This is a genomic window from Janthinobacterium sp. 344 (assembly GCF_900112025.1).
Taxonomy (GTDB): Bacteria; Pseudomonadota; Gammaproteobacteria; order Burkholderiales; family Burkholderiaceae_D; genus Janthinobacterium.
The window spans coordinates 1,020,987-1,135,567 of the sequence record NZ_FOKL01000001.1; the positions used below are offsets into that span (position 1 = coordinate 1,020,987).

Consider the following 114,581-nt stretch of genomic DNA (forward strand, 5'->3'; position numbering starts at 1 on the left):
CTTGCGCATAGGCCTTGTGTTTTTCCGTCAGCGGGCTGAACGGGTCCATGAAACCCTTGTTCTCGCCCGCCGTCAGCAGACGCCGCTCGACGCCCACCTTTTCCATCACGCCCGTAAAGCCGAAGCCATCCATCAGCACGCCGATAGAACCGACCACGCTGGCCTTGTTGACGTAGATGCGGTCGGCGGCGGCGGCGATGTAATAGCCGCCCGAGGCGCACATTTCATCGACCACCACGTATAAAGGCTTGTCCGGATAGCCCTTGCGCAGGCGCTGCATCTCGTCGACGATCATGCCGGCCTGTACCGGACTGCCGCCCGGACTATTAATATGCAGCACCACGGCGACGGAGCCGCTATCGGAAAACGCCTTGTCCAGTGCCGGGATGACGACGGCGGCCGAGCCGCTGCCTTCGGATTCGATGGCGCCGCTGATATCGATCAGGGCCGTGTGGCGGCCCAGGGTTTCGCTGTCGTCCGTGCTGTTGTAGTCATAAAACACCCACAGGGCGAACAGCACGATCAGCAGGCCGAAGACCTTGAAGAAAATGCTCCAGCGGCGGTGCGCGCGCTGTTCCTGCAAGGTGGCGAACACCAGTTTTTCCAGCACGTCGCGTTCCCAGTTCCCGGCCGGCGCGCCGCCGCCGGCCGCTGCGCTGCTGTCCACCTTGTCATTCGTGTTATCGCTCATGGTTCACTTTGTGTAAATTACAATAAGACCTGTGCCCGGCTTCAGGCCGGCAGCGGCTGGACATAGTCATCGGGCTGCCAGTACAGCTGGCCGTCGCGTTCGGCCACTGCAATCGGGCGCAAGCGGCCGCCCTTGCAGGGGCCGCCAGCGCAGAAACCGCTTTCCGGCACATAGATGGCGCCATGCGTGGAACACATCAGATACAAGCCGCTGGACTCGAAAAACTCGCCTTCGGCCCAGTCCAGTTCGATCGGCACGTGGGCGCAGCGGTTCAGGTAGCCGTAGGCCTTGCCACCATGGCGCACGACAAAGCCGGTGGTGCTTTCGCCGCCGGCCGAAACGGGAAAGCGCACGCCCTTGCCGCCATCGGCCACGGCATCGGCGGCGCAAATCAGCACTTCAGCGATCGCGCCCATCATGCGTGCTCGCTCAGCCATTGATGCAGGTCGGCCACCGTGGCGGCCGAATACAGGGGCTTGCAAGCCTGTAACTGTTCCACCGGATGCGCCCCATACTCTACGGCAATACCGGCCGCGCCGGCATTGCTTGCCATCAATAAATCATGGCTCGTATCGCCGATCATCACGGTACGGCGCATATCCTGCCCCAATTCGCGCGTCAGCTCCTGCAGCATGGCCGGATGCGGCTTGGAAAAGGTTTCGTCAGCGCAACGCGTGGCATCGAACAGGGACAGCAGCTTGACGGCATTCAGGGAGCGGTTCAGGCCGACACGGCTCTTGCCCGTGGCGACCGCCAGGAAATACGCCTGCTGCGAGAGTTCCTGCAGCATCTCGTAGACGCCGGGAAACAGGGCCAGTTCGTGGTCGCGCGACAGATAGTGATAGCGGTAGCGCTCCGCCATGCGCGCATGGTATTTCGGCTCCACGTCGGGCATGACCAGCTGCATGGCTTCCTGCAAGCCCAGGCCGATCACATGCGAGGCCAGCAACTCGGTGGGAACAGGCAAGCCCAGGTCTTTGGCCGAAGCCTGGATGCACTTGACGATGGTCGAGGTACTGTCTATCAGGGTACCGTCCCAATCGAAAACGATCAGATCAAATTGCTTTCTTGCCATGTTTCCCGACGACCCAGTCGCCGGCTCCTTGAGAATGAATGATGGCGACTGACTACCTGATGAGTAGTCTCGCGCGCACGCCGTAAATATTTATCGTGCGGCAACGGCCAATGGTTTGCCCAAGCTTACCAAGAAACGCTCGCATTCGGCAGCCAGCGGCGCGTTCAAGGTCATCGTCTTGCCCGTTTCCGGGTGCGTAAACGTGATCTGGTGCGCGTGCAGGAACATGCGTTTCAGCGCGCCGCGCGTGCTGTCGGCTTTCAACAGGGCACGGTTGAGGGCAAAGTCGCCATATTTATCGTCGCCGGCGATGGGGAAGCCGGACGAAGACAGGTGCACGCGGATCTGGTGCGTGCGGCCCGTCTTCAATTCCGCTTCCAGCAAGGCGAAGTTGTGATATTTATGCAACAGCGAAAACACCGTGTGCGACGCCAGGCCATCGGCTTGCACGGCCACGCGGCGTTCGCCTTCCGCCGTCGTGTATTTATGCAATGGCAACTTGATATGCTGGCGCGCATTCTTCCAGTCGCCCGCCACCAGCACCAGATAGCGCTTGTCCGTGACGCCGTCGCGCATCTGTTCGTGCAGGTTGGTCAGCGCCGAACGTTTCTTTGCGAGCAACAACAAGCCGGACGTGTCGCGGTCCAGGCGGTGCACCAGTTCCAGGAACTTGGCGTCGGGGCGCGAGGCGCGCAATTGCTCGATCACGCCGAAGGACACGCCCGAGCCGCCATGCACGGCCACGCCGGCCGGCTTGTCGATGACCAGCAGCTGCGCATCCTCGAAGATGATCTTGAATTCGGCGGCCGGCGCGCCCGTGGGCGCCTTTTCGGCCACGCGCACGGGGGGAATGCGCACCACGTCGCCGGCGGCGAGACGGTACAGCTGATCGATACGGCCTTTATTGACCCGCACTTCTCCCGATCGCAAGATCCGGTAGATATGGCTTTTAGGCACTCCCTTGCACACTCTTAATAAGTAGTTGTCGATGCGCTGGCCTGCTTCTTCCTCGGCGATCGTGACGAATTGGGCTTGCGGCTGAACCGGGGGTGTTGAAGGGGGAACAACATCATTTTGACTCTTCATTTACTATGTCTTCCCAGAAATCTCTCTAAGTCCTTCATTTTGAATATATAATTGTTTTTGCTGCGGCCCTGGCTGCTGCGAGTGTAAGAATAAAAGCACATTTTACACAGGGGCGTCTCCACCGGCCTCGCCAAATTGCAAATTCGGTGGAAAAAAATGTATATGCACCATCCCTGCGCGAATCAAGGTTGCACCGTAGTTGTAATCGGATAACGCGTGGAGATGCTGAAGTGAGTGTGGGATTATAAGGATAAGTACCCGTTAGCGCGACTTATCGAGTCGGGCTCGCGGGTTGATGAAGTTGATAACGCTTGCCGTTTTCGCCAAATCCCGTATGCGGCCACCTGAGGTTGTCGATGAATAGGCTGAGGCCAAGCCTCGCCATCGCGATCCCTGTAATGAGCCGGCTTACGATTTGGCTCTGAATTTGCTGACCACTTGCATTCTCTGCCCCCGGCATTCGGGCTGTTTCAGATGAGTTGCAAGTGTCCTGTGCACTCGGCATGACGATTGACCTCACCGCGCCTGTTGCGGCCGTAACGTATACCTCGTACGCGTTGTTGCTCCGCACACCTGGGCATTTCCCCCGCCAGCACTCCCGTTCTCGCATATATCCCTGTACTTCGCCGCTTCCCCGGAGGCGGCTTTGAGATGACCTACGGGTCGCGGAGTTATAAAAATGAAACGCATGTTGTTTAATGCCACGCAGCAAGAAGAACTGCGCGTAGCGATTGTCGACGGACAAAAACTGATCGACATCGATATCGAGACAGCCGGGCGCGAACAGCGCAAATCCAACATCTACAAGGGCGTGATCACGCGCATCGAGCCCTCGCTCGAAGCGTGCTTCGTCAGCTATGGCGAAGACCGCCACGGCTTCCTGCCTTTCAAGGAAGTTGCCCGCACGTATTTCCGCGAAGGCGTCGATGTGCGTAACGCCTCCGTCAAGGAAGCGCTGCGCGAAGGCCAGGAAATCATGGTCCAGGTGGAAAAAGAAGAGCGCGGCAACAAGGGCGCCGCCCTGACCTCGTTCGTCTCGCTGGCCGGGCGCTACCTGGTGCTGATGCCGAACAACCCGCGTGGCGGTGGCGTATCGCGCCGCGTGGAAGGCGAAGAGCGCCAGGAATTGCGCGAAACCATGGATAAACTGGACTTGCCAGCTGGCATGTCCGTCATTGCCCGCACGGCCGGCATCGGCCGCAACGTCGATGAACTGCAGTGGGACTTGAATTACCTGATGCAACTGTGGCGCGCCATCGAAGGCGCCGGCAAGTCGGCCAACGGCGCTTTCCTGATCTACCAGGAATCGTCGCTCGTCATCCGCGCCATCCGCGACTACTTCCAGCCCGACATCGGCGAGATCCTGATCGACACCGACGAGATCTACGACCAGGCGCACCAGTTCATGAGCCACGTGATGCCCGACATGGTGCACCGCGTAAAACGCTACAGCGACGACGTGCCGCTGTTCTCGCGCTTCCAGATCGAACATCAAATTGAAACGGCCTACAGCCGCACCGTGCCGCTGCCATCGGGCGGCGCCATCGTAATCGACCACACCGAAGCGCTGGTGTCCGTCGACGTCAACTCGGCGCGCGCCACGCGCGGCTCGGACATCGAGACCACCGCCTTCAACACCAACTGCGAAGCGGCCGAAGAAGTGGCCCGCCAGCTGCGCTTGCGCGACCTGGGCGGCCTGATCGTCATCGACTTCATCGACATGGAAGTGGCGAAAAACCAGCGCGAAGTGGAACAGCGCCTCAAGGACGCGCTGCACCATGACCGTGCCCGCGTGCAGATGGGCAAGATTTCGCGCTTCGGCCTGATGGAACTGTCGCGCCAGCGCCTGCGCCCGTCGCTGTCCGAAGGCTCGCACGTGACCTGCCCGCGCTGCTCCGGCACCGGCCATATCCGCGACACGGAATCGTCCGCCCTGCAGGTGCTGCGCATCATCCAGGAAGAGGCGATGAAGGAAAACTCGGCCACCATCCACGTGCAAGTGCCCGTCGACGTGGGCGCCTTCCTGCTGAACGAAAAGCGCGGCGAAGTGCTCAAAATCGAGAACCGCCACCGCATCGCCGTGATCCTGATCCCGAACAAGCATCTGGAAACGCCGCACTACAAGCTGGAACGCATCAAGCACGACGATCCGCGTCTGGAAGACAGCCAGGCCAGCTACAACCTGGCCGAACACGCTGAAACCGACATGGCTTACAGCAAGCGCCAGAAGGAAGAAGCCAAGCCGCGCCAGGAAGCCGTCGTCAAGACGATCACGCCTGACCAGCCGGCACCGCTGGTCGAGCGCAAGCCCTTGGAAGTGAAGGCCGCCCCGGCGCCTGCACCTGCCGCGCCGCAAGGCCTGATCGCCAAGATCATCAGCTTCTTCACGGGCGGCCCTGCCCCCGTGGCACCGGCGCCCGCGCCAGTCGCTCCCGTCAAGCCCGCCGGCACTGCCGACCGCGGCGACCGCAACAGCCGTGGCCCGCGTGGCCGTGGCCGCAACGGCAAGCCGGGCCGCGAAGAGCGCGAACCAGGCCAGGGTCGTCCAGCCCAGGACGATGCCGCGAAAGAAGCGGAAGCACTGGAAAAAGCCGCCCGTCCACCGCGTCCGCCACGTCCGCCACGCGAACCGCGCGAGACGCGCGAACCTGCCGACGCCACGGCGGCACCACGCGAACGGGGCGAACGTCCTGAGCGCGCCGAGCGTCCGGAACGCGCGGAACGTCCGCCACGCCAGCCACGCGAAGCGCGCGAACCACGCGCCGACAAGGCTGTTGTCGCTGAAGTGAAAGCGGAAGAGCTGGCCCTGGTCGGCGCCAGCGCCACCGCAGTCAACGTGGTCGTGCCGTCAAACGGCCCGGCCGCCGATGCCGCGCCAACGAGCTTGCTGAAAACGCCGGCGAATGCCGGTCCTGAAGGCGAAGAAACGGAAAACGACGTCGACGGCGAAGAACCGCGCCGCCGCCGCCGCCGTGGTGGCCGCAACCGCAACCGCCGCGACCGCGAAACGGGCGAGCTGATTGAATCGGCAAACGGTGAAACCGAAGGCCAGGACGCTCCCGTGATCAGCTTTACGGTCGCTCCGGCGCCGGAAGCCGATGTGGCCCCGGTCGCCGTGGTCGCCACCGCTGTCGTCGCCATCACCGCGCCAGTGGAAGCTGCCGCTGATGCCGCGCCGGCCGCCGTCGTGGAAGTGGTCGAAGTGGTGGAAGTGGCCAAGGTGGTGGATATCGCCAAGGTGGAAGAAGCCGCTCCTGCCGCTGCAGCCGCACCCGTTGCTGAAGTGATCGTGCCGGAAGCCCCGGCCGAAGCGGTCGTTGCTGCAGCGCAAGCTGAACCAGCCGCCGCCGAGCCTGCACCAGCGGCCGAGTACAGCTTTGCCGAAAAAGCGGAAGCTGCACCTGCTCCAGCACCTGCGCCTGCTCCGGCACCAGCGCCGGCGCCAGCGGAAATCATCGTCGAAGCCGTGCCTGTCGCCGCCCTGGAAGCCGCCCCCGTGGTGGAAGCCGCGCCGCTGGTCGAGGCCATCGCCGTGATCGAGGAAGCACCAGCGCCCGCAGCTGAGGCAGCACCTGCCGTAGCTGAAGCGGCACCTGTCGTAGTGGAAGCCGCTCCCGTGGCTGCCGCTCCGGCACCGGTCGTGGCGCCTGCCCCGGCACCGGCTGCTGCACCAGTGGCCGCGCCGCTGGACTTGAACGCGGTGCTCGATTCGGCCGGCCTGACCCTGGCTGCCACCGATCCGGAAAAACTGCGCCTGGCGCAGGAAGCGGCCGCCAAGGCGGTCGCCCCGGTACGCAAGCCGCGCGAACGCAAGCCATTGCCGCCGCAATCGGACGAGCCGTTGATCCAGGTCAACACGCAGCGTCCATAAGCGCGCCGGGTTCGCCCAGCCGCCAATGATGAAAGGGGAAGCGCAGGCTTCCCCTTTTTTTATCCCGATGATCCATGCCAGCCCTGCCGCCAGCCATGTCCGCCGATACCGTCACCTTGCCTCCCGCCCCCGTCAGCCTGCGCAGCGCCTTCTGGTACTGGCTCAAGCTCGGCTGCGTCAGCTTTGGCGGCCCGGCCGGGCAGATTGCCATGATGCATGCGGAACTGGTGGAAAAGCGGCGCTGGATTTCCGAGCAGCGTTTCCTGCATGCCTTGAATTACTGCATGCTGCTGCCGGGCCCGGAAGCGACCCAGCTGGCCATCTACATCGGCTGGCTGATGCACCGCACGCGCGGCGGCGTCGTCGCGGGACTGCTGTTCCTGCTGCCCTCGCTGCTGGTGCTGATCGCGCTGTCATGGCTGTACATGGCTTACGGCCACGTGGGCGCCATCGCCGCCATCCTGTACGGCATCAAGCCAGCCGTCGTCGCCATCGTGGTGGCGGCCGCCTGGCGGCTGGGCCGGCGCACCTTGCGCAGTCCCAGCCTGATCGCCATCGCGCTTGCCGCATTTGTCGGCATCGCCGCGCTACAGCTGCCATTCCCGCTCATCGTGTTCGGCGCCGCCCTGCTGGGAATTGCCGGCGGCCACTGGCTGCCGCACCACTTCCATGCCGGCGCCACGCCGCATGGCGGCGCCGCCCGCCATGCTCGCGCGCTGATCGACGACGACACGCCGACGCCATCCCATGCGCGCTTCAGCTGGCCGCGCCTGCTGGCCACGTGCGCGCTGGGCCTGGCCCTGGCCTTCCTCGCCTGGCTGGGCCTGGCCTTGCTGGGCGGACGCGACCAGCCGCTGGCACAGATGGGCGTGTTTTTCAGCAAGGCGGCCCTGCTGACGTTCGGCGGCGCGTATGCCGTGCTGCCCTACCTGGTGCAAGGTGCCGTCGATCACTACCACTGGATCACCAGCGCGCAGATGATGGATGGCCTGGCGCTGGGCGAAACGACGCCCGGCCCCCTGATCATGATCGTCGCCTTCATCGGTTTTGTCGGCGGCTGGAGCCAGGCCGCGCTGGGCCTGGGCGCCCCCCTGTGGCTGGCGGGCGTCTGCGGCGCGCTGGTGACAGCCTGGTTCACCTTCCTGCCCTCGTTCATCTTCATCGTGGCCGGCGCGCCGCTGGTGGAGGCGACGCGCGGCAACCTGCGCCTGAGCGCGCCATTGTCGGCCATCTCGGCGGCCGTGGTGGGCGTCATCGCCAGCCTGGCCCTGTTCTTTGGTCGCCATGTCTTCTGGCAAGAAAGCCCGTTGCCCCACTGGGACTGGCCGGCCATCGCCATCGCGGCAGCGGCCGGGGTGGCGCTGATAAAATATCAGCTCGGCACCATCAAATTGCTGCTCGCCTGTGCCATCTTCGGCCTCGTGCTATCGTATCTGCCTTGAACGACTTTACGCACCTGGCATCACACTTTCATGGCTGACAAGATTATCTACCTCGCCGAGGCCCGCAATGGGCCCCTGGCGATCCCCGACCGGCTGGAAAGCCCCAGCGGCAACGTGGCCGACCGCCTGGGCCGGCCCCTGCACGACCTGCGCATCTCGATCACCGACCGCTGCAATTTCCGTTGCGTGTATTGCATGCCGAAAGACGTGTTCGACAAGAACCATGTGTACCTGCCGCACACGGATTTGCTGTCGTTCGAGGAAATCACGCGCGTGGCGCGCCTGTTCGTCGCGCACGGCGTGGAAAAGATCCGCCTGACGGGCGGCGAGCCGCTGCTGCGCAAGAATATCGAAAAGCTCATCGCCATGCTGGCGGCCCTGCGCACGCCGTCGGGCCAGCCGCTGGACCTGACCCTGACCACCAATGGCTCCCTGCTGGCAAGAAAAGCGCAAGCCTTGAAGGATGCCGGGCTGAACCGCGTGACCGTGTCGCTCGACTCGCTCGACGATGCCACCTTCAAGCGCATGAACGACGTGGATTTTGCCGTCGCCGACGTGCTGCACGGCATCGATGCGGCGCACGCCGCGGGCCTCGGTCCCATCAAGATCAACATGGTGGTCAAGGCCGGCATGAACGAGCAGGAAATCGTGCCCATGGCGCGCCACTTCAAGGGGACGCCGTATATCCTGCGCTTCATCGAATACATGGACGTGGGCGCCTCGAACGGCTGGAACTTGCAGGAAGTCATTCCGTCGGCCGAAGTCGTGCGGCGCATCGCCGCAGACATGCCCTTGCTGCCCGTGAACCCGAACTACACGGGCGAGACGGCGGCGCGCTGGCGCTATGCGGACGGGAGCGGAGAAATTGGCCTCATTTCCAGCGTCACGCAGGCATTCTGCGCCGATTGCAGCCGCGCCCGCCTATCGACCGAAGGCAAGCTGTACACGTGTTTGTTCGCCACCAGCGGCCACGACTTGCGCAGCCTGCTGCGCGGCGGCAATAGCGACGCGGAAATTTCCACCGTGGTGGCGCAGCTGTGGCGCGGCCGCGGCGACCGTTATTCGCAATTGCGCACCAGCCAGACCGACTTGAGCGGCGGCACGCTTGAGCGCGGCAAAAAGAAAGTGGAAATGTCGTATATCGGCGGCTGAATCCGGGCCGGCATGCGCCCCGCGCTGCTACCATGGCGCATGCACCATTTTTCTTACCTGACATGATCAACACACACGACATTACCGGCCTGGTCCTGGCCGGCGGCCTCGGCACGCGCATGGGCCACGGCGACAAGGGCATGCTGCCCCTGCACGGCCAGCCCCTGGCGCGCCACGTGCTGCAGCGCCTGGCGCCGCAAGTGGGCCAGCTGGCCATCAGCGCGAATGCCCACGCGGACGATTACGCGCGCTTCGGCCTGCCCGTCTGGCGCGACGTGCTGCCCGGCCAGCTGGGCCCGCTGGCAGGCTTACACAGCGGCATGCGGCATGCGACCACGCCCTACCTGCTCACCGTGCCCTGCGACTCGCCCCTGCTGCCGCCCGACCTGGCCGCGCGCCTGGCGGCCGGCCTGATCGACAACGATGCCGACCTGGCCATCGCCGTCACCGAGGAACTTGACGAGGCAACGGGACAGCTCGTGCGCCGCCCCCATCCCGTCTTTTGCCTCGTGAAAACCTCCGCCCTGCCCCAGCTGGAAGCCTACCTGGCGGCCGGCGAACGGCGCATGCGCACGTGGCACGGCCCCCTGGCACTGGCCGAGGTGCTGTTCCACGACGGCAGCGCGTTCGGCAACGTGAATACGCCAGAAGACCTGGCCGCCCTGCAGGCGCAGGGCCTGTCCGTGCCGATGGCGCAAGCCATCCTGGCCGACAGCGTGGCGCCCGTCGCCGAGCTTGAACACCTGGCGTTGCCGCAGGCGCTGGAGCGCATCCTGGCGGCCGACATCATCTCGCCCATCAGCGTGCCCGCGCACGACAATTCCGCCATGGATGGCTATGCGCTGCATGGCGAGGACCTGGGCGGCGACGCCGCCGTCACCCTGGCCGTGGTCGACACCATCCTGGCGGGCCGTCCCGGCAGCGTCAGCGTGCAACGGGGGCAATGCGCGCGCATCATGACGGGCGCCGTGATGCCCGCCGGCTGCGACAGCGTGGTGCCGCAGGAACTCGTGCGGCACGCCGGCGACAGCAGCATCAGCGTGGCGCCGGACTGCATCCGCCCCGGCGACAACCGCCGCTTCAAGGGCGAAGACCTGATGCAGGGCCAGCCGGCCCTGTTGCAGGGCAAGAGACTCGGACCGGCCGAACTGGGCTTGCTGGCCTCGCTGGGCATCGCCACGGTGCCCGTGCGCCGGCGCCTGCGCGTGGCCTTCTTTTCCACCGGCGACGAATTGCGCTCGATCGGCGAGCCTCTGGCGCCGGGCTGCATCTACGACAGCAACCGCTACACCCTGCTGGGCATGCTGACGCGCCTCGGCTGCGAGGTGCTGGACATGGGCATCGTCAAGGACAATCCGCAGGCGCTGGAAGCGGCGCTGCGCGGCGCCTGCGCGCAGGCCGACGTCATCATCACCTCGGGCGGCGTCTCCAGCGGCGCGGCCGATTTTACGCGCGAGATCCTGGCGCGCCTGGGCGACGTGAGCTTCTGGCAAATCAACATGCGGCCGGGCCGTCCCATGGCCTTTGGCAATATTTCCAGCGAGGGGCATGCGGCCTTGCTGCTGGGCCTGCCAGGCAACCCCGTGGCCGTGATGGCGGCGTTTTATTTCCTGGCGCGCCCCACCTTGCTGCGCCTGATGGGCGCCGATGCGGACACGGCCAGCCTGCCGCTGCTGCAAGTGGCGGCGCAAGCACCGATCCGCAAGAAGCGGGGCCGCACGGAATACCAGCGCGGCATCGTCGAACGGGGCGCGGACGGACGCCAGCACGTGCGCGTGACGGGCGCGCAAGGCTCGGGCATCCTGCGCTCGATGACGCAAGCGAACTGCATGATCGTGCTGCACGCGCAGCAGGGCCACGTGGCCGCCGGCGACCTGGTCGATATCGTGCTGTTCCATGGGCTGACCTGAGCGGCACCCGCCGCCACCTTCGTTCGCAGGCCACCGCCTGACGCAAGCGCGGCCGCCTGGCCGCGCCGCGCAAGATCCCCCCCCTGCCGCCAATTGGCGGCACGCTCTCCCCCTCCATTCTTCCCCACCGGCCATAGCCCGGCGCGCGGGCGCACGTCGCTGCCTGCCCTACCTTGCCGGCCTGCGCCATACGTACGCCCAAACAAGATAAAAATTTTAACTATTTCTTCATTGAATATATCTATCGACACAACACTCATTGTAATTATTTTATTTATTTGTTGATATCGAAGTTTCTTCGGTGATAACATCACATCTCAACTAAATAATTCAATTTTGATATGATTTCCTCGAAGAAACTGGCAGAGCAACAACCCTGGATCGCGGCGGCCGGCATGCTGGGCGCGCTGTGCCTGTTCGGGGTCATGTCCATGGCGCCGCTGCCCGCCCACGCCAGGTCCGCTGCGCGCGCCGATGTGCTGGACAATTGCACCTGGAACCGTCCCGGTGTCGATCCCTACATGGGCGATGTGGTGGCGGCCGTCGACAGGTACACCGATATCGCGCCGCAGGTGCGCGAACAATTGAAGGAGCGCATGCGCGCGCGCCAGTACGACGAGATCGTGGTGATCAGCCGCGATGCCATCCGCGGCAAGGGCAATTACAATGCGCGCATCAGCGACATGCATTTCGGGCCGGGCCGCGTGTGCCGCAACGTGACGCGCGCGGGCTGGAGCGAGCAGATGCAGGAACGGGGGCTCGTGTATTGCGTGCAGGGCCAATGCATCCTCGTGCCCACCGTGTGCCGTAATGTCAGCCGCATCACGCAGGCGCCGGCCTCCGCACCGCCGGCTGCGGGCGGCGCCGTGCCGGGCGCCGGCGCTCCCGTGGCGGCTGCGCCGGCCGCGCCGGCCGAAGCTGGCGTGCCCGTCATCGACAATCCCGACGCCTTGCGCGGCGGCTCGTTCACGGGCGATGCCGTGCCGCCCGCCGTGGCCAGCATCCCTTTCCTGCCTTTCGATTATGTGCGCACGGCCGGCAACGTCCCGGCGCCCGCCGGCTTCGGCGGTGGTGGCGGCGGTGGCGGCGGTGGCCAGCCGCCGGGTCCCACGGGCAGCAGCACCATCTCGCCGCCGACCGTGATCCTGCCGTCGCTGCCGCCCACCGGTCCGAACGTCTTGCCGGCCGTGCCGGAACCGCAGACCTGGGCCATGCTGCTGGCCGGGCTGGCGCTGGTCGGCTACAGCGCGCTGCGCCGCCGCGCGGCGCGGGCGGCTTGACGCGGAGATGCAGGCGGGGCGCTATTCGCCCTCGGCGCCCTCTTCCGCCTTGCCCAGCAGCAAGGCAGCAGCGTCGCCCGGCAAGGCTTCCACCGATTTCAGCTTGCGCGCCATCTGCCGGCTGCGCACTTCCGCGTTCTCGATATTCTTCGCCGCCTTTTCCAGGGTCAGCCGGGTTTGCGACAGGACGTCGCCGAACTTGCCGAATTCCGTCTTCACGGCGCCCAGCACCTGCCACACTTCGGACGAACGCTTTTCCAGCGCCAAGGTGCGGAACCCCATCTGCAAACTGTTGAGCAAGGCCGTCAGGGTCGACGGACCGGCGATGCTGACCCGGTGCACGCGCTGCAATTCGTCGGCCAGGCCAGGCCGGCGCAGCACTTCCGCATACAAGCCTTCCGTGGGCAGGAAGAGGATGGCGAAATCCGTCGTGTGCGGCGGCGCCAGGTATTTGTCGGCGATGGTCTTCGCCTCGCCGCGCACGGCCCGTTCCAGTTCGCGCCCGGCCAGGGCCACGCCGTCGGCATCGGCCCGCTCGGCCGACTCGACCAGGCGTTCATACTGCTCCTTCGGAAACTTCGCATCGATGGGCATCCACACGGGCGGTCCGCCATCAAGCAGGCCCGGCAGCTTCAGCGCAAATTCCACGCGCGCACCGCTGCCCGCCACCGTTTCCACGTTCTTCGCATACTGGTCGACAGTGAGCACCTGCTCCAGCAGCATTTCCAGCTGTACCTCGCCCCACGTCCCCCGCGTCTTGACGTTGGTGAGCACCCGCTTCAGGTCGCCCACGCCCAGCGCCAGCTGCTGCATCTCGCCCAGGCCCTGGTGGACTTTTTCCAGCCGCTCCGATACTTGCTGGAAGGACGCCGTCAGGCGCGTCTCCAGCGTCGCATGCAGTTTCTCGTCGACCGTCTTGCGCATCTCTTCCAGGCGCGCGCCATTGTCGGCCTGCAAGTCGCGGATCTTACTTTCCAGGGTCGCGCGCACTTCCAGCATGCGCTGCGCGTTCGACTCCGTCAGCTGCGCCAGGGTCTGGTTCGTGCTGTCGGCAAAGCGCGCCAGGCTCTGCGCCTGCTCTTCGCGCCCGACCTTGCCCTGCGCCTGCATCTGCGTGCGCAGGCTGTCGAGCTGCTGCAGGGTGGCCGCCTGGAATTGCGCCAGACTGGTCGCCAGGTCCTGGCGCGTGGCTTGCGCCGAGGCCTGCAGCTGCAGCCGCACTTCGCGCTCGACCCGGTCGATGCGTTCCAGGCTTTGCTGCTGGTGCTGCTGCACCAGCGCCAGGGTGGTGGCGCCATCGCCGGCCGCGCCACGGGGGCGCAGCAGCAGCAAGAGCAACAAGACGATGGCGGCGATGGCGGCGCCCAGCAGGCTGTAAAACTCGATTGGGCTCATGGGATCAGTCAGGTTTGTTGCGCATCCAGTCGGCCGTCTGATAGAACGATTCCATCAGGCGCACGCGCAGGGATTCCTCAATGCCCGTGTCTTCCATGGCCCAGGCCATGGCCCGCAGCCACTGGTCGCGTTCGCTGGTACCGATAGCGTAGGGCAAGTGGCGCGCGCGCAGGCGCGGGTGGCCGAATTTCTCGATATACAAATCCGGCCCGCCCATCCAGCCTGTGAGGAAGAAATACAGCTTGTCGCGCGAACCGTCCGTCGAGGGCGGATGCATGACGCGGATGCCGGCGAATTCGGCTTCGAGTTCCATCAAGTCATAAAAACGGTCGACCATTTCGCGCAGCACGGGGGCGCCGCCGATGGTCTCGTACAGGGTGGGGGCAGTGGTATCAGTCATGGCTGCCATGATAGCGCAAGCGTCGGCGCGCCATCCAGCGCCAGCGCTCCCTGCCACAATAAACGGCAATATACTTGACTACTCAAGCTTTTATCAACTACTATGCAATTTTTAAATATGGACAGGACGAACATGCCCACCGCCACCGACACTGACTTGCTGCGCAATACCAACTTCCGCTGGCTGCTGGGCGGCGGGCTCGTCTCCATGCTGGGCGACCAGTTCAGCCTGCTGGCCCTGCCCTGGCTGGTGCTGAGCCTGACCGGCGATAGCCTCAGCCTCGGTATCGCCGTGGCCCTGATGGGTGCGCCGCGCGCCGTGCTTATCTTGCTGGGCGGCGCCATCGCCGACCGCCATTCGCCCCGGCGCGTGCTGCTGCTGAGTAAATATGCGAACGCCGCCATCCTGCTGGCACTGGCGGGACTGCTGTGGCTGGACCAGGCCAGCCTGGCGCTCGCATATGGGGCCGCGCTGGCGCTGGGCATCGCGGCCGCCTTTGGCATCCCGGCCGGCACGGCCATCCTGCCGCAAGCCGTGCCAGCGCAAATGCTGCAAAAAGCCAATGGCTTGCAGATGGGTGTGCGCCAGCTGTCCCTGCTGGCCGGTCCGCTGCTGGCGGCGCTCGTGCTGGGCGCCCGCGGTGACGGGCGGCACACCGCCATGGCGGCGCTGGCCGCCGCCTTTGCCATCGATGCGCTGACGTTTGTGTTTTCCGCCTGGACCTTGCGCCAAGTCACCCTGCGGCCGCCGGCGACGCCCGCCACGGTGCAAGGCATGTGGCGCGACATGGCGGCGGGCCTGGCCATGGTGTGGCGCGACCTGCCGCTGCGCAGCTGCTATGCCTACTGGGCGCTGGTGGCCTTCTTCGTCATGGGACCGCTGCAGGTGGCCTTGCCCGTGCTGGCCAGCGAGCGCCTGCATGGCGCCCCGGCCCTGGGCATGCTGATGGGCGCGCACGGCGCCGGCACCCTGGCCGGCATGCTGTGCTCCAGCCTGGGCGGCGCCTGGCTGCGCCGGCATTTCGGCGCCACCCTGCTGGCCGTCGACGCCGTCGTGGCGCTGCTCCTGATGGCGCTGGGGCAGATCGGCACGGCCTGGCAAGGCGCGGCCTTGCTGGCCGTCACGGGCATGCTGGGCGGCTACCTGCAGGTGGCGATTTTTACGTGGATACAGCGGCGCGTGGCGCCCGCCATGCTGGGCCGGGCGATGGCCCTGTTCATGGGCATCTTCCTGGGCCTGGCACCGCTGTCGGCGGCGGCGACCGGCGCGCTGCTGCGCCACCTGAGCGTGGGCGAGCTGTTCTGCGGCGGCGGCGCCCTGCTGCTGGCCGCCGCCGTGGCCGCCACCCTGCTGACCGACATTCCCCGCATCGCGGGCAGCACGTCCGTATCGTCACATTGAGAAAGTTCTAGCATGGATAAAACACGACAAACGGCCCTGAAAGCGGCTTACCGGCAACAAGCGCCAGCGCTGGGCATCATCGCGCTGCAGCACCTGCCCAGCGGGCGCACCCTGCTCGAACGCAGCCGCAACGCGCCGGGCATGCTGAACCGCCACCGCTTCGAACTGAACCTGGGCAAGCACCGCAACGCGGCGCTGCAGGCGGACTGGCGGCGCGACGGCGCGCAGGCTTTTCGCTTCGACATCATCGACACCGTCGATCAATCCACCGATCCCGCCTTCGATGCGGACGCCGAGCTGGACGCCCTGCTGGCCCTGCACCAGGCGCAGCTGCTGGAGCAAGGGCGCACGCCCTATTAGCGGCCATGCTTTACACTTGCGCACTCAAGCACTGCGCAGCCAATCGCAGGCCATCACAAGGAAAACATGACCGATCACCGTACCCTGTCGCCCGACGGCGGCAACGCGCTGGACTTTTGCCTGCGCCTGGCGCGCGCCCAGGCGCTCATCGTGCGCCGCTTCGACAGCATCCTGGGCAATCTGCACGGCCTGAGCTTCAGCGATTATCAATTGCTGTACCACCTGCAGCGCGCGCCCGGCGCCCGCCTGCGCCGCATCGACCTGGCCGAGCGCCTGGCGCTGACGGCGTCCGGCATCACGCGCTCGCTGATGCCGCTGGAAAAGATCGGCCTGGTGGCGCGCCAGGCCGACCAGCGCGATGCGCGCGTCGGCTATGCCGCCATCACCGAGGCGGGACTGGCATTGCTGGCGCACGCGACCACGACGGCGCAGGCGCTGGCGCAGGAATTGCTGGCCAACGCCAGCGCGGACCAGCTGGCGCCGCTGTCCCTGCTACTCAATGGCATCGCCGGCAGCCAGCCCGCCCCCGGCTGACACACGCCCTTACACCAGCGCCAGCTTGCGCAAACGCCGCGTCGACGGCCAGCGCGCCATGCCCGTCTCGTCGCGGATGGCGGCGCAGGCGCCCAGCACTCTGGCGCACTCGTCCTCGCGCAAGCCCGCGTTCAGGGTCAGGCGCACCAGCGAACGGTTCTTCGGCGTGGCCGGCGCACAGAACACGGCGCCGTAGATGCCGTGCCGCTCCAGCGCCTTGCGCAGGATCAGGGTATCGGGTTCGCTGCCCGCCTCCAGCGCGATGATCTGCTCGGTGCCATCGCTGACGTTGTAGCCGAGATCCATCAAGCCCTGGCGCAGCTGGACGCTGTGGCGGCGCAAGGCCGCGCGGCGGGCATCGGCGGCGCGGATGAAATCGAGCGCCGCATCGAACCAGGCCAGCTCGTGTTCCAGCAGGCACGAGCTGAAGATGGCGGGCCGCGAGGCGGACAAAAAATAGCCCTTGAAGCGGGCCGAGCACGTGATCAGCCCGGCCCGGCCCGCGAACGCCTTGGCCAGCGACGCCGTGCGGAAATGCACGCGGTCGGCCAGGTCCAGCGCCACCACCAGGCCCGCGCCCTGCGGCCCGTGCGTGCCCAGCGAGTGCGATTCGTCGACGATCAGCATGCTGCCGCTGCGCTCGGCAATTTCCACCATCTGCACCAGCGGCGCCACGCTGCCGTTGGTGCTGTACAGCGCATCGACGACGATGATGCCGGGGCCATGCTTGTCGAGCTGGCGCTGCAAATGGGCGCCATCGTTGTGCAGGAAGGCCACGGGCATGGCTTGCGCCGATTGCACGCCCTCCCACAGCGAGGCGTGCGCCTGCTTGTCCAGGTACACGGGAATGCCGGGCCCGGCCAGGCTTTGCAGCAAGCCCACGTTGGCGGCCCAGCCCGACTGGGCCAGCACGCACGCCTCGCTGCCGAGAAACGCCGCGAATTTTTGTTCCAGGCGGTGCTGGCGGCTGCCTTCCTGCAGGAACACGGACGACATCAGCATGGCGCCGCCCCCTTGCAGCACTTGCGCCTGCGCCGCCAGCAGCGCGGCTTCGCCGGCGATGTTCAGGTAATCATTGCCAGCCAGCATCACTGCGCTGGCCGGCATGGCTTGCCACTCATGCAAATGTTCGCCGCCGAGCAGCTTTTCGATGCGCTCGACATAGTGTTCATCCATGCGCTGGCGCACGAAGGCGGGCAGCTGCTGTTCGGCGTGGACGGTGGCGGATGACAGGGGGAAATAGGCGTTCGACATAGGGACTCCTGAGATGGTTGCGGTGGGAACTACCGCGTTCAACATGCGTGAGCCCTCCGCCAGGTGATTGATCCACCTCAACAGTTACGCCGATACATCTCTTTTTCAGGAGGAACACGCCGATCATGTTGTATTGATTCGCCTCAACGAACACGTCCCCCTACCATGATGCATGTGCAGTCCCCTTCCGGAAAGCGGTGGCAAGGCAAGTTTCTCCAGCCTTTCCTGCATTTCCACGATGCCATCGAACACACGCCCATACGGCGCGCCCAGGTGCGCGCCCTGGCCGTCATCGGCGCGCTGGGCATGCCGCTGTACTACACGCTGTGGCAGCACGTCTTTCCACAGGAATACGAATCGCCGCTGCTGCGCGCCGTGGCGGCGCTGCTGTTCCTGCCCGCGCTGTGGCCCGGGCGCTTCAGCAATACCTGGTTCAGCGTCTACCTGTTCCTGGGACTGACCTTCGAGCTGCCGTTCTTCTTCACGTATATGTTCCTGATGAATCACGCCTCGCCGCTGTGGGTCCATTCGCTGCTGGTGGCGTTGATCGTGCTGTTCCATTTCGATACGCGCATCGCCCTGCTCGCTTACCTGAGCGGCACCCTGCTGGCCTGCCTGGCCTTCGCCATCGCCGGCGATCCCGCTTTTTTGCTCAGCGGCGAAGTCTTGCAGCAGTTGCCCGTGCACTGGTTCACGCTTGCCGTGCTGTCCGTGGTCAAGGTGGGACGCAACGTGGGCGCGCAGCAAAAGCTGGCCGGGCTGGCAGCCGGGCTGGGCAGCGTAGCGCACGAATTGCGCACGCCCCTCGTCAGCGTCGAGGCGAACGTGCGCGGCCTGCAGCGCGGCCTGCAGCGCAATACGGCACTGCCATCGGACGCGGCCAGCCTGGAGGCGCTGGCGCGCATCCGCTTCGAAGTGCGCCATATGCACCACATGATCGATCTGTTCCTGCTCAGCGCCAGCGCCGTCAACCGCAAGCTCGAAGCCAACGAGATGGTCGCCATGCACGACAGCGTCGCGTCCGTCCTGCGCCGCTATCCCTTCACTAGCACGGCGCAGCGCGACATCGTCAAGGTCGACGTGCGCGCCGACTTCAGCTTTCACGGCCAGTCCGAACTGTGCGTGGTCATCCTGCTGAACCTGCTGCGCAATGCCTTGAAAGGCATCCAGCGCGCCGGCAAGGGCCGCGTGCGCATCGTCATCGATGGCGCGCGGCCCGTGCCGCGCCTGCTGTTCATCGACACGGGCTGCGGCATCGCGGCCAGCCGCTTGCCGCTGATCTTCGACCGCTTCTATTCCTATCCCGCGCACAACGGCAGCGGCATCGGCCTGGCCCTGTGCCGGCAAATCATGCAAGCCTGGCATGCGCGCATCAGCTGCGTGGCGCGCGAAGGCGCGTATGCCATCTTCGTGCTGGAGTTTCCACAGCCACACACCAGCACCAGGCACAGCCGTTTTCCATCCATCCACCGCGCGAGGTGACGCATGCAACTGCCCGTCTACACCCATCCGACCCTGACCGTATTGATCGACGACAGCGATTCCTTCCTGAAAAGCCTGGCGTTCCAGCTCGATCCCGGCCTGGCGCGCAAGACCTTCCACGACACCAGCAGCGCGCTGCACTGGCTGCGCCACAGCGCGCAACTGGGCGAGACGCCGCTGCACGTCAATTTCGACACGCAAAACCTGCCGCCCGACCAGTGCAACGTGGCGCTCGACATCGAACGCATCTGGCGCATCAGCGGCCAGGCGCAGCGCTTTGCCGTGCCCTCCGTGCTGGTGGTCGATTATTCGATGCCGCAGATGAACGGCCTGGAATTTTGCCAGGCCGTCCGCGACTTGCCGTGCAAGAAGATTCTATTTACGGGCGCGGCCGATGAAAAGGTCGCCGTGACGGCCTTCAACCGGGGCTTGATCGACCGCTACATCAAGAAGAGCGACGATGACGCGCTCGACATCCTGGAACAGGAGATCGTCAGCCTGCAGCGCGAATTCTTCCTGCAGCAATCGGATACGGTGCGCGACTTGCTGATGCTGCACGACTACAGTTTCCTGCAAGACGAGGCGCTGGCCGCCGTGGTGCAGGAGCTGTGCCAGCGCCACGGCTTCGTCGAGTTTTATATCTTCCCCAATCCCAGCGGCATCCTGTTCTTCACGCGCGATGGCCAGGCCAGGCTGATGATCATCGAGACGGAACGGGGCCTGCACACGCAGTACGAGATGGCGCGCGACAACGACGCGCCCGAGTCGCTGCTGCTGGCCTTGCTGGAAATGCGCGTGATCCCGTATTTTTCCGATGCCGACAGCGACGGCATGTATGCGGCGCACATCGGCGAAAACTGGTTCCGCTATTGCGCCGCGCCCACCATCTGCCTGGGCCGGGTGACGTATTTCTGGGCCCTGTTCGACGTGCCGCCCCACCAGCTGGGGCAGCCGGTGATGTCCTACGCACAATTCCTGCGCGCGGGCGCGGGCGACAGCGTGAGCGCTGAGACCTAGCCTTCGCGCAGGGTCTGCAGCGGCGGATGTTTCAGCACGTTGCGCAAGCCCAGCCAGCCGCCGGCGATGGCGCACAGGGCGCCGGCCAGCAGGCCGAAGGCCCACACGCCGGGCGCGAAGCTCCAGGCGAACTTGAACTGGTACGTGGCCAGCGCCCAGCCCATGGCCGCCGCGCCCGAGGCGGCCAGCAGGCCGGCCAGCGCGCCGACGAGCGAAAACTCGATCAGCTGCGCCTGCGCCAGCTGGCGCCGCGTGGCGCCCAGCGCGCGCAGCAGGCCCGCTTCGCGCGTGCGCTCGTCCTGCGAGCCCATCAGGGCCGCATACAGCACCAGCAAGCCCGAGGCCAGGGTAAAGGCGAACAGGAATTCGACGGCCGTCACCACCTGGTCCAGCACGCCCTGGATCTGCTTGAGGACGCCGCCCACGTCGACCACCGTCAGGTTCGGGTAGTCGCGCAGCAGGGCATTGCCCAGGTCCGCCTGAGCGGGCGGCAAATGAAACGCCGTGATCCACGTCTGCGGCGTGTCCGCCATGGCGGCCGGGTTGATGATGACAAAGAAATTGACGCGCATCGAGCCCCATTCCAGCTTGCGCAAGCTGGTAATGGCCGCTTCCACGCTCTGGCCGGCGATGTCGAAGCGCAGCTTGTCGCCCAGTTTCAGCTTCAGGGTCTTGGCGATGCCCTCTTCCACCGACGCTTCCGCCGGCGCGCCCGGCGCGTTACTGAACCACTTGCCGGCCACCAGCTTGTTTTCTTCCTGCATGGCGGCCATCGTCGACAGATTGAATTCGCGGTCGGCCAGGCCCTTGGCGCGGTCGTCCTCGTAGGTGTCTTCCGTGATGGCCTCGTCGTTCACGGCCACCAGGCGCCCGCGTATCATCGGATACAGGGGCGCGTTGGCCACGCCGGCCTGGGCCAGGCGCGCGGCGATCGGCTCTTTCTGCTCGGGCAGGATATTGATCATGAAGCGGTTCGGCGCATCGGGCGGCGTGGCATTGCGCCAGGCCACCATCAGGTCGCCCCGCACCACCGTCAGCAGCAGCAAGGCCATCAGGCCCAGCGCCAGCGACACCACCTGGATGACGGTGGCGCCCGGCCGGCGCTGCAAGGACGTGACGGCGAAGCGCCAGCCCTGGTGCTGGAAGGCGCCGCGCAGGGTTTTCAGCGAGCGGATGCCCAGCCAGCCCGCCAGGGCGAACAGCGCGAAGCCGCCCAGGAAGCCGGCCGCCGTCAGCAAGGCCAGTTTCACGTCGCCCGCCTGCCACAACAGCAGCACGACGAAGGCGGCGATGCCCAGGCCATACGTGGCCAGGGCCAGCGCCTGCGGCGGCTCCTGTTCGCGGCGGATCACGCGGTTATGGGGGACATTGCGCAACTGCAAAATCGGCGGCAAGGCAAAGCCCAGCAGCAACAGCATGCCGGTGGCCACGCCCTGCAGCGCGGGCAGCAGCGAGACGGGCGGCAAGTCGCTCTGCACCAGCTTGCCCAACAGTTCCAGCAGCACCAGGTGGCCGCCGAAACCCACCATCACGCCGATCACGCTGCCCACCAGGCCCACGAGTAAAAATTCGATCACATACATGGCCGTGACCTGGTTTTGCGTCAGGCCCAGGCAGCGCAGCATGGCGCAGGCGTCCAGGTGGCGCAGCATGAAGCGGCGCGCCGCCATGGCCACGGCGACGGCCGCCAGCATGGCCGACAGCAAGCCGACGAGGGACAGGAAACGGTCGGCGCGGTCCAAGGTCGATTGCATCTGCGGGCTGCCCGATTCCAGCGATTCGATGCGCACGCCTTTGATGGACTGCGCCTTGATCTGGCTGTCCAGCCAGGCTTGATATTGCGCAAGCTCGGCCGCCTTGGCGGGCGGCGCCGACAGCAGCAAGCGGTACGACACGCGCGAACCGTTCTGCACCAGCGCCGTGGCGGCCAGGTCGCTCAAGGGCAGCATCACGCGCGGAGCGAAGTTCAGGAAGGACGCGCCGCGGTCCGGTTCGCTGGCGATCAATTGCGTCACGGTAAATGGCTTGTCACCCAACGTCAGCGTGTCGCCCAGCTTCGCGTTCAGGCTGGACAGGATCGCCGCGTCGACCCACACCGTGCCGGGCGCCGGCACCTGGCTGGTCGGCTGCCCCACGGCGTCCTGCGCTTCGCTGACGTTGGTGGTGATCTTCAGCTTGCCGCGCTGCGGGTAGCCGGGCGAGACGGCCTTGATGGACGCCAGCTGCGACGTCGATTGCTCGCCCGCGCCCGCCTGCGCCATGCTGGGAAACGTCACCGTATCGGCCAGGATGAAGCCGCGCTTCTGCGCTTCGGCGCGCCAGGCGGCGTTGACGGGCTGGTCGGCACTGATGACCAGGTCGGCCCCCAGCAGCTGGTGCGCGTCGCGGTTCAGGCCCGCGCGCAGGCGGTCGACGAAGAAGCCGACAGCCGACAGGGCCGCGACGGCCACGATCAGCGCGACGAGCAGGAAACGCAGTTGCCCGGCGCGCCAGTCGCGGCCGGTCATTTTCAGGGAGAGGCGGAACATGGGCGGCGGGCTTTATGCTGGTTTACTGCGTGGCGCCGTGGGCGGCGGCGTGCTGCGCGAAATACGCATCGACGGTGGCGAGGAAGGCGTCTTTCTGCGCCTGCGGCAGGAAGGCGGCGATGAAGCCGTTGCGCGCCAGGCGCTGCGCGTGGGCCAGGCCCAGCGGCAGCGCGTCGAAGATGGCGTCGAAGTTATCGTTCATGTAGCCGCCAAAATAGGCGGGATCGTCCGAGTTCACCGTCACCAGCAGGCCCGCGTCGAGCAGTTGCACCAGGTTATGGTCATGCATCTGGTCGAATACGCGCAGCTTGGTGTTCGACAGGGGGCAGACGGTCAGGGCGATCTGTTCGCGCGCCAGGCGGGCCGTCAGCTCCGCGTCTTCCAGGCAGCGCACGCCATGGTCGATGCGTTCGACCTTCAAATCGTCAAGGGCCGTGCGGATGTAGGCCGGCGGCCCTTCCTCGCCCGCGTGCGCCACCAGGTGCAGGCCCAGCTCGCGGCAACGGGCGAATACGCGCGAGAATTTCTCGGGCGGATTGCCCACTTCCGAGGAATCGAGGCCGATGCCGATGAACTTGTCGCGGTGCGGCAGCGCGTCTTCCAGGGTCTCGAACGCCTCTGCCTCGCTCAGGTGGCGCAGGAAGCACAGGATCAGGGTGGCGCTGACGGGGCTGTCCTGGCAGGCGCGGTGGATGCCGTTGATCACGTCGGCCATCGGCACGCCGCGCGCCGTGTGCGTTTGCGGGTCGAAGAAAATTTCCGTGTGCAAGACGTTGTCCGCTTCGGCGCGCAGCAGGTAGGCGCGCGTCATGTCATAGAAATCCTGCTCTTTCAAGAGCACGCTTGCGCCAGCGTAATAAATGTCAAGAAAAGACTGCAAATCCGTAAAGGCATAGGCGCTGCGCAAGTGTTCCACTGATTCATAGCCCAGTGGCACGCCATTGCGTTCGGCCAGTGCGAAAATCAGTTCGGGTTCCAGCGAACCTTCGATGTGGATATGCAGTTCGGCCTTCGGCATGCCGCGGACGATGGCGCGCAATGGGGGGTTCATCATGGGAGTTCCTTATACGGTGTCGAAAAAATGCTGGCATGCACGCGCCAGGCGCGGCGCAGACGACGCGCGGTGGCGGCAGCCATCAAACATGCAGGCATCTTAGCGCAAGATGGCCAGCCGCACCGGCGCGGGGCCGATGGCGCGGTGGTGGCGATGGCCATCAGGGCGGCATCGGCACACGCTGGCGAATTGTCGTATGATGATTCAAGAGACGGAAAAAAGTTCATGGAAAAAGCTGAAAAATTTGAGGATTTATCCAATCAAATCAACAATTTACACACAAGTATTAAGGATATTACGACATATCTTTTGACTTCCTGATCCTTTAGAGCAATAATTAATTTCATGGGGTAAAGTTAGCCGCATCAAGCGCTATCAAGACATGACAAAAAGGCCGGCTGGCCACGCCAGCACACGGCATCAAGCGCCAGTTTTTTGGTCCGGGCAATCCGGACTCGCAAAGACAGCCGGGCTTGAAACAACAATAAAAATCGACACGGGTACAGGAAAAGTTCAAGCGGCAAGCCCCGGCGAGTGCCATGCGGGCAGCCATGGTGACTGGCAGTTCAGGTTTACATTAAAGGACATTGACATGACCATTTTTGATAACTATGCAGCACGCTACGAGCGCACCCGCGAAGAGGAAATGTCGCTCACCGAATACCTGGCCCTGTGCAAGAAGGACAAGCTGACGTATGCCAGCGCGCCCGAACGCATGCTGGCCGCCATCGGCGAGCCGCAGCTGGTCGACACGCGCAACGACACGCGCCTGTCGCGCATCTTCGCCAACAAGGTGATCAAGATCTACCCCGCCTTCCGCGAGTTCTACGGCACCGAGGAAGTCATCGAGCAAGTCGTCTCCTACTTCCGCCACGCCGCGCAGGGCCTGGAAGAGCGCAAGCAGATCCTGTACTTGCTGGGCCCTGTCGGCGGCGGCAAGTCGTCGATCGCGGAAAAGCTCAAGTCGCTGATGGAACACGTGCCCTTCTATTGCCTGAAAGGCTCGCCCGTCAACGAATCGCCGCTGGGCCTGTTCAACGAAGAAGAGGACGGCACCATCCTGGAAGAGGATTACGGCATCCCGCGCCGCTACCTGCGCAACATCCCCAGCCCCTGGGCCGTGAAACGCCTGCATGAATACAATGGCGACATCAACCAGTTCCGCGTCGTCAAGCGCTACCCGTCCGTGCTGAAACAGATCGCCATCTCGAAAACGGAGCCGGGCGACGAGAACAACCAGGATATTTCGTCCCTCGTGGGCAAGGTCGACATCCGCAAGCTGGAAGACTATGCGCAGGACGATCCGGACGCCTACAGCTATTCGGGCGGCCTGTGCCTGGCCAACCAGGGCCTGATGGAATTCGTCGAAATGTTCAAGGCGCCCATCAAGGTGCTGCACCCCTTGCTGACGGCCACGCAGGAAGGCAACTACAAGGGCACGGAAGGCTTCGGCGCGATACCGTTCGACGGCATCATCCTGGCCCACTCGAACGAGTCGGAATGGAAGACCTTCAAGAATAACCGCAACAACGAGGCGTTTCTTGACCGTATCTATATAGTCAAGGTGCCGTACTGCCTGCGCGTCTCCGACGAAATCAAAATCTACGACAAGCTGGTGGCCAATTCCTCGCTGGTGAAGGCGCCGTGCGCGCCCGGCACCCTGCGCATGATGGCGCAGTTCGCCATCCTGTCGCGCCTGAAGGATCCGGAAAACTCCAGCATCTTTTCCAAGATGCTCGTCTACGATGGCGAGAACCTGAAGGACACGGACCCGAAAGCCAAGTCCATGCACGAATACGTCGATTACGCGGGCGTGGACGAGGGCATGAACGGACTGTCGACGCGCTTTGCCTTCAAGATCCTGTCGAAGGTCTTCAACTTTGACAATTCCGAAGTGGCCGCCAACCCCGTGCATCTATTATATGTACTGGAGCAGCAGGTCGAGCGCGAGCAGTTCGCACCGGAACTCGAGCAGCGCTACTTCTCGTATATCAAGGAGCACCTGGCGCAGCGCTACGTGGAATTCATCGGCAAGGAAATCCAGACGGCCTACCTGGAAAGCTACTCGGAATACGGCCAGAACATCTTTGACCGCTATGTGACGTTCGCCGATTTCTGGATACAGGACCAGGAATACCGCGATCCGGACACGGGCGAGAGCTTCGACCGCGAATCGCTGAACAACGAACTGGAAAAGATCGAGAAGCCGGCCGGTATTTCCAATCCGAAGGATTTCCGCAACGAAATCGTGAACTTCGGCTTGCGGGCGCGGGCCTCGAATGGCGGCAAGAATCCCGCCTGGACCAGCTATGAAAAGTTCCGCACCGTGATCGAAAAGAAAATGTTTTCGAATACGGAGGAATTGCTGCCCGTGATTTCCTTCAATGCCAAGGCCAGCGCCGACGATGCCAACAAGCATGCCGACTTCGTGGCCCGCATGGTGGAAAAAGGCTATACGGCCAAGCAGGTACGCCTGTTATGCGAATGGTATTTGCGCGTACGCAAGTCATCGTAGCGCGGACAGCGGGCGCGCCCTGCCCGATGCACGGCGGGACGCGCAAGACGAGAAGCAAGGAGGCACCCTTTGACATACCTCATCGACAGGCGCTTGCAGAGCAAGAACAAATCCGCCGTCAACCGCGAGCGTTTCCTGCGGCGTTACAAGGGCCAGATCAAGGATGCCGTGGGGCGCGCCATCAAGGGGCGCTCGATCACGGACGTTGAAAATGGCGAGAAAGTCAGCATCCCCGTCAAGGACGTGGGCGAACCGGCGTTTGGCCACGCGCATGGCGGCGTATGGGAAGTGGTCAATCCCGGCAACAAGGAATACCTGAAAGGCGACCAGATCGCGCGGCCGAAAGGCGGCGCCGGCGGTGGACGGGGCAAGGCGGGCAACAGCGACGAGACGACGGAAGACGATTTCATCTTTGAATTGTCGCGCGAAGAATTCATGAATTACTTCTTCGAGGACCTGGAATTGCCGCACATGGTGAAGACCCAGCTGACGGCCACGACGGAATTCAAGAACCAGCGCGCCGGCTACAATATGTCCGGCACGCCATCGAACATCCACGTGCTGCGCTCCCTGCGCGGCGCGCTGGGCCGGCGCATCGCCGTCGGCGGCGGCGCGCGCAAGCAGCTGGCGCAGGCGGAAGACGAGCTGGCCACCCTGCTGCACGAAGGCGTGCCCGACAGCGACCCGCTGGTGGTCGAACTGCGCCGCCTGATCCACCACCTGCACACGCGCCTGCTGGCCATCCCCTTCATCGACCCGTTCGACTTGCGCTATAGCAACCGCATCAAGGTGCCCAAGCCCATGACGCAAGCCGTGATGTTCTGCATCATGGATGTCTCCGGCTCCATGGACGAATCGCGCAAGGATACGGCCAAGCGCTTCTTCATCCTTCTGTATCTGTTCCTCAAGCGCGCCTACGACAAGATCGAGGTGGTCTTCATCCGCCACCACACGGCGGCGGCGGAAGTGGACGAGCACGAATTCTTCAACTCGCGCGAGTCGGGCGGCACCGTGGTGTCCTCGGCCCTGCACCTGCTCAACACCATCATCGACGAGCGCTATGGCGCCGGCCAGTGGAACAGCTACGTGGCGCAGGCGTCCGACGGTGACAACTGGGACAACGATTCCGTGCTGTGCCGCCAGCTGCTGATCAATACCATCATGCCCAAGGTGCAGTACTACACCTATGTCGAGATCACCGATGGCCCGCAGCAAAACCTGTGGGAGCAATATGCGGGCGTGCTCGACCATCACGCCCATTTCGCCATGCAAAAGATCGTCACGCCGGCCGATATCTACCCGGTCTTCCGCGAACTGTTCAAGAAACAGGTGAAATGATGAGTGCAGCCTTTGACCGCGCCAGCAGCACCCCGGGCGAACCGTTCGCGCGCCTGCGCCACCCGAACGCCTTGCCCGAGCAGTCGGAATGGACATTCGAGCTGATCGAGCAAATCCACGAGGAAATCCGCCGCGTGGCGAAACAGTTTGGCCTCGACACCTATCCGAACCAGCTGGAAATCATAACGGCCGAGCAGATGATGGATGCCTACACCTCGGTCGGCATGCCCGTCTCGTACAACCATTGGTCGTTCGGCAAGCATTTTCTGTCCACCGAGAAAAGTTATAAACGGGGCCAGATGGGCCTGGCCTACGAGATCGTCATCAACTCGAACCCGTGCATCGCCTATTTAATGGAGGAAAACAGCCTGACCATGCAGTCGCTGGTGATCGCGCATGCGGCGTATGGCCACAATTCCTTCTTCAAGGGCAACTACCTGTTCCGCGCCTGGACGGATGCGGACGCCATCATCGACTACATGGTGTTTGCCAAGAACTACATCAGCGAATGCGAGCAGCGCCATGGCGTCGACGCCGTGGAATTGCTGCTCGACTCCTGCCACGCCATCCAGAACTATGGCGTGGACCGCTACAAGCGCCCGGCCAAGCTGTCGATGGCAAAGGAATATGCGCGCCAGAAAGAGCGCGAAGAATACGTGCAGTCGCAGATCAACCAGCTGTGGCGCACCCTGCCCCGGCGCGAGGACGAGGACGAAGAGGAGGACCAGCGCAAGGCCGTGCCCCGCTTTCCGCCCGAACCCGAGGAAAACCTGCTGTACTTCATCGAGAAGTATGCGCCGCTGCTGGAACCATGGCAGCGCGAGATGGTGCGCATCGTGCGCAAGATTTCCCAGTATTTCTATCCGCAGCGGCAAACCCAGGTCATGAACGAGGGCTGGGCCACCTTCTGGCACTACACCATCCTGAACCAGCTCTACGATGAAGGCGTGGTGGGCGACGGCTTCATGATGGAATTTTTGAAAAGCCATACCAACGTGGTCTACCAGCCGCCCATCGACAGCCCGTATTACAGCGGCATCAACCCGTATGCGCTGGGCTTTGCCATGATGAGCGACATCCGCCGCATCTGCGAGCACCCGACCGACGAAGACCGCGCCTGGTTTCCCGACATGGCCGGCAGCGACTGGCGCAAGAGCCTGGACTTCGCCATGCGCAATTTCAAGGATGAAAGCTTCATTGCCCAGTACCTGTCGCCCCGCCTGATCCGCGAATTCCACTTCTTTGCCGTGCTGGACGACGACAAGAATGAAAAACTGGCCATTTCCGCCATCCACGACGATGCCGGCTACCGCTACGTGCGCCAGCAGCTGGCGGAGCAGTACAACCTGGGCAACCGCGAGCCGAATATCCAGGTCTGGTCCGTGAATACGCGCGACGACCGTGCCCTGACCTTGCGCCACACGCAATTCCAGCGCCGCCCGCTGAACCAGCAGGCGGCGGAAGTGCTCAAGCACGTGGCACGCCTGTGGGGTTTCGATGTGCATCTCGATACAGTCGATCCGCAGGGCAACGTGCTGGGCACCTTGAATTGCCGGCGTGAAAAACGCAACCGGCGTGACGACCCCGCCGTGCGGCCATAACTAGCTTTGTTGACAATAATCAATGGCAAGAATATAAGCCCTGCCTATACCTACATAGGAATTCAGTATGGCCAGGCGGCCTCGGAAGTGACTCCGGGGCCGCTTTTTTTGACCTGTGCAAAGTGCTTTCCGCACCTGTTTGGTGCGCCTGCAAGGCTAAGTGGTCTGGTTCCAAGGCAAAATATTTCCAAAGAGAAATATTTTTCTCCAAATTTAGCTGTTTCCATATTGAATATCACGAAATATAATTCCGCCATATCGGCACATCGAAGAACTTAGCAGTGGTAGCCCAAAACAGCTGTAAAAAACCGATAAGACCGCCTTTTTTTCTGTCCGAAAGCGTGCAAAGATGGCATAAGCAAGTACGTTTTCAGGGCGCAAAAGCGCCAAAAATTTAACCGGTTTTAGGCGTTAAAAATCTGTGTAAAATAAAGAATTCGTATGTATAATTCGGCGACGTCCCGGATACGGCTGGAGCTTTGTGTCGTCATTTTGGGGTTCAGTTGCAAGACAAGAGATGGTATTTGGAGAAAGCAGGCATGAATTTTTCGAACGAGAAAAGTCCCAAGAACTACACAGGCATCACAGTCGTTGTCCTGCTGCACGTTCTCGCGGCTTACGGGATCGCGACGGGCTTGGGCAAGCGGTTGGTCACCAAAATGATGGAACCGGTTGAAACCAAGATTATCGAGGAAGTCAAACCGCCTCCACCGAAGGATCTTCCACCGCCACCACCGCCGCCAGAAATAAAGGCACCACCGCCGCCTTTCATTCCGCCAGTCGAGGTGAACGTGCAGCAGCCGCCGCCACAACAGAACGTGATCGCAAATACGACTGCTGTGAAGCCAGCCACCAATGTATTGGCACCGCCAGCACCGCCTGCACAGCCTGCGCCAACTCCTGGACCAGCCAAATCGGTGCGCACACCGGCCGTGGTTGACTTCAGCGTCTGCGAAAAGCCGGCATATCCAAAGTCGTCGCAGCGCAATGAGGAAACCGGTGTCGTGACACTGTCCTTCCTGATCGGCGTGGACGGCAAGGTCGCTGATTCGAAGATCGTGAAGTCAAGCGGCTTCAGAGACTTGGACCGCGCCGCGCAGCAAGGTATCAGCCGCTGTACATTTAAGCCGGCAACAGTCGACGGCAAGCCGGAACAAGGCTGGCAGCAAATGCAATACGTTTGGTCGCTGGATTAAAACCCGAGGCAGTTATCCCCTGTCTCACACTATGATTTCGTTGTCATTACGTTCAGCGATCTGTTATTTTTAATTTTGGAGGAAGCATGTTTAAGAATACCCGTTTGTCCGCATTTTTTGCCGCGGTTCTGTTGTCCGTCACCGCTACTACCGCTCTGGTAGCAGCACCAGCATTCGCTGACGCGCCAGCATCGGCAGCCGCTTCGGCTCCTGCGGCAGACGCTGCAGCAGCACCAGTTGCCGCAGATGCAGCAGCTCCAGCAGCAGACGCAGCCGCTCCAGCCGCCGATGCCGCCGCTCCAGCCAAAACCGAAGAAGTCCACAACCCGTTCGGCCTGTCCGCAGTCTGGGACGGCGGCTTCGTGCCACGTGCCACCCTGATCATCCTGTCCATCATGTCGATCGGCAGCTGGTACATCATCATCACGAAACTGCTGGATCAAATGAAGATCTTCAAGCAAGCGAAAGAAACCGCTGCCAAATTCTGGAAAGCGCCTTCGATCGCTGCCGGTTCGGCCACCCTGGCTGAAGGCTCGCCATTCCGCTTCATCGCTGAATCGGGCACCAAGGCAACGGCTCACCATGACGGCGCCCTGCTGGAACAAATCGATCTGTCGACCTGGGTGACGATGTCGATCCAGCGCGCTTCGGACAAAGTTCAATCGCGTCTGCAAGATGGCCTGTCGTTCCTGGCAACCGTTGGTTCGACCGCACCGTTTATCGGTCTGTTCGGTACCGTGTGGGGTATTTACGGCGCGCTGACCGCTATCGGCATGACCGGTAACGCCTCGATCGACAAAGTGGCAGGTCCAGTTGGTGAAGCACTGATCATGACCGCTTTCGGTCTGCTGGTCGCTGTTCCTGCCGTTCTGGGTTACAACTGGCTGGTGCGTCGTAACAAAACCGCAATGGAAGATGTACGCTCGTTCAGCGCCGACGTTCACTCGGTACTGATCTCCGGCGCAATGTCGACCAGCGAAGCTGGCCGTGCTGCCGGCGCTAAAAAGATCGGATAAGAATCATGTCGATGTCCGTCGGCTCCGACAGCGGAGATGAAGATCAAGTAATGTCAGAAATCAACACGACGCCGCTCGTCGACATCATGTTGGTTTTGCTGATCATTTTCTTGATCACCAGTCCGGTTGTCCTCAAATTGCAGAAAATCGATCTGCCGATCGAGGCCAACCAAGCCCTTCAAAGCAAGCCAGAAAACGTCAACATCGTGGTCAACAAAGACGGTGAGATTTATCTGGGCCAGACCAGACTGAAAGACACGAACGAATTGTTCGATTATCTTAAAGTTGAAGCAGTGAAAGTACCGCAGCCGGAAGTACACGTTCGTGGCGACCAAGAAACACGCTACGAATCGATCGGCCGGGTTATTTACACGACCCAACGTGCCGGGATCCAGAAGGTCGGCTTCATCACCGAACCACCTGACAAGGGCTGATAGCGACTGACAGGGGCGTCCCGGCAACACAGGACGCCCCCTGCCAGGAGCTTGCCGGGCAGACGTATCGCCCGGCGCTTCGTTGGACTTCTTAAAGGAAATACTATGAGTATGAATGTCGGTTCGGGTAGTTCGCCAAACGCGGATCCGGAACCAATGATGGAACTGAATATGACGCCCCTCATCGACGTGATGCTGGTGCTGATTATCATGTTGATCATCACGATTCCTAAGCAAAACCACTCGGTGAACCTGAACATGCCGGTCGGCACCCCGCCGCCACCGACAACCGAACCAGTGGTCGTCACGATCGATGTCGATTTTGATGGCACCATCCTGTGGGACAATCAGGTCGTTCCTGACCGTGCCTCGCTGGAAGCCAAGCTGAGCAACATCGCTGCGCAAGCAGATCAGCCGGAAGTGCATTTGCGTCCGAACAAGCTGGTGGAATACAAAGTCGTCGCCGGCGTGATGGCGTCGGCACAGCGTCTGGGCGTGACCAAAATCGGTCTGGTCGGCAACGAGCAATTCCAGTAAGCTGCAGCAATCAGGTTCTTTTTACATCCGAATAGGCAGGACTTCCTGCCTATTCGCTTTTTACTGAAAGACTTTCTCATGTCCAAGTTTCGTCTCGCTCATCTCGGCCTCGTCATGGCCGCTATCGGTTTTACCGCAGCAACTCCCGTAATCGGCCTGGGCTCGCTGGCATATGCCGCGGACACCGTGCGCGCCGAAGTCGGCAAGCCACTGCAAGAAGCGCAAAAACTCGCTAGCAGCGGCAAAAACAAGGAAGCGCTGGCCAAACTGCGCGAAGCAGACAGCGTGAGCGGCAAGACCGCCTTTGAAAGCTACCAGATCGAACGCGTGCGCGCTTCGGCCGCCGCCGGCGCCGGCGATAACGCCACCGCCATCAAGGCGTTTGAAGCCGTCATCAACTCCGGCCGCCTGAGCGCCGCCGAAGCCCCGAAATTCACGCAAGCCCTGGCCGGCATGTATTACCGCGCCAAGGATTGGCCAAATACCATCACCTGGATCAAGCGCTCGCTGAAAGACCGCGACGATGCGCAGATGCGCGAACTGCTGATCCAGACCTACTACGTCAGCGGCAACTACGCCGAAGCGGCAAAAGAACTGCAAGCACGCGGCGGCAACTCGGAAGCGAGCCTGCAAATGCTGGCCAACATCCAGTTGAAGCAAAACGACAAGGCCGGCTATGTCGCCACTCTGGAAAAGCTGGCTGCCAGCTATCCGAAGACCAGCTACTGGGCTGACCTGCTGAACCGCGTGTCGGGCAAGCCGGGCTTCTCGCAACGCCTGGGCCTGGACGTGCAGCGCCTGCGCCTGGCCAACGGCCTGTTCACCAAGCCATCCGAATACATGGAAATCAGCCAGCTGGCCTTGCAAGCAGGCAATCCTGGCGAAGCCTTGTCCATCATCGAGCAGGGCTACAAAAAAGGCGTGCTGGGTACCGGCGCCGATGCGGCGCGTCACCAGCGCCTGAAAGATCTGGCCCTGAAGACCCAGGCTGACCTGAAGGCCAACGCCGCCAAGTCGGAAGCGGAATACGTCAAGAACAAGGATGCGGACAGCTTGAGCAAGCTGGGCTTCGCGCTGGTGTACGATGGCCAGGCCGACAAGGGCTTGGGCTTGATGAACGACGCCGTGAAGATGGGCACCGCCAAGTATCCGGAAGAAGCCAAGCTGCACCTGGGCATCGCCTACATCCACGCCGGCAAGAAAGCCAATGCCACGACGACGCTGAAAACCGTCAAGGGCACGGATGGCGCGGCTGACCTGGCCCGTTACTGGACGTTGATGAACAAGTAATCCACATCGAACCCAGGCTGCTGCGCGCCGCCCTTTGCCGCCAGTGATGCTCACCGTACTCGCGTACGGTTGCGCTTCCTGGCCACAAATTACTGCCGCTCGCCAGGCCTGGCTTCGACGTTGAGAGTGCATCAAATCATTGCTAAAGCGTTGCCAGCACAGTTGCCGGCAACGCTTTTTGTCCATTTCAGGGAGGAAATTACCTCCGTGCCGGCCCTTGCGGCTGTGCATCCCTGAAACAGTCCGTATAATCTCCCATTTGGCACAGTTTTTCATCAGATTCCCATGAAGGTATTTCGCGGACTTCCCAATGCCCAGGCACGAGCGCCTTGCGCCCTGACCATCGGCAACTTTGACGGTGTCCACATCGGCCATCAAGCCTTGCTGGCGCGCGTGCGCGAGGCAGCCACCGAACTCGGCATCGAGGCGGCCGTGATGACGTTCGAACCGCATCCGCGCGAATTCTTCGCGCAGCGCGCGGGCGACCTGTCAAAGGCCCCGCAGCGCATCGCCAACCTGCGCGACAAGCTGCAATCGCTGGACGATGCCGGCATCGACCGGGTCGTCGTCGAGCATTTCAGCGCCCAGTTTGCCGCCTTGACGCCGCAGGAATTCACGGAAAAAGTCCTCGTCGACGGCTTGCACGTGAAATGGCTGATGGTCGGCGACGACTTCTGCTATGGCGCCCGGCGCGCCGGCGACGTCGCCATGCTGCAGGAAGCGGGCCGCCAGTACGGTTTTCACGTGGAAACCCTGCCCACCGTCATGAATGGCAGCACGCGCATCTCCTCGTCGGCCGTGCGCCTGGCGCTGGCCGCCGGCGATTTTTCGCTGGCCACGCAGCTGCTGGGCCATCCCTACGCCATTTCCGGCCACGTGATCCATGGCCAGAAGCTGGGCCGCACCCTGGGCTTTCCCACCCTGAACCTGCGCGTGGCGCACCGCCCTGCCCTGTCCGGCATCTTCATCGTGCAAGTGCATGGCCTGGGACCGCAGCCGCTGCCGGCCGTGGCCAGTCTGGGCGTGCGCCCCACGGTCGATGACAGTGGCCGCGTCTTGCTGGAAGTACATGTATTTGATTTCGCCCAGTCCTGCTACGGCAAGCTGGTGCGCGTGGAATTCCTGGAAAAGCTGCGCGACGAAGAAAAGTACGACGACTTGCCTACCCTGACGGCCGCCATCGAACGCGATTCGAACCAGGCACGCGCCTATTTCGCCCAGCGCCGCAGCGCCATTACGGCCACCGACCGAATTTGATCCTGGCCAACTCCTGCGCGCGGCGGCTTTCTCCGCCACAGAATTTCACTCCATACAGTAAAGAAGAATATGTCCGACCAAAACAAGCCAGCAGTCCCCAAGCAGAACAAGAAGCCGGAAAGCAAGTACCCGGTCAACATGACGGAAACCCCGTTCCCGATGCGCGGCGACATGGCCAAGCGCGAGCCGCAATGGGTGCAGCAATGGCAAGACAAGAAAATCTACGAGCGCGTGCGCAAGGCCGCCGCCGGCCGCCCGAAATTCATCCTGCATGACGGCCCGCCGTATGCCAACGGCGACATCCACCTGGGCCACGCCGTCAACAAGATCCTGAAGGACATGGTCGTCAAGTCGCGCTCGCTGGCCGGTTTCGACGCGCCGTATGTGCCGGGCTGGGATTGCCACGGCATGCCGATCGAGATCCAGATCGAAAAACTGCACGGCAAAAACCTGCCGACGGCCGACGTGCTGGAAAAGGCGCGCGCCTACGCCAATGTGCAGGTCGAGCGCCAAAAGAAGGATTTTATCCGTCTGGGCGTGCTGGGCGAGTGGGACAACCCGTATCTGACCATGGCGCATGGCAATGAAGCGGACGAGCTGCGCGCGCTGGGCAAGCTGCTGGAAAAAGGCTATGTCTACCGCGGCCTGAAGCCCGTCAACTGGTGCTTCGACTGCCAGTCGGCGCTGGCCGAGGCGGAAGTGGAATACGCGGAAAAACGCGATCCGGCCATCGACGTCGGCTTCAAATTCGCCGAGCCGGAAAAACTGGCGGCCGCATTTGGCCTGCCATCGCTGCCGACGGAGAACGGCTTCATCGTCATCTGGACCACCACGCCGTGGACCATCCCGTCGAACCAGGCGCTCAACGTGCACCCGGAAGTGAAATACTCGCTGGTGAAGGCCGAGCGCGATGGCCAGCCATTGCTGCTGATCCTGGCGCAAGACCTGGTCGTGGCCAGCCTGGCGCGCTTCAAGCTCGATGGCACGACGATCGCCACCTGCGACGGCGCGGCCCTGGCCGGCATCAGCTTCCGCCATCCGCTGCATGCAAGCGACGCGTTCTACGACCGCCTGTCGCCGCTGTACCTGGCCGAATACGTGACCACGGAAAGCGGCACGGGCGTGGTGCACTCGGCGCCCGCCTACGGCCTGGACGACTTCATCTCGTGCAAGGCGCACGGCATGAAGGACGACGACATCATCAAGCCGGTGATGGGCGACGGCAAATTCGCCTCGACCCTGCCCCTGTTCGGCGGCATGACCATCTGGGAAGCGTCGAAGCCGATCTGCAACGCCTTGCGCGAAGCGGGCGCGCTGTTCGAAGTCAAGATGTTCGACCACAGCTACATGCACTGCTGGCGCCACAAGACGCCGATCATCTACCGCGCCACGTCGCAGTGGTTCGCCGGCATGGACGTGACGCCGAAGGACGGCGGCGCCACCCTGCGCGAGACGGCCCTGCAAGGCATCGCCGACACCGAGTTCTTCCCGGACTGGGGCCAGGCGCGCCTGCACGGCATGATCGCCAACCGTCCCGACTGGACCCTGTCGCGCCAGCGCCAATGGGGCGTGCCGATGGCCTTCATCGTGCACAAGGAAACGGGCGACCTGCATCCGCGCACGCCGGAACTGCTGGAGCAAGTGGCCAAGCTGATCGAAAAAGGCGGCATCGAGGCATGGCAGGCGCTGGACCTGGCTGACCTGATCGGCGACGAAGCAGCCATCTACGCCAAGAACAAGGACACGCTGGACGTGTGGTTCGATTCCGGCGCTACGCACCAGACGGTGCTGGGCGGACCGCAAGGCAAGGGTTCGCACGCGACGCAGCTGCAGTTCCCGGCCGACCTGTACCTGGAAGGCTCGGACCAGCATCGCGGCTGGTTCCACTCGTCGCTGCTGGTGTCGTCGATGCTGAACGGCCGTCCGCCATACAAGGCCCTGCTGACGCACGGCTTCACGGTCGATGGCGAAGGCAAGAAGATGTCGAAGTCGCTGGGTAACACGCTGGCGCCGCAAAAAATCTCCGACACCCTGGGCGCCGACATCCTGCGCCTGTGGATCGCCTCGACCGACTACACGGGCGAGCTGTCGATCTCCGACGAAATCCTGAAACGCGTGACGGAATCGTACCGCCGCATCCGCAACACCCTGCGCTTCCTGCTGGCGAACACCTCGGACTTCAATCCGGCCACGGACGCCGTACCGGTGGCGGAGCTGTTCGAGATCGACCGCTATGCGCTGGCCAACATGGCCTCGCTGCAGCAGCAGATCGAGAACAACTACGCGCGCTACGAATTCCACCCGGTGGTGTCGAAGCTGCAGACGTACTGCTCGGAAGACCTGGGCGGCTTCTACCTGGACATCCTGAAGGACCGTCTGTACACCTCGGGCTTGACATCGCACGCGCGCCGCTCGGCGCAGACGGCCCTGTGGCACATCACGCAAAGCCTGCTGCGCCTGATGGCCCCGGCCCTGTCGTTCACGGCAGAAGAGGCGTGGGCCGTCTTCGCCGGCGCGGAAGCGTATGCCGCCAGCGATGAAACCATCTTCACGCAAACCTGGTGGCAGCTGCCGGCAGTGGCCGATGCGGCCGACCTGCTGGAGAAATACACGGCCCTGCGCGCCGTGCGCACGGACGTGACCAAACAGCTGGAAGACTTGCGCACCTCGGGCGCCATCGGTTCCTCGCTGCAGGCGGAACTGACGATCAAGGCCGCGCCGATGAAGTACAAGCTGCTCACCACCCTGGGCGAGGACTTGAAGTTCGTCTTCATCACCTCGCAGGCCAGCGTTGTCGAAGTGCCTGATGATGCGGCCGAGGAAGTGGTCGTGGCCGCGTCGACGGCGCCGAAGTGCGAGCGCTGCTGGCACTACCGCGCCGACGTGGGCACGGATGCCGCGCATGCCACCCTGTGCGGCCGCTGCGTCAGCAATCTGTTTGGAAAGGGCGAAGTTCGCCGTTTCGCCTAAACAACGTCGTCAAAATCTACTGCGCGTCGCGATGTGCGGCCTGCGATGCTCGCTGCCTCGGCGGCCCCGTACTAAAGTACAGCTGCGCGTCTCGGGCCAACGGGGGCGCCGAGCCTCGCTGCCGCTCGCTACGATTTTGCCCGTCGTTGTATGCTATGAGTCCACCCGCCGCCTGCTGCCAGGCGGCGGCTTTATCTTCCCTGGAAAAATATGGCCACTAAAAACCGTTTTTCATCGAAATCGTCCTCGTCATCGTCGCTGGTGCCCTGGCTGGGCATCGCCGCCATCGTCATCCTGTTCGACCAGATCACCAAGATCACGATCCTGAAGACCTTCCGCTATGCGCAAGAGATGGTCATCACCTCGTATTTCAACCTGGTGCTGGCGTATAACAAGGGCGCCGCGTTCAGCTTCCTGTCCGACCAGGGCGGCTGGCAGCGCTATTTCTTCACCGGCATCGCCCTGGCGGCCGCCATCTACATCATCTACCTGCTGAAAAAGCACGCGGGCCAGCGCATGTTCTGCTGGGCCCTGTCGCTGATCCTCGGCGGCGCGCTGGGCAATGCCATCGACCGCCTGATCTACGGCCACGTGGTCGATTTCCTCGACTTCCACTGGAAGAGCTGGGGCCATTTCCCCGCTTTCAATATCGCCGACAGCGCCATCTGCATCGGCGCGGCCCTGTTCATCATCGATGAACTGCGCCGGGTAAACAAATAAACACGCAGGAGAACGGCATGGAATTGTCCGGCAAAAAAATCGTCCTGGGACTGTCAGGCGGCGTCGCCTGCTACAAGGCGGCGGAACTGTGCCGCGCGCTCACCAAGGCGGGCGCCTCGGTGCAAGTGGTGATGACGGATGCGGCCAGCCACTTCATCACGGCAGTGACGATGCAGGCGCTGTCCGGCCACCCCGTGCACACGAGCCAGTGGGATGCGCGCATCGACAACAACATGGCGCATATCGATTTGACGCGCCACGCGGACGCCATCCTGATCGCGCCGTGTTCGGCCGACTTCATGCGCAAGCTGGCGCACGGCGTGTGCGACGACCTGCTGTCGACCCTGTGCCTGGCCCGCCCGTCGCACCTGCCCCTGCTGGTGGCGCCGGCCATGAACGTGGAAATGTGGCAGAACCCCGCCACCCAGCGCAACGTGCAGCAGCTGCGCGATGACGGCATCATCCTGTTCGGCCCGGCCGCCGGCGAACAGGCGTGCGGCGAAACGGGACTGGGCCGCATGCTGGAACCGGAACAGCTGCTGACGGAGCTGGTCGCCGCCTTCCAGCCCAAGGTCCTGGCGGGCAAGCGCGTGCTGGTGACGGCCGGCCCGACTTTCGAGGCTATCGACCCCGTGCGCGGCATCACCAATCTGTCCTCGGGCAAGATGGGTTATGCGGTGGCGCGCGCGGCGCGCGAAGCGGGCGCCGAGGTGCTGCTCATTTCCGGCCCCACGGCCCTCGACGCGCCGTTCGGCGTGCGCCGCATCAATGTGCAAAGCGCGCAGCAGATGCACGATGCCGTGCTGGCCCACGTCGACGACCAGCATGTCTTCGTCGCCGTGGCCGCCGTGGCCGACTGGCGTGTCGTCAACGCCAGCGAACAGAAAATGAAGAAGCAGGCCGACGGCTCCGTGCCCGAACTGCAGTTCGCGCAGAATCCCGACATCCTCGCCACCGTAGCGGCGCGCACCAACCTGGCCGGCTACCCGTACTGTGTCGGCTTTGCCGCCGAATCGGAAAACCTGGTGGAATTCGGCTCGGTCAAGCGCGAGAAAAAGGGCATCCCGCTCCTGGTCGGCAATATCGGCCAGAACACTTTTGGCCAGGACGACAACACCATCATCCTCTTCGACGAGGAAGGCCATACCGTGCTGCCGCGCGCCTCGAAACTGAACCTGGCGCGCCAGCTGATTTCGGAAATCTCCAAGCGGCTGGCGCGCAATTCGCTGCTCAAATAATCCCTTTATACGTTTTAGCCTAGTTAGATTCATGAAAAATATCGACATCAAGATCCTCGACGCCCGCATGAAAGAAATGCTGCCGGCCTACGCCACCCCGGGCAGCGCGGGCCTCGACCTGCGCGCCTGCATCGATGCGCCCATCACCATCGAGGCCGGCCAGACCGTGCTCATTCCCACGGGCCTGGCGATTCACGTCGGCGACCCGTCGTATGCGGCGATGATCCTGCCGCGCAGCGGCATGGGCCATAAAAACGGCATCGTGCTGGGGAATCTGGTAGGCTTGATCGACTCCGATTACCAGGGCCAGCTGATGGTATCGACCTGGAACCGGGGCCAGAGCGCATTCACGCTCAACCCCATGGAACGCCTGGCGCAGCTGATTATCGTGCCGGTGCTGCAAGTGGGTTTTAACGTCGTCGAGGAATTCGGCGACAGCGAACGCGGTGTTGGCGGTTTCGGCAGCACCGGCAAACATTAAGGATTGTCTTATGCCAGCTTTACGCCAAATCGTCCCAGCCCAAAACCCGCTGCGCCATCTGGCCTCGCCACTGCTGGTGGCTTGCGTTGCCCTTCTCTCCGCCTGCACCACCCCCGGCACGCAGGTCAGCGGCCCGTTCAACGTGGTAGCGGCGCCCGACGCGCCCGCCGTGACGGCGCAGCAAAAGGCGGCGCAGGAAGAACTGGTCAAAATGGTGGCGCTGCAGGACCGCCTGTCGAAAGTCTCGGCGCCCCTGCTGATCAACAACGCGGACCTGTGCAAGACGTATGCGCGCAACCTGCTGGGCTTTACGGCGCAGAACAAATACTCCTACCCCGGCATCTATGCCGACGCGGCGCAAGCGGCCCTCGGCTACGGCGAACAGATGCAGGTGTCCGGCGTGCTGCCGGGCAGCGGCGCCGCGCGCGCCGGCCTGCGCAAGGGCGACGCCTTGCTGGCCGCCGAAGGCAAGCCGCTGCCGGCCGGCCCGAAGGCGGAAGGCCCGTTCGGCGCCATCGTCGGACCGCTCGCCTCGAAGAGCGCCAGCCTGAATATGACCATCGCCCGCGAAGGCCAGCAGCAAGACCTGAAAATTCCCGTCACGCGCGCCTGCGCCTTCCGCGTCGCCCTGGGCAATGCGGACAACGTCAACGCGTATTCGGATGGCGCGCGCATCATGCTCACGCGCGGCATGATCAACGCGGCGCAAAACGATGAGGGCATCGCCTTTGTCATCGCCCGCGAAATGGCGCACAACATCCTCGACCACGCGCGCAGCCAGCGCACAAGCGGTACATCGGGCAGCATCATCGACAGCCTGGGCGCCGTACAGCCCGACGTATCGATGCTGACGGGCGCCGCCGGCATCAAGGCCATGCCGCAGGAGCTCGATGCCCAGGCCGATGCCCTGGCGATCTACCTGCTGGCACGCGCCGGCTACAATATCGACAACGCGGCGCGCTTCTGGCAGCACCTCTCCGCGCAGGTACCGGCCACGGTGGCCAATGGCTACACGGCCCTGCATCCGGGCACCAACTCGCGCATGGCGGCCATCAACCGCGCCGTGGCCGACGTGCGCGCCAAGCAGGCGGCGAAGAAGCCACTCAAACCTTAGAACGCCTGGCATAAGCTACTGCGCGACGCGCAGCAGGTTTGCTCAGGCGCCAGGGAAGTTGGGGAAGTAGGTGCCCATGATCCAGGTCAGGGCGCCGCAAAACACCACCGCCAGGAACAGGGCGATGAGCAATTTGCCGAACTTGGGAATGCCGTCGTCTTGGGTCTCGTGCTGGTTTGACATGAAAACTCTCCGCAGGCTGTTGGAGAGCGTAGTATAGCCATAATATTGAAAAATATTCCATCTTCTGCCGCCCCCGCGCGGCAAGCAAACTGCGCGCGCCATGGACAGCATCGACCTTGAAGTTCTGAAAACCAGCGCCGGCTGGCTCGCCGCCGGGCGGCGCTGCGAACTCGTCACCGTCATCAAGACCTGGGGCTCCAGCCCCCGCCCCGTGGGCGCCACCCTGGCCATCTGCGACGACGGCACGGTGGTCGGCTCCGTGTCCGGCGGCTGCATCGAAGATGACCTGATCGACACGGTGCGCGTGCACGGCATCGTGCGCACGCGGCCGGAAATCGTCAGCTACGGCATCAGCGCGGACGAGGCGCACCGCTTCGGCCTGCCCTGCGGCGGCACCATCGAACTGGCCATCGAACCGCTGCATGCGGGCAGCGGCGTGGCCGAACTGCTGGCGCGCCTGGAGACCCACGAACTGGTCGAGCGCCGCCTCGACCTGCGCACCGGCGCCGTCACCCTGCGGCGCGCCGCGCCGGGCGCCGTGCTGATGCTGGACGACGACGTGCTCACCACCCAGCACGGCCCGCGCTGGCGATTGCTGATCATCGGCGCCAGCCAGCTGTCGCGCTTCGTGGCGCAAATCGCCACGGCCATGGATTACCACGTCATCGTCTGCGATCCGCGCGAGGAATACCGCGGCGGCTGGAACGTGCCCGGCGTGCCCCTGCTGCACGCCATGCCGGACGACCTGGTGCTGGAATTAAAACTCGACAGCCGCAGCGCCGTCGTCGCCCTCACGCACGACCCCAAGCTCGATGACCTGGCCCTGATGGAAGCATTGAAGTCGCCCGCTTTTTACGTGGGCGCCATCGGTTCGCGCGCGAATAACGCGAAGCGGCGCGAGCGGCTGCTGCAGTTCGACGTCAGCGCCGAGCAGCTGGCGCGCCTGCATGCGCCCATCGGCCTGTACATCGGCAGCAAGACGCCGGCGGAAATCGCCATTTCCATCCTGGCCGAACTGACGGCCGTGAAAAATGGCGTGCCGGCCGCGCTGCAGATCCAGCACGCGGCCGCCTTGACGCCGCCCAGCCCTGACCTCTGCGTGCGCTGACGCCTGAAAGCAAGAAACAAGCTGCGCCAGCGGCGCGCCCCTGCTACCTTCCCTGATTTTTTAGCCACCATGACCCTGCTGCACTGGACCCTTCCCCTGCCCGCCGGCTATCGCCGCGACGATGTCATCGCCTTCCACAGCCGTGATGGCGAAGCCGTGGCGGAGCAAGTCACGCCCACGGGCCTGCGCAAGGGCATTCTGCTGCGCGGCGTGCCCGTGGCGCTGGACGTGGCCTTCACGGACGATGCGGCCATCTGCCGCGCCGAGATCGACGGCGCCGCCGACCTTGAAACAGCCCTGTACGACGCGCTGCTGAACATTCTCGGCCTGCGCATCGACCCGCAGCCGTTCGCGCAACTGGCCGCCAACGACACGCTGCTGGCGCCCCTGGTGCGGCGCAACCCGGGCCTGCGCATCGTGCAATCGGCCAGCCCGTTCGAGGCACTGACCTGGGCCATCATCGGCCAGCAGATCAACCTGCCGTTCGCCATTTCCCTGCGCCGCACTTTCATCCTGCAGGCGGGGCGCCGGCATGGCAGCGGCCTGTGGTGCTACCCGGAGGCGCGCGACGTGGCGCGGCTGGCCATCGAGGACCTGACCAGCCGCAAATTCTCGCGCGCCAAGGCGGAGACCGTGCTGCGCCTGGCGCGCCTCGTCGACGACGGCGCACTGTCGCTGGAGCTGCCCGAATCCGGCGAGGTGGCGGCCATCTCGCAATCGCTGCTGGCCGTCAAAGGCATCGGTCCGTGGACCGTCAATTACGCGCTGCTGCGCGGCTACGGCTATGCCGACTGCTCGCTGCATGGCGACGTGGCCATCCGCGCCGCCCTGCAAAAACTGCTGGGCGAAGAGGCCAAGCCGGACATGGCGCGCACGGAGCAGTGGCTGCGCCAGTATGCGCCGCACCGCACCATGGCCGCCGCCCACCTGTGGGCCAGCCTGCATGCGCCGGCAAAAAATAGTGTGGAAGAGCGGGAATAAACTGCGGGCGCCGCGCGTCTATCCCTTGCAAGCCCTCAAAACCCTCAAGGAGACCATCATGCGCTTTACTACTGTTGCCGCCACCGCCCTTTGCACCGCCTTGTCCGCCCCGCTGGCCTTCGCCGCCGACGTCATGCCCTCCAACGGCATGCTGGTCAATGCCAGCGGCATGACCGTGTACGTGTTCGACAAGGATGTCGCCGATAGCGGCAAGAGCGCCTGCAGCGGCGGCTGCCTGGTGGCCTGGCCCGCCGTCATCGCCACCGAGGCGGCCCCCGCCGCCCCGTATGGCAGCATCAAGCGCGACGACAACGGCGCCATGCAGCTGACCTACAAGGGCAAGCCCCTGTACCTGTACAAGGAAGACAAGAAGCCGGGCGACGTGGCGGGCGACAATTTCAAGAACGTGTGGCACGTCGTCAAGCCATAAGCAAGCTGCGCCGCCATGACCGCGTTCGACGACAGCCGCCAGCTGCAGGCCTGCCTGCCCGGCCTGCGCCGCTATGCGCGCGCGCTGGCCGGCGCCCTGCACGCGGACGATCTGGTGCAGGACACCGTCGAACGGGCCTGGCGCAGGCGCGATCAATGGCAGCGCGATGGCGCGATGCGGCCCTGGCTGTTTTCCATCATGCATAACCTGCACGTGGACCAGTTGCGCCGCCCCGGCCTGGCGCTGCAGGCGCTCGATGACGATACCCTGCTGCCGGCGCCCGAGCGGGCGCCGGGGCAAGCCATCGCCATCGGCGAAATGGATGCGGCGCTGGCCCGTTTGCCGCTGGGGCAGCGCGAAGTCATCCTGCTTGTCGCGCTGGAACAGATGCCGTACGAGCAGGTGGCGGCCACCCTGGGCATCCCCGTCGGCACCGTCATGTCGCGCCTGTCGCGCGGGCGCGAGAAACTGCGCGCGCTGCTCGATGGCCGCCCCGCCAGCGGCCAGGGCAGCGCCCCACCCACCCTGAAAGTCGTGAAATGACTACGCAAGCCATCAGCGAAGCGCAATTGCACGCCCTGGCCGACGGCGTCCTGCCCGAAGACCAGCGCGCCACCGTCGACGCCCACCTGCGCGCGCATCCGGACGATGCCGCCCGGGTCGAGGCGTGGCGCGCCCAGAACCGGCAATTGCGCGCCCTGTTCGACCCCGTGCTGGACGACGCCGTGCCACCGGCGCTGCTGCAGGCGGCGGCGCCGCCGGCGGCGAACGGCGCCTGGCGCCGCCACGCCATGCAGGCGGCAGCGGCTGTCGTGCTGGTGCTCGCGGGTGGCGCGGGCGGCTGGCTGCTGCGCGGCGCAGATGCCCCGGCGGCCAGCGCCAGCCCGCTCTCCCTGGCGCGCAGCGCCGCCATCGCCCACGCCGTCTACACGCCCGAAGTGCGCCACCCCGTGGAAGTGGGCGCGGAACAGGAGGCGCACCTGGTGCAATGGCTGTCGAAACGCCTGGGCAGCACATTGCAGCCGCCCGCGCTGGCGCCGCTCGGCTACCAATTGATCGGCGGGCGCCTGCTGCCCGGCGATGGCGACGGCCCCGTGGCCCAGTTCATGTACGAGGATGGCGGCGGCAAGCGCCTGACCCTGTATGTGGCGAAAGAGCGGGCCGGCAAGCAGGAAACGGCCTTCCGCTATACGCGGGAAAAGGACCTCGGCGTGTTTTACTGGATCGACGGCCAGCTCGGCTACGCCCTCTCGGCGAACTTGCCCAAGCAGGAACTGGGCAAGATCGCCAACGCCGTGTACGCGCAGCTGGAACAGCCACGCTGAGCCAGCGCGAGCGCTTAGGGCAGCACGGGCGCGCGGCGCGGCGCGCGGGATCCGGCCAGATGGATCAGGCCAGCCAGCAGGCCCAGTCCAGCGCCAAAGACGGCCACGCCCGTCCAGCCGAAACGCTGCATCAGCCAGCCGCTGACGGCCACGCCGACGGCGCCGCCGATGAAGGTGGCCGTCATGTACAGGCTATTGATGCGCCCCTGCGCGCTCGGGTCGACGGCAAAGGCGCGCGTCTGGTTGGCCACCAGCGCGGCCTGCACGCCGATGTCGAGCACGATGACGCCCATCACCAGCAAGACCAGCGACGAGGCGGCGCCCGCCAGCAGCAGGTAGGACAGCGTCACGATGGCGATGCTCAAGCCGATGACCGTGCGCGACCCCAGCCTGTCGGTGGCCCTGCCGCCCAGGGTGGCGGCCAGCGCGCCTGCCGCGCCGATGATGCCGAAGGCGCCGGCCCAGGCGCTGCCCAGATGCCAGGCGCCGTGGGCCAGCAGCGATGCCAGGTTGACCCAGAACGCGTTGAAACACGCCCACAGCAAGGCCTGGATCAGCATCGATTCGCGCAGGGGCCGGTGCTCGCGCGCCAGTGGCCACAGCGACGCCAGCAAGCCCAGGTAGGACAGCTGGCTACCCGGTTTTCCGCGTGGCAGCAAGGCCGCCGCCGCGATCCACACGGGCACCATGAACGCCGCCTCCATGGCGTACACGGCGCGCCAGCCAAACGCTTCGCCCACCACGCCGGCCACCGTGCGGCCCAGCAGGATGCCCACCATGATGCCGCTGACGACCATGCCGACGGAACGCCCGCGCTCGCCGGGCGGCGACATGCTGGCGGCCAGCGGCACCAGCTGCTGCGGCACGCAGCTGACGATGCCCAGGCCAAACGATGCCCCGATCAAGGGCCAGATGCCCGGTGCCAGCGCGGCCGCCAGGGCGAACAGGCAAGCGAGCGCGATCTGCCCCAGCACCAGGAGGCGCCGGTCGTAGCGGTCGCCCAGCGGCAGCAGCAGGGCCAGTCCCGTCGCAAAGCCCAGCAGCGCCGCGCCGGCCACCAGGTTGACGGCGGCCAGGTCGACGCCGAGGCCGGACTGGATCAGCGGCAGGATGGGCTGCGTGCAATAAATATTCGTGATCACGGCGCCGGCGATCACCGCCATCATGAGGATCTTGCCGCGCGGCGCCGATGGCACGGCGTGTACATCAACAGCGGGAATGGGCGTGGGGCGCATGGCGCTCTCCTTTCAGGGTGCCGCGGCGACATGCCACGGCCAGGGAAGCCAGCTTACGTACTTGCAACCACAAAGAGAATCCCCTAAGATTGAGAATCATTCTTCCAAATTTTGATAGGATTTACGTGAGAGCAAGCGATGGATAGGCTGGAATCCATGCGCATCCTGCTGGCGGTGGTGGATGCGGGCAGCCTGTCGGCGGCCGCGCGCCGGCTCGGCATGCCGCTGGCCAGCGTCAGCCGCAAGGTGGCGGCGCTGGAGTCGCACCTCGGCACGCGCTTGCTGCACCGGACCACGCGCCAGCTGTCGCTGACGGAGGCGGGCGGCGCCTACGTGGCCGCCTGCCGGCGCATCCTCGACGAGATCGGCGAGGCCGAGCGCGCGGCGACGGGCGAATACATGACGCCGAAAGGCGAGCTGACGATCACGGCGCCCGTCGTCTTCGGGCGCTTGCACATCGTGCCCGTGGTGGCGGCCTTCCTCGCCCACTATCCCGAGATCGAGATCAAGCTGGTGCTCACCGACCGGGTCATGCACCTGATGGACGAGCAGGTCGACGTGGCCGTGCGCATCGGCGAACTGCCCGACAGCGGCTGCATGGCCACGCGGATCGGCACGGTGCGCCGGGTCGTCTGCGCCAGTCCCGCCTACCTGGCCAGGCATGGCACGCCTATGGCGCCGGGCGAGCTGGCCGCGCACGCCTGCGTCAGCTTCGAGGTGCTGGAATCGCGGCGCGCCTGGGACTTCGGCACGGGTAAGGCCACGCAGTCCGTGCCCGTGCATGCGCGCCTGGCCGTCAATACGGTGGATGCGGCGATCGCCGCCGCCACCCTGGGCGCGGGCCTGATCCGCGTGCTGTCGTACCAGGTCATGGATGCCCTGCGCGACGACGCGCTGCGCATCGTGCTCGCACCATTCGAAGCGGCGCCATTGCCCGTCAGCCTGCTGCACAAGGGACAAGCGCCGCTGCCCTTGAAATTGCGCGCCTTTTTTGATTTCGTCACGCCGCTGCTGCGCGCGCGTCGGCTCAGCCTCGATTAAGCGTCAGCCCAGCGCGCGCTGGAGTTGCGCATACGCCTCGACCAGCCGCTCCTGCGAATAGCCGCGATTGAGTCCGCTCGGGTTGGGCAATATCCACACGCGCGCGCCGCCGAAGCGCTCGGGCTGTTCACCCCATGCCAGCTGGCGCTGGCCCGTCATCGCCGCATACGCGGCCTTGCCCAAAAAGGCGACCCACCGCGGCCGCGCCAGCGCCAGCTTTGCCAGCAGATCCGCCGCCGCCTGGGCGAATTCTTCCGTGCCCACCTGGTCCGCGCGCTGCGTGGGACGCCCGACGGCCGCCGTCAGGCCCACGCCGAAAGCAAGCACGCTGCGGTCATCCTGCGGCGCCACCTGGTGCGGCGTGAAGCCGGCCAGGTGCAGCACGGGCCAGAAGCGGTTGCCGCGGCCGAGAAAGTGGTGGCCGGCGATGGCCGCATCCACGCCGGGATTCAGGCCGCAAAACACCACCTGCAAGCCGGGACCGAGGATATCGGGCAAACCGGGCGCCGTTGTACTGTGTGACATGGGTGATCTCCAATGCAAGGAACTGCAGTATAGAAGCATGCGCACGGACGCGCGGGCCGAACTCGTTTGCCGGACTTGTTTGCCGGGCTCACTGGCCTCGCTGGCCTCACTGGCCTCACTGGCCTCACTGGCCTAAGCTGCATCACTGCGCCACTGCGCCAGCTGCAGCAGGGCCGCCAGGACAGCCACCGCCGCCGCCGCCGCGGCCAGGGTCCGGGCCGACCCGTCCAGCAGGAGCAGCGCGCCACCGGCGGCCGCGCCGATGGCGCTGCCCAGGTACAGCGCCGATTCATTGAGGGCAATGGCCAGGTTGCCGTCGCCCCGCGCCGTGCGCACGGCCAGCAGCTGCTGGTTCTGCGGCACTTGCAAGGCCCAGCCAGCCGCGCCCCACAGCGCGATCGGCGCCAGCGTCAGCCACGTCGACCAGCCGGCCGCCAGCGGCAGCGCGCCCAGGGCCAGCGCCAGCGCCAGCAGGAGGCACATGGTGAGTGTCGGTGCGGCCAGCTTGTCGGCCAGCGGCCCGACCAGGATGCTGCCGGCGATGCCGCCCACACCCCAGGCCCACAGAAACGGCGTGACGGACAGCGCCTCGCCGTGCGCGGACCAGGCCAGCAGCGGCGCGACAAACGTGTACATGCCCAGGCTGGCAATGGCCGCCAGCAGCGACACCAGCAGGATGCGCAGCACCTGCCCGTCCGCCAGCAAGGCCAGCTTGCGGCGCAGTGACGTGGCCGAGGCGGACGACGGGGCCGGCAGCACGGGCAATTTCCACAGCAAGCCGGCCAGCGCCAGCGCACCGAGGATGGCGACCAGCCACAGGGCTGCCGTCCAGCCCAGCTGCTGCGCCAGCAGCAAACTCAAGGGCACGCCCAGCACCGTGCCACCGGCCATGCCCCCCATGATCGCGCCGATGGCCTTGCCCCTTTGCGACGGCGCCGACACGCCCGCCGCCGCCGCGATGCCCAGCGCCAGGTAGACGCCGGCGCCGATGCCGGCCATGGCCCGCCATGCCAGCAGACTGGTGAAACCTGGTGCCAGCGCGCTGGCCCCGTTCGCCAGCACGAACACGGCCAGGGCGGCCAGCAGGCCGGAGCGCTGCGCGCGCGCCGGCAGCAAGGCCACGACCAGCGGCGAACCGAGGCCGTAGGCCAGGGTAAACGCCGTCACCAGCTGCGCGGCCATCGCCAGAGACACGGAAAACGCACCGGCGATCATCGGCATCAGGCCCGCCGTCACGTATGACGCCATGCCCAGCGCGAAGGCGCCCATGGCGATCAGGTGGACGGTGGCCGGCAGCGCGGTGCCGGCTGGCGCCGCGGCACGGAAGGAGGAAGAGTCAGACATGGGCAAGCCTTCGGAAAGAAAGCAGGCATTCTGGAATACAATATAAACAATTACAATTTAACTGTTTATGCTATTACTGGCAGCAACAGGCTCACCTGAAAGACAGCCCATGCGCAGCTTGCAACGCACCCGCCACGAACTGGCCGCCTACCTGCAGGCGCGCCGCGCGCGGCTCTCGCCGGAGGACGTGGGTTTGCCCGGCGGCGGGCGGCGCAGGACGCCGGGTCTGCGCCGCGAGGAAGTGGCGGCGCTGGCCGGCGTGGGGCTGACCTGGTACACCTGGCTCGAGCAGGGGCGCGACATCGGCGTTTCCAGCGCCTTTCTGGACAAGCTGGCCGAGGTGCTGAAACTCGATGCGGGCGAGCGCCGCCATCTGTTCCTGCTGGCGCACGCGCGTCCGCCCGCCGAAGAGGGCAAGACGTTTTGCGTGGTGCCGCCCCTGGTATGCCGCCTGATGCACGAACTGGCGCATCCGGCCTATGTGCTCAACCTGCGCTGGGACGTGCTGGCGTTCAACGCGCAGGCCGACACCCTGTTCGGCTTTGCCGCGCATGCCACCGCGCGGCGCAATCTGCTCTGGCTGCTGTTTACCGAGCCGCTGCTGCGCCAGCGCTTTGTCGGCTGGGAAGAGCAGGCACCGCTGATGCTGTCGAGCTTTCGCCGCGACTATGCGCGCGCCACGCAGGAAGCGGACATCCACGCGCTGGTCGAGGAACTGGAAAAAGTCTCGCCCGAGTTCAGGCTGTGGTGGCGCCGCCACGACGTGCATGCGCCATGCGCCGGCGTGCGCCTTCTGGACATCGATGGCGCGCAGGTCGCGCATGAGCACACCTCGCTGACCATCGACGCGGACCGGCACTTGCGGCTGGTGGTGTACGCGCGCCAGCCATGACAGGAAGCGCCGGCGCACAACGAAAAAACCGCCGACCCTCTTGCGAGAATCAGCGGCTTCGAATTGGTTGCGGGGACAGGATTTGAACCTGTGACCTTCGGGTTATGAGCCCGACGAGCTGCCAGACTGCTCCACCCCGCACAAGAATTATATACCAGATTGTTGCGCGGCGTAAAGGGCAAGAATTGACAATTTCATGCACGCCCCCGTTTCGCGGAGAATGCCGATGGCAAGCGTCAGCCAACAATGAAAAAGCCGCTGATCTTTTTCAAGTATCAGCGGCTTTCAGGGATTGGTTGCGGGGACAGGATTTGAACCTGTGACCTTCGGGTTATGAGCCCGACGAGCTGCCAGACTGCTCCACCCCGCACAAGAATTATAAGCGCAAAGCGCTGGCTTAGGCAATAGCTATCTTCGTTTCGAATGCAATAGAGCTATTTAATTAAGAATTCGCCAAAGTGCGCAAAGTGCTGGATGGCAATGTGTTCGCCTGTCACGCCACACGGCATGCAATCGGTGTACAGTAAGCGTTACACTAGACACCATCGATATCCCAAGCCTGCCCATGAAATTCTGTTCCGAATGCGCCCATCCTGTCAGCCTGTCCATCCCGGAAGGCGACAACCGTCCGCGCTATGTGTGCGCCAACTGCGATGCCATCCATTACCAGAACCCGAAAATGGTGGTCGGCTCCATCCCCTTGTGGGAAGAAGACGGCCAGCTGCAGGTCTTGCTGTGCAAGCGCGCCATCGAGCCGCGCTACGGCTACTGGACCCTGCCGGCCGGCTTCATGGAAAACGACGAGACCACGTCCGACGCGGCCGAACGTGAAACGGTGGAGGAAGCGGGCGCGAACATCGAGCTGGGCCCCCTGTTTTCGCTGCTGAACGTGCAGCGCGTGCACCAGGTACATCTGTTCTACCTGGCGCGCCTGCGCGACCTCGATTTCGCGCCCGGTATCGAAAGCCTGGAAGTGCAGCTGTTTACGGAAGCGCAGATTCCGTGGGACGACCTGGCCTTTCCCACCATCCGCGCCACCCTGGAGCTGTTCTTTGCCGACCGCGTGAAAATCCGCGAAGGCGGCAGCTATGGCTTCCATACGGGCGACATCACGCGCCCGATGGCGCGCCCGGATGCCGATGCCGCACCAGCTTCCTGATCCCGCCACCACCGCCACCACCGCATGATCCCCTGGCTCGACATCCACACGCCCTTCCCCGACGTCTCGCGCGCGCTGACCGGCGAAGCGCCCGGCCTGCTGGCGGCCGGCGCCGACCTGTCGCCCGCGCGCCTGCTCGACGCCTACCAGCACGGCATCTTCCCCTGGTTTTCCGAAGGCCAGCCCATCCTCTGGTGGAGCACCGATCCGCGCATGGTGCTGATGACGGAACGCTTCAAGGTCTCCGACAGCCTGGCCAAGGCGCTCCGCAAGGTCGAGCGCAGCGCCGCCACGGACGGGCGCTGGCAGCTGCGCTTCGATGGCGATTTCGAGGCCGTCATGCGGGCCTGCGCGGCGCCGCGCAAGGATGGCCCCGGCACCTGGATCTCCGACGAGATCATCGCCGGCTATACGGGCTTGCACAAGCTGGGCTATGCGCACTCGTCGGAACTGTGGCTGGACGGGGAGCTGGTGGGCGGCGCGTATGGCGTCTCGATCGGGCGCATGTTCTATGGCGAGTCGATGTTCGCGCGCGTGACGGACGGCTCGAAGATCGCGCTGGCGCACCTGGTGCGCTTTCTCAAGGCGCGCGGCGTGGCCATGATCGACTGTCAGCAAGAAACCAAACACCTGGCCTCGCTGGGCGCGGCGCCCATTTCGCGCGCGCGCTTCCTCGCCCACCTGAAGATCGCCATTGAAGCAGCGCAAATCACGGACTGGCAATCTGCAACACCGGCGTAAAAAAGTTATGATAGCTCCAGGCACGCTTCCATTGCCGCGGACAGACCAGACAGGATCAGCATGACGCACCTGAACGAACTACCGTTTGCCACCCTGCAGTTCTACACGACGGCACCCTACCCGTGCAGCTACCTGGACGACCGCCAGGCCCGCTCGCAGGTGGCCACGCCTTCGCACCTGATCAACAGCGACGTGTATTCGGAACTGGTGCGCAACGGTTTTCGCCGCAGCGGCATCTTTACCTACCGCCCGTATTGCGATGGCTGCCAGGCCTGCATCCCCGTGCGCGTGGTGACGGGCGAATTCACGCCGAACCGCAACCAGCGCCGCGCCTGGAGCCGGCACGCCAGCCTGCAGGCGGGCGTGGCCACCCTGTCTTTCCTCGACGAGCACTACGAACTGTATCTGCGCTACCAGAGCACGCGCCACGCGGGCGGCGGCATGGACCAGGACAGCCGCGACCAGTACGCGCAGTTCCTGCTGCAAAGCCGGGTCAACACGCGCCTGGTGGAATTCCGCGATCCGGACGGCACGCTGCGCATGGTCAGCATCATCGACGTGCTGGCCGATGGCCTGTCGTCCGTCTACACGTTTTTTGATCCGGACGTGCCGGGCGCCTCGTACGGCACCTACAACGTGCTGTGGCAAATCGCCCAGGCGCAGGAACTGGGCCTGCCCTACATCTACCTGGGCTACTGGATCGAACAGAGCCCGAAGATGGCCTATAAAATCAACTTCAAGCCGCTGGAAGCGCGGATCAAGGGGCAGTGGGTGATCCTGTAAGGCACTCAAACATTTAACCCAACGGCGAAATGCCGGGGTCGGACCCTGAGGGTCCGACCCCCGTCTTTGCCATAGGGTTGCCGTTTTTATTTGCTCTTGTCCGGAAACGCCGGACGCGTCGGCCGCACGGGCGGGTTCTTCGCCAGTTCGGCCTGGATCACCTCGATCGCCTTTTCCAGCTGCGGATCGCGGCCGGCGATGATGTCGGCCGGCGTTTGCTCGACTTCGATATCGGGCGCCACGCCTTCGTTTTCCACGCCCCAGCCATTTTCGCGGGTCCAGAACGCCAGGTTCGGCGCCGTGATCGTGCCGCCATCCATCAGCACGGGGAAGCCGAGGATGCCCACCAGGCCGCCCCACGTCGCCTTGCCGATCAGCGGGCCCATGTTATTTTTGCGGAACATCCACGGCAGCAGGTCGCCGCCCGAGCCGGCCGTCTCGTCGATCAGCATGGCGCGCGGTCCCTGGATCGAGGCCGACGGCGTCTTCATGTCCGCGCCATAGCGCATGGTCCACCAGGCGATTTCCTTCTTCTGCAGGATCTCGATGTAGTAATCGGCCACGCTGCCGCCGCCATTGAAACGCTCGTCGACGATGATGGCCTGCTTGTCCGCCTGCGGGAAGAAGTAGCGCTTGAAGTAGGTGTGGCCCAGCCCCGCCGTATTCGGCACGTACACGTACGCCACCTTGCCGCCCGTGGCCGCATTCACCTTGCGCATGTTCCCTTCGATCCAGTCGCGGTTGCGCAAGGCATCTTCCGTCGGCACGGGCACCACGGTGATGGTGCGCGCGCCCTTGCCGTCGGCCGACGGCCCCACGGTCAGGTCGATGGCCTTGCCGGCCGTGTTCTCGAAGGCGCTGTAGATATTCGTCGGCGGCGCCAGCGGGCGGCTGTCGACGGCCAGCAGGTATTCGCCCGCCTTGACGTTCAGGCCCGGCTCCGTCAGCGGCGCGCGCAGGGTCGGATTCCAGTTCAAGCCGCCATACACCTTCTTGAAGCGGTAATGGCCGTCACTGACCTCGTAATCGGCGCCCAGGAGTCCCCCCGGCACCTTCTTGGCATCGATGAAATCGTCGCCGCCGCCGCCGCGATGGTGGCCCACGGCCAGCTCGCTGCACATCCACTGGATCAGGCGGTTCAGGTCCGCGCGGCTGGACAGCTCGGGCAGGAAGACGGCGTACTTGTCGCGCATGGCCTTCCAGTCCACGCCATGCATGCCCGGATCATAGAAATAGTCGCGGTTGATGCGCCACACCTCGTTGAAAATCTGCGTCCACTCGGCGCGCGGATCGGCCTTCACCTCGATGGCGTCGACCTTGATCTTGCCTTCGCCGGGCGCCAGCAATTTGCCCGTGGCGGACCCCATGGCCCAGTTGTCCTTGTGGCGGTACAGCAGCTTCTTGCCGTCGGCCGAGATGTCGAAATCGTCCGCTTCCGCCACCACGGTTTCCGCCTTGCGCTCCTTCAGGTCGAAGCGCTGCACGGCCTTCTTGCCGTCGCTTTCGCGCAGCAGGAAGATCTGCCCCGCAGCGCCCGCCTCCAGCCGGGAGAACTGCGCGGCCGGCAGCGGCAGGTCGACGATGCGCGTGGCGATGCCGTCGAAATCGATGTGGATGGGCGCCACGGGAGCCACCGTGACTTTCGGGTCGTCGCGGCCCGTCTTCGGATCGATCTTCGGCTCGCTCTTCGCTTCCGTTTCCGCCTTGGCCGTGTCTTTCCTGCTCTCCCCGCCGGCGGCCTTTTCCTCGTCGCTTTCCTTGATCAGGGGCGATGGCAGGTCGCGCCGCAGCACGGCCATCCACACGGTGCGCGTCACCAGGTTGTCTTCGTTCTGCTGCGAGAACCAGTTGTTGCTGGGGCCCGCATTCGTCGAGGCGAAAAAGTACAGGTACTTGCCGCTCTTGTCGAACACGGGCAGGGCCACGTCGGACAGGCCATCGGTGACGGGCATCGACTTGTTCTGCTCGACGGAATAGATGTAGGCGCTGCGCGTGTAGGTAGGCGAATTGAGCGTGTAGGCCAGCCAGCGCGAATCGGGCGCCCACGAGGCGCGCATGCTCTTGTCGACGCCATACATCGGCTCCGTGGCGATTTTTTGCACCTTGCCCGAGCCGACATCGATCACGTACATGCTCCAGCCATTGTCGGCGTAGGCGATCTTTTTGCTGTCGGGCGACCAGACGGCATTGTCATAGAAGCCGCTGCCATTGAGCTTGAACTTGCGCACCGCGCCCTTGCCGTCCTGGGAGCGCACATGCAGCTCGTACTCGCCCGACTCGTCCGAGAAATACGCGACGGAGCGGCCATCGGGCGACCAGTTGGGCGAGCGCTCGTTGGCGCCCGGCGTCTGCGTCAGGTTGCGCACGTCGCCCTTGTCGGCGGGGATGGTGACGATCTCGCCCCGGTACTCGAAGGCGACCCTGGCGCCCGACGGCGAGATCGAGGCGTCGCGGATGTATTTCGCATTCTTGACCCAGCGCGGGCGCGTCTGTCCCAGGTCGCTGGCCACGCCGATGGCCAGCTTGTGCGCCTGGCCGCTGGCGATGTCGAACGAGTGCAGGTAGCCGGCCTGTTCGTAGACGATGGTGCCATTCGCCGCCGACGCGTTGAGCACGGGGAAATCCGTGTGCCGCGTCAGCTGGCGCACGGCTTTCGTCTTGATGTCGTAGGCGAACAGGTTGAATTCGCCGTTGCGGTCGGAACGGAAGTACACGGTGTCGCCCAGCCACATGGGGTCGACGTCGTTCGAGCGCGTGGTCGGCTGGGGGATTTTCTCGATCGACTTGTCGCTCGACGAGAAGAGCCACAGCCAGGAATGGGTGCCGCCCCGGTAGCGCTTCCACTGCTTGAAGGCGGGCATCAGCGGGTTGTAGGCGATGCGCTTGCCATCGGGCGAATAGGCGGCGCGCGATGCGTTGGGAATCTCCAGCTGGGTTTCCACGCCGCCCGCCACGGGCACCGTAAACAGCTTCTGGAAGCGGTTGTTGAAGGCGGCGCGGGGCGAGGTGAACATCACGGACTGGCCATCGGGCGCAAACGCCTGCGCCAGGTCGGCGCCCGGGTGGAAGGTCAGGCGGCGCGGCACGCCGCCCGCCGCCGCGATCACGTACACGTCGACATTGCCATCGATATTCGCGCTATACGCGATCAGGCTGCCATCGGGAGAAAACACGGGATTGGACTTCTCGCCCAGGTCCGACGTCAGGCGCCGCGCGCCGCCGCCGTCCAGGTTCGACAGCCACAGATCGCCCGCATAGATGAAGGCGATGTGCCGGCTGGAGACGGCCGGTTCGCTCAGCATGCGGGTGTCCTGGGTATTGGGCAGGGCCAGGGCGGGATGGCTCAGCAGCAGTGCGCTGGCGGCCGCGATGGCGGTCAGGATGCGTGTCTTTTTCAATCGATGTCTCACTTATGATGTAAGGAAGCAGAGGATGTCAACGGTCGACGTGGGATACAAGGCGGCCGCAATGTTGCTTGAGGCCAATGACAACTATACACCGGAGCCCGCGTGGAACACGGTAAAATACCGGCAATTACATCGCCGGCCACCAGCTATTCCAAGTGGCCCGCACACCTACTCAAAGCGCCCCATGTCTGAAAAATTCCTGTACTCCCTCGCCCGCCCGCTGCTGTTCTCGATGGATGCCGAAGCGGCCCACCATTTCACCCTGCCGGCTCTGAAACGCGCCAGCGCGCTGGGCCTGACCAAGCTGTCCGGCAAGCCTGCCGCTGACCCGCGCACGGTGATGGGCATTACCTTCCCGAATCCCGTCGGCCTGGCCGCCGGCCTGGACAAGGATGGCGCGTACATCGACGCGCTGGCCGACCTGGGTTTCGGCTCGATCGAAGTGGGCACCGTCACGCCGCGCGCGCAGGCGGGCAATCCGCAACCGCGCATGTTCCGCCTGCCGCAGGCGCAGGGCATCATCAACCGCATGGGCTTTAACAATGGCGGCGTGGACGCCTTTGTCGCCAATGTGCAGGCGTCGAAGTTCTACCAGAACCGCGCCGGCGTGCTGGGCCTGAACATCGGCAAGAACGCCGACACGCCGATCGAGCGGGCGGCCGACGACTACCTGCTGTGCCTGGAAAAAGTCTACCCCTACGCCAGCTATGTAACGGTGAACATCTCGTCGCCGAACACGAAGAATTTGCGCCAGCTGCAGGGTGCGTCCGAGCTCGACGCCCTGCTGTCGCAATTGAAGGATGCCCAGGCGCGCCTGGCCGACAAGCACAAGCGCTACGTGCCGCTGGCCCTGAAGATCGCGCCGGACATGGATGGCGAGCAGGTGAAAAGCATCGCCGAGTCGCTCACGCGCCACCAGATCGACGGCGTCATCGCCACCAACACGACCCTGTCGCGCAGCGCCGTCGAAGGCATGCCGCACGGCGCCGAAGCGGGCGGGCTGTCGGGCGCGCCCGTGTTCGAGCTGTCGAACAATGTCATCCGCCTGCTGAAGGCGGAGCTGGGCGACGCCCTGCCCATCATCGGCGTGGGCGGCATCATGCAGGGCAAGGATGCCGTGGCCAAGTTCGAGGCGGGCGCGCAGCTGGTGCAGCTGTACAGCGGCCTGATTTATGCCGGTCCCGCGCTGATCAAGGATTGCGCGCGCGCGCTGCGCGGCAAGCAGGCAAAATGATCGCCAAGGTCAAGCTGGGCGCCAGCAGCCTGGAAGTGAGCACCATTTGCCTGGGCACCATGACCTTCGGCGAGCAGAACAGCGAAGCCGAAGCGCACAGCCAGCTCGATTACGCGCTGGAACGGGGCATCAATTTCATCGACACGGCGGAAATGTATCCCGTGATGGCCAGCGCGCAGACGCAGGGCAGCACCGAGCGCCATATCGGCAGCTGGCTGAAGAAAAGCGGCCGGCGCGGCGATATCGTGCTGGCCAGCAAGGTGGCGGGGCCGAACTCGCGCATGCACTGGATCCGCAACGGCAAGACGGACCACGACGCGGTGAATATCCGCGCCGCCGTCGAGGGCAGCCTGCGCCGGCTGCAGACGGAGCACATCGACCTGTATCAATTGCACTGGCCCAGCCGCAACCTGCCCATCTTTGGCGCCAGCGTGTACAACCCGCGCAAGGAACACGCGTCGGTGGCCATCGAGGACACCCTGGCCGTGCTGGGCAAGCTGGTTGACGAAGGCAAGATCGGCCACATCGGCGTATCGAACGAATCGTCGTGGGGCGTGTGCGAGTTCGTCAAGCAGGCTGAAATAAAAGGGCTGCCGCGCATCGCCAGCATCCAGAACCTGTATAACCTGACGGCGCGCCATTTCGAGACCAGCCTGCTCGACGAGACCTGCCACCGCGAGAACGTGGGCTTGCTGGCCTACAGTCCGCTGGCCTTCGGCCAGCTGACGGCGAAGTACCTCGACGACCCGCAGGCCAAGGGCCGCTTGACGATCTTCCCCGCCGGCTGGAGTCCCCGCTACGTGCGCCCCGCCACCGTCGAGGCGGCGCGGCAGTACGCGGCATTGGCGCGCGCGCACGGCTTGACGCCGGCGCAACTGGCGCTGGCGTGGTGCTACTCGCGCTGGTTCGTGGCCTCCACCATCATCGGCGCCACCAGCGTGGCGCAGCTGCAGCAAAATATCGACGCGCATCACCTCACCTTGTCGCCGGAACTGGTGGCGGCCGTCGACGCCATCCACGCCAAAGCCCCCAATCCGGGGCAATAAGCTGCCGCAGCGTCTGGCGGCGTGCTGCGGCACGCGGCCAGACTACCCAGTCTCAGCGCAGATAGTCGTATTTATGCAACAGCCCGCCATTTACTGCTGTGCAGCATTGCCGCCTCGCCATGCCCGGTCGTATGCTGGAGACGAGGCCATATGCGCTACTCGCGCCATTTGGCCGTGGTTCAGACATTTATTGCATATCGATAGACACAACTATTCGTAAGCACGCTCCAGGCCCACTGTTACTCTGATGTCATCACCGGACCGCCTTGGTCCGCGCATCCACTAACCGAAGAGATATTGTCGATGAGTTCAAGCACCGCCCGCTCCCAGCTTCCCGTAAAAACCGTGATCGCCGCCAGCCTGGTGGCCTGCTTCAGCCTGCCGATGCAGGCGCAAGCGCAGCAGGAATTGCCGGCCGAAGGCGAATTGCAGTCGGTGGTCGTCACCGGCACCTTCGCCAAGAACCGCCGCACCATCGATTCCGAATCACCGATCGACATCCTCACCTCGCGCGACCTGCAAAGCACGGGTTCGGGCGAACTGGCCACCGTGCTGGCGCGCCTGCTGCCATCGCTCAATTTTGCCCGCGCCACGGGCGCCGACGCCAGCGACGCCGTGCGTCCGGCCCAGCTGCGCGGCCTGTCGCCCGACCAGACCCTGGTGCTGGTGAACGGCAAGCGCCGCTACACGTCGGCCGTCGTCAACGTCAACGGCTCGCTGGGCCGCGGCTCGGCGCCCGTCGACCTGAACGCCATTCCCCTGGCCGCCATCGACCACGTGGAAGTGCTGCGCGATGGCGCCGCGGCCCAGTACGGCTCCGACGCGATCGCCGGCGTGATCAACATCATCCTGAAAAAAGGCGCGGCCGGCGGCGACGTCGAAGTGGGCTATGGCCAGACGCAGGAACGCGACGGCAAGCAAAAGAGCATCAAGGGGTCGGCCGGCTTCAAGCTGGGCGACGATGGCTGGGTGCGCGTGTCGGCCGAAGTGGCCGAACGCGACCCGACCAACCGCGCCGGCGCCGACTTCCGCAATCCGCTGGAACCACGCTACGGCAAGGTCAACCAGCGCTACGGCGATCCGGAAAGCAAGCCGGCGACGATTTTCCTCAACAGCGAATACCGCATCAACGACAATATCGACTGGTATGCCTTCGGCAACTATGGCAAGCGCGACACGTCGGCCGCCGCCACCTGGCGCACGGCGCTGATCCAGGATTCCGTCACCAAAGCCTACTCGCAGCGCACGCCGATCTTCCCGGAAGGCTTCCTGCCGCTGCAAAACAGCACGCTGACGGACCAGTCCATCGTCACGGGCTTGCGCGGCGAAGCGGCCGGCTGGCGCTGGGATGCCAGCCTGAACTACGGCAGCAACAAGTTCGAGCTGGACCTGGACAACACGATCAACCAGTCGCTGGGCGCGAACAGCCCCACGCATTTCTATGCCGGCTCGCTGAAAAACGAACAAACGGTGTTCAACCTCGATGCGGCGCGCGAATTCCCCGTCGCGTTCTTTTCCGGCCCGCTGACGGTGGCCGTCGGCGCCGAAGCGCGGCATGAAAAGTACAGCATCGGCGCCGGCGATGAAGCGTCGTACACGGGTGGCGGCTCGCAAGGCTTTGCCGGCTTCCGTCCCGCCAACGCCGGCAGCCATTCGCGCCACAACGAATCGATCTATGTGAACCTGGAAGCGGAAGCGACGAAAAACCTGTCCGGTGGCGTGGCCCTGCGCCATGAGCGCTACAGCGATTTCGGCAGCACCACCTCGGCCAAGGGTTCGGCCCGTTACGCATTCACGGACGCCCTGTCCCTGCGCGGCACCGTGTCGAGCGGCTTCCGCGCGCCATCGCTGGCGCAGCAGTACTACACCATCACCACCACCAACTTCCAGGTCATCAACGGCAACAATACGGCCATCGAGACGGGCACCTTCGCCGTCAACACGCCGCAGGCGCGCGCCCTCGGCGCACAGGACCTGAAGCCGGAAAAGGCCCGCAACTACAGCCTGGGCCTGCAGTTCCAGCCGAGCCGCAACTTCACCACCAGCATCGACGCCTACCGCATCGACATCGACAACCGCATCCTGTTCTCGGCCAACCTGGCATTGAACGACAAGCTCAAGTCCCAGCTGGCGGCGCAAGGCACGCCCGTGGGCGCGGCGCGCTACTTCACCAACGCCGTCGACACGCGCACGCAAGGCGTGGACATCGTCAGCACCTACCGCATCGACCTGCAAGAGAAGGATCGCCTGGACCTCACCGTGGCCTACAACCACAACAAGAGCACGGTACGGAAAATCGCCGACAATCCGGCCATCCTGACGGACAACAACCTGAAACTGATCGACCGCCAGAGCATCGACCGCATCACGGTGGCGTCGCCGAAGGACAAGTTCAGCCTGGCCGCCGACTACGGCTTCGGCATCTGGAATGCGCATGGCGTGGTGACGCGCTATGGCAGCTTCACGGTGCCGCAGAACGACGTCAAGCTGGACCAGACGTATGATCCGCAGTGGGTGCTGGACCTGTCCGGCTCCGTGAAGCTGGGCAAGAACTGGCGCCTGGTGGCCGGCATCGACAACGTCACCAACCGCTACCCGGCGCAAGTGACGAGCGCGGGCAACCTGAACGTCAACGGCACCCAGCCGTACAGCATCTTCGCGCCGAACGGCTTCAACGGCCGCTACTACTACGCCAAGGCCGGCTACAGCTGGTAAGCGGCAAGCCGCCTGCCATGCAAAAAGCCCGGGGACGCGATGCGCCTCCGGGCTTTTTTTTCACACCAGCGGCGCCGCTTCAGCCGCGGCGGCGGCGCGCCATGACGCCCAGCAAGCCCAGGCCCATCAGCAGCATGCCGTAGGTCGCCGGTTCCGGCACGGCCGACACCGAGTTGAAAGCACGGAAGTTGCTGATGCCGCGAGGCAGATTGCTGAAAGTGAACACCGTATTCGCGGCCACCGGGCTGTCCCAGTGGAACAGCAATTCGCCGCGGCCGTAATGGATGGCCAGGTAGTCGAAACTGGAATTGATGGTAAAGGAACCGGACTTGGCACTGGCCAGGTCGCCCTGCGAGGCAAACACGAGGGACCCGGTGCCGCTCGATGGCAGGCCAAACTGCGTATTGAGCAGGGTCGTGATGGCGGCCGCGCTTTGCGCGCCGGGCGGATTGGCGCCGTCATACACCCAGACGCTGGATGCCGCGACAGGACCGTAGGTGACGCTGTTGCCGCCCACCGTGAAGCCGCCCTTGGCAGGATTGCTGATCTCCACCCAGCTGGCCGCCTGGGCCAGCGGCGCCAGGCAAGCCGACACGCCGAGGCACAGGCCGACTACCGCATGTTTCGTCTTATTCATATATTTCCCCTTGGATACTATTTCAATAAAGTAACTATATTATATTTTTTGTTATTTCTTTGCGACAGGACAAAAGATATCATCGAGGAAATTAAAATGCAATTAAAGAAACATCTTTTACCATTGGCATTTTCAATCGAACCCAGCCGTTTATCGTCCGGGCTGGCTATCACAGGGGCGCGTGACCATGGCCCGCGCAGCCAGGCGCGCAGGCCAGCCCCACGCCTGTTGCAAAATCACACAGGCTCATCCTGCCGCGACTACAACTCGAGGTTGGTGTCGGGATCGCCGCCCTGCCGGTGTTCGCCATCGAGCAGCGCCAGCGCCGCCAGGTCTTCGCCGTCGAGGGAAAAATCGAAGACATCCAGGTTTTGCCGCATGCGTGCCGGGTCCTGCGATTTCGGGATCGCCACGAGGCCATGCTGCACGTGCCAGCGCAGCAGGATTTGCGCGGCCGAACGGCCATGCTTGCGGGCCAGCCGCGCCACCGTGGCATCCTGCAGCAGGGCGCCGCGCCCCAGCGGGCTCCACGACTCGATGACGATGCCCTGCTGCGCATGCCAGGCGCGCAGCGGGGCCTGCGTAAAGTCCGGGTGCAGCTCGATCTGGTTGACGGCCGGCAACACACCCGTCTCCGCCCGCAGGCGTTCGATCTGCGCGGGCTGGAAATTCGACACGCCGATCGAGCGGATGCGCCCTTCCCCGCGCAGGCGCACGAAGGCGCGCCACGTGTCCACATATAAATCGCGCATGGGCAGCGGCCAGTGGATCAGGTACAGGTCGAGGTAATCCGTGCCCAGCGCGGCCAGGGTGGCGTCGAAGGCGCGCAAGGTGCTGTCGAAACCGTGTTCGCTGCCGCGCAGCTTGCTGGTGATCGCCACCTCGGCGCGCGGCAAGCCGCTGGCGGCGATGCCGCGGCCCACGCCCGTTTCATTGCCATAGCGGGCCGCCGTGTCGATCAGGCGGTAGCCGCAGGCCAGCGCCGCCTGCACGGCTGTCTCGGCCTGGGCATCGTCGAGCGGCCAGGTGCCAAAGCCGATCTGCGCGATGCGCCGGCCATCGTTGAGCGTCAAATGGGGAATCGTTGCGTCCGTCATGCCTGTCCTTGTGTGAGAGGGAGAATGACCATCATAGCGGCTGCGCGCGCGGCGTGCTTTCAGGCGTGCAATCGGCTACCATGGGCCTTCCTCTTCTTGACCACGGACCACCATGCCCAGCTGGCACCTGGCCGACGCCGCCGAACTGGCGGCGCGCCACCCTTATACGTTCTATAAATCACCGCCTGAAGCCATCGCCCAGGTGCGCCCCGGCGAGGTGGTCAAGCTGATCTTCGCCTTCCACAGCGACGATCCGCAAGCGCCGGGCGCCGAGCGCATGTGGGTGCTGGTGGAGACGGTGGACGCCGGCGGCCATTTCACGGGCAAGCTCGACAACATGCCCGGCTACATCGCCGATTTGCACGCCAAGGACCCCATCGCCTTTGCGGCGCGCCACATCATCAATACGCAGCACGACGATGACGACAACCTCGTCAACCGCTACGCGGGCCTGTGCTTCGTGACGAAAAAAGTGCTGGAAGATGGCGCGCCCGTCGGCTATCTGTACCGCGAGGAACCGGACAACGAGGGTGACAGCGGCTGGCGCTTCACGGCCAACGACGAGAGCGACGACTACATGAACGACAGCGCCAATGTGGCCCTCGTGTCGCTGGGCGCCGTGCTCGGCGTCGATGACCGTTTCATTGCGCTGCTGGACGCCCCCGCCGGTGCCGCGTTTGCCTTCGACAGGAACACGCAGCGCTTTGTGGCGGTCCAGGAATGACCGTCGATGAACTGAAGGATTTCTGTGCGGCCCTGCCCGGCGCGCAAGCCGTGCCGTACGGCCCGCCGTCGAACATCCTCGTATATGAAGTGGCCGGCAAGAAATTTGCCTACTTTAAAACCAGCACGCCCGAGCAGTGGCGCTTCAGCCTGCGCGCCAGCGCCGAGCGTTTCATCGAACTGACGGACATGCCCGGCGTCAAACCGGCCCGCTACATGGGCCGTTTTCACTGGATCACCATCGTCGAGGTGGCGCGCTTTCCCGCCGCCTACCTGGCGGAACTGGTGCAGGACAGCCATGCGCGCGCCGTGGCCAGCCTGACGCGGGCGCAGCGGGCCGCGCTCGCGCCAGATTAGAGCGACTCTTCGCCCGCCATGGCGCGGTCGATGTCTTCGCGCGTCAAATCCGGCGCCAGTTGCAAAATGAATTCGTAGGCGTACGCACGCAGGTAGGCGCCGCGGCGCACGGCCAGGCGCGTCGTGTTGGTGGCGAACAGGTGCGACGCCTCCACCGCCCGCAAGCCCTTGTCGCGGCCATGGTCGAAGGCCATCGAAGCGACGATGCCCACGCCCAGGCCCAGCGCCACGTATTGCTTGATGACGTCCGAATCCATGGCCGTGAGGATGATGTCGGTGGCCACGCCCGCCTTGGCGAACGCATCGTCGATATGGCCCCGTCCCGTAAAACCCTTGTCGTAGGTAATCAAGGGATACTTGGCCAGGTCTTCCAGGCGGATCGGCGAGTGTTCGAGCAGCGGGTGGCCGTCCGGCACGACGATCAAATGGCTCCAGCGGTAGCACGGGAACGATACGAGGTCGGGGAACTGGCTCAGGCCTTCCGTGGCGATGCCGATGTCGGTCTTGCCGGACAATACCCATTCGGCGATGTGCTCGGGGGCGCTCTGCTGCAGCGCGATGCGCACGTCGGGAAAGGCGGCGCGGAAGCTTTGCACCACTTTCGGCAAGGCATAGCGCGCCTGCGTGTGCGTGGCCGCCACGGACAGGGTGCCGCTGGTCTGGCCGCTGTATTCGAGGCTGGCCTGCTGCAGGTTTTCCGCCTCGATCAAGAGGCGGTCGACGATTTTCAGGATGCCCTTGCCCGGCTCCGTCAAGCCCGTCAGGCGCTTGCCGTTGCGCTCGAAAATGACCACGCCCAGCTCGTCCTCGAGTTCGCGGATCTGCCGGCTCACGCCCGGCTGCGACGTGAACAGGGCGTTGGCCACCTCCGTCAGGTTATAGCCGCGGCGGGCCGCTTCGCGGATCGAACGCAGTTGTTGAAAGTTCATGGTGTTCCAGTATGTGAGTTAACTTTGCGACACCTGACAAAAACCGTAGCGAGCGGCAGTGATTTGTGGCTAAGAAGCGCAACCGTACTCAAGTACGGTGAGCATCGCAGGCCGCCAAGCGCGACGCGCAGCAGGTTTGGCCAGGTGTTATCTTGCTGTCGGTTCGACGAATACGTGCAGGCGTTTCGGACGGACAACTAATGTCTCGCCCTCCTTCAGCTGCAGATGGCTGAAACGCTCGTTCGACATCACCGCTTCGATCAGTTCGCTGTTATCGACGCGCTGCAAGTCCAGCTGGGCCAGCGGGCCGATCGCATGGGCGCGGCTCAACTTGACGACGATGCCTTCCGCGCCCTGCGTGTAGCGGTCGATTTCCAGGTCGTGCGGACGCACATAGGCCGTGCCCTTGCTGTCGCTCACGCCCGCATAATCGGGCACCTCGAAGCTGGCGTCGCCGGTGGCCATCACGCCGTCATGCACGCGGCCATGGAACAGGTTGACGTTGCCCAGGAAGCCATACACGAAGGGCGAGGCCGGGTGGTTGTAGACTTGCTCCGGGGAACCGAGTTGCTCGACGGTGCCCTTGTTCATCAGCACCACCTGGTCCGCCACTTCCAGCGCCTCTTCCTGGTCATGCGTGACGAAAATACTGGTCACGTGCAAGTCGTCGTGCAGGCGGCGCAGCCAGCGGCGCAATTCCTTGCGCACCTTGGCATCGAGCGCGCCGAACGGCTCGTCGAGCAGCAGCACGCGCGGCTCCACGGCCAGGGCGCGGGCCAGGGCGATGCGCTGGCGTTGGCCACCGGACAATTGCGGCGGATAGCGGTCGGCCAGCCAGTCCAGCTGCACCAGTTCCAGCAAATCTTTGACCTTACGGCGGATCTGCTCTTCCGACGGGCGCTCGCTGCGCGACTTCACGCGCAGGCCGAAGGCCACGTTTTCAAATACCGTCATGTGCTTGAACAGGGCGTAATGCTGGAACACGAAGCCGACTTGCCGCTCGCGCACGTGGCGGTTCGACGCGTCTTCCGCGTCCAGCAGCACCTGGCCGCTGTCCGGGTGTTCCAGGCCGGCGATGATGCGCAGCAAGGTGGTCTTGCCGCAACCGGACGGGCCCAGCAGGGCCGTCAATTCGCCGGCGGGAAAGTCCAGCGAGATATTGTCGAGGGCGACGAAATCGCCGAAGCGCTTGTGGATGTTTTTAACTGCGATGGTCATGATCAGTGCTCCGTGGAACGTAAGGCGGAATCGTCGGCGTCGCTCTCGTTCAAACGCCACTCAATAAAGGCTTTCAGGGCCAGGGTCACCAGGGCCAGCAGGGCCAGCAGCGAGGCGACGGCAAACGCGGCGGCGAAGTTGTACTCGTTGTACAGAATCTCCACCTGCAGCGGCATGGTGTTGGTTTCGCCGCGAATATGGCCGGACACGACGGACACGGCGCCGAACTCGCCCATGGCGCGGGCATTACACAGGATCACGCCATACAGCAAGCCCCACTTGATGTTCGGCAAGGTGACTCTGCGGAAAGTATTCCAGCCCGAGGCGCCCAGCACGATGGCGGCCTCTTCCTCTTCGCTGCCCTGCGACTGCATCAGCGGGATCAGTTCGCGCGCCACGAAGGGGAAGGTGATGAAAATGGTGGCCAGCACGATGCCGGGCACGGCAAACAGGATCTTGATGTCGTGCGCCTGCAGCCATGGGCCGAACCAGCCCTGGGCGCCGAACATCAGCACATAGATCAGGCCGGAAATCACGGGCGAGACGGAAAACGGCAAGTCGATCAGGGTCAGCAGGATGCTCTTGCCGCGGAAGTCGAACTTGGCGATGCACCAGGAAGCGGCCACGCCAAAGACCAGGTTCAGCGGCACGGCGATGGCGGCCGTGATCAGGGTCAATTTAATGGCGGAAATCGCGTCCGGATCGATGATGGCGGCGATATACGCTTCCCAGCCCTTCTTGAACGCTTCCGCGAACACGGCCACCAGGGGCACGATGAGGAACGCCGTCAAAAACAGCAGCGCGATGGTGATCAGGACCGTGCGCACCCACAAGGGTTCCAGCACGACGGGGCCGATATTCGGTTCGATGCGGCGCGCTGTCGGCAGCGCGTCTTCCACGCTGGCCACGGCAGAGGCGGGACGGATATTCGTACTCATGATTTCTTCGCCTTTCCGCGCGTCCATGCTTGCAGCAGGTTAATCGTCAACAGCAGCAAAAAGGAGACCACCAGCATCACCACGGCAATGGCCGTGGCGCCCGCGTAATCGTATTGCTCCAGCTTGGTAATAATGAACAGCGGCGTGATTTCGGACACCATCGGCATGTTGCCGGCGATAAAGATCACGGAACCGTACTCGCCCGTGGCGCGGGCGAAGGCCAGCGCAAAGCCCGTCAGCAGTGACGGCAGGATGGTGGGGAAGATGACGCGGATAAACGTTTGCAGCGAATTGGCGCCCAGGCTGGCGGCCGCCTCTTCCAGCTCCTTTTCCGCGTCTTCCAGCACCGGTTGCACGGTGCGCACGACGAAGGGCAAGCCGATGAAGGTCAGCGCCACCACCACGCCCAGCGGCGTGAACGCCACCTTGATGCCCAGCACGCCTTCGATGAACTGGCCGAACCAGCCGTTCGACGAGTACAGGGCCGTCAGGGTGATGCCGGCCACGGCCGTCGGCAAGGCGAACGGCAAGTCGACCAGCGCGTCGATGATGCGCTTGCCCGGGAACTTGTAGCGCACGAGCACCCAGGCCAGGATGCCGCCGAACACCACGTTCAGCAGGGCGGCGATCAGCGAGGCGCCGAACGTCAGGCGGTACGAGGCCATCACGCGCTCGGACGTGACGGCGTGGAAGAAGGCGTCCCATGTCATGGTGAAGGTTTTCAGGAACACCGACGACAGCGGAATGAGAACGATCAAGGCCAGGTAAAAGAGCGTGAAGCCCAGTGACAGCTTAAATCCCGGCATGACCCGAAACGGCGCCCCGCGCGCCTTGACCGGTGCTGCTGATACTGCAGACATAGAAAAACTCCTTCTTATTACATTTTTGAGTTATAGGCTGCAATATTCACATGCATTCGTTATAAAAAGAACTAACCATTTCTCATTTGCTTAGATGGATTTTGCATACTTGCCGGCAGAATCTGCAGGCGAAAAAAAAACGCACCGGCGAGGTGCGTTTTTTAGGTGCCACTTGAAAAACCCCAACGAAATACCGGGGTCGGACCCTAAGGGTCCGACCCCAGACCTTGCTTCTGGGGTATATCAGCGACTGACCCCGCTCTTACTTGTTCGGCTGCGGTGTCAAACGAAGATACGGCTTCGCTGCCGTAAAGCCCTTCGGATATTTCTGCTTGATCACGTCCGGGTCTTGCACGGTCAAGGGAATGATGACGTCGTCGCCGTCTTTCCAGTTGCCGGGCGTGGCGACCGTGTAGCCATCCGTCAGTTGCAAGGCGTCAATGACGCGCAGGATTTCATTGAAGTTGCGGCCCGTGCTCAGCGGATACGTGAGGATCAGGCGGATTTTCTTGTTCGGGTCGATGATGAAGACGGAGCGCACGGTGGCCGTGACGGACTGTTCAGGGTGGATCATGTCGTACAGTACCGACACCTTCTTGTCGACGTCGGCGATGATGGGGAAGCCCACCACCGTGTTTTGCGTCTCTTCGATATCCTTGATCCAGCTCTTGTGCGACTCGGCCGCATCGACGGACAGGGCGATGGCTTTCACGTTGCGCTTGTCGAATTCGGGCTTGAGCTTGGCCGTCAGGCCCAGTTCCGTCGTGCACACGGGCGTAAAGTCGGCCGGGTGGGAAAACAGCACGACCCAGGAATCACCAGCCCACTCGTGGAACTTGAGCGTGCCGATGGAGCTGTCTTGTTCAAAATCGGGGGCGACATCGCCCAGGCGTAAGGTCATCGTGATCTCCTCAAATGTGGTGATGGAACATATTGCAGTGTAGTGTATCAAGCCGCCTGGCGGTGGCGGCGCTCTCCTTGCGCCAGATCAAACAGCGTCTGTAATTGGGCCTGCCCATAAATCCAGTCGCCCAGGTTGGACTCCGCGTTGATGTGCCCCAGCTCGCCGCCATCGATGTATTTGCAATTCCAGCGCCGCGCCCACTGCGTGGCATGCTCGGCCGTCATCCAGGGATCCGTCTGGCTGGCGATGAGGATGCCGGGGCAAGGCAGCCGCTTTTGCGGCAATGCCTTCGCCACGCCAAACTTGTCCGGATCGGCCGGCCCCACCAGCAGCACGCCCGCCACGCCATGCGGATCGCGGGCCAGGCTGTGCGCCGTCGTCAGGCAGCCGAAACTGTGGGCGACGATCAGAGTGGGCCGCGCATCCTGCCGCCGCACCCGGTCCAGGCGCGCCGACCAGGTGGCCAGGTCCGGCGTCGACCAATCGTCCTGTTCCACACGCTCGAACTGCGGATACAGGCGCTGCCAGCGGCTCTGCCAATGCTCGGGGCCGCTGTTATGCAAGCCCGGCACGATCAGTACCCGGTAATCGGAAAAGCTGCGCAGCGCCATGATGGGTCCTTGAGCGATGGATTACGGCAAGCGCTGCCGCTTGCCGGTCGAGCTGACCAACACTTACTTTGGCTGGTAAATCTGGTCGAAGATGCCACCGTCGGCAAAGTGCGCCTTCTGTGCGGCCGTCCAGCCGCCGGCCACTTGCTCGATGGTGAACAGGTTGACCTTGGCGAACTGCGACGCGTATTTCTTCGCCGCCTTGTCCGTTGCCGGACGGTAGTAGTTCTTGGCGATGATGTCTTGCGCTTCATCCGTGTACAGGTAGTTCAGGTAAGCCTCGGCCACCTTGCGCGTGCCATGCTTGTCGGCAAACTTGTCGACGACGGCGACGGGCGGCTCGGCCAGGATGCTGACGGACGGCGTGATGATGTCGAACTTGGTCGGACCCAGTTCCTTGACGGCCAGGTAGGCTTCATTTTCCCAGGCGATCAGCACGTCGCCGATGCCGCGCTCGACGAAGGTGGTGGTGGCGCCGCGCGCGCCGGAATCGAGCACGGGCACGTTCTTATACAGTTTGCCGAGGAAATCCTTGGCCTTCGCTTCGCTGCCGCCCGGCTGGCGCAGCGCGTAGCCCCAGGCCGCCAGATGGTTCCAGCGGGCGCCGCCCGAGGTTTTCGGGTTCGGCGTAATGACGGACACGCCCGGCTTGATCAGGTCGTTCCAGTCCTTGATGCCCTTCGGGTTGCCCTTGCGCACCAGGAACACGATGGTCGAAGTGTAGGGCGAGCTGTTGTGCGTCAGGCGCTTTTGCCAGTCGCCGGCCAGCAGCTTGTGCTCGGCCAGGGCGTCGATGTCATAGGCCAGGGCCAGCGTGACCACGTCCGCTTCCAGGCCGTCGATGACGGCACGCGCCTGCTTGCCGGAACCGCCGTGCGATTGCTTGATCTTGACGTTGTCGCCCGTCTTGCCTTTCCATTCCTTGGCAAACGCCGTATTCACATCCTGGTACAGCTCGCGCGTCGGGTCATACGACACGTTGAGCAGGGTGATATCGGCAGCTTGCGCCGTTTGCAGGACGGCAAACGCGCTGATGGCGGCGGCAATGATGATTTTTTTCGACAGCATCTAAGATCCCCGGTGGTTGAACTTTCAGAGCCACCAGATTACGGCGCCACGGCCGTAAAGAGAACGAAGCGTTTCACCGTTTGATATACATTTTTCGCATATGGAGGACGCAAGACGATCAATAAAAGCGGTTGAACAGCACCACGGACCAGGTGGCGAAGGCCAGGATGCACGTCAGCAGCACGGCGGCGCTGCCGAAGTCCTTGGCATTCTTCGATAGCGGATGGCGCTCCAGCGAGATGCGGTCGACGACGGCTTCCAGCGCGGAATTGATCAATTCGACGATCAGCACGAGCAGCAGCACGCCGATCAGCACCAGTTTTTCAAACGCGGAAATACGCAGCAGCAAGGCGACCAGCGTGCCGACGACGAACAGGCCCAGTTCCTGGCGGAACGCATGTTCATGGCGCCAGGCCGCCTTCAAGCCGTCGAGCGAGTAGAAAAACGCGGCGACAATGCGCTTCAGGCCGCTCTTGCTCTTGAATTCATTTACAGGTTGCATGGTTTTCCAGGATATCGCACGGGTGCAGTAGTGGCATTATGACGGCAGGCATAGAATTGTGACAATTTATAAGCTGAATATCTCGGAACATTTCACTATTTTTTCACATCATGGTATAAAGAAGGATGAATACTGCATTGCACCAAATCCATCATGAAAATTGAACCGGTCGCAGCCCCGAAGACAACGATCCAGGTGATCGAACGCATGGTCGCCCTGCTCGATGCTCTAGCGAAATATTCTGACCCCGTCAGCCTGAAGGAATTGTCCAAGGTCTCCGGCCTGCACCCGTCGACGGCGCACCGCATCCTCAACGACATGGTGCTGACGCGCTTTGTGGACCGCATCGAACCGGGCACCTACCGGCTGGGCATGCGCCTGCTGGAACTGGGCAATGTGGTGAAAAGCCGCCTCAGCGTGCGCGAAGCTGCGCTGGACTTCATGCGCCAGCTGCACAAGAAAACCCAGCAAACCATCAACCTGTCCGTGCGCCAGGGCGACGAGATCGTGTATATCGACCGCGCCTTTTCCGAGCGTTCGGGCATGCAGGTGGTGCGCGCCATCGGCGGGCGCGGTCCGCTGCACCTGACGTCGACAGGTAAATTATTCCTCTCCGTCGACGAGCCAAAAGCCATCCGCGCCTACGCGACACGCACGGGCTTGGCCGGACACAACAAGAATTCCATCACGGATCTGCTAAAGCTCGAGCGCGAACTGAGCCTGGTGCGCGAACGCGGCTATGCGCGCGACAACGAAGAGCTGGAACTGGGCGTGCGCTGCATGGCCGCCGGCATCCGCGACGATTCGGGCAAGCTGATCGCGGGACTGTCGATCTCGGCCCCGGCCGACCGCCTGCAGGATGAGTGGCTGGTCGACCTGGTGGAGACGGCGAACCAGATTTCCGTCACGCTGGGTTTTATTCCACAGGACTAAAGCTGGGGTCAGACCCGGCGGGTCGGACCCCAGTCGACGCCGCCATGGACATGCGCATTAAAACTTGATCAACCGCCGGGCAGGCTCATGTTGGCGGGTTTGAGTGCCTCCAGCCACTTGCGCATGCGCCCCGCATCGGCCGTGCGCGACTGTTTTCCCTTGGAATCGAGGAAGACCATGATCACGGCACGCCCTTCGATGACGGCCTGCATCATCAAGCAGCGTCCCGCCTCATTGATGAAGCCCGTCTTTTGCAAGCCGATTTCCCAGCCGGGATTGGCCACCAGGTGATTCGTATTGCCGAACTGCATGGGCTGGCCGCTGGCTTCGACGATGGCTTTCGGGTCCGTCGAGTACTGGCGCAGCAGCGGCTGCTGGAAGGCGGCCATGGCCAGCTTGCCCAGGTCGCGCGCGCTGGCCACGTTCATTTTCGACAGGCCGCTGGAATCGACGTAATGCGTATCCATCATGCCCAGCTGGCGCGCCTTGCTGTTCATGGCGTCGACAAAGGCCGGCAAGCCGCCCGGATAATTGCGTCCCAGGGCCGAGGCGGCGCGGTTTTCCGAACTCATCAGGGCGATGTGCAGCATGTTGCCGCGCGTCAGCTGCGAGCCCACCTTCAGGCGTGAACTGCTGAACTTGGCGCGGTCGACGTCGTCGTCCGTGATCGTCAGCACTTCGTCCATATCCTGGCGCGCTTCGACCACCACCAGGCCCGTCATCATCTTGGTGATGGAGGCGATGGGCAGGGCCACATTGGAATTCTTTTCAAACAGCACTTCGGCGTTGGCCTGGTCCAGCACCAGCGCCACGCTCGACTTGAGGTCGAGCGGATCGCGCGTCAGGTTCAGGCCCGCCAGGTCGCCCATGGTGGGCATCGGCGCGGCCATGGGCACGGCCACGCTGCTGACTTTCTGGTAGATGACCTTGCGCTTGCCGCGCACCATGACGACGCGGCGCACGGTCTTTTCACGTGGCGCGGCCGTCGCGCCCTTGCGCAGCACGACTTTGACTTTCTTGGTAGTGTGTTTCTTGGCGGCTGAGGATTTGCCGTTCGCTTCCTTGGCGTGCACGGCCGCAGCCGGCGCCAGCACAAACAGCAGGGAAGCCAGGACACCCAGCGCAAGTTTAAACTTAGCCATTCGATAATTCCCCGTGAAGCTGTTGCCTTATTGCAGTGTAGCGAAATGCAGAGTAATCGCAAGCCTATTTAACAGTTAGGACAGTATTTATTGCAGCAATGGAATACAAATCGTTGGTGATGAGCAAACGAACTCATCCTTGATCCACTGTTTACTTGTGCATATCGCTATAAATTACTAAGTGGCAATGAATTTAACAAAGCCGGCCAGCGGCTCGCGTTCCGTGCTCAAGCGGTTCTCGACCTTCGCCGGGTCCGCATAACCGAGCGCCATGCCACACACTACCATTTCGCTGGCAGGCACGCCCAGTTCGTCACGGATGATGTCGTGGTAATGGATGAAGGCAGCCTGCGGGCAGGTGTCGAGTCCGCGCGCGCGGGCGGCCAGCATGATGTTTTGCAGGAACATACCGTAGTCGAGCCAGGAACCCTGCTCCAGCACCCGTTCAATAGTAAAGATCAGGCCGACGGGCGCATCGAAAAACTGGAAATTGCGCCCGTGCTGGGCCGCCATGCCGGCCGTGTCGCCCCGTTCCAGGCCCAGCAGCTGATACAGGTCCAGGCCGATCTTGCGGCGGCGCTCGATGAACGGCGCCGTCCACTGGCGCGGGTAATAGGTATACGACGCCGTGCGGGCGGGCGCATCGGGCGCCTTCGGCGTTTCATAGGCATCCAGGATGCGGCGCGACAGGCGCTGGCGCGCGGCGCCCGACAGCACATACACTTTCCACGGCTGCATGTTGGCGCCCGAAGGCGCGCGCGCCGCCACTTCCAGGATGCGCGCGATGTCTTCCTGCGCCACCGGCGTGGGCAAGAAGGCGCGGATCGAGCGGCGCGACACGATGGCCGCGTCGACGGCTTGCTGCGCCGACGATGTTTCAGATGCTTGCTTGTTCACTGCCCTGCTCTCCTGCACGTTGCTTTATTTTTTGACCACGAACACCACGCCGACCACGGCCACCAGCATGCCGGCGATGCCCAGCATATTAAACGCTTCGCCAAACATCAGCCAGGCCATCACGGCCGTCGTGGGCGGCGTCAGGTACAGCAAGCCCGTCACTTTCGTGGCATCACTACGGCGGATCAGGGCAAACAGCAGAAAGATGGCGCCGATGGACAGCACGAGTACCGACCACAGCAAGGCGCCGATGAAGTTGGCCGTCCATTGCACATTGCTGAAATGCATGTCCAGACCTTCGTAATACAGGGCGAACGGCAAGACCACGATGATGGAAGCGGCAAACTGCACCACCGTGCCGGTGCGCAAGTCAAACTGCGGGCAGTGGCGTTTTTGATACATGGTGCCGGCCGTCATCGACAGCAGGGCAAACACGCACAGCAGCACGCTTTCCACCGTCAGGCCCACCAGGTTGATCTTCGCGTACACCACCAGGGCCACGCCCAGCAAACCAAAGAGCAGGCCCAGCCACTGACGCGGCCGCACGGATTCGCCGATCAGCGGCGCGGCGCAGGCCGTCAGCACGGGCTGCATGCCGACGATGAGGGCACTCAAGCCCGCCGGCATGCCCAGCTTGATGGCGCACCAGACGCCGGCCAGGTAGCCGGCCTGCATCAGGATGCCGGCCACGGCGATCTGGCGGAACTGCCCCACGGGCCACGGCGCGCGCAACAACAGCACCAGCGGCAGCAGGATCACCAGCACGCCCAGGAAGCGCAGCAACAGGAAGGTCAGCGGCGGCGCATACGGCAGGCCGAACTTGGCCACGATAAAACCTGTGCTCCATAACAACACGAAAAAAGCGGGCAAGGCCATCGGTGTCAAGGTAGCAAGAAAAGTGGCTTTGCCGCTGGCGCCAGCCGCGGCGGGAAGATTGGACATGGTATCAACTCGGGAATCGGGATCGGCACCGGGGCGCTGCGCCAGTGCGGGAGGCAAAGTCTAGCATGCTGCGCCGCACCCGTCCCGAAAGGCGGGAAAATGAAAGTTTAGAGTTAAACCATTAGCAGGCAGAAATCAAATATTTCTCTTTAGAAACAACGGCTTTTGATGCAAATCTATTCAATTGTTGCATCGCACAAGATTCGCTTGACTTCGTTTTTTTTCACCGTAGAATAGGGTTTGTTGCGTTGCACAATTCTTGTTCAGCTTGAAAAAATTAGATTCACCTGCTTCCCCAACCGGTACACGCAGCATCAAATTAACCAGATTTCGATATTTTTGGAGATTTATATGTTTTCAATTCCTGAGCAGTTTTCGTCCGCTACCAAAGCCAACCTGGAAGCCCAATTCGCCCTGTTCTCGTCGCTGACGGGCAAGGCTTTCGAAGGCATCGAAAAGATCGTCGAACTGAACCTGACCGCTGCCAAGGCAACGCTGGAAGAATCGACCGCCGCCGCCAAGCAATTGCTGTCGGCAAAAGACCCACAAGAATTTTTCTCGCTGACCGCTGCTCAAGCCCAGCCTAGCGCCGAAAAGGCCATCGCCTACGGCCGTCATCTGGCTGCCATCGCGTCCGGCACCCAAGCTGAATTCAGCAAGGCGGCTGAGTCGCAAATCGCCGAAACGAACCGCAAGGTCATTTCGCTGGTGGAAGAAGTCACCAAGAACGCGCCAGCCGGTTCGGAAAACGCCGTTGCCATCCTGAAAAGCGCCATCGGCAACGCCAATGCCGGCTACGAGCAATTCTCGAAAACCAGCAAGCAAGCCGTCGAAGCCATCGAAGCGAACCTGGCATCGGCCGTGAACCAGTTCACGCAAGCGGCTGAAAAAGTCGTGCCGCGCGCTGCCGCCAAGTAATTGCCAGCAAGGAGCGCCACGGCGCTCCCGTCTCACCAGCTCCTCCAGGCATCCATCCCGCACTTCCCCACGGATGCCATTATGCCCCGGCCCAGCCGGGGCATTTTTTATGCGCGCTGGCTTTATTCGCCCAGATACGCCGCCTTCACGCGCGGGTCGTCCAGCATGGCGGCCGCGTTGCCGCTCATGGTCATCAGGCCGGAATCCATCACATAGCCGCGGTGCGCCGCCTGCAGGGCCAAACGGGCATTCTGTTCGACCAGCAAGATGGTGATGCCTTCGGACGAGACCCGGCGGATAACTTCAAAGATCTTTTCGACCATGATGGGTGACAGGCCCATCGATGGCTCATCGAGCAGCAGCAGCTTCGGGTGGCACATCAGCGCGCGCGCCATGGCCAGCATCTGCTGCTCGCCGCCCGACAGGGTGCCGGCCATCTGCGCCGCCCGCTCCTTCAGGCGCGGAAACACCTCGAACCACCTGGCGATATCATCCTCGACACCGGCCTTGTCCGTGCGCGTGTAGGCGCCCATCATGAGGTTTTCGCGGATCGACATGCGGGTAAACACGCCCCGCCCTTCCGGCACCATGGCCAGTTTCTTTTCCACCAGATGAAACGATTTCGTGCCCTTCAGCGACTCGCCCAGGTAGCTGATCGTGCCTTCGACCTTGCATGCGGGCAAGGTGCCCGTGATGGCTTTCAACGTCGTCGTCTTGCCGGCGCCATTCGCGCCGATGAGGGCGATCAGCTCGCCCTCGTTGACTTCCAGGTCGATGCCTTTCACGGCCTTGATGCCGCCGTAGGCCACGTGCAGGCCCGCCACTTTCAATACAGTCTTGCCCAAGCCATTGTTACTCATGCGTGCGATCCCCCCAGGTAAGCCTCGATGACGGCCGGGTTTTGTTGTATTTCGGCCGGCAAGCCTTCGGCGATGCGCTTGCCATATTCGAGTACCGTGATGCGGTCGCACAAGCCCATCATCAGTTTCACGTCGTGCTCGATCAACAGCACGGTCTTGCCTTCGGCCTTGATTTTCACCAGCAACTCGCGCAGGGCCAGCTTTTCCGTGGCATTCATGCCGGCCGCCGGTTCATCGAGGGCCAGCAGGGTCGGGTCGGTGGCCAGGGCGCGGGCGATTTCCAGGCGCCGCTGGTCGCCATACGACAGGAAGCGCGCCGTGCGGCTGGCGAACTGGGCGATGCCGACGAAGTCGAGCAGCTCCATGGCCCGCCGGCGGATCGAGGCCTCTTCCTCGCGCGCCGCCTTGTGGCGGAAGATGGCGCCGAACACGCCCTGGTGCGAGCGCACGTGGCGTCCCACCATGACGTTTTCCAGCGCCGTCATGTCGCCGAACAGGCGGATGTTCTGGAAGGTGCGCGCGATGCCCGCCTTGGCCACCTTGTGCGGCGCGGACGGCGAATACGGCTTGCCGGCCAGCTCGAACGTGCCCGTGTCGGGCTGGTACAGGCCCGTGATGACGTTGAAGAAGGTGGTCTTGCCGGCGCCGTTCGGCCCGATCAGCCCGTAAATCTGCCCCTGGCGGATGGTGATGCCCACGTCGGTGAGCGCCTGCAGGCCGCCGAACCGTTTATTCACGCCGGCAATATTGAGAATGATCTGTTCGCTCATGGTCTTCCTCGTCCTCAGGCTAGGCGGACACGACGCCGGTGGATTTGTTGGGCTGGTCGACATCGTGGTCAGGGCGATCCTCGTGCTTCGGCGCCGGCCACAGGCCGGCCGGTCGATTGAGCATGATCAATACCATCGCCAGGCCGTACAGCAACTGGCGCAGCACTTCCGCCTCGATCACCACATGGCCGAACAGCGCCTGCTGGGCCGGCTCCACCACATGGCGCAGCACTTCGGGAATGGAGGCCAGGATCACGCCGCCGAGGATCACGCCGGGGATATGCCCGATGCCGCCCAGCACCACCATGGCCAGCACGGCGATCGATTCCGTCAAGGAAAACGATTCCGGCGAGACAAAGCCCTGGAACGAGGCGAACATGGCGCCCGCCACGCCGCCGAACGAGGCGCCCATGGAAAAGGCCAGCAATTTCACGTTGCGCGTGTTGATGCCCATGGCTTTCGCGGCGATCTCATCTTCGCGGATGGCAACCCAGGCGCGGCCCAGGCGCGAATGCTGCAGGCGCTTGGTGACGAACACGACAGCGATGCACAGGAAGAGGAACAAAAAGTAATAGGCGTTCACGGATGGCATGGAAAAGCCCCCCACCATGACGGTGCTGTTGGTGCCCGCCTCGCCCGCCAGGTTGACGCCGAAGATGCGGATCGGATCGATCAAATTGATGCCTTGCGGACCATTCGTGAAGTTGATCGGATCATTCAGATTGTTCATGAAGATGCGGATGATCTCGCCAAAGCCCAGGGTCACGATGGCCAGGTAGTCGCCGCGCAGCTTCAGGGTCGGCGCCCCCAGCAGGGCGCCAAACAGGCCGGCAACGAAGGCGGCCAGCGGCACGATGAGCCAGATCGACAGATGGATGCCGTTCTCGCGGATCTCCGGCCCCATCAGCTGCACCAGGGTTTCCCCCAGCACGGGATACTGGTTCACCACCGATTCAAGCAGGATGGCGAACTGCGGCGACGCCAGCAAGGCCGTCAGATAGGCGCCCACGGCGTAGAAGGCGATATAGCCCAGGTCCAGCAGGCCGGCGAAGCCGACGACGATGTTCAGCCCCAGGGCCAGCATGATGTACAGCAAGGCCATGTCGATGATGCGCACCCATGAGTTGCCGAACTGGGCGGCAAAGAAGGGGAAGATCACCAGCAGCGCGGCCAGGCCCAGCATGCCGGCATACGCCTTGGCGGGATTTTTTCTTGCGTCGAAATCGAGTAATGCCATGATTTAATCTCCCAGTGTCACATCAGGCGCGGTCGGCCACGCGCTCGCCCATGATGCCGGACGGGCGCAGGGTCAGCACGATGATCAGCACGACGAAGGCGAAGATATCCTGGTAGTGGCTGCCCAGGAAACCGCCCGTGAAGTCGCCGATATAGCCGGCGCCCAGGCTCTCGATGATGCCCAGCAAGATACCGCCCAGCATGGCGCCATAGATATTGCCGATGCCGCCCAGGACGGCCGCGCAGAACGCCTTCAGGCCGGGGATGGCGCCCATGGAAAACTGGATGGAGGCATAGTTGGCGCCCCACATCACGCCGGCCACGGCCGCCAGCGCCGCGCCGATGGCGAAGGTGGCGACGATGACCTTGTCGGAATCGACGCCCATCAGGCCCGCCACGCGGGGGTTTTCCGCCGTGGCCCGCATGGCGCGCCCCATGCGGGTTTTTTCCACCAGCAATACCAATCCGCCCATCGACAGCGCAGCCAAGGCCAGCAGCAATACTTGTGTCTGCGAAATCACGGCGCCGCCGATGTTGATGGGATCGCTCGACAGCAGTTGCGGGAAGGGCAAGGGATTGCGCGTCCAGATCATCATGGCAAAGGTTTGCAGCAGGATGGAGACGCCGATGGCGGTAATCAGGGGGGCGAGGCGGGGGGCGTTGCGCAGGCGGCGGTAGGCGACCCGCTCGATGATGATGTTGACCAGAATACAGATGGGAATGGCGCCGAGGATGGCGGTGGCCAGTTTCAGGTAGCCGGGCCAGTCCGGCACATAAATGCCCAGCAGCTTGAGGATGGTCAAGCCCACCATGGCGCCGATCATGAGCACGTCGCCGTGGGCGAAATTAATAAGATTCAAGACGCCGTACACCATCGTGTAACCGAGGGCGACTAAGGCATACATACTGCCCAGCACCAAGCCGTTGATGATTTGCTGGATGAATGTATCCATGGTCAGATTGCCCTATCAAATCTACGTTGTCGGGAACAACTTCCGCCGGAACATGCATCGCTGATACAAAAACGGCACCGGAGGAAAAATTCCTGCAGTGCCATCCCTGGACCGTCTCACCAGCATGGTGCACGCACTCAAAAAGGGCGTGACCTTGCTTAGTCATAACGACAACATATTCAAGCTTGAGGCAATCATAACGATCTTTTGCAAAAACTAAGCTTGGAATAAATCAATCATTTCCGAATTAAATTCGGTTTTGAGGTGACTATTGCATCGATACTCAGCAACCTTGCCGACTCAGGCGACGTCGCGCTTGATGCCGTCGAGGCCTTTCGGCATCGGGAAGGTGACGGCTTCCTGCACGCCGTCGAGCGGACGCACGCTCTTCACGCCGCACTCTTTCAAGCGGTCGATGACGGCCTGCACCAGCACTTCGGGCGCCGAGGCGCCAGCCGTCACACCCACGCGCAGCTTGCCTTCCAGCCAGGCCGGGTCGATTTGCGACGCATTGTCGACCATGTAGGCCGGCGTGCCCATTTTCTCGGCCACTTCACGCAGGCGGTTCGAGTTCGAGCTGTTCGGACTACCGACGACGATCACCAGTTCCACCTGTGGCGCCATGAATTTCACGGCTTCCTGGCGGTTGGTAGTGGCGTAGCAAATGTCGCCTTTTTTCGGTTCCGCGATATTCGGATATTTCGCTTTCAAGGCCTCGATAATGTCGCGAGTGTCGTCAACTGACAACGTTGTCTGCGAAACATAGGCCACGCTGTCCGGATTGGCAACCTGCAAGGTCGCCACATCTTCCAGCGTTTCCACCAGGTGCATGCCCTTGTCGGCCTGGCCCATCGTGCCTTCCACCTCGGGATGGCCGTCGTGGCCGATCATGATGATCTCGCGGCCTTCGCGGCGCATCTTGCCCACTTCCATGTGCACCTTGGTCACCAGGGGGCAGGTGGCGTCAAAGATGCTCAGGCCGCGCGATTCCGCCTCGGCGCGCACGGCTTTGGACACGCCATGGGCGGAAAACACGAGGGTATTGCCTGCTGGCACGTCATCGAGGTCGTCGATGAAGATGGCGCCCTTGTTGCGCAGGTCGGCCACCACATAGGCGTTGTGGACGATTTCATGGCGCACGTAGATCGGTGCGCCAAATTGCTGCAGGGCACGCTCGACGATTTCAATCGCCCGGTCGACGCCGGCGCAAAAGCCGCGCGGCTGGGCCAGTAACAGTTCCTTATCCATCGCTACTCCTTCTTTACAGGACCGAGATGAGCTTGACTTCAAAACGCAGCGGCTGGCCAGCCAGCGGATGGTTGAAGTCGAACAGGGCCGAATCGTCGCGCAGTTCGCGCAGCACGCCGGCAAAGCGGCCGCCGCCCGGGGCGGCGAAGTCGACCAGGTCGCCGATCTTGTAGTCGGCGCCCGGCACGGAATTCTCGTCCAGGGTCGCGCGCGTGACGGACTGCACCAGTTCGGGATTGCGCTCGCCAAAGCCTTCGCCAGCGGCCAGCTCGAAGGTCTCGTGCGTGCCTTCCGGCAAACCCAGCAAGCGCTGCTCGAGGAACGGCGCCAGCTGGCCCTGTCCCAGCATCAAGGTCGCGGGGTTGCCGCTGAAGGTCGTGACAATGTCAGTACCGTCCACAGTGGCAAGACGATAATGCAGGGTAAGGTAAGCCGCTTCGGTGACGACTGCTGGTTGCTCGTTGGACATGGTGAGTTTTCAAGTAGCTGATGCAAAACGATATTGTAAGCCACCCTGAGCCAGCGCGCCCCATGCCATCTCGGCGCGGCCATGCTTTTCTCAAAAAACATGGCCGCGCCCGCACTACCTGCGACTTATGCGACGTCTGCGTACACCAGCTGTGTTGAAAGGCGCCACCATCACCTGTATATATTTGAAGCCATTGGCCGCAAAGTAGGGCAAATCGGTGGTGTAGTCGGGATTTTCATCAGCCGGCGCGCGAACTGGGCGGCGTCGCTCCAATTGCGGCGTTCCAGGTAGCCATGGGAATGGAAGCCAATGCCGCTGACCTTGCCCGTATTGACGCCGGCGGCGTTGAACTCTTGCATGACTCCGTTGATAACTTTGATGTACGGCATGACGACTCCTGTAAAACAAGTGGAAGACATTGAGTTCAGGGCCCTGACTCCCCGCCGCTGCAACTTATATGGAATGCAACGACAGGCAAATCATAGCGTCTGAAAATGGCCAGGCCGGGCATCTTGGTTTTTGTTTTTTTCATATGATTCGCCATGAAGACGAGCTAGCGCAGCATGGCCGCCCGGGGAAGGCGCGACAATCGTGGGCAGGCGCCACGACCAGCCGGGCGCGACGGGGAGGCAGCATGGGCATCAAGGATTGGCCGGCCGGCGAGCGGCCACGCGAACGCCTGATCGAGGATGGCGCGCAGTCGCTGTCGGATGCGGAATTGCTGGCCGTCTTCCTGCGCACGGGCGTGCGCGGCAAGAGCGCGGTGCAGCTGGCGCGCGACACGGTCGAGCATTTCGGTTCCCTGCGCGGCCTGTTCGGCGCCAGCCTCGTGAATTTTTCCGCCGTGCACGGCATGGGCAGCGCCAAGTTTGCCCAGCTGCAAGCGGTGCTGGAACTGGCGCGGCGCGCCATCATCGAGGATTTGCAGGCGGGCCAGGCCTTGAATTCCCCGCACGCCGTCAAGGATTACCTGCGCCTGACCCTGGGCCACCTGGCGCATGAAGCCTTCCACGTGTTGTTTTTGGACGTCAAGAACCGCCTGATCACCACGCAGGAAATGTTTCGCGGCACCCTCACCCACACCAGCGTGTATCCGCGCGAAGTGGTCAAGCAGGCGCTGCTGCACAACGCGGCCAGCGTCATGCTGGCGCACAACCACCCCTCCGGCACGCCCGAGCCCAGCGAATCGGATCTCTTACTCACGCGCGCGCTGGTGCAGGCGCTCTCGCTGGTGGACGTGCGCATCCTCGACCATTTTGTTGTTGCTGGCCGGCAGGTGCATTCGTTTGCGGAACACGGCCAGATCTAGCACGAATGCCGCATGGCAGCGGTCACTTGTCAGTTAACCATGTGTAAACAAGGACATACGTGAAAACACCAGGCTGCTTATCTAGCGGTAAACACCCAGGTTTACCAGTGCCCGCCCCATGAAAACACATCTGCGCCAAATTGTTAAATAAATTCACAACAACATGACACAATTGTTTTTCGCAAGTCATTGATAAATCTGCTTATTTTGGATATACTCTCGTTTTTCCAATTTGGAATATCTTTAAGGAGTGCGCCATGGCACGTGTTTGCCAAGTCACTGGGAAGAAGCCGATGGTCGGCAACAATGTTTCCCATGCAAACAACAAAACCAAACGTCGTTTTTTGCCTAACTTGCAGAATCGTCGTATTTTTGTTGAATCTGAAAACCGCTGGGTCTCCCTGCGTTTGTCCAACGCCGGTCTGCGCGTCATCGATAAAGTCGGCATCGACGCCGTATTGGTCGATATGCGCGCTCGTGGCGAAAAAGTCTAATTAGCAGAATAAGGGAGCTATCATGGCAAAATCAGGCCGCGACAAAATCAAGTTAGAATCGACCGCCGGTACGGGTCACTTCTACACGACCACCAAAAACAAGCGTACGACGCCTGCGAAAATGGAGATCATGAAATTTGATCCTAAAGCACGCAAGCACGTAACGTACAAAGAAACCAAGATCAAGTAATTGATACTGTGTTCTGTAAAAAGAGCCGCTCCGATGAGCGGTTTTTTTTCGCCCTGATTTTCAGCCTCTTTCCGCTTCCCCGCTTTCCCGGGACGAAAAAAAGGCCCTGGAATCCAGGGCCTCGATATGCTGCGGCGCTAGTTATGCGTAGCTGCGCAGGCGCAAGGAAAAGTCTTGCAGCGACTTGATGCCCGACGCTTCGGCGCGCGTGCACCAGTCCTGCAGCTTTTGCAGCAATTGCTCGCGCGTAAAGTGCGACCGCTCCCATATGGCGCCCAGCTCCACGCGCATGTGGTGCATGGTTTCCAGCGCCTTGCTGTGCTGGAACAATTCCGACAGCTGCTCGTGATGCGCATCGGCCAGCTTGCCCGGCTCGCGCTGCATCAGCTTGCGCGACGACTTCAGGAAGCGTTTTTCCAGCTCGGCCTTGTGCTTCAGGTGTTCCAGCTCTTCCTTCCAGGCATGCTTGATCGATTTCGCATACTTGGCCATCACGTCATAGCGGTTGGCGATGACGGACTGCAAGGTTTCAAAGTCCGCTTCCAGCTTGCCGTGCGAGAACTTCGGTGCCGGCGCCAGCTTCTTCACCTTCGCCAGGCCCAGCATTTCCAGCGCGCGGATATACGCCCAGCCGATATCGATTTCGTACCATTTCGACGACAGCTTGGCCGACGTCGCATACGTATGGTGATTGTTGTGCAACTCTTCGCCGCCGATCAGTATGCCGAAAGGAATGATGTTAGTGGCCGCGTCGGCGCAATCGTAGTTGCGGTAGCCCCAGTAGTGGCCGATGCCGTTGATGATGCCGGCCGCCGTGATCGGGATCCACATCATTTGCACGGCCCACACGGAAATGCCGATCACGCCGAACAGGATGAAATTGATGACGAACAGCGACACCACGCCCAGCCAGCTGTATTTGGTGTACAAGTTGCGCTCGATCCAGTCCGTCGGCGTGCCGTGGCCATACTTGGCCATGGTTTCCATGTTCTTCGATTCAGCGCGGTACAGCTCGGCGCCTTCCCAGAAGACTTTCTTGATGCCGCGCGTCACCGGGCTATGCGGATCTTCTTCCGTATCGCACTTGGCGTGATGCTTGCGGTGAATGGCCGCCCATTCCTTGGTGACCTGGCCCGTCGTCAGCCACAGCCAGAAACGGAAGAAATGGCTGGGAATCGCATGCAATTCCAGCGCGCGGTGCGCCTGGTGGCGGTGCAGGTAAATCGTGACGCTGGCGATGGTGATATGCGTGACCACCATGGTGTACAGGAAAACTTGCCATGCGGACAGATCGGTAATGCCAGTTGCCATGAACTGCAAAACGTCGTGTAAAACGGAACTCAATGTCATTACTACTACTCCAAGTGGACGGGGCATGCGCACGGTCGCTCCAGTCGCTCTGGAGGTCCGGCAGAGTTAATTTTAGGCGTGATTGTACGCCCTAATGGGTACGGTCAGGCAAATTTGGAGGCTGGCAGCGGGGTTAAGGCTGCGTGCCGGAAGGCGCGGATTCACCATCGGCAGCGCTGGCGAGCGGTGCCGGAGGCGTCCCTACAATACGCAATTCACGTTGCGGGAACGGTACACTGACCTTATGTTCCTGCAAGGTGCGCCAGATGGCGCGGTTCACATTCGACTTCACGCCGCCCGTGCCGTTTTCCGGGTCCGCGATCCAGAAACCGATCTGCAGATCCAGGCCGTCGGCGCCGAAACGCACGAGCGTGGCCGATGGCGGCTTGCTTTGCGACACGCGTGGCACACTGGCCGTGGCCGCTTCCAGCAAGGGAAAGATGGCGTCGAGATCCGTTTCATACCCAACCGACACGGCCGTGGACAACCACACCATGCGGTTGGTCAGCGACATGTTCTGTACGCCGCCGGAAATCAGCATTTCATTCGGCACGATCGATTCAATGCCATCGCCGCCCAATAACACAGTATAGCGCGTATTGATCTGCGTGACCTTGCCCGTGAACTGCCCGACGGTAATCATGTCGCCGATGGTCAGGCTGCGGTCGAGCAGGATGATGAAACCGGAGACGAAGTTCGCGGCGATCTTTTGCAGGCCGAAACCGAGCGCCACGCCGAAGGCGCCGCCAAACACGGACAGGACCGTCAAGTCGATGCCCACCAGCGACAGGCTGACCAGCACGGAAACGAGGATCAGCACGGCACGGCCCATGCGCGACAGCACCACGCGCAAGGATGTGTGCAATCCCTGCATTTTCATCAGGCGCTCGTCGAGCGACGTACCGGCCCACATGGCCAGCACCAGCAGCACGGCCACCGAGATGGCCGCCTGCAGGATGGCGGCGACGGACACCTTGTTGCGCCCCAGCGGCACAATGATGCCCTCCAGGAACTCATGCAATTCCGGCCACAGGCCCGTGATGTACAGCGCCATGCCGGCCCACACCACCACCGTGAAGACTTTCTCCAGCAGCAACATGGTCGGACTGATCTCGCCATGGCGGGCAAAGATGCGGCGCAGCACATAAAAGCCGAAGCGCACCAGCGCCATCGAGGTACACAGGGGAATGGCAATGCTCAACAAATTCACCGACTGAAACTTGGCCAGGAAGTGTTGTGCAATGCCCAGCAGCATGGCCGCCAGCACGGGCGTCAAAATGCGGATGAAACTGTCCGTGCGCTGCAGGGTTTCCGGGTTCGCCGGCGTCGTTGCCGCTTCCGCCCGCTTGTGCAGGAATGCGCGCAACTGCCGCACCAGCAGCCAGCTCAAGGCCAGGCAAGCGACGATGACCAGCGCCTGCCACAGGATGGCCGGTTGGCGGAAATCGTCGACAAAGTCAGTGATCAGGTTCAGCAGCGGGGTTTCATTCATGGCGGATGCGGTCCGGAAGGTGGGACAGGTGGGACGAAGGTGGGACGGATGGGGAGTGATCCCATGCCACCAGGCGGGCTGGCGGCATTGAAGGCCGCCACTGCAGCATGCAGCGGCGGCACGTGACCGGCTTACTCGGCTGGTTCAGCGTCAACGTCGTCGGCCGGTTTTTCATCGGCGTAGACTTTTTTCGGCATGACCTTGCGCTCGAACACGGCGGCGAAGAAACCATCGGTCTGGTGCAGGTGCGGCAGCAATTTCAGGTAGTCGCCCATTTCCAGTTCGATCTTCTGCTCGGCCAGCACCTTGTGCATCGGCACCAGGGTGAAGTCGGGATTGGCGGCCAGGAATTGTTCGGCGATCTGATCGTTTTCTTCGTTCAGGAAGCTGCAGGTGGCGTACACCAGGCGGCCGCCACCCTTGACCAGGCGCGCCGCGCCAGCCAGGATCGCTGCCTGCTTGGCTTGCAGTTCGACGATGGAATTGGGCTGCTGGCGCCATTTCACGTCCGGATTGCGGCGCAGGGTGCCCAGGCCGCTGCATGGCGCATCGACCAGCACGCGGTCGATCTTGCCGGCCAGGCGCTTGATCTTGGCATCGCGCTCATGCGCGATCTGCACCGGATGCACGTTCGACAAGCCGCTGCGGGCCAGGCGCGGCTTGAGCTTGGCCAAACGCTTTTCCGACACGTCGAACGCATACAAACGGCCCGTGTTGCGCATCAGCGCACCCAAGGCGAGCGTCTTGCCGCCCGCGCCGGCGCAAAAGTCGACCACCATTTCGCCGCGCTTGGCGCCGACGATCTGCGACAGGATCTGGCTGCCTTCATCCTGCACTTCGATGGCGCCGCTCTGGAACAGGGGCAGGTTTTGCAAGGATGGCTTCTTGATGACGCGCAAGCCCAGCGGCGCGTAAGGCGTCGGCGTGCTGAGAATCGGTGCTTCGGCCAGGGCCAGCATCACATCGTCGCGCGTGGCCTTGAGGGAATTGACGCGCAGGTCCAGCGGCGCCGGCGCGTTCAAGGCATCGGCCAGCTTCATGGTTTCCGCTTCGCCGAACTGGGCGATCAGCTTGTCGAACAGCCAGGTCGGCATGTTGGCGCGCATGTTCGCCGGCATCAGGCTGCGGTCGATCTGCGTGATGCGTTCCAGCCATTCCACTTCTTCTTCCGTCAGGCCGCCCAGGGAATCGGCGCCGACGGCTTCGGCCAGGCCGAGGATGGTCAGGCGGCGCATGGTCGGGCCGCTGCCCGCTTCGGCGAAATCGGTGAAGAACGATTTGTTGCGCAGCACGGCATAGATGCCTTCGGCGATGGCGCCGCGTTCGCGCGAACCGAGGCGCGGATGGTCGCGGAAATAGCGCGACAAGGTGGTGTCGGCCGGGGCCGTGAAACGTAAAATTTCGCGCAATACTTCTTCAGCATTGGCAAGTATCGCTGGTGGCAATCTCATTGTTATTCTTTCTGTAATATTTTATTGAGGGTCCACGCGGACCTGGCCATGCTCGACTGACAGTTTATCGTCAATGAACAGGCGGATGGCGCGCGGGTAAAGCAGATGTTCCTGTACCAGCACGCGCGCCGATAAGCTGTCTTCTGTGTCGTCCGGCAAGACGGGAACGGTCACGCTCGCCACGGCCGGGCCATGATCGAGCTCGGCCGTGACGAAATGCACGGTCGCGCCGTGCTCCGTCACACCCGCCGCGAGCGCCTGGCGATGCGTCGCCACGCCCGGGAACAGGGGCAGCAGCGACGGGTGGATATTGAGCATGCGCCCCGCATAATGTTCGACGAAGGGCGGCGTCAGGATGCGCATGAAACCGGCCAGCACGACCAGGTCGGGGGCGTAGCCATCGACCACGGCTTGCAGCGCCGCATCGAACTGTTCGCGGCTGGCATAATCCTTGTTGGCAACGACTGCGGTCGCTATCCCGTGTTCCGCGGCAAACACCAGCCCCTGGGCATCGGCCCGGTTACTGATGACGGCGGCAATACGGGCTGGCCATTGCTCGGCTTGCGCCGCGCGCACGACCGCTTCCATGTTGCTGCCGCGTCCGGAAATGAGGATAACGATATTTTTCATAGCGCGCATTGTACCCGCTATGGCGATGCGAATCTAGAAAGGCCGGTATTATTGTTGCGGCGCAACATGACCGCCCGGCGGCGGCGCTCGCCGGGATGAGTCGCCCTGCATGCCGGCGACGCGCTGATTTTACTCTACTGTGACGAGAGTAAGTATTTACTCAAACGAATAGAAGACGCGGAATGGGACTTTTTTCTCGGCCCAGTAGTCGGCCGCGTCGCGAAACACGTCGAGCAGGATCTCGCGCGCTTCCTTGTCGAATTTTTGCGTATTGGGCAATTGCTCGAGCACCACCAGGAAACCCGTTTGCGGACCGGCCTTGAACATGGTATCCGTCAGGCACAGGCGCAGCGCGTCGAAATTCTTCGCCAGATTTTTTGGAAACAGGAATGCTTCTGCAATAATGCCGATGACTTGTTGTTTGGTCTGCCCAGCGTTGCAATGCGCATATAAAAAGTGCTGCCCGAGACGGATTGCCTCGTCTTGTAATTCGGTCACGCGAAAGGCACGGATGGACTGGACAAGGTTGGGCGGCACGGTTAGTAACAAACTCATTTTTCCCTCAAATCGACCTGTTATGTATGGATCTGTTCTAATTGCTCGTCTTATTGCATCCCCGCACGCGGGTCAATGCGCACGCGGTGATTCGATCTGTATCAACTTTTATGCGATTCAGTGCGATTTTATATAAGCCATACGCGTATTAGGGTAACGTGTTGTCCTGCATGAATCAACCCGAATATGATGTCAAACGCAAGATTTGTTACAAACCGCGCCTTTCAAGTCATCCAACAACGTGTATCGATTGAAAGTGCATGTTACAGACTGTGGGGCAAGGGGCTTGGCCTGTTACATTTTGTTGCCAGGCGAAACACAAGCATCCGTCCAGCGGGATTACTATAGCCCCAAGTTGTGAAAAATACCCTGAAAGATTCTCTAGATAACGAGGTTACAAATGAACTTGCAAGCCAAATTGATGATGTCAGCCCTTTGTATCGGTGCATTGCCACTCGCCCAGGCCGCCGACTTTGAAGATTTCGGCAAGGTCGTGCGCGTCGTGCCACAAGTGGAACAGATCAATCGTCCACGCCAGGAATGCCGTACGGAATACGTGCAGGTTCAGGCACCGCCGCAACAGCGCAGCGCTGGCGGCTCCATCGTCGGCGGCATCGCCGGCGCCCTGCTGGGTAGCCAGGTCGGCGGCGGCAATGGCCGCACGGCCGCCGCGGCGGCGGGCGCGATTGCCGGCGCCGTCGTGGGCGACCGTGTCGACAACCAGAACAACTACCAGGGCGGCGTGCAGGAACAAGCCGTCAAGCAATGCCGCCAGGTCGACCACTGGGAAACGCGCAACACGGGCTATCAGGTCACGTACGACTACCGCGGCCGCAACTACACGAGCATCACGTCCTACGACCCGGGCGAACGCATCCGCCTGCGCGTCTCGATCGAGCCAGCTCAGCAGTAACGCTTGACATAAGCTGCTGCGCGTCGGCATAGGCGGCCTGCGATGCGCACCGGCTCGGCGCCTCCGTACTAAGCACGGTTGCGCTTCTCGGCCACCTCTGCCTTCCGCTCGCAACGCTTCTGTCAGGCGTTGTTAACTCAGTATAAAAATGCCGGCCCCATGTCGTTCTCATGGGGCCGGCATTTTTTATGGCGCCCCGGCACGGGCTATAATGCGGCACACTTTCAGGCCGCCTTATGCTTATCAAACGAAAATCCATCGAACAAGTCGAATCCTCGCGCCCCGCGCGCAAGCCCCGCTACGCCCCTGTCACCCTGTCGGAGATGGATGGCGTGCGCTATCTGCATTTCGGCACGGAATGGGTGCAGGGCGCCATGCGCATCCGCAAGCCGGACTGGCCGGAACTCGAATATGCGCAGCAGATGATGGCGTGGATGCTGTGGATAGAGCAACCGCAGCGCATCGCCCAGCTGGGCCTGGGCACGGCCGCGCTGACCAAGTTCTGCTACCGCCAATTCCCGCAGGCACAGGTCGAGGCGATCGAACTGAACCCGTCCGTCATCACCATCTGCGCCTCGATGTTCAAGCTGCCGCCCAATGACGAGCGCCTGCACGTGCGCGAGATGGATGCGCTCGACTACGTCAATGACGAGAGCAACCATGGCACCCTGGACGCCCTGCAAGTGGACTTGTATGACGCCACGGCGCGCGGTCCCGTGCTCGACAGCGCCGATTTCTACGCCGCCTGCTGCGCCTGCCTGGCGCCGCACGGCATCATGACGGTGAACCTGTTTGGCGACCACCCCAGCTACGCGAAAAACATCAAGGCGATGAAGTTTGCGTTTGAACAGGTGATCTGCCTGCCGGAAGTCCATGATGGGAACGTGGTGGCGATCGCCTTCAAGACGAAAGTCGCACTTGATGCCGAAGCGCAAGCCGTCCTGCTGGAACGGGCCAAGCAAATCGTCGCCGACACCAAGCTGCCCGCGAAAAGCTGGGTCAAGGGCATCGCCAGCACCGTGTAAGCGCCGGCACGTCCATGCCATGCCGGCCGCCCTGAAAGGCGCCGGCCATGCCCGCTTCCCCTCCTTCGCCTGCCGACACGCCGCTGGCACTGCCGCAACTGCTGGCCTGGCTGCAGGAGGACGGCTTGCTCGACGCGGCGCAGGCCGCCGCCATCGTGGCCCGGGCCGCCCTGCAGCCCGCACCGGCCCTGCATCCGCTGTGCAGCATCGCCCATCCCGCACTCACGCTCGATACGCTGTGCGCCTGGCTGGCACGGCGCAGCAACCTGCCGTATCTGCGCATCGATCCCCTGCACATCGATTTCAGCCAGGTGGCCGACATCATGACGGCCGGCTATGCGGCCCGCTTCAACATCCTGCCCGTGGAAAGCACGCCAGAACGCATCGTCATCGCCACGGCCCAGCCGTATGCGCTGGCGTGGCAGGCGGAACTGGGCAGCGTGGCGCCGCGCACATTGCGCCTGGTCATCGCCAATCCCCTGCACATCGCCGAGGCCATCGCGCAATTTTTCAGCCTGGCCAGTTCCGTCAAGGTGGCGAAACTGGCTTCCACGCAAGACCTGGCGCTGCGCCAGAATGTCGAACAGCTGGTGGAACTGGGGCGCAACAAGGCCAGCCTGGACGCCAATGACCAGCACGTGGTGCGCATCGTCGACTGGCTGTGGCAATACGCGTTTGCCCAGCGCGCCTCCGACATCCACCTGGAACCGAAGCGCGATGCGGGCCTCGTGCGCCTGCGCATCGACGGCATGCTGCACCAGGCCTACCAGGTACCGCCCGTGGTGCTGCTGGCCATGACGGCGCGCATCAAGTTGCTCGGACGCATGGACGTGGTGGAGAAGCGCCGCCCGCAGGATGGACGCATCAAGACGCGCAATGCGCAGGGCCAGGAAATCGAGCTGCGCCTGTCGACCTTACCCACTGCCTTCGGCGAAAAGCTCGTCATGCGCATCTTCGATCCCGAGATCGCCATCAAAAGCCTGGCGGACCTGGGCTTCCCGCCGGCCGACGCACAGCGCTGGCAACAATTGACGGCGCGCACGCACGGCATCGTGCTGGTGACGGGCCCCACCGGCTCGGGCAAGACCACCACCCTGTACAGCACCCTGAAGGCGCTGGCCAGCAGCGCCGTCAATGTCTGCACGGTGGAAGACCCGATCGAAATGGTCGAGCCGGCCTTCAACCAGATGCAGGTGCAAAGCCAGGCCGGCCTCGAACTGTCGTTTGCCGACGGCGTGCGGGCGCTGATGCGGCAAGATCCCGACATCATCATGGTGGGTGAAATCCGCGACCTGGCCACGGCCGAGATGGCCATCCAGGCGGCGCTGACCGGCCACCTGGTGCTGTCGACCCTGCACACCAACGACGCGCCGTCCGCCGTCATGCGCCTGCTGGAACTGGGCCTGCCCGCCTACCTGCTGGAGGCGTGCCTGGCCGGCGTGCTGGCGCAGCGCCTGCTGCGCTGCCTGTGCCCCGATTGCAAGCAGCTGGAGGCCGCCCCGGGCGAGGCGCAATGGCACAGCCTGGCAAGTGGCCAGCTGGCGCGCCCCGATGCGGTCTATCGCCCCAGCGGCTGCGCGCTGTGCCGGCACAGCGGCTACCGGGGCCGCGCCGGCATCTACGAATTGCTGGTCGTGACGGACGCATTCAGCCAGCTGATCAAGTCCGGCGCCGACCTGCAGGCGCTGCGCCGCCAGAGCATGCTCGACGGCATGACGCCGCTGCGCATCGCCGGCGCGCGCAAGGTCATCGACGGCACGACCAGCATCGATGAAGTGCTGAAGCTCACGGCGGCCCCGCACTGAACCCTCGGCCCCCATGCATTTTCCTACAGGAATGCTTTGCATTCTTTTTCAACTGATATATAATGCGGCCTCTTTCGGGTCGTTAGCTCAGCTGGTAGAGCAGCGGACTTTTAATCCGTTGGTCGCAGGTTCGAATCCCGCACGGCCTACCACGAATGCGCAGTACTAAAAAGCCAATCCTCCGGGATTGGCTTTTTTCATTTCCGGACCTGTTCCATGAAATAAAAAATGCGGCCATGCGCATGGCCGCATTTTCATGCCCTGGCTGGCATCAATTAAAACTCAGCCCCGTCGCATTCGCATTGCTCAATTTCTTCGCCTTGAAATCGATCACAAAATGATCGCTGGGCTTGGCCGAACCGAGGCCCTTGAAAATGGCGAACACTTGCTTGAACTGATATTGGAACAGCACGTGCACCGGATTCTGGTCCGATGGCAGCTCGCCGATCTTGATGATCGCCGCCGGATTGGCGGGGAAAGCCCCCATCAGCACTTTATACTGGCTCACGCGCGTCGCGCCCATGTCGCGCAAGGCCAGTTCGCCCGCATACACGGTGCGGTGGAAGTCGCCGTAAAACTCGTAGGCACTGACGGCCGCGAAATCGTCGAGCTTCAAGCCTGCCGCCGCCGCCAGCGCCGTCGCCTTCACCGTCGCGGCTGCCCAGTCCGCCGTCAGCTGGCTGGCTGGCACGGCCGTGCCGGAAGCGACGCCCTTGGCCGCGCAGCTGGCCGTCAAGGGCAGCACGCCTGGCACTTGCGCCAATTGCGCCAGGGTGACTTGGGTTTGCAGCTGTGACAGGATCAGCATCTGCTTCGCATTCAGCGACATGGCCGCCTCCTTCATCTCGCATGGCCAGTATTCATCCATGAAACGCAGGCGCGACAACTCGCCGAAATAGAAACGCGTGAAGTCGCCATACGAGGTGGTGTCGAGCACGGCGCGGTTCCAGCGTTTCTTGATATCGGCGTCCTGCGTGCTGCCTTGCAGGTAGTCGTATTCCACCTGGTAGTGGGGGAACAGCTCATTGAAGCGCGGCACCGCATTCAAGGCCACCGTTTGCACGTCGACCGTATCGGCATCCTTGTAATTGACGATCTTGTAGGAAGCGCCATACACGGCCAACGACGGCGACTGCACGTTGACCAGGTAATTGCCGGCCGCATCCTGGTAATCGTTGGTGCCGTTGAAATGCATGTGGCCGCCGATATGCAGGCGCAAGCCCGTCGCCGCCAATGCCGCCGTGGTGCCTGCCTCAGGCACGCGCGCCGTCTGGAAGGCGCCCGGCTTGAACACGGCTTTCATGGCGCCGGTCTGGTTGGCATAGAAATCCATGGTCGGATAGTGCGAGAAGGCCATCAACTGCTTGCCCTGCGCCTTGGCGCGCTCGACCACGGACTTGATCCATTCCATCTGGTGCTTCTTGTGCGTCAAGACCTTGTTCCAGCCTGCATTGCCGGCGCCGTCAAAACCCTTGAATGCAGCCGGGTTGGCAGGATCGAAATTGCCGTTCGGAATATACACATTGGCGTCGATCGACAGCAGCCACAGGCCTTTCACGGGTTCCACCAGATAGCTGGCGTCGATGATGTTGCTGCATTTGCTATACGCCTTGCCCAGCGCCTTTTCGCCGGCCGCCTTGTAGCTGCCGCCCTCGCCTTCGGCGCACATCTCGAACTGGCGGTTCTTCAAGTCGCCCTTCACCACGGCCGCGTCGTACGAGTATTTGTTGTCGGCGTACTGGCCAAACGGGGTTTCCCAGTACACATCATTCTTGTTCGGCATGAAGCCGAAATCGCCAAGCTTGCCCAGCAGGCTGGCGTAGCCCTGCTCTTTCAGCTGGTCGGTGCACACCACGGTGGGGTCCTTGCTTTTGCAGGCCGCATTGCCGGTCGCATAGACTTTTTGCTCCTTGCCATCCTTGGTGAGGAAATCGCTCTTGCCCGCCTCGTCGTCGTCATACGGCTCGTTAGGGTCGTGATTGCCCGGTGCGATGAAGAAGCGCATGCCCTTGGCCTGGTATTCGCGCAGGATGTCGTTGATGCCGTCGATATTGATCGGCTGCGCATCGTCGGAATAGTCACCCGGCAAGGCCACCAGGCGGATGCCCTTGCCATAGGCATCGTCGAGCGCCGAACGGAAAGCGAAATAGTTTTCGTTGAACAGACGCGTCGACGTCAACTGCGCATACATGGTGCGGATGGTGGCGTTCTTGCCATCCTTGGTGGGGATGCCGGCAAATTGCGCGCTCTTGAAATCGCCATACACGTTTTCAAAATGCACATCGGTCATGAAGGCAACGCTGGGATTGGGCGGCACCACCACGACAGGCGGCGGTACCCCTGGCGCCTCCGGCTGCTCGCGGTGATCGCTGCCGCACGCGGACAGCAAGGCACTCAGTGCCAGCACGCTCGCGCTCAGCGGACGCAAGGGAAAACGGTTGATCATGCATTCTCTCCGAAAGGTCGTTCAGGCAGTGCAAGGAAACGGCGATACGCTGTGCGCGCCGCCATGCCAGCCTGTTAAAAATAAGGAGGATGAATAATGCCTAAAAGAAATGACCTGCCGATGACATGCGCGCAGACTATACTGAGACATCGCCGCACCGAAAGACGCCCATGAAATTCGCCGCCATCCTGTTGCTCGCCGCTACGCACCTGTCCGCACAGGCGCAATCGCCCATCGTGCTCGACGGCCAGTACAGTGCGCGCACGGACGAGATGAGCCTGGAACTCATCGGCAACCGCGTCTGCTTCGCGCCCGACAAGGCGCAGTGGGGCCGTTTGCCCCGCCCGGCCGCCACGCACGATGCGTGGTTCTGCTTTTCCAACGACGCCGAGGCGCGCCGGCTGTTGCGCGTGCCCGCGCGGCAGGCCGACAATTGCGGCTGGCAGGCGCGCGCGCGCATCGTCATCGACACCTATCAACCGTATGTGGAACAGGGCGACGGCAACGACATGGCGCGCCTGGCGTCCGTGGTGAAAGTGGCGCAGCCGAACGCCATCGCCTGCGAATAAACGCTAGCCCAGTTCGTATTCCTGCAGATAGCGGGCGAACAGGTCGTCATCGGCCAGCGGACACGCAAACCCGGCGCCCCAGTCGGCCAGCAACAGCCGCTCTTTCAAGGGCAGCAGCAACAGTTGCGGCATGCCATCGCTGCACCACAGGTCGCACACCATGCCCTTGTCGTCCAGGCCGGCAAACAGGGTCTCCGTCTGGTCGCCGCCAAAGGCCAGCACATTCTTGCATTCCACGCGGTAACTGCTGTAGCCCGTGTACACGGCGTCATACGGCAGCAAGGCGTCGGCCAGCGCCAGCCGCAGCTGGTCGGCCGTGAGCCCCAGCGCGCGCATCTGCGACGGCGGTGCCTCGGGCACGTACATCTGCGTCCAGCCGGCGCCACTGCGGTGCGCATCGGCGAACGCCTGCTGCTCGCCCATCTGCGTCAAACAGTGCTGCAGATTGTCCAGTGGCAGCAGCTCGATCATGCAAAAATCGTCTTCGTGGTAGTACGCTTCACGCATGGATCAGTTCTCCAGCAAATCTTGCAGCTGTCCATTGCGCCGCGACGTCAGCAGGCCAGTCCACGTCTCGCTGGTCACGGACGGATAGCGCACGGCGCCAAAGCTGATCCAGGCATCGCGGTAGGCCAGCCACAGGCGCTGGGTGGCGCGGATGCCATCCTTGCCGACGGCGCCCGCATAGGGTTCCGCCGGCTTTTTCATGAGCTTGCCGTAGATGGCGTTGAGTTCCTTGTCGAGCGCCGCCGCCTGCTCCCTGGACACAGGTGCAGGCAGCTTGCCCGCTTCGTAGCCGCGCACATCCTGCGCCAGCAGATCAAGCTCGGCCGTGCGGGCGGCGATGCTCAGGGCAGCGCGCGCCGTGCCGCTCAAGTCCGTTTCATGGGCCGCGCGCGCATCGGCGAACTTGCTTGCCGCCGCCTGCAGTTTTTGCAGCGACGCCTGCGCCGCGGCCGGCCAGCCTTCGCTGAGCTTGCCCGTCGCCTGCGCGCGCACGCGCTGTTTTTGCCGCGCATCGATGGCGCTGCACACGCCCATCATGTAGCCGCTGGTGATGTCGTCGCACAGGTCGATCATGCCGCGCCCGCTGGCATTGATCTGCTGCAAGTGCTCGATGCGTCCCTGCATCTCGGCCGGCGCCGCATCGATGCTGCACGCATACTTGAGCGCCAGCTGCGGGTCTTTCTGCACGCCCAGGCCATTCTGGTACAGCATCATCAGCACGGCGCTGTTCTGCGTGGCCATGGCGCAATGGCGCACGGGACGCCAGTCGGCCGGCTTGGGCGAGGACATACTCTTGGTATCGTAATACAGGTCCGTCGCCTGGCATTGCTGCAGGGCAGCAGCGGCGGACGGCGCCGGCAGGTCGGCCGGCGGCGGCGCGGCATCCTTGACCTTCAGGCAGCCCGCATACCAGGCCGTGCTTTCCGCGTGGCCCACGCCCATGGCGCTGGTGTTCGGGTACGGGGCGGGGGCAGCGGCCAACACGGGGACGGCCAGCAGGCAGCTGGCACCCAGCAATATCGTTTTCAATAAAGGTAGACTAATTTTCATGACCAGCCACAGGTAACGTCAGTAAAAGAACAAGTTTAACTGATCACTCAGGCGGCGCCCGCCCGATAGGTGGCGGTTGCGCCTGGTAAGTAACGGTACACGGCCTTGGCAGCGATGGAATCGATGGGCAATAATGTTGCCCGCTGTACTTTTTTCAATTCTCCGGACCACGCCCATGACCTTACCCCGTCTTCGCCGTTCCCTCGGCTCCCTGCTGATCGCAGCGGCCTGCGCCTCGCTGGCAACGACCGCCCACGCCGCCGATACCACGCCGGCAGCGCCAGTTGCCGCCACGCAAACGACTGCCAAACACGCCATCACGCATGAAGACGTGTGGCTGATGAAACGGGTGGGCGCGCCCGTCGCCAGCCCGGACGGCAAGTGGGCCGTGTTTTCCGTCGTCGACAGCGCCTACGACAGCAAGGACCAATGGTCGGACCTGTGGATCAAGTCCCTGCTTGATGACAGCCCCGCGCGCCGCCTGACCTTTTCCAAGGGCGGCGAAGGCGCCGTGGCCTGGTCGCCGGACAGCCGCCAGCTGGTCTTCGTCGCCAAGCGCGACGGCGATGACGCAGGACAACTCTACCGCCTCGACGTGGTCAACGGCGGCGAAGCGCAGCGCCTGACCTCGCTGACCCTGGGCGCGCGCATGCCGAAATGGAGCCCGGACGGCAAGCAATTGCTGTTCATCAGCGACATTTATCCAGGCAACAAGACGGAAGCCGACGTCAAGCAGAGCGCGAAAGAGCGCAAGGACCGGAAATACAGCGCCCGTTCGTATGAAACAACGGCGCCCCGCTATTTCGACAAATGGCTGACGGACAAGCAGGTGCGCCTGTTCATCGTCGATGCGCAAGCTGAGGCGACGCCGCGCGACATCCTGTCGGGCACGCAACTGGTGACGCTGCCGGGCTTTGGCGGCGGCCAGGGCGACGAAGGGCAATCCCTGGACGCCATCTGGACGCCGGACGGCAAGGCCGTCGTCTTCAACGCGGCCACCAACCGCGACGCGGCGCAGCGCGAAGCCGTCTACTCGCAGCTGTATCTGCTGCCCGTGGCCGGCGGCGAAGCGCAGCGTTTGACGCAGGACAAACATAGCTACGGTTCCTTGAAATTCGCGGCCGACGGCAAGACCCTGTTCGCCCTCAGCGACGCGCAAACGCCCGGCAAGGTGTATGACGTGAAACGCCTCGCCAGCTTCGCCTGGCCGATGAGCAACCCTGCGCCGACCATCCTGACGGCCAAGCTGGACCGTTCGATTTCACGCTACGTGCTGCCCGAAGGCGGCAAGCGCGTCATCTTCAGCTATGAACATGCGGGCCTGGAAAAGCTGTACTCGATCGACGCGAGGGGCGGCGAGGTGCGCGAGGAGCCATCCTTGCCGACCGGCACCATCAATTCGCTGAGCAGCGGCGGCAAGTCGCTGGTGGGCGTATGGGAGTCCGCCATCAACCCGCCGGAAATCTATGCCTTCAACGGCAAGCAGCCGAAGCGGCTGACGGCTTTCAACACGGACGAGGCCAGCAAGATCGACTGGCAGGCGCCCGAGCACTTCTGGTTCACGACGGCCGACGGCCGCCAGATCCACAACATGCTCGTCAAGCCCGCCAACTTTGACCCGAACAAAAAATACCCGCTGTTTACCGTCATCCACGGCGGCGCGGCCAGCATGTGGCGCGACCAGTTCGTGCTGCGCTGGAACTATCACCTGCTGGCCAAGCCAGGCTATGTCGTGCTGCTGACGGACTACAAGGGTTCCACCGGCTATGGCGAGGAATTCTCGCGTTCGATCCAGTTCGACCCATTGAAGGGCCCGGGCGACGAGATCAACCAGGGCGTCGATGAAGCCATCAAGAAATACCCGTTCATCGACAGCACGAAGCTGGCCGCTGGCGGCGCCAGCTATGGCGGCCACCTGGCCAACTGGCTGCAGGCGACCACCACGCGCTACAAGGCCATCGTCTCGCATGCGGGCGAAATGGACCTGATCATGCAGTGGGGCACCAGCGATGGCGGTTTCGGCCGTGAAACGAATGCGGGCGGCCCTGTCTGGTCGAACCTGCCCGTGTGGCGCGACCAAAGCCCGGTCATGCAAGCGAGCAACCACGAGAAAGGCACGGGCTTCACGACCCCTATCCTCATCACCGTGGGCGAGCTCGACTACCGCGTGCCGGCCAACAACGCGCTGATGAACTTTGCCGTGCAGCAGCGCCTGAACGTGCCGGCGAAATTGCTGGTGTTCCCGGACGAAAACCACTGGATTTTAAAAGGTGAGAACAGCCGTTTCTTCTACAGCGAAGTGGAAGGCTGGCTGGCCAAGTATTTAAAATAATCGCGCTGTATGCTTCTTGAAAAGCCAGGCTCCGCTCACGCGGGCCTGGCTTTTTTTATGCGGGCTGGGCAGCAGCCACGGCCGCCTTCTGGCGCTGGATGGCCAGCACCAGCAGCGCGGCCACCATACAGGCGGCACCGGCGGCGAACAGGGCCGGATTGTAGGTCAGCATCAGGGTGCGGATGCGGCCCGCGCCATACGCGGCCACGGCGGCGCCCAGCTGGTGGCCGGCGAAGATCCAGCCAAACACCATGCCGGCCCGTTCCTTGCCGAAGGTGGCGCCCACCAGTTTCACGGTGGGCGGCACGGTGGCGATCCAGTCCAGGCCGTAGAACATGGCGAACAGCGACAGGCCGTACAGGGTGAATTCCGAATAAGGCAGCCAGAACAGCGACAGGCCCCGCAAGCCGTAATACCAGAACAGCAATTTGCGGTTGTCATAGCGGTCCGACAGCCAGCCCGACAAGATCGTGCCGAACAGGTCGAAAGCGCCCATCATGGCCAGCACGGACGCGGCGGGCACGGCGGACAGGCCCGCGTCGCCGCACAGGGAAATGAAGTGCGTCTGGATCAGGCCGTTGGTGCTCAGGCCGCAGATGAAGAAGGTGCCGAACAAAATCCAGAAGGTGCGGTTGGACGCCACGCTGCGCAGGATCAAAAAGGGCGTGGCAAACGTCATCTTTGCCGCAGGCGCCACCGCCAGCGGCGTGGCCGGATCGGCGCCATACGGGCGCAAGGCTACGTCCTGCGGACGGTTGCGCATGCACAGGAAGGCCAGCACGGCGACGATGGCGCAGCTGGCAAACACGGGCATGACGGCGGTGCGCCAGCCGAAGTGCTCGATCAGCCAGGCGCCCACGGGCAGGAACAGCAGCTGTCCCGTGGCCGAGCTGGCGGTCAGCACGCCCACCACCAGGCCCCGGTGCGTCTCGAACCAGCGGTTGGCCACCACCGCGCTCAGCACCAGCGCCGTCATGCCCGAACCGAGTCCCAGCAGGATGCCCCACAAGGCCACCAGCTGCCAGAACTGCGTCATGCGCGTGGCCAGCAGCATGCCGCACGCGATCAGCCCCAGCGCGACGCAGATGACGTTGCGCAAACCGAAGCGCTCCATCAGGATGGCGGCAAACGGCCCCATCAGGCCAAACAGCACGAAGCGCACGGCCAGGGCCGAGGAAATCTGCTCGGCATCCCAGCCGAACTCGCGGCTCAGCGGCTGCATCAGCGCACCTGGCAAGCCCAGCGCGGCGGACGATGTCAGGGCGGTGAGGAAGGTAATGGCGACGATGACCCAGGCAAAGTGGATGCCGCGCCGCTCCAGCCATTGCGAAAAAGGATAGGAAAGCATGTAGCCCTCATGAGAAAAGAAACCCAAGACACCGCCAGGTGGCGGGCTTTTCACCATGTTATATGACGATCATAATTTATACAATCAAAAAAAAGAGCCGCGTCACGCTGCGCGGCTCGATCCTGTCTGCAAAGCGGGTGACATGGGCCAGTCACTGGGGCCAGTCCCTGCGTGATCGGAATGCGTCGCCGGGACGCATTCCTCCTGCGGGTCGGCCCCATCCAGACGCTACTTCACCTTCAAGCCATTCTTCACGTCCGTCACGCCTTCCACGCCACGGGCCAGGTCGGCGGCTTTCTTCACTTGCGCCTGGGAAGGCACGAAACCGCTGAGCATGACGACGCCATTGACCGTTTCCACGTGCACATCCAGCGCCTTCAAGTCATTGTCCTTGACCAGGTCGGCCTTGATCTTGGTGGTGATGACGGAATCGGCCACGGCCGTCTTGGTGCTGCCGGCCGCGTTACGCGTCACGCAGGCGGCCTTGGCCGTTGCATCCATGGCGTCGCAATTCTCCTTCGTCGTGGCGGGCGGATTCTGCGCCACGTTGGTGCCGGCCTTGGCGCCCGTATTGGCATCAGCCAGCGCCGCCGTTTTCGCCGCCTTGGCATCGTTCATGCACGACGTCTTGTCGCCGCCCGTGCGGTCGCCGCACTTGGCCTTGGCCAGGTCATATTCGGCATTGGCGACGTCCTTGCGGGCCTTGGACAGTTCGCGCGGCGTGTTGCGATACTGGGCCACGGCGTCCGAATCGGCCTTGGCGCGCGCCACCCTGGCTTCTTCCACGCAGACTTTTTTCGCGTTGCCGCTCTGGCTGTCGCAAGCGGCCTTGGCTTGCTTGTAATCGGCGGCAGCCTTGTCCGTCAAACTCTTGTACGAGGCATCCTGCGCATACGCGGGCGTGGCGGCAAACAGGGCGCTGGCACTAGCGGCCAGTACGAGTGCGATCATTTTGTTCATGATGGTTCCTCTCTGGTTAGTTGATGCCCAGATTAGACCCCTGCCGGATGCAAAGCTCCGTGCGACAGCACACGCTGACAAGCCATGCGCGCAAAAAATCCACCTTCATTTGTCGCCGCTCAAACCCATCCGCCACAAAACTTGCGCCTGTTCAAATGGCGAAGCCGGCTCATCAAATGCACCCTCCTTCTCTGCCAGCGCCAGCCATGCCTGCGTGGCGTGCGAACCGCCCTCCCCCTCGCCGCTGGCGCGTACCTTGCGCATCCACGCCAGCACCGCGCGGTACTGTTGCGGATGGCGGCCGTGCATCCACGCCAGCGCCACGAGGTCCGCATAGCCCTCTTCGCGGCGCGTCTCGCGCAACTCCTGCGCCTGCTGTTGCAGCTGGCCACGCGGCGCATGGGGCCGTTCGACAAAGCCGCGCGGCAAGGCATGCCAGTCGCCCTGCGCATAGCGCTGGCAATGGCCGATTTCATGCGCCGTCATCGCTTCGATCATCGCCCCTTGCCGCGCGGCCGGCATGCCCTGCATGACGCTCTCCGCCTGCGCATTGCCGCGCAAAGACAGCACCAGCTTGCAGCGCCCGCTCTCAAAGCCCAGGGCCAGCGGCACGGCGCCGGGCGCATCCTGCGGCTGCACGATGATATCGATGGGCAAGCCCTGTCCGCGCGCAAAATCGATGACCGGCTTGCCGGCCTGCAGCCAGCGGCTTTCCAGTTCGGTGAGGCTGGCGCCAGCCACGGCAGGCAAAGGAGACATGAGCAAGCTCATCAGCAAGAGCGGTTTCAACATGGAATCGAGGGGAAGAAAGGTGGACGCTACCACTGCAGAGTAAGCGGTCAAAATATTTCCACAAGGAAAAACTGGCAACTTTTCAGAAAAAAAACGAAAAAAAAAACCGGTGCACGGCACCGGCTTTTTACAACGACAACAGTTACCCCCTGTACTGTTGACGAGCTACGCTTTATTGTTTGACCGTCGCGGCCTGGTCCAGTGCGCGCGCCGTGACGAAATCCGGACGGATATCATTGGGCACGGCCTTCATCTTGTCGAGCGCCACCTGCACTTCAGGACGGATGACCACGTACTTGGTCATCAGCGCTTTCGCGCGCGCATAGTCGCCCGTCGCCTCGATGGTCAAAAATTCACGGTCCAGGTCGATCACGGCCTGCTTGATCTTGCTGAAATCGACGCCGAACCTGCCATCGCCCAGCGAGACAAAACCGCCCTTGTCGAGGATGTAGTTCATCTGGATGGCCATGCCGCGCGCATGCGAATCGGTCAGGCCGAAATGCAGGGTGCGGAAACCCGAGGCGAGGAAGGTGTTGTACAGCTTGCGCTCGGCCGCGTCGCCCTGGCCCAGGGTATCGTTGAGTTGCCCCTTGTCCATCATGTAGCGCAGCGCGAACAGGCCGGTGATATCGGCCTTGGCTTCCTCGATGGTGGAATAGGCTTCCTTCAAGTCCTGGCGCGGCGTGGAGGCCTTGCCGTCGACGGTGGTCGCATGCGGGCCCAGGCCGTGCATGATTTCATGCGCCAGGATATGCGTGAAGAAGGAATTGAAATCCACGTCCTGCTGCGCTTCGGGCGTCAGCACCAGTTTCGAGATCGGCGTCAGGGTGGCCTTGAACTTGGCTTCCTGCACGTTTTTCAGCATCACGCGCTTGGAACCGCGCGCGCTGATGATGCGCTCGTCGTTCGGCAAGTTGTAGGCGGCCGTCTGCACGGCCATGTTGCCGTCGCCGGCGCCATACACCTGGTTGACCACCACCATCGGCGCCAGCGCGCCCACTTTCGGGTTGCGGTACTGGGCGTCAAGCGGCAGGTTGTCTTCCAGTTCCTGCATGTGCTTGGCGAAGAAGTTCAGCTTTTGCGTCTCGGCCTGGTCGCGGATGTTCACGTAGGCTTCGAACGCCGCCTTGTAGCCGAACAGCTCGTCGTTATACGTTTCATACGGGCCGATGGTGATGTCGACAGGCGCATCGAGGTCCATCCAGGCGAAGTCGGATGGCAGATAGTCGTTGTCGAGGAAAGCCTTGGCGCGCAAGCTGAGGAACTTCTTCAGCGACGCGTTGTCGGTGGCGGCCGCCGCTTCGTCGAGCAGCTTGGCCAATTGCTTGAGCTCCACCGGGTATTCGTCCGAATACTTGACGGTGTGATACTTGCCGTCCTTGCCCGCGCGGATGGTGGTAAAAAACCACTGCGCCTGCTGCTTGTCGTCCGCCGGCAAGCCGTTCATCCATGTTTCCAGGCTGGCCTTGGTGGCGCCCTGCGGATAGAAATTGCCCGCTTCCGGCTTGTGCGCGGGAATGGCGATGCCCGCATAGCTGGCCGGCATGAACGAGGCGTGCGCGTCGAGCACCGACCATGGCCCCTTGTTGATCCAGAAATAGTTCAGGCGGGCCTGGCCCAGCTTTGATTTGTCCTTCTTCAAGGCGGCCCACAGGGCTTCGTTGCCGGACCAGCGCTGGCGCAGTTGCAGCACGTCGACCAGCTTGGCCGCCTCGACCAACTTGGCGATGGCCTGGCGGTCGCCCGCGGACAGGTGCGCCGTATCGGCCGTCAGCGCGACGGGCGCATAGCGGGCGCTCATGGTGGTCAGTTGGGCGGCGGTGGCCGGGGTGGCGGCCTGTGGCGCGGCGCAGGCGCTGCCGACGGCGGCGGCCATCAGCAGGGGAATCAGGAGTTTTTTCATGGGGACCTTTGGATAGTGCTGGGGTCAGACCCGGCGGGTCTGACCCCAAATTGAGGCAGCGTCTGTTCAAACAGCCTCAGATTGTAATCCACCAAGGCCCCCGCCTGCAGCGCTGGCTTACCAGACCTTGTACACCTGCCCCGTCTGCGCCCCTTCCACGCTGCGGCTGTAGGCCAGGGCCACCCTGCTGGCGGCGGCCGGCTCGAAGCCGTAGAAGAAGGGGCCATACGCTGCCAGCGATTCCTCCAGCACGGTGGGGCTGACCACGTTGATGCGCACGCCGCGCGCCAGTTCGACGGCGGCGCCGCGCACGAAGCCTTCCACGGCCGCGTTCGTCATGCTGGCGGCCGCGCCGAAGCGGATCGGCTGCTCGGCCACGATGCCGCTGGTGAGCGTGATCGAACCGCCGTCGTTCAGGTATTCCTGCGCCACCAGGGCCACGTTGACCTGGCCCATCAGCTTGCTGTCCAGGCCGACCTGGAATTGCTCGGGGGTGAATTCGGCCAGCGGGCCGAAATGCAGCTTGCCAGCCGTGACGACGACGGCGTCGACCTTGCCGATGCGCTGGAACAGGGCGCGCACTTGCCCGATGTCGCCCATGTCGGCCTGGTGCGCGCCCGTGCGGCTGCCCACTTCGATGATGTCATGGCGCTGCGCCAATTGTGCCGAGACGGCCTTGCCGATGGTGCCGCTGGCGCCGATGATGACGATTTTCATGCTGTTTTCCTGTCGGTGGTTGAACGATGAAGCCAGTATGCGCCGCTTCCAAAAAGGAATAAATACGCTAGAATTTACAAGATTACCAACCCACAGTTTGCAATAGGACAGCATGGACAAGCTGCGCAGCATGGAAATCTTTGTCGCCGTCGTCGACCAGGGCAGCTTCACGGCCGCCGCCGAGACCTTCCGCATCTCGCCCGTGATGGTGGGCAAGCACATCCGGCAGCTGGAAGAGCGGCTCGGCACGCGCCTGCTGGCGCGCACCACGCGGCGGCAGCACCTGACGGAAATCGGCCGGCAGTATGTGGAACAGTGCCGCCAGATCCTGGCGCAGATCGCGGCGGCCGAAACGGGCGCGGAAGCCATGCGCGCCACGCCGCGCGGCAAGCTCAAAATCACGGCGCCCGTCTCGTTCGGCAGCGAACGCATCGCGCCGCTGATGGCCGACTACCTGGCGGCCTACCCGGACGTGAGCCTGGAGCTGAATCTGAATGACAGGATGGTCGATCTGGTGGAGGAAGGATTCGATGCGGCCATCCGCATCGGCGCGCTCGAGGATTCCGGCATGGTGGCGCGGCCCTTGCGGCCCTACGCGATGGTGATCTGCGCGTCGCCCGCCTACCTGGCAAGGCACGGCACGCCGCGCACGCCGGACGACCTGGCGCGCCACGAGTGCGTGGATTTCATGCAGTGGGCGCGCCACATGCGCTGGCGCCTGAGCGGCAAGGAAGCGCGCCATGATGGCGTCACGGCCGAGAGCCGCTTCCGTTCGAACAATGGCCAGGCGCTGCGCATGGCGGCCCTGCACGGCTTCGGCATCGTCATGCAGGCGGAGATTTTACTGGCCGACGATATCGCGGCGGGACGGCTGGTGCCGCTGCTGGCCGATTACGTGCCGGCGCCGCGCCTGATGCACCTGCTGTATCCGCGCGACCGCCAGCCCACGCCGAAGCTGACGACCTTCATCGATTTTCTGCTGGAACGCTACGGGCCGGCGGCGACACCGCCACCGGCCACGCTCACGTAACTAGTTGGATAGCCTTGTCATTTTTTGCTCATGGTTGACCTTGCGACACCGGAAAAAACCGTAGCGAGCGGCAGTGATTTGTGGCCGAGAAGCGCAACCGTACTTTAGTACGGTGAGCATCGCCGGCCGCAAAGCGCGACGCGCAGTAGGTTTTATCTGGTGTCCTTCAATGCTGCCAGCCGGCGCCCAGAGAACGGGCCACGGCCACCGTCGCCAGCAGGCGCTGGGTCTTGATCTGCGCGGCGGCGCGGTCCGCCGCCAGCGAACTGCGCTGCGCATCGGTGACGTCCAGGTAGGTCGAAATGCCGCGCTCGTAGCGCGTGCGCGCCACCAGGTAGGCGCGCGCGGCCGCTGCCTGCGACAGGGCTTGCGCATCGCCCTGCAACTGGCGCTGCTCCACGTCGGACAGCGCATCTTCCACTTCGCGCAAGGCCGTCAACAGCTTGGTTTCATGGTTCGCCACGGCTTCCGCATAGCGCGCCTTGCTCAAATCCAGGTTGGCCTGGTTGCGGCCGCCGTCGAAGATGGGCAGGGACAGGGCCAGCGGACCAAAGCTGAACTGGCGCGAGCCGCCCTGCGCCAGGTCGCGCAGCTTTTCCGAGGCGTAGCCGAAATTGCCCGTCAATTGCAGCGACGGGTAAAACGCGCCTTCGGCCACGCCCACCTGCGCATTCGCCGCGCGCAGGTTCGCCACGCTGGAGACCAGGTCCGGGCGGTGCGCCAGTAGGCTGGCCGGCAAGCCGACAGGGATACTTGGCGGCAGCGGCAGGCTGGAAGGCTCGGCGGCCACCGGCAATTGCAGCGCCGACGGCGGCTTGCCCGTCAGCGTGGCCAGGCTGTTTTCCAGCTGGTTGCGCTGGCGCTTGACCTCGTGCAGGTCGGCCTGCGCGTTCGACAATTCCACTTTCGCGCGCGCCAGGTCCAGCTCATTCGTCAGGCCCGCATTGAAGCGCGCCTCGACCAGGTCGGCCGATTCGCGGCGCGTTTCCAGGGCGCCATTCAAAATGGCCATTTCCGCGTCGAGCCCGCGCAGCTGCCAGTAATTGCTGGCCACTTGCGCCGACAGCATCAGCAGCACGCCATCGCGGTCCGCCTGCGCGGCCAGCGCCTGCGCGTCCGCCGCTTCGACCAGGCGTTTCACGCGGCCCAGCAGGTCGACTTCATACGACAGCGAGCCGCCCACGGAGAAGTTGTTGCCGCTGATCGAGCGGTTGCCCAGGGCCAGGCCCTGCGAAGTGTTGGCCGAGGTGCGCGAGTTCGAGATGCCCGTGCTGACGTTCACGCTCGGGCCCTGGTTGGCGCGCGCCGTGCCGCTTTGCGCCAGCGCCTGCAGCAGGCGCTCGCCCGCCGCTTTTACGCCGGGATTGTCCTGCAGCGCGCTCTGTTCGAGGCGGTTCAGGGTGGCGTCGCCGTAGATGCTCCACCACTCTTTGGGCAGCTGCGCGGCGTCCGCCGCGGCCGCGCCGTGGCGGAAGGTGTCGGTGCCGGCCACATTGGCCGGGGCCGTGAAATCCTGGCCCACGGTGCCGCAGGCGGACAGCGCCACGGCAAGGGAGGCGGCCAGCGCGATTTTCGTCAATACTGTTTGCATGATGTGTACCTTCTTGTTCTTGAGGTGCTGCACGTGCGGACTGTGCGCGGTCAATGACCGCCGCCACCGCCACCGGGAGCTTTGAGTTTGTCGGCCAGCCACAGGGGCACGATACAGGCCAGCAGGATGGCGCCGATCAGGAAGAAGCCATCGTTGTAGGCCATCACATACGCTTCGCGGCGCACGATGCCGTCGATCGCCTGCAAGGCCTGGTTGCCTGCCGTGACGGCGTCATAGCCCTTGGCCATGAACGACGACGTCAGCTGGTCGATGCGCAGCTGCGTGGCGCTGGAATACGCGTTGATCGCCTCGCCCAGGCGCTGCGAGTGAAAATGCTCGCGGGTGCTCAGGGCCGTGGCCAGCAGGGCGATGCCGATCGAGCCGCCCAGGTTGCGCGTCATGTTGAACAGGCTCGAGGCGGACGGCATGTCCTTCGGCGCGATGCCCTTCATGGCGAAGTTCGACAGGGTCAGCATGACGAAGGGCTGGCCCAGCGCGCGCACCACCTGCGACCACAAGAGCTGGTCATAGCCGGTGGACGCATCCATGTAGGCATTCATCATGCATGAACCGCCAAACAGCAGCAGGCCGAACGAGCACAGGATGCGGTTGTCTACCACGGACGACAGCTTGGCCACGAAGGGCATGATGAACAGCTGCGGCAAGCCCACCCACATGATGACTTCACCGATCTGCATCGGCGAATAGCCGGCGATCTGGCCCAGGAACAGGGGCAGCAGGAAGGCCGAGCCGTACAGGCCCATGCCCGTCACGGCCGACAGCACGGTGGCGACCAAAAAGTTACGCTGGCCGTACAGGCCCAGGTTGACGAACGGTTCGGCGCGCGTGGCGCTGGTGACGACCCAGCCCAGGATGCCCACCAGGGCCAGCGCGGCGAAGGTGATGATGAAACCCGAGTCGAACCAGTCCTTCGAATTGCCCTCTTCCAGGAAAATGGTCAGGCAGCCCAGGCCCAGGGCCATGAAGAAGATGCCCAGCCAGTCGGCCTTCCAGAACATCTCCAGTTTCATCGGCTCCTTGTCCAGGCCATAGATCATGCCGGCGATCAGCAGCACGCCCGGCACCCAGTTGATGTAGAAGATCGACGGCCAGCCATACAGCTCGGACAGGTAGCCGCCCAGGGTCGGCCCCATGGCCGGCGCCAGGGTGGCCGTCAGGCCGAAGATGGCCATGCCGACGGCGCGCTTCGATGGCGGCAGCTTGAGCATCACCAGGGTGAACGCCATCGGGATCAGGGCGCCGCCCGTGAACCCCTGCAGCATGCGGAAGACGATCATGCTCTCCAGGTTCCAGGCCGTGCCGCACAGCGTGGAGAACAGCAGGAAGAAGGAGGTGGTGCCGATCATGTAGGTGCGCAGACCGAACACGCGCGCCAGCAGCGCGGTGAGGGGAATGACGATAATTTCCGCCACCAGGTAGGCCGTGGAAATCCACGAACCCTCTTCCTGGGTGGCCGACAGCGAGCCAAGGATATCCTTGAGCGAGGAGTTGGTGATCTGGATGTCGAGCACCGCCATGAAGGCGCCCAGCATGCCGGCGGCGACCGCCAGCCAGGTGCGTCCTGAGACTTTCTCGCTGATCACGGGAAACGCCGGCGTTGCCGCCGGTGTGGTGGAAGGGCTGCTCATGGAAACTTAGCGGGCGGCGGTCTGCGCGGCTGGCACGGCGGCGTGGCGCGGGGCCTCGGCCTTGTCCTGGGCCGACACGGGCTGGTTCACTTCCACTTCGGCGATCACCGACATGCCCGGCACCAGGCGGCCATTCATGGCCTTGATGTCTTCCGGCCGGAAGACGATTTTCACTGGCACGCGCTGGACGATCTTGGTGAAGTTGCCGGTGGCGTTATCGGCTGGCAGCAGGGCGAATTGCGCGCCCGACGCGGGAGCGAAGCTGTCCACGGTACCCACCAGTTTCTTGCCCGGCATGGCGTCGATGGTCACGTGCACGCTCTGGCCGCGGTGCAGGTCGGCCAGTTGCGTTTCCTTGAAGTTGGCGGTGACCCAGACGTTGTCCTGCACGATGGCCGTCAGTTGCTGGCCAGGCTGCACGCGCATGCCCGTTTCCACATTGCGCCTGCCGATGCGGCCGGCGACGGGGGCCAGGACGCGGTTGTACTGCAACTGCTGCTCCGCGTCCTTCAACTGCACGCGCAGCACGGCCACCTGGGCCTTGGCGACGTCGCGCGCAGCTTGCGCCGCGCCGATCTGCGCCTTGGCGGCCGAGGCGCTGTCGCGGCGGGCGGCCAGGTCGGCCACGGCGCTGGAGCGGGCCGCGTTGGCCGCATCGAGTTCCGCTTTCGAGACGGCTTTCATCTGGCTCGTGTACAGCTGGCCATAGCGCTCGGCATCCTGCTTCGCACGCAGCAGCTGCGCATCGGCCTGCGCCACCTGCGCCTGGGCCGCGCTCGCTTGCGCCTGCACTTGCGCGATCTGCGCGTCCGCCTGCAGCACTTGCTGCTCGGCGCTGGCGATTTGCGCGGCGATCTGTTCGGTCTTCACGCGCTGGTCGAAGGGATCGAGTTCGGCGATCACGTCGCCCTCTTTCACCACCTGGTTATCGTCGATGAAGACCTTGGTGACGACGCCGGAAATGCGCGCCGAGACAGGGTGCACGTGGCCGGAGACATAGGCGTTTTCCGTTTCCACGAAATAGTGGCTGCGGTACCACATGCGCGCGCCGGCGCCCAGGGCGACCAGGACGATCAGGCCGGCGATGATTTTCACGCGGTTGTTCGGTGCGGCGGAGCTGGCAGGTGCGGCGGGCGTGGACGGTGCGGCGGGGGCCGCGGGTGGGACGGCGCTAAGCACTTTTTGTTCTGCTTGGCCAGGCTGGTTCGACATACTGCGCTCCGAAATGAAATGATATCTGTTCATTATTGGACAAAGAAAAGGCAAAGTCAAGAAATGAAACGATTGCATTTCATTTTAATTTGCACTACAGTGTGAGCCATCACTCACCTTCCAACCTGTAAAGAGACCCCGACCATGCCCGATCCCGGCCTCAGCGATACCATGCCCACCGACAGCCATGCCGACACTGCTGCGCACGACACTCAGGAGCTGAGCTGCTGCGGCAAGCCGGCCGGCCGCCCGCGCGCCGCCGACATGGAGGCGCGCATGGAAAACCTGCTGCACACGGCTGGCTGCCTGTTCCTGGAAAAGGGCTATGGAAAAGTGAGTCTGGAAATGATCGCCCGCGAAGCGCACGTGGCGGTGCGGACGATTTATGTGAAATTTGGCGGCAAGTCAGGCCTGTTCAATGCCGTGGTGGAACTGCGCCGCGCCGCCTATTTCTCCACCATGCCGGCGCTGGAAACGGACATGCGCCCGCTGAACACCATCCTGAGCGAGTTCGGCCTGCTGTTCGTGCAACTGGTGACGATGCCGGCCGCCATCCGCCTGAACCGCATGGTGGTCGCCGAGGCGGCCACGCACCCGGACCTGGCGGAAACGTTTTACAAGGTGGGACCGGGCCAGACGCGCGAATTGCTGACCCGTTTCTTCAGCCGGCCCGATATCGCGCCGCTGTTTCGCGCGGAGCTGCCAGCGTCCGTGCTGGCCTTGCACCTGCTCAACTGTCTGCTCGGCGACCAGATGTCGCGCCTGCTGTTCCCGCCGCCGGCGCAACCCGATGTGGCGCAATTGCGCCTCAAGGTGGCAACCGGTCTCGATCTGTTCTTGCGTGGAACGTTGCGCGCCGCGCTGCCAGCCTGAGGCTGGCCAGGGGAACTCAGCCAGGGCGGCTGCAATCGTGCGGCAACGCCGCCTGCTCTGGCGCCGCTTCGGCGCGCTCGCCGCCCAGGCCCAGCGCGCGCAGGAAGGGCTGCGCCGCCGAGGCGCCATCAAGGCTGAGCGAGGACTCACTGCCATCGTAGCGCTCGGGGCCATAGCGCATCAGGTCGAACGAGGTTTCAAAGCGCTGCGCCAGAAAATAGGTGCGGAAGTAATCAAAGGCAAACGCCACCTGGCCATCGGCCTGCAGCAGCAAGCCATGGCGGTACAGGGGCGCCAGCCAGTCGGCGGCCGGCAAGCCCCAGCCCTTCACGGCGCAATAATCGCTGGTAAAACTCTCAAGCTGGGCCTGCTCCAGGAACAGGGTCTTGGCTTCGAACATGACGAAGGCCAGCTCGATCAGGAATTCCCGCGCATCGGCCGCGCCGCCCGCAGGCAGGCGCTGCGGCGCGGCCGCCTTGCCCAGCAAGCCATCGAAATACACGGGCTCGCCCGCCAGTTGCGGCAACAGGGTGGCGAACACATATTCCGCATCCATCTGTCCCGTTTCCTGGCCATTCGGCGTGTACAGCACCGACAGGGCGAAGTTTTTGCTCACTTCGTCGAACTCGCGCAGCGCCACCGTCCACTGCCTGGCCGCCACCGCGCTCTCGGCCGCCTCGGCGCCGAATTCCAGCACGGCATACGCGGCCATCTGTCCCTGCGTACCGTAGAGGCTGCCGGGATTGCTCTTGAACAAAATGCCAAGCGATTTCATCAGTGAACTGGCGTCGCCCGTATGCTGGTGGCCGTGAAAAACGGCGTGGATATTCTTGTAGCGCGCGCGCTGCTCCGCACCGGCCTGCTCATCGGCGGCAAAGAAGCTGAAGCCGGCACTGCCCAGCGCCGCGCCCGCGACGCCCTGCACGCGGCTGCCCGGCACCAGGTAAAAGCGCGCGCCGGGCAAGCTGGCCGCCTGCAGCAGCGGCCGCAGGAAGTATTCATAGACATACACTGGGGTGGTGCTATCACAGGCGTCCGGCGCCACCAGTTGCCCGGTAAAGAAAATCGCATCAATCTGCCGGCCCGTCGCCAGAATGGCCGCCACGTCCTGATACAAGGCGTGCAGCACCACGGCTTGCTCTTGTTCATCCGCCCGGCGCAAGCGGACATCGGAGATATGGAGGGCGGTAAATTTTTTCATTGTTGCAAAACTTTCACAGTACAGCCGAACTTGACCGGACACTGGCAACGTTCAGGGAAAAATCACACGCCCCTGGGCAAGCGCGAGCGAAACATGGTTACAGACCTCCATTCTGCCATTTTTTCCATGCGGCAATACTCACCAATTTTCACATGACGCCGCCGCGCCACGTTTTACTATCCCGAGGGCAAGGAAAATGAAAAAACCGGGAAAGCGTCCCGGTTTTTTTGTACTGAAAGTTAATTCTTTATCAGCGCTCAGCCATCAGCGCTTGCGCGGCGGCGGCAAGTCCGTGCACACGCCTGCTTCGGCGCGCTGGTGCCAACCTGCCGATCGAGTCGCCCAGGCTCGGATGCGGGTGGCGGCAGTTGCCAATAAAAAAACCCGCAATCGCTTGCGGGTTTTGGATGCTACGGCATAACGCTACAGCGCTCAGCCATCAGCCATCAACGCTTGCGCGGCGGTGGCAAGTCCGTGCACACGCCTTCGTACACTTCAGCTGCCATGCCGATCGACTCGCCCAGCGTCGGGTGCGGGTGGATGGTCTTGCCGATGTCGGTGCCGTCGCAGCCCATTTCGATGGCCAGCGCGATTTCGCCGATCATGTCGCCCGCATGCGTGCCGACGATGGTGCCGCCGATGATGCGGTGCGTTTCCGCGTCGAACAGCAGCTTGGTGAAGCCTTCGGCGCGGCCGTTGGCCACGGCGCGGCCGGAAGCGGCCCACGGGAAGTGGCCCTTCTCGACCTTGATGCCCTTGGCTTTCGCTTCGTCTTCCGTGATGCCGGCCCATGCCACTTCCGGATCCGTGTAGGCGACCGACGGGATCACCTTGACGTCGAAGTGCGACTTCTGGCCGGCGGCCGCTTCGGCTGCCACGTGAGCTTCATGCACGGCCTTGTGCGCCAGCATCGGCTGGCCCACCAGGTCGCCGATGGCGAAGATGTTCGGCACGTTGGTGCGCATCTGGCTGTCGACTTCGATGAAGCCGCGGTCGGTGACGTTCACGCCGGCCTTGTCGGCAGCGATCTTCTTGCCGTTCGGGCTGCGGCCCACGGCGACGAGCACCAGGTCGTAGACTTGCGGCGCCGGTGCCGTGGCACCCGCTTCGGCCGCTTCGAACGTGACCTTGATGCCTTCCGGCAGTGCCTCGACAGCCACCGTCTTGGTCTTGGTCATGATGTTGTC

105 protein-coding genes and 3 tRNA genes (2 of these 108 cut by a window edge) are annotated in these 114,581 nt (G+C 63.3%); 54 read left to right on the forward strand and 54 right to left on the reverse strand.

Features of this window, described 5'->3' with window-relative positions; genetic code table 11:
* The 4 genes from BM193_RS04585 to BM193_RS04600 all read right to left on the reverse strand — a co-directional run.
* Positions 1-691, reverse strand: the 5' portion of a protein-coding gene (locus BM193_RS04585) for a S49 family peptidase (RefSeq protein ID WP_092795734.1). 308 nt of this gene lie to the left of the window's left edge; the window shows 691 of its 999 coding nt (coding positions 1-691); its start codon is at positions 689-691; its stop codon lies beyond the left edge, outside the window.
* Positions 692-732: 41 nt separating this feature from the next.
* Positions 733-1,107, reverse strand: a complete 375-nt coding sequence (locus BM193_RS04590; RefSeq protein ID WP_175533173.1) for a Rieske (2Fe-2S) protein — start codon at positions 1,105-1,107, stop codon at positions 733-735.
* The gene (locus BM193_RS04595) at positions 1,107-1,766 is read right to left on the reverse strand and encodes an HAD-IIIA family hydrolase (protein ID WP_092795738.1); all 660 of its coding nucleotides are present in this window, start codon (positions 1,764-1,766) and stop codon (positions 1,107-1,109) included. Before BM193_RS04595 ends, BM193_RS04590 begins: the two co-directional genes overlap by 1 nt.
* A gap of 90 nt (positions 1,767-1,856) precedes the next feature.
* The gene (locus BM193_RS04600) at positions 1,857-2,852 is read right to left on the reverse strand and encodes an RluA family pseudouridine synthase (RefSeq protein WP_034785281.1); all 996 of its coding nucleotides are present in this window, start codon (positions 2,850-2,852) and stop codon (positions 1,857-1,859) included.
* 679 nt (positions 2,853-3,531) lie between these two features.
* On the opposite strand from BM193_RS04600, the gene BM193_RS04605 reads away from it, so the two are divergent.
* The 5 genes from BM193_RS04605 to BM193_RS04625 all read left to right on the forward strand — a co-directional run bounded on the left by BM193_RS04605 (position 3,532) and on the right by BM193_RS04625 (position 12,507).
* Positions 3,532-6,723, forward strand: a complete 3,192-nt coding sequence (locus tag BM193_RS04605; RefSeq protein WP_092795740.1) for an Rne/Rng family ribonuclease — start codon at positions 3,532-3,534, stop codon at positions 6,721-6,723.
* A 74-nt stretch (positions 6,724-6,797) separates the two neighbouring features.
* On the forward strand, positions 6,798-8,165 hold the full coding sequence (gene chrA, locus BM193_RS04610; RefSeq protein WP_092795742.1) for a chromate efflux transporter: 1,368 nt from the start codon (positions 6,798-6,800) through the stop codon (positions 8,163-8,165).
* Between the two features lie 30 nt (positions 8,166-8,195).
* A complete protein-coding gene (gene moaA / locus BM193_RS04615) occupies positions 8,196-9,317 on the forward strand; it encodes a GTP 3',8-cyclase MoaA (protein WP_092795744.1) in 1,122 nt (373 codons plus the stop codon).
* A gap of 62 nt (positions 9,318-9,379) precedes the next feature.
* Entirely contained in the window at positions 9,380-11,227 is a 1,848-nt protein-coding gene (glp, locus tag BM193_RS04620; protein WP_254785832.1) for a molybdopterin molybdotransferase MoeA, read from the forward strand.
* Positions 11,228-11,568: 341 nt separating this feature from the next.
* Positions 11,569-12,507, forward strand: coding sequence for an MHFG family PEP-CTERM protein (locus BM193_RS04625; RefSeq protein WP_092795748.1), 939 nt, complete (start codon positions 11,569-11,571; stop codon positions 12,505-12,507).
* 21 nt (positions 12,508-12,528) lie between these two features.
* Here the strand turns inward: BM193_RS04625 and rmuC are convergent, their stop codons facing one another.
* The gene (rmuC, locus tag BM193_RS04630) at positions 12,529-13,902 is read right to left on the reverse strand and encodes a DNA recombination protein RmuC (RefSeq protein WP_092795751.1); all 1,374 of its coding nucleotides are present in this window, start codon (positions 13,900-13,902) and stop codon (positions 12,529-12,531) included.
* 4 nt (positions 13,903-13,906) lie between these two features.
* The gene (locus BM193_RS04635) at positions 13,907-14,302 is read right to left on the reverse strand and encodes a group II truncated hemoglobin (protein WP_034785429.1); all 396 of its coding nucleotides are present in this window, start codon (positions 14,300-14,302) and stop codon (positions 13,907-13,909) included.
* A gap of 132 nt (positions 14,303-14,434) precedes the next feature.
* On the opposite strand from BM193_RS04635, the gene BM193_RS04640 reads away from it, so the two are divergent.
* The 3 genes from BM193_RS04640 to BM193_RS04650 all read left to right on the forward strand — a co-directional run bounded on the left by BM193_RS04640 (position 14,435) and on the right by BM193_RS04650 (position 16,597).
* Positions 14,435-15,703: an MFS transporter gene (locus tag BM193_RS04640; RefSeq protein WP_092797058.1), complete on the forward strand. Its 1,269-nt coding sequence runs from the start codon at positions 14,435-14,437 to the stop codon at positions 15,701-15,703.
* A gap of 12 nt (positions 15,704-15,715) precedes the next feature.
* Positions 15,716-16,063 carry a GIY-YIG nuclease family protein gene (locus BM193_RS04645; protein ID WP_092795753.1) on the forward strand — a complete coding sequence of 116 codons (348 nt, stop codon included), beginning with the start codon at positions 15,716-15,718 and terminating at the stop codon, positions 16,061-16,063.
* Between the two features lie 66 nt (positions 16,064-16,129).
* Positions 16,130-16,597: a MarR family winged helix-turn-helix transcriptional regulator gene (locus tag BM193_RS04650; protein ID WP_092795755.1), complete on the forward strand. Its 468-nt coding sequence runs from the start codon at positions 16,130-16,132 to the stop codon at positions 16,595-16,597.
* A 9-nt stretch (positions 16,598-16,606) separates the two neighbouring features.
* On the opposite strand, the gene cqsA is transcribed toward BM193_RS04650, so the two are convergent.
* Positions 16,607-17,851, reverse strand: a complete 1,245-nt coding sequence (gene cqsA / locus BM193_RS04655; protein ID WP_254785833.1) for an alpha-hydroxyketone-type quorum-sensing autoinducer synthase — start codon at positions 17,849-17,851, stop codon at positions 16,607-16,609.
* 174 nt (positions 17,852-18,025) lie between these two features.
* Between cqsA and BM193_RS04660 the strand changes: the two genes are divergently transcribed.
* Positions 18,026-19,333 (forward strand): sensor histidine kinase, encoded by a 1,308-nt coding sequence (locus BM193_RS04660; RefSeq protein ID WP_254785834.1) that lies wholly within the window; start codon positions 18,026-18,028, stop codon positions 19,331-19,333.
* 3 nt (positions 19,334-19,336) lie between these two features.
* Positions 19,337-20,350: a response regulator gene (locus BM193_RS04665; RefSeq protein ID WP_092795758.1), complete on the forward strand. Its 1,014-nt coding sequence runs from the start codon at positions 19,337-19,339 to the stop codon at positions 20,348-20,350.
* Here the strand turns inward: BM193_RS04665 and BM193_RS04670 are convergent.
* Positions 20,347-22,878, reverse strand: a complete 2,532-nt coding sequence (locus tag BM193_RS04670; protein WP_092795760.1) for an ABC transporter permease — start codon at positions 22,876-22,878, stop codon at positions 20,347-20,349. The two genes, BM193_RS04665 and BM193_RS04670, sit on opposite strands and share 4 nt — an antisense overlap.
* Positions 22,879-22,900: 22 nt before the next feature.
* Complete coding sequence (locus tag BM193_RS04675; protein WP_092795761.1) at positions 22,901-23,932, reverse strand: adenosine deaminase; 1,032 nt, start codon at positions 23,930-23,932, stop codon at positions 22,901-22,903.
* A gap of 69 nt (positions 23,933-24,001) precedes the next feature.
* Here BM193_RS04675 and BM193_RS28190 point away from each other — a divergent pair, with 69 nt between their 5' ends.
* The 15 genes from BM193_RS28190 (at position 24,002) to BM193_RS04745 (ending at position 41,639) form a co-directional block, all read left to right on the forward strand.
* A complete protein-coding gene (locus BM193_RS28190) occupies positions 24,002-24,253 on the forward strand; it encodes a hypothetical protein (RefSeq protein ID WP_139176016.1) in 252 nt (83 codons plus the stop codon).
* A 271-nt stretch (positions 24,254-24,524) separates the two neighbouring features.
* Positions 24,525-26,447, forward strand: coding sequence for a PrkA family serine protein kinase (locus tag BM193_RS04680; protein ID WP_034754154.1), 1,923 nt, complete (start codon positions 24,525-24,527; stop codon positions 26,445-26,447).
* A gap of 69 nt (positions 26,448-26,516) precedes the next feature.
* A complete protein-coding gene (locus BM193_RS04685; protein ID WP_092795763.1) occupies positions 26,517-27,785 on the forward strand; it encodes a YeaH/YhbH family protein in 1,269 nt (422 codons plus the stop codon).
* Positions 27,785-29,386, forward strand: a complete 1,602-nt coding sequence (locus BM193_RS04690; RefSeq protein ID WP_092795765.1) for a SpoVR family protein — start codon at positions 27,785-27,787, stop codon at positions 29,384-29,386. Before BM193_RS04685 ends, BM193_RS04690 begins: the two co-directional genes overlap by 1 nt.
* Before the next feature lie 539 nt (positions 29,387-29,925).
* On the forward strand, positions 29,926-30,582 hold the full coding sequence (locus BM193_RS04695) for an energy transducer TonB (protein WP_092795766.1): 657 nt from the start codon (positions 29,926-29,928) through the stop codon (positions 30,580-30,582).
* An 86-nt stretch (positions 30,583-30,668) separates the two neighbouring features.
* Positions 30,669-31,598, forward strand: a complete 930-nt coding sequence (locus tag BM193_RS04700) for a MotA/TolQ/ExbB proton channel family protein (protein WP_175533144.1) — start codon at positions 30,669-30,671, stop codon at positions 31,596-31,598.
* A 5-nt stretch (positions 31,599-31,603) separates the two neighbouring features.
* Positions 31,604-32,032 (forward strand): ExbD/TolR family protein, encoded by a 429-nt coding sequence (locus BM193_RS04705; protein WP_034785240.1) that lies wholly within the window; start codon positions 31,604-31,606, stop codon positions 32,030-32,032.
* A gap of 105 nt (positions 32,033-32,137) precedes the next feature.
* Entirely contained in the window at positions 32,138-32,569 is a 432-nt protein-coding gene (locus BM193_RS04710; protein ID WP_193068824.1) for an ExbD/TolR family protein, read from the forward strand.
* 78 nt (positions 32,570-32,647) lie between these two features.
* Positions 32,648-33,859: a tetratricopeptide repeat protein gene (locus BM193_RS04715; protein ID WP_092795770.1), complete on the forward strand. Its 1,212-nt coding sequence runs from the start codon at positions 32,648-32,650 to the stop codon at positions 33,857-33,859.
* A gap of 285 nt (positions 33,860-34,144) precedes the next feature.
* Positions 34,145-35,116 carry a bifunctional riboflavin kinase/FAD synthetase gene (locus BM193_RS04720; RefSeq protein ID WP_092795772.1) on the forward strand — a complete coding sequence of 324 codons (972 nt, stop codon included), beginning with the start codon at positions 34,145-34,147 and terminating at the stop codon, positions 35,114-35,116.
* 69 nt (positions 35,117-35,185) lie between these two features.
* The gene (gene ileS, locus BM193_RS04725; RefSeq protein WP_092795773.1) at positions 35,186-38,086 is read left to right on the forward strand and encodes an isoleucine--tRNA ligase; all 2,901 of its coding nucleotides are present in this window, start codon (positions 35,186-35,188) and stop codon (positions 38,084-38,086) included.
* 210 nt (positions 38,087-38,296) lie between these two features.
* Positions 38,297-38,806 (forward strand): signal peptidase II, encoded by a 510-nt coding sequence (gene lspA, locus BM193_RS04730; RefSeq protein WP_092795775.1) that lies wholly within the window; start codon positions 38,297-38,299, stop codon positions 38,804-38,806.
* A gap of 17 nt (positions 38,807-38,823) precedes the next feature.
* Entirely contained in the window at positions 38,824-40,044 is a 1,221-nt protein-coding gene (gene coaBC / locus BM193_RS04735) for a bifunctional phosphopantothenoylcysteine decarboxylase/phosphopantothenate--cysteine ligase CoaBC (protein WP_092795777.1), read from the forward strand.
* Between the two features lie 31 nt (positions 40,045-40,075).
* Complete coding sequence (gene dut / locus BM193_RS04740; protein WP_092795779.1) at positions 40,076-40,525, forward strand: dUTP diphosphatase; 450 nt, start codon at positions 40,076-40,078, stop codon at positions 40,523-40,525.
* A 10-nt stretch (positions 40,526-40,535) separates the two neighbouring features.
* On the forward strand, positions 40,536-41,639 hold the full coding sequence (locus BM193_RS04745; protein WP_092795781.1) for a M48 family metallopeptidase: 1,104 nt from the start codon (positions 40,536-40,538) through the stop codon (positions 41,637-41,639).
* A 42-nt stretch (positions 41,640-41,681) separates the two neighbouring features.
* On the opposite strand, the gene BM193_RS28695 is transcribed toward BM193_RS04745, so the two are convergent.
* On the reverse strand, positions 41,682-41,822 hold the full coding sequence (locus BM193_RS28695) for a hypothetical protein (RefSeq protein WP_175533145.1): 141 nt from the start codon (positions 41,820-41,822) through the stop codon (positions 41,682-41,684).
* A 100-nt stretch (positions 41,823-41,922) separates the two neighbouring features.
* Here BM193_RS28695 and BM193_RS04750 point away from each other — a divergent pair, with 100 nt between their 5' ends.
* From BM193_RS04750 to BM193_RS04770, 5 genes are all read left to right on the forward strand, one after another.
* The gene (locus tag BM193_RS04750) at positions 41,923-42,930 is read left to right on the forward strand and encodes an XdhC family protein (protein ID WP_092795783.1); all 1,008 of its coding nucleotides are present in this window, start codon (positions 41,923-41,925) and stop codon (positions 42,928-42,930) included.
* A gap of 69 nt (positions 42,931-42,999) precedes the next feature.
* Complete coding sequence (locus tag BM193_RS04755) at positions 43,000-43,911, forward strand: DNA-3-methyladenine glycosylase family protein (protein WP_092795785.1); 912 nt, start codon at positions 43,000-43,002, stop codon at positions 43,909-43,911.
* A 58-nt stretch (positions 43,912-43,969) separates the two neighbouring features.
* Entirely contained in the window at positions 43,970-44,341 is a 372-nt protein-coding gene (locus tag BM193_RS04760) for a COG4315 family predicted lipoprotein (protein ID WP_092797062.1), read from the forward strand.
* Between the two features lie 15 nt (positions 44,342-44,356).
* A complete protein-coding gene (locus BM193_RS04765; protein ID WP_092795786.1) occupies positions 44,357-44,884 on the forward strand; it encodes an RNA polymerase sigma factor in 528 nt (175 codons plus the stop codon).
* Positions 44,881-45,666 carry an anti-sigma factor family protein gene (locus tag BM193_RS04770; RefSeq protein WP_092795788.1) on the forward strand — a complete coding sequence of 262 codons (786 nt, stop codon included), beginning with the start codon at positions 44,881-44,883 and terminating at the stop codon, positions 45,664-45,666. Before BM193_RS04765 ends, BM193_RS04770 begins: the two co-directional genes overlap by 4 nt.
* Before the next feature lie 14 nt (positions 45,667-45,680).
* Here the strand turns inward: BM193_RS04770 and BM193_RS04775 are convergent, their stop codons facing one another.
* Positions 45,681-46,901, reverse strand: coding sequence for an MFS transporter (locus BM193_RS04775; protein WP_092795789.1), 1,221 nt, complete (start codon positions 46,899-46,901; stop codon positions 45,681-45,683).
* 138 nt (positions 46,902-47,039) lie between these two features.
* Between BM193_RS04775 and BM193_RS04780 the strand changes: the two genes are divergently transcribed.
* Positions 47,040-47,942, forward strand: a complete 903-nt coding sequence (locus BM193_RS04780) for a LysR family transcriptional regulator (RefSeq protein WP_092795791.1) — start codon at positions 47,040-47,042, stop codon at positions 47,940-47,942.
* A gap of 3 nt (positions 47,943-47,945) precedes the next feature.
* Here the strand turns inward: BM193_RS04780 and mug are convergent, their stop codons facing one another.
* A complete protein-coding gene (mug, locus tag BM193_RS04785; RefSeq protein ID WP_092795793.1) occupies positions 47,946-48,467 on the reverse strand; it encodes a G/U mismatch-specific DNA glycosylase in 522 nt (173 codons plus the stop codon).
* A gap of 132 nt (positions 48,468-48,599) precedes the next feature.
* Positions 48,600-49,811 (reverse strand): MFS transporter, encoded by a 1,212-nt coding sequence (locus tag BM193_RS04790; RefSeq protein ID WP_175533146.1) that lies wholly within the window; start codon positions 49,809-49,811, stop codon positions 48,600-48,602.
* Positions 49,812-49,920: 109 nt separating this feature from the next.
* Here BM193_RS04790 and BM193_RS04795 point away from each other — a divergent pair, with 109 nt between their 5' ends.
* The gene (locus BM193_RS04795) at positions 49,921-50,703 is read left to right on the forward strand and encodes a helix-turn-helix transcriptional regulator (RefSeq protein ID WP_092795794.1); all 783 of its coding nucleotides are present in this window, start codon (positions 49,921-49,923) and stop codon (positions 50,701-50,703) included.
* A 64-nt stretch (positions 50,704-50,767) separates the two neighbouring features.
* Here BM193_RS04795 and BM193_RS04800 read toward each other — a convergent pair.
* Positions 50,768-50,844, reverse strand: a tRNA-Met gene (locus BM193_RS04800).
* Between the two features lie 152 nt (positions 50,845-50,996).
* Positions 50,997-51,073, reverse strand: a tRNA-Met gene (locus BM193_RS04805).
* Between the two features lie 195 nt (positions 51,074-51,268).
* Between BM193_RS04805 and BM193_RS04810 the strand changes: the two genes are divergently transcribed.
* The 3 genes from BM193_RS04810 to BM193_RS04820 are packed head-to-tail and all read left to right on the forward strand — an operon-like array spanning position 51,269 to position 53,386.
* On the forward strand, positions 51,269-51,862 hold the full coding sequence (locus BM193_RS04810; protein WP_092795796.1) for an NUDIX hydrolase: 594 nt from the start codon (positions 51,269-51,271) through the stop codon (positions 51,860-51,862).
* A 24-nt stretch (positions 51,863-51,886) separates the two neighbouring features.
* Positions 51,887-52,603, forward strand: coding sequence for a leucyl/phenylalanyl-tRNA--protein transferase (gene aat / locus BM193_RS04815; RefSeq protein ID WP_092795797.1), 717 nt, complete (start codon positions 51,887-51,889; stop codon positions 52,601-52,603).
* 60 nt (positions 52,604-52,663) lie between these two features.
* Complete coding sequence (locus tag BM193_RS04820) at positions 52,664-53,386, forward strand: arginyltransferase (RefSeq protein ID WP_092832228.1); 723 nt, start codon at positions 52,664-52,666, stop codon at positions 53,384-53,386.
* A gap of 86 nt (positions 53,387-53,472) precedes the next feature.
* Here BM193_RS04820 and BM193_RS04825 read toward each other — a convergent pair whose 3' ends face one another.
* Positions 53,473-56,784, reverse strand: coding sequence for a S41 family peptidase (locus tag BM193_RS04825; RefSeq protein ID WP_092795801.1), 3,312 nt, complete (start codon positions 56,782-56,784; stop codon positions 53,473-53,475).
* Positions 56,785-56,977: 193 nt separating this feature from the next.
* Between BM193_RS04825 and BM193_RS04830 the strand changes: the two genes are divergently transcribed.
* The 3 genes from BM193_RS04830 (at position 56,978) to BM193_RS04840 (ending at position 61,788) form a co-directional block, all read left to right on the forward strand.
* Positions 56,978-58,027 (forward strand): quinone-dependent dihydroorotate dehydrogenase, encoded by a 1,050-nt coding sequence (locus BM193_RS04830; RefSeq protein ID WP_092795802.1) that lies wholly within the window; start codon positions 56,978-56,980, stop codon positions 58,025-58,027.
* Positions 58,027-59,073: an aldo/keto reductase gene (locus BM193_RS04835; RefSeq protein ID WP_092797067.1), complete on the forward strand. Its 1,047-nt coding sequence runs from the start codon at positions 58,027-58,029 to the stop codon at positions 59,071-59,073. Before BM193_RS04830 ends, BM193_RS04835 begins: the two co-directional genes overlap by 1 nt.
* Positions 59,074-59,376: 303 nt before the next feature.
* Entirely contained in the window at positions 59,377-61,788 is a 2,412-nt protein-coding gene (locus BM193_RS04840; RefSeq protein ID WP_092795804.1) for a TonB-dependent receptor plug domain-containing protein, read from the forward strand.
* A 79-nt stretch (positions 61,789-61,867) separates the two neighbouring features.
* Here BM193_RS04840 and BM193_RS29030 read toward each other — a convergent pair whose 3' ends face one another.
* Positions 61,868-62,425: a PEP-CTERM sorting domain-containing protein gene (locus BM193_RS29030; protein ID WP_254785836.1), complete on the reverse strand. Its 558-nt coding sequence runs from the start codon at positions 62,423-62,425 to the stop codon at positions 61,868-61,870.
* 260 nt (positions 62,426-62,685) lie between these two features.
* Positions 62,686-63,522: an aldo/keto reductase gene (locus BM193_RS04850; RefSeq protein ID WP_092795806.1), complete on the reverse strand. Its 837-nt coding sequence runs from the start codon at positions 63,520-63,522 to the stop codon at positions 62,686-62,688.
* Positions 63,523-63,634: 112 nt separating this feature from the next.
* Between BM193_RS04850 and BM193_RS29035 the strand changes: the two genes are divergently transcribed.
* Entirely contained in the window at positions 63,635-64,246 is a 612-nt protein-coding gene (locus BM193_RS29035; RefSeq protein WP_092795808.1) for an immunity protein Imm33 domain-containing protein, read from the forward strand.
* Positions 64,243-64,602 carry an MmcQ/YjbR family DNA-binding protein gene (locus BM193_RS04860; RefSeq protein WP_092795810.1) on the forward strand — a complete coding sequence of 120 codons (360 nt, stop codon included), beginning with the start codon at positions 64,243-64,245 and terminating at the stop codon, positions 64,600-64,602. The genes BM193_RS29035 and BM193_RS04860 overlap by 4 nt, the downstream gene beginning before the upstream one ends.
* Here BM193_RS04860 and BM193_RS04865 read toward each other — a convergent pair.
* From BM193_RS04865 to BM193_RS04900, 8 genes are all read right to left on the reverse strand, one after another.
* Positions 64,599-65,531 (reverse strand): CysB family HTH-type transcriptional regulator, encoded by a 933-nt coding sequence (locus tag BM193_RS04865; RefSeq protein WP_092795811.1) that lies wholly within the window; start codon positions 65,529-65,531, stop codon positions 64,599-64,601. The two genes, BM193_RS04860 and BM193_RS04865, sit on opposite strands and share 4 nt — an antisense overlap.
* Positions 65,532-65,678: 147 nt before the next feature.
* Complete coding sequence (locus BM193_RS04870) at positions 65,679-66,749, reverse strand: sulfate/molybdate ABC transporter ATP-binding protein (RefSeq protein ID WP_092795813.1); 1,071 nt, start codon at positions 66,747-66,749, stop codon at positions 65,679-65,681.
* Positions 66,750-66,751: 2 nt separating this feature from the next.
* Complete coding sequence (gene cysW, locus BM193_RS04875) at positions 66,752-67,687, reverse strand: sulfate ABC transporter permease subunit CysW (RefSeq protein ID WP_254785838.1); 936 nt, start codon at positions 67,685-67,687, stop codon at positions 66,752-66,754.
* Positions 67,684-68,547, reverse strand: a complete 864-nt coding sequence (cysT, locus tag BM193_RS04880) for a sulfate ABC transporter permease subunit CysT (protein ID WP_092795815.1) — start codon at positions 68,545-68,547, stop codon at positions 67,684-67,686. Before cysT ends, cysW begins: the two co-directional genes overlap by 4 nt.
* Positions 68,548-68,809: 262 nt before the next feature.
* Complete coding sequence (locus BM193_RS04885) at positions 68,810-69,448, reverse strand: peroxiredoxin (RefSeq protein ID WP_092795817.1); 639 nt, start codon at positions 69,446-69,448, stop codon at positions 68,810-68,812.
* 47 nt (positions 69,449-69,495) lie between these two features.
* Complete coding sequence (locus tag BM193_RS04890; RefSeq protein WP_092795819.1) at positions 69,496-70,062, reverse strand: RBBP9/YdeN family alpha/beta hydrolase; 567 nt, start codon at positions 70,060-70,062, stop codon at positions 69,496-69,498.
* Between the two features lie 63 nt (positions 70,063-70,125).
* Positions 70,126-71,130 (reverse strand): sulfate ABC transporter substrate-binding protein, encoded by a 1,005-nt coding sequence (locus tag BM193_RS04895; protein WP_092795821.1) that lies wholly within the window; start codon positions 71,128-71,130, stop codon positions 70,126-70,128.
* A gap of 118 nt (positions 71,131-71,248) precedes the next feature.
* Positions 71,249-71,632: a diacylglycerol kinase gene (locus BM193_RS04900; protein WP_092795823.1), complete on the reverse strand. Its 384-nt coding sequence runs from the start codon at positions 71,630-71,632 to the stop codon at positions 71,249-71,251.
* A 153-nt stretch (positions 71,633-71,785) separates the two neighbouring features.
* On the opposite strand from BM193_RS04900, the gene BM193_RS04905 reads away from it, so the two are divergent.
* Positions 71,786-72,565 (forward strand): IclR family transcriptional regulator, encoded by a 780-nt coding sequence (locus BM193_RS04905; RefSeq protein WP_092795825.1) that lies wholly within the window; start codon positions 71,786-71,788, stop codon positions 72,563-72,565.
* A 68-nt stretch (positions 72,566-72,633) separates the two neighbouring features.
* On the opposite strand, the gene pbpG is transcribed toward BM193_RS04905, so the two are convergent.
* From pbpG to BM193_RS04920, 3 genes are all read right to left on the reverse strand, one after another.
* Positions 72,634-73,707 carry a D-alanyl-D-alanine endopeptidase gene (gene pbpG, locus BM193_RS04910; RefSeq protein ID WP_092795827.1) on the reverse strand — a complete coding sequence of 358 codons (1,074 nt, stop codon included), beginning with the start codon at positions 73,705-73,707 and terminating at the stop codon, positions 72,634-72,636.
* A 177-nt stretch (positions 73,708-73,884) separates the two neighbouring features.
* On the reverse strand, positions 73,885-74,604 hold the full coding sequence (locus tag BM193_RS04915; protein ID WP_092795829.1) for a nitroreductase: 720 nt from the start codon (positions 74,602-74,604) through the stop codon (positions 73,885-73,887).
* A 24-nt stretch (positions 74,605-74,628) separates the two neighbouring features.
* The gene (locus BM193_RS04920; RefSeq protein ID WP_254785888.1) at positions 74,629-75,480 is read right to left on the reverse strand and encodes a DMT family transporter; all 852 of its coding nucleotides are present in this window, start codon (positions 75,478-75,480) and stop codon (positions 74,629-74,631) included.
* Between the two features lie 417 nt (positions 75,481-75,897).
* On the opposite strand from BM193_RS04920, the gene BM193_RS04925 reads away from it, so the two are divergent.
* Positions 75,898-76,464, forward strand: coding sequence for a phasin family protein (locus BM193_RS04925; protein ID WP_092795833.1), 567 nt, complete (start codon positions 75,898-75,900; stop codon positions 76,462-76,464).
* 122 nt (positions 76,465-76,586) lie between these two features.
* On the opposite strand, the gene BM193_RS04930 is transcribed toward BM193_RS04925, so the two are convergent.
* From BM193_RS04930 to BM193_RS04960, 7 genes are all read right to left on the reverse strand, one after another.
* Positions 76,587-77,309, reverse strand: a complete 723-nt coding sequence (locus tag BM193_RS04930; RefSeq protein WP_092795835.1) for an ABC transporter ATP-binding protein — start codon at positions 77,307-77,309, stop codon at positions 76,587-76,589.
* Between the two features lie 11 nt (positions 77,310-77,320).
* Positions 77,321-78,094, reverse strand: coding sequence for an ABC transporter ATP-binding protein (locus BM193_RS04935; protein ID WP_092795837.1), 774 nt, complete (start codon positions 78,092-78,094; stop codon positions 77,321-77,323).
* A 19-nt stretch (positions 78,095-78,113) separates the two neighbouring features.
* Positions 78,114-79,331: an ABC transporter permease subunit gene (locus BM193_RS04940; protein ID WP_092795839.1), complete on the reverse strand. Its 1,218-nt coding sequence runs from the start codon at positions 79,329-79,331 to the stop codon at positions 78,114-78,116.
* Positions 79,332-79,353: 22 nt separating this feature from the next.
* Positions 79,354-80,283, reverse strand: coding sequence for a branched-chain amino acid ABC transporter permease (locus tag BM193_RS04945; protein WP_092795841.1), 930 nt, complete (start codon positions 80,281-80,283; stop codon positions 79,354-79,356).
* Positions 80,284-80,583: 300 nt separating this feature from the next.
* On the reverse strand, positions 80,584-81,531 hold the full coding sequence (gene ispH / locus BM193_RS04950) for a 4-hydroxy-3-methylbut-2-enyl diphosphate reductase (protein WP_092795843.1): 948 nt from the start codon (positions 81,529-81,531) through the stop codon (positions 80,584-80,586).
* Between the two features lie 13 nt (positions 81,532-81,544).
* Entirely contained in the window at positions 81,545-82,000 is a 456-nt protein-coding gene (locus BM193_RS04955) for an FKBP-type peptidyl-prolyl cis-trans isomerase (RefSeq protein ID WP_092795845.1), read from the reverse strand.
* A gap of 170 nt (positions 82,001-82,170) precedes the next feature.
* Positions 82,171-82,389, reverse strand: a complete 219-nt coding sequence (locus BM193_RS04960; RefSeq protein ID WP_092795847.1) for a hypothetical protein — start codon at positions 82,387-82,389, stop codon at positions 82,171-82,173.
* 245 nt (positions 82,390-82,634) lie between these two features.
* Here BM193_RS04960 and radC point away from each other — a divergent pair, with 245 nt between their 5' ends.
* The 3 genes from radC to rpmG all read left to right on the forward strand — a co-directional run bounded on the left by radC (position 82,635) and on the right by rpmG (position 83,993).
* Positions 82,635-83,309, forward strand: a complete 675-nt coding sequence (gene radC, locus BM193_RS04965; protein WP_092795849.1) for a RadC family protein — start codon at positions 82,635-82,637, stop codon at positions 83,307-83,309.
* A 257-nt stretch (positions 83,310-83,566) separates the two neighbouring features.
* The gene (gene rpmB, locus BM193_RS04970; protein ID WP_010400928.1) at positions 83,567-83,803 is read left to right on the forward strand and encodes a 50S ribosomal protein L28; all 237 of its coding nucleotides are present in this window, start codon (positions 83,567-83,569) and stop codon (positions 83,801-83,803) included.
* A 22-nt stretch (positions 83,804-83,825) separates the two neighbouring features.
* Complete coding sequence (gene rpmG / locus BM193_RS04975) at positions 83,826-83,993, forward strand: 50S ribosomal protein L33 (protein WP_010400929.1); 168 nt, start codon at positions 83,826-83,828, stop codon at positions 83,991-83,993.
* A gap of 141 nt (positions 83,994-84,134) precedes the next feature.
* Here rpmG and BM193_RS04980 read toward each other — a convergent pair whose 3' ends face one another.
* From BM193_RS04980 to BM193_RS05000, 5 genes are all read right to left on the reverse strand, one after another.
* Entirely contained in the window at positions 84,135-85,343 is a 1,209-nt protein-coding gene (locus tag BM193_RS04980; RefSeq protein WP_077407996.1) for a DesA family fatty acid desaturase, read from the reverse strand.
* Positions 85,344-85,476: 133 nt separating this feature from the next.
* A complete protein-coding gene (locus tag BM193_RS04985; protein ID WP_092795850.1) occupies positions 85,477-86,835 on the reverse strand; it encodes a mechanosensitive ion channel family protein in 1,359 nt (452 codons plus the stop codon).
* Between the two features lie 131 nt (positions 86,836-86,966).
* Positions 86,967-88,286 carry an RsmB/NOP family class I SAM-dependent RNA methyltransferase gene (locus tag BM193_RS04990; RefSeq protein WP_092795852.1) on the reverse strand — a complete coding sequence of 440 codons (1,320 nt, stop codon included), beginning with the start codon at positions 88,284-88,286 and terminating at the stop codon, positions 86,967-86,969.
* A gap of 21 nt (positions 88,287-88,307) precedes the next feature.
* Entirely contained in the window at positions 88,308-88,916 is a 609-nt protein-coding gene (purN, locus tag BM193_RS04995; protein ID WP_092795854.1) for a phosphoribosylglycinamide formyltransferase, read from the reverse strand.
* 156 nt (positions 88,917-89,072) lie between these two features.
* A complete protein-coding gene (locus tag BM193_RS05000; protein WP_086146799.1) occupies positions 89,073-89,471 on the reverse strand; it encodes a barstar family protein in 399 nt (132 codons plus the stop codon).
* A gap of 400 nt (positions 89,472-89,871) precedes the next feature.
* Between BM193_RS05000 and BM193_RS05005 the strand changes: the two genes are divergently transcribed.
* The 4 genes from BM193_RS05005 to BM193_RS05020 all read left to right on the forward strand — a co-directional run bounded on the left by BM193_RS05005 (position 89,872) and on the right by BM193_RS05020 (position 93,366).
* Positions 89,872-90,384, forward strand: coding sequence for a glycine zipper 2TM domain-containing protein (locus BM193_RS05005; protein WP_092795856.1), 513 nt, complete (start codon positions 89,872-89,874; stop codon positions 90,382-90,384).
* Positions 90,385-90,620: 236 nt separating this feature from the next.
* Positions 90,621-91,409 (forward strand): class I SAM-dependent methyltransferase, encoded by a 789-nt coding sequence (locus tag BM193_RS05010; RefSeq protein WP_092795858.1) that lies wholly within the window; start codon positions 90,621-90,623, stop codon positions 91,407-91,409.
* A 47-nt stretch (positions 91,410-91,456) separates the two neighbouring features.
* A complete protein-coding gene (locus BM193_RS05015; protein ID WP_092795860.1) occupies positions 91,457-93,214 on the forward strand; it encodes a GspE/PulE family protein in 1,758 nt (585 codons plus the stop codon).
* A 76-nt stretch (positions 93,215-93,290) separates the two neighbouring features.
* Positions 93,291-93,366 (forward strand) — tRNA-Lys (locus BM193_RS05020).
* 119 nt (positions 93,367-93,485) lie between these two features.
* On the opposite strand, the gene BM193_RS05025 is transcribed toward BM193_RS05020, so the two are convergent.
* Entirely contained in the window at positions 93,486-95,660 is a 2,175-nt protein-coding gene (locus BM193_RS05025; protein WP_217638409.1) for a metallophosphoesterase family protein, read from the reverse strand.
* A gap of 170 nt (positions 95,661-95,830) precedes the next feature.
* Here BM193_RS05025 and BM193_RS05030 point away from each other — a divergent pair, with 170 nt between their 5' ends.
* On the forward strand, positions 95,831-96,229 hold the full coding sequence (locus BM193_RS05030; protein ID WP_092795861.1) for a hypothetical protein: 399 nt from the start codon (positions 95,831-95,833) through the stop codon (positions 96,227-96,229).
* A 3-nt stretch (positions 96,230-96,232) separates the two neighbouring features.
* On the opposite strand, the gene BM193_RS05035 is transcribed toward BM193_RS05030, so the two are convergent.
* Both BM193_RS05035 and BM193_RS28960 read right to left on the reverse strand, forming a co-directional pair.
* A complete protein-coding gene (locus BM193_RS05035; protein ID WP_092795863.1) occupies positions 96,233-96,736 on the reverse strand; it encodes a hypothetical protein in 504 nt (167 codons plus the stop codon).
* A gap of 3 nt (positions 96,737-96,739) precedes the next feature.
* On the reverse strand, positions 96,740-97,786 hold the full coding sequence (locus BM193_RS28960; protein ID WP_139176018.1) for a lysozyme inhibitor LprI family protein: 1,047 nt from the start codon (positions 97,784-97,786) through the stop codon (positions 96,740-96,742).
* 175 nt (positions 97,787-97,961) lie between these two features.
* On the opposite strand from BM193_RS28960, the gene BM193_RS05045 reads away from it, so the two are divergent.
* Complete coding sequence (locus BM193_RS05045; protein WP_092795867.1) at positions 97,962-100,118, forward strand: dipeptidyl-peptidase 5; 2,157 nt, start codon at positions 97,962-97,964, stop codon at positions 100,116-100,118.
* Between the two features lie 55 nt (positions 100,119-100,173).
* Here BM193_RS05045 and BM193_RS05050 read toward each other — a convergent pair whose 3' ends face one another.
* The 5 genes from BM193_RS05050 to BM193_RS05070 form a co-directional block, all read right to left on the reverse strand.
* Positions 100,174-101,466 (reverse strand): MFS transporter, encoded by a 1,293-nt coding sequence (locus tag BM193_RS05050; RefSeq protein WP_092795869.1) that lies wholly within the window; start codon positions 101,464-101,466, stop codon positions 100,174-100,176.
* 228 nt (positions 101,467-101,694) lie between these two features.
* Positions 101,695-102,426 (reverse strand): BON domain-containing protein, encoded by a 732-nt coding sequence (locus BM193_RS05055; RefSeq protein ID WP_092795871.1) that lies wholly within the window; start codon positions 102,424-102,426, stop codon positions 101,695-101,697.
* Between the two features lie 105 nt (positions 102,427-102,531).
* Complete coding sequence (locus BM193_RS05060; protein ID WP_254785839.1) at positions 102,532-103,185, reverse strand: hypothetical protein; 654 nt, start codon at positions 103,183-103,185, stop codon at positions 102,532-102,534.
* Between the two features lie 205 nt (positions 103,186-103,390).
* Positions 103,391-105,121 (reverse strand): dipeptidyl-peptidase 3 family protein, encoded by a 1,731-nt coding sequence (locus tag BM193_RS05065; RefSeq protein ID WP_092795875.1) that lies wholly within the window; start codon positions 105,119-105,121, stop codon positions 103,391-103,393.
* Positions 105,122-105,238: 117 nt separating this feature from the next.
* Positions 105,239-105,838 (reverse strand): short chain dehydrogenase, encoded by a 600-nt coding sequence (locus tag BM193_RS05070; RefSeq protein WP_092795877.1) that lies wholly within the window; start codon positions 105,836-105,838, stop codon positions 105,239-105,241.
* 112 nt (positions 105,839-105,950) lie between these two features.
* Here BM193_RS05070 and BM193_RS05075 point away from each other — a divergent pair, with 112 nt between their 5' ends.
* Positions 105,951-106,868: a LysR family transcriptional regulator gene (locus BM193_RS05075; protein WP_092795879.1), complete on the forward strand. Its 918-nt coding sequence runs from the start codon at positions 105,951-105,953 to the stop codon at positions 106,866-106,868.
* Between the two features lie 166 nt (positions 106,869-107,034).
* Here the strand turns inward: BM193_RS05075 and BM193_RS05080 are convergent, their stop codons facing one another.
* Genes BM193_RS05080 through BM193_RS05090 form a run of 3 tightly spaced genes read right to left on the reverse strand, consistent with a single transcriptional unit; the run spans position 107,035 to position 111,320 of the window.
* A complete protein-coding gene (locus BM193_RS05080; RefSeq protein ID WP_092797073.1) occupies positions 107,035-108,459 on the reverse strand; it encodes an efflux transporter outer membrane subunit in 1,425 nt (474 codons plus the stop codon).
* A gap of 50 nt (positions 108,460-108,509) precedes the next feature.
* Positions 108,510-110,108 (reverse strand): DHA2 family efflux MFS transporter permease subunit, encoded by a 1,599-nt coding sequence (locus BM193_RS05085; RefSeq protein ID WP_092795881.1) that lies wholly within the window; start codon positions 110,106-110,108, stop codon positions 108,510-108,512.
* Between the two features lie 6 nt (positions 110,109-110,114).
* On the reverse strand, positions 110,115-111,320 hold the full coding sequence (locus BM193_RS05090; RefSeq protein ID WP_092795883.1) for an HlyD family secretion protein: 1,206 nt from the start codon (positions 111,318-111,320) through the stop codon (positions 110,115-110,117).
* A 144-nt stretch (positions 111,321-111,464) separates the two neighbouring features.
* On the opposite strand from BM193_RS05090, the gene BM193_RS05095 reads away from it, so the two are divergent.
* Positions 111,465-112,193, forward strand: coding sequence for a TetR/AcrR family transcriptional regulator (locus BM193_RS05095; RefSeq protein WP_092795885.1), 729 nt, complete (start codon positions 111,465-111,467; stop codon positions 112,191-112,193).
* 16 nt (positions 112,194-112,209) lie between these two features.
* Here the strand turns inward: BM193_RS05095 and BM193_RS05100 are convergent, their stop codons facing one another.
* Positions 112,210-113,394, reverse strand: coding sequence for a hypothetical protein (locus BM193_RS05100; RefSeq protein ID WP_092795886.1), 1,185 nt, complete (start codon positions 113,392-113,394; stop codon positions 112,210-112,212).
* 196 nt (positions 113,395-113,590) lie between these two features.
* Between BM193_RS05100 and BM193_RS28195 the strand changes: the two genes are divergently transcribed.
* Positions 113,591-113,815: a hypothetical protein gene (locus BM193_RS28195; RefSeq protein WP_139176020.1), complete on the forward strand. Its 225-nt coding sequence runs from the start codon at positions 113,591-113,593 to the stop codon at positions 113,813-113,815.
* Between the two features lie 25 nt (positions 113,816-113,840).
* Here the strand turns inward: BM193_RS28195 and lpdA are convergent, their stop codons facing one another.
* Positions 113,841-114,581, reverse strand: the end of a protein-coding gene (gene lpdA / locus BM193_RS05105; RefSeq protein WP_092795888.1) for a dihydrolipoyl dehydrogenase. Its footprint extends 1,047 nt past the window's final position; 741 of the gene's 1,788 nt are visible here — the last part of the coding sequence; its start codon lies beyond the right edge, outside the window; the stop codon is at positions 113,841-113,843.

Coding starts and splice junctions, on each gene's coding strand:
- BM193_RS04590 (WP_175533173.1), bottom strand. CDS start 1,107: ATGGGCGCGATCGCTGAAGTGCTGATTTGCGCCGCCGATGCCGTGGCC.
- BM193_RS04595 (WP_092795738.1), bottom strand. CDS start 1,766: ATGGCAAGAAAGCAATTTGATCTGATCGTTTTCGATTGGGACGGTACC.
- BM193_RS04600 (WP_034785281.1), bottom strand. CDS start 2,852: ATGAAGAGTCAAAATGATGTTGTTCCCCCTTCAACACCCCCGGTTCAG.
- BM193_RS04605 (WP_092795740.1), top strand. CDS start 3,532: ATGAAACGCATGTTGTTTAATGCCACGCAGCAAGAAGAACTGCGCGTA.
- chrA (WP_092795742.1), top strand. CDS start 6,798: ATGCCAGCCCTGCCGCCAGCCATGTCCGCCGATACCGTCACCTTGCCT.
- moaA (WP_092795744.1), top strand. CDS start 8,196: ATGGCTGACAAGATTATCTACCTCGCCGAGGCCCGCAATGGGCCCCTG.
- glp (WP_254785832.1), top strand. CDS start 9,380: ATGATCAACACACACGACATTACCGGCCTGGTCCTGGCCGGCGGCCTC.
- BM193_RS04625 (WP_092795748.1), top strand. CDS start 11,569: ATGATTTCCTCGAAGAAACTGGCAGAGCAACAACCCTGGATCGCGGCG.
- rmuC (WP_092795751.1), bottom strand. CDS start 13,902: ATGAGCCCAATCGAGTTTTACAGCCTGCTGGGCGCCGCCATCGCCGCC.
- BM193_RS04635 (WP_034785429.1), bottom strand. CDS start 14,302: ATGACTGATACCACTGCCCCCACCCTGTACGAGACCATCGGCGGCGCC.
- BM193_RS04640 (WP_092797058.1), top strand. CDS start 14,435: ATGCCCACCGCCACCGACACTGACTTGCTGCGCAATACCAACTTCCGC.
- BM193_RS04645 (WP_092795753.1), top strand. CDS start 15,716: ATGGATAAAACACGACAAACGGCCCTGAAAGCGGCTTACCGGCAACAA.
- BM193_RS04650 (WP_092795755.1), top strand. CDS start 16,130: ATGACCGATCACCGTACCCTGTCGCCCGACGGCGGCAACGCGCTGGAC.
- cqsA (WP_254785833.1), bottom strand. CDS start 17,851: ATGTCGAACGCCTATTTCCCCCTGTCATCCGCCACCGTCCACGCCGAA.
- BM193_RS04665 (WP_092795758.1), top strand. CDS start 19,337: ATGCAACTGCCCGTCTACACCCATCCGACCCTGACCGTATTGATCGAC.
- BM193_RS04670 (WP_092795760.1), bottom strand. CDS start 22,878: ATGTTCCGCCTCTCCCTGAAAATGACCGGCCGCGACTGGCGCGCCGGG.
- BM193_RS04675 (WP_092795761.1), bottom strand. CDS start 23,932: ATGATGAACCCCCCATTGCGCGCCATCGTCCGCGGCATGCCGAAGGCC.
- BM193_RS04680 (WP_034754154.1), top strand. CDS start 24,525: ATGACCATTTTTGATAACTATGCAGCACGCTACGAGCGCACCCGCGAA.
- BM193_RS04690 (WP_092795765.1), top strand. CDS start 27,785: ATGAGTGCAGCCTTTGACCGCGCCAGCAGCACCCCGGGCGAACCGTTC.
- BM193_RS04695 (WP_092795766.1), top strand. CDS start 29,926: ATGAATTTTTCGAACGAGAAAAGTCCCAAGAACTACACAGGCATCACA.
- BM193_RS04700 (WP_175533144.1), top strand. CDS start 30,669: ATGTTTAAGAATACCCGTTTGTCCGCATTTTTTGCCGCGGTTCTGTTG.
- BM193_RS04705 (WP_034785240.1), top strand. CDS start 31,604: ATGTCGATGTCCGTCGGCTCCGACAGCGGAGATGAAGATCAAGTAATG.
- BM193_RS04710 (WP_193068824.1), top strand. CDS start 32,138: ATGAGTATGAATGTCGGTTCGGGTAGTTCGCCAAACGCGGATCCGGAA.
- BM193_RS04715 (WP_092795770.1), top strand. CDS start 32,648: ATGTCCAAGTTTCGTCTCGCTCATCTCGGCCTCGTCATGGCCGCTATC.
- BM193_RS04720 (WP_092795772.1), top strand. CDS start 34,145: ATGAAGGTATTTCGCGGACTTCCCAATGCCCAGGCACGAGCGCCTTGC.
- ileS (WP_092795773.1), top strand. CDS start 35,186: ATGTCCGACCAAAACAAGCCAGCAGTCCCCAAGCAGAACAAGAAGCCG.
- lspA (WP_092795775.1), top strand. CDS start 38,297: ATGGCCACTAAAAACCGTTTTTCATCGAAATCGTCCTCGTCATCGTCG.
- coaBC (WP_092795777.1), top strand. CDS start 38,824: ATGGAATTGTCCGGCAAAAAAATCGTCCTGGGACTGTCAGGCGGCGTC.
- dut (WP_092795779.1), top strand. CDS start 40,076: ATGAAAAATATCGACATCAAGATCCTCGACGCCCGCATGAAAGAAATG.
- BM193_RS04745 (WP_092795781.1), top strand. CDS start 40,536: ATGCCAGCTTTACGCCAAATCGTCCCAGCCCAAAACCCGCTGCGCCAT.
- BM193_RS28695 (WP_175533145.1), bottom strand. CDS start 41,822: ATGTCAAACCAGCACGAGACCCAAGACGACGGCATTCCCAAGTTCGGC.
- BM193_RS04750 (WP_092795783.1), top strand. CDS start 41,923: ATGGACAGCATCGACCTTGAAGTTCTGAAAACCAGCGCCGGCTGGCTC.
- BM193_RS04755 (WP_092795785.1), top strand. CDS start 43,000: ATGACCCTGCTGCACTGGACCCTTCCCCTGCCCGCCGGCTATCGCCGC.
- BM193_RS04760 (WP_092797062.1), top strand. CDS start 43,970: ATGCGCTTTACTACTGTTGCCGCCACCGCCCTTTGCACCGCCTTGTCC.
- BM193_RS04765 (WP_092795786.1), top strand. CDS start 44,357: ATGACCGCGTTCGACGACAGCCGCCAGCTGCAGGCCTGCCTGCCCGGC.
- BM193_RS04770 (WP_092795788.1), top strand. CDS start 44,881: ATGACTACGCAAGCCATCAGCGAAGCGCAATTGCACGCCCTGGCCGAC.
- BM193_RS04775 (WP_092795789.1), bottom strand. CDS start 46,901: ATGCGCCCCACGCCCATTCCCGCTGTTGATGTACACGCCGTGCCATCG.
- BM193_RS04780 (WP_092795791.1), top strand. CDS start 47,040: ATGGATAGGCTGGAATCCATGCGCATCCTGCTGGCGGTGGTGGATGCG.
- mug (WP_092795793.1), bottom strand. CDS start 48,467: ATGTCACACAGTACAACGGCGCCCGGTTTGCCCGATATCCTCGGTCCC.
- BM193_RS04790 (WP_175533146.1), bottom strand. CDS start 49,811: ATGTCTGACTCTTCCTCCTTCCGTGCCGCGGCGCCAGCCGGCACCGCG.
- BM193_RS04795 (WP_092795794.1), top strand. CDS start 49,921: ATGCGCAGCTTGCAACGCACCCGCCACGAACTGGCCGCCTACCTGCAG.
- BM193_RS04810 (WP_092795796.1), top strand. CDS start 51,269: ATGAAATTCTGTTCCGAATGCGCCCATCCTGTCAGCCTGTCCATCCCG.
- aat (WP_092795797.1), top strand. CDS start 51,887: ATGATCCCCTGGCTCGACATCCACACGCCCTTCCCCGACGTCTCGCGC.
- BM193_RS04820 (WP_092832228.1), top strand. CDS start 52,664: ATGACGCACCTGAACGAACTACCGTTTGCCACCCTGCAGTTCTACACG.
- BM193_RS04830 (WP_092795802.1), top strand. CDS start 56,978: ATGTCTGAAAAATTCCTGTACTCCCTCGCCCGCCCGCTGCTGTTCTCG.
- BM193_RS04840 (WP_092795804.1), top strand. CDS start 59,377: ATGAGTTCAAGCACCGCCCGCTCCCAGCTTCCCGTAAAAACCGTGATC.
- BM193_RS29030 (WP_254785836.1), bottom strand. CDS start 62,425: ATGAATAAGACGAAACATGCGGTAGTCGGCCTGTGCCTCGGCGTGTCG.
- BM193_RS04850 (WP_092795806.1), bottom strand. CDS start 63,522: ATGACGGACGCAACGATTCCCCATTTGACGCTCAACGATGGCCGGCGC.
- BM193_RS29035 (WP_092795808.1), top strand. CDS start 63,635: ATGCCCAGCTGGCACCTGGCCGACGCCGCCGAACTGGCGGCGCGCCAC.
- BM193_RS04860 (WP_092795810.1), top strand. CDS start 64,243: ATGACCGTCGATGAACTGAAGGATTTCTGTGCGGCCCTGCCCGGCGCG.
- BM193_RS04865 (WP_092795811.1), bottom strand. CDS start 65,531: ATGAACTTTCAACAACTGCGTTCGATCCGCGAAGCGGCCCGCCGCGGC.
- BM193_RS04870 (WP_092795813.1), bottom strand. CDS start 66,749: ATGACCATCGCAGTTAAAAACATCCACAAGCGCTTCGGCGATTTCGTC.
- cysW (WP_254785838.1), bottom strand. CDS start 67,687: ATGAGTACGAATATCCGTCCCGCCTCTGCCGTGGCCAGCGTGGAAGAC.
- cysT (WP_092795815.1), bottom strand. CDS start 68,547: ATGTCTGCAGTATCAGCAGCACCGGTCAAGGCGCGCGGGGCGCCGTTT.
- BM193_RS04885 (WP_092795817.1), bottom strand. CDS start 69,448: ATGACCTTACGCCTGGGCGATGTCGCCCCCGATTTTGAACAAGACAGC.
- BM193_RS04890 (WP_092795819.1), bottom strand. CDS start 70,062: ATGGCGCTGCGCAGCTTTTCCGATTACCGGGTACTGATCGTGCCGGGC.
- BM193_RS04895 (WP_092795821.1), bottom strand. CDS start 71,130: ATGCTGTCGAAAAAAATCATCATTGCCGCCGCCATCAGCGCGTTTGCC.
- BM193_RS04900 (WP_092795823.1), bottom strand. CDS start 71,632: ATGCAACCTGTAAATGAATTCAAGAGCAAGAGCGGCCTGAAGCGCATT.
- BM193_RS04905 (WP_092795825.1), top strand. CDS start 71,786: ATGAAAATTGAACCGGTCGCAGCCCCGAAGACAACGATCCAGGTGATC.
- pbpG (WP_092795827.1), bottom strand. CDS start 73,707: ATGGCTAAGTTTAAACTTGCGCTGGGTGTCCTGGCTTCCCTGCTGTTT.
- BM193_RS04920 (WP_254785888.1), bottom strand. CDS start 75,480: ATGGCCTTGCCCGCTTTTTTCGTGTTGTTATGGAGCACAGGTTTTATC.
- BM193_RS04925 (WP_092795833.1), top strand. CDS start 75,898: ATGTTTTCAATTCCTGAGCAGTTTTCGTCCGCTACCAAAGCCAACCTG.
- BM193_RS04935 (WP_092795837.1), bottom strand. CDS start 78,094: ATGAGCGAACAGATCATTCTCAATATTGCCGGCGTGAATAAACGGTTC.
- BM193_RS04940 (WP_092795839.1), bottom strand. CDS start 79,331: ATGGCATTACTCGATTTCGACGCAAGAAAAAATCCCGCCAAGGCGTAT.
- BM193_RS04945 (WP_092795841.1), bottom strand. CDS start 80,283: ATGGATACATTCATCCAGCAAATCATCAACGGCTTGGTGCTGGGCAGT.
- ispH (WP_092795843.1), bottom strand. CDS start 81,531: ATGGATAAGGAACTGTTACTGGCCCAGCCGCGCGGCTTTTGCGCCGGC.
- BM193_RS04955 (WP_092795845.1), bottom strand. CDS start 82,000: ATGTCCAACGAGCAACCAGCAGTCGTCACCGAAGCGGCTTACCTTACC.
- BM193_RS04960 (WP_092795847.1), bottom strand. CDS start 82,389: ATGCCGTACATCAAAGTTATCAACGGAGTCATGCAAGAGTTCAACGCC.
- radC (WP_092795849.1), top strand. CDS start 82,635: ATGGGCATCAAGGATTGGCCGGCCGGCGAGCGGCCACGCGAACGCCTG.
- rpmB (WP_010400928.1), top strand. CDS start 83,567: ATGGCACGTGTTTGCCAAGTCACTGGGAAGAAGCCGATGGTCGGCAAC.
- rpmG (WP_010400929.1), top strand. CDS start 83,826: ATGGCAAAATCAGGCCGCGACAAAATCAAGTTAGAATCGACCGCCGGT.
- BM193_RS04980 (WP_077407996.1), bottom strand. CDS start 85,343: ATGACATTGAGTTCCGTTTTACACGACGTTTTGCAGTTCATGGCAACT.
- BM193_RS04985 (WP_092795850.1), bottom strand. CDS start 86,835: ATGAATGAAACCCCGCTGCTGAACCTGATCACTGACTTTGTCGACGAT.
- BM193_RS04990 (WP_092795852.1), bottom strand. CDS start 88,286: ATGAGATTGCCACCAGCGATACTTGCCAATGCTGAAGAAGTATTGCGC.
- purN (WP_092795854.1), bottom strand. CDS start 88,916: ATGAAAAATATCGTTATCCTCATTTCCGGACGCGGCAGCAACATGGAA.
- BM193_RS05000 (WP_086146799.1), bottom strand. CDS start 89,471: ATGAGTTTGTTACTAACCGTGCCGCCCAACCTTGTCCAGTCCATCCGT.
- BM193_RS05005 (WP_092795856.1), top strand. CDS start 89,872: ATGAACTTGCAAGCCAAATTGATGATGTCAGCCCTTTGTATCGGTGCA.
- BM193_RS05010 (WP_092795858.1), top strand. CDS start 90,621: ATGCTTATCAAACGAAAATCCATCGAACAAGTCGAATCCTCGCGCCCC.
- BM193_RS05015 (WP_092795860.1), top strand. CDS start 91,457: ATGCCCGCTTCCCCTCCTTCGCCTGCCGACACGCCGCTGGCACTGCCG.
- BM193_RS05025 (WP_217638409.1), bottom strand. CDS start 95,660: ATGATCAACCGTTTTCCCTTGCGTCCGCTGAGCGCGAGCGTGCTGGCA.
- BM193_RS05030 (WP_092795861.1), top strand. CDS start 95,831: ATGAAATTCGCCGCCATCCTGTTGCTCGCCGCTACGCACCTGTCCGCA.
- BM193_RS05035 (WP_092795863.1), bottom strand. CDS start 96,736: ATGCGTGAAGCGTACTACCACGAAGACGATTTTTGCATGATCGAGCTG.
- BM193_RS28960 (WP_139176018.1), bottom strand. CDS start 97,786: ATGAAAATTAGTCTACCTTTATTGAAAACGATATTGCTGGGTGCCAGC.
- BM193_RS05045 (WP_092795867.1), top strand. CDS start 97,962: ATGACCTTACCCCGTCTTCGCCGTTCCCTCGGCTCCCTGCTGATCGCA.
- BM193_RS05050 (WP_092795869.1), bottom strand. CDS start 101,466: ATGCTTTCCTATCCTTTTTCGCAATGGCTGGAGCGGCGCGGCATCCAC.
- BM193_RS05055 (WP_092795871.1), bottom strand. CDS start 102,426: ATGAACAAAATGATCGCACTCGTACTGGCCGCTAGTGCCAGCGCCCTG.
- BM193_RS05060 (WP_254785839.1), bottom strand. CDS start 103,185: ATGTCTCCTTTGCCTGCCGTGGCTGGCGCCAGCCTCACCGAACTGGAA.
- BM193_RS05065 (WP_092795875.1), bottom strand. CDS start 105,121: ATGAAAAAACTCCTGATTCCCCTGCTGATGGCCGCCGCCGTCGGCAGC.
- BM193_RS05070 (WP_092795877.1), bottom strand. CDS start 105,838: ATGAAAATCGTCATCATCGGCGCCAGCGGCACCATCGGCAAGGCCGTC.
- BM193_RS05075 (WP_092795879.1), top strand. CDS start 105,951: ATGGACAAGCTGCGCAGCATGGAAATCTTTGTCGCCGTCGTCGACCAG.
- BM193_RS05080 (WP_092797073.1), bottom strand. CDS start 108,459: ATGCAAACAGTATTGACGAAAATCGCGCTGGCCGCCTCCCTTGCCGTG.
- BM193_RS05085 (WP_092795881.1), bottom strand. CDS start 110,108: ATGAGCAGCCCTTCCACCACACCGGCGGCAACGCCGGCGTTTCCCGTG.
- BM193_RS05090 (WP_092795883.1), bottom strand. CDS start 111,320: ATGTCGAACCAGCCTGGCCAAGCAGAACAAAAAGTGCTTAGCGCCGTC.
- BM193_RS05095 (WP_092795885.1), top strand. CDS start 111,465: ATGCCCGATCCCGGCCTCAGCGATACCATGCCCACCGACAGCCATGCC.
- BM193_RS05100 (WP_092795886.1), bottom strand. CDS start 113,394: ATGAAAAAATTTACCGCCCTCCATATCTCCGATGTCCGCTTGCGCCGG.
- BM193_RS28195 (WP_139176020.1), top strand. CDS start 113,591: ATGAAAAAACCGGGAAAGCGTCCCGGTTTTTTTGTACTGAAAGTTAAT.